Source organism: Rhodococcus sp. MALMAid1271 (assembly GCF_049195265.1).
In the GTDB taxonomy this organism is placed as follows: Bacteria; Actinomycetota; Actinomycetes; order Mycobacteriales; family Mycobacteriaceae; genus Rhodococcoides.
The window spans coordinates 1-115,084 of record NZ_JBMIRQ010000067.1 but is presented as its reverse complement, the minus strand read 5'-3'; the positions used below and the strand labels follow the sequence as shown (position 1 = coordinate 115,084).

Below are 115,084 nucleotides of genomic sequence, written 5' to 3'. Positions count from 1 at the left end.
GAGCGACGACGACCGCAGCAACCATCGCGACGACCACGACCAACGGTCCCTGCCAGGGGCGTTCGGGTCGGGCGAAGATCGACACGGCCGCCGCCGCGGCCAGCCACAGTCCCACCGCGACTGCCGACTGGGTTCCTGCCACGAGCGCGCCGAAGCCGTTCGGTGCCGCTGCATCGATTCCTCGTCGGCAACCGAGGACGACCCACACGCGGCCGACCACCGGGATGATCGCGATGGCCCACCACAGGTGCTGCTGGGCAAGCTGGCCCAGTGCGGCAGCCTGGATTCCGAGCGCCAGCGCAACCGCGGCAACGCCGAACGGGCCTGCGCTGCCGGACTTCATGATCTCGCGCGCCCGTTCTTCAGGTCCGTAACAGCCGAGCCCGTCGGCGGTATCGGCCAACCCGTCGAGATGCATGCCTCTGGTCAGCAGCGCCGCGACGGCGACGCAGATCAAGCCCCCGAGCATTGGCGACAGACCGGCCGCAACCGTCACCCACAGAACTGCGGACGCGACACCGCCCAGGAACAGGCCGACGAGCGGAGCGTGTGCGATCGCTCGCCCGGCCGCGCCGCGATCGATCTCCTCCGGCCCTCGTATCGGCAGCACCGTCAGCCAGGAGAACGCGAGCAATAGCCCGTCGGCTCGCCTACGCACTGTCAGCGAATTTCGCTGTCGCCGGTGCTGACTCCGGAATCGGCGAAGGTTGCCATGGAGTTCAAGGTGCCGACGCCCGCCTGAACGAGGGGGAGCGCCGCGAGGGCACCAGAGCCCTCACCGAGTCGCATGTTCAGCTCCACGATCGGTTCCAGACGCAAGTGCCGCAACGCAAGCGAGTGGGCCGGTTCCGCCGAGCGATGCCCGGCAACCCACCATTTCCGCGCCCCGGCCGCGCCGTCCTCGGCCACCAAGGCAGCCGCGGTCACCACGAGGCCGTCCAGGATCACCGGCGTGCGTCGATGAGCGGCTTGCGCGAGAAACCCGGCCAGCGCTGCGATGTCGGCACCGCCGGCCACCCGCAACAGATCTGTCGGGTTCTTGGCGACAGGTCGTGCTCGACGCATCGCGTCGCGGATCGCCGCGGTCTTCCTGATCCATCCCGCATCGTCGATTCCAGTGCCGCGTCCGACCGCGGCAACCGGCTCGGTGTCGGTCAGGGTGGCGATCAATACCGTTGCAGGAGTGGTGTTTCCGATGCCCATATCTCCTGCGATGAGAAGATCTGCGCCGCCGTCCACTTCCTCGTCGGCGATGGCGGCTCCGGCGGCGATCGCGGCTCGAACCTCGTCCTCGGTCAGTGCATCCTCACGGTCGATGGATCCGCTGGACCGTCGAATCTTGAACGCGGACACCGAAGGATCCATATCGGAGTCGACCGCGATGTCGACAACCCGAACCGTGGCACCGGCGATATCGGCGAGTACGTTGACAGCCGCACCGCCGGCGCGGATGTTCTCCACCATCTGGCCCGTCACCTCGGCGGGGTAGGCGGAGACTCCGTGCGCCGCCACGCCATGATCGCCGGCGAACACCACGACCCGCACTCGTTCGAGCGACCGCGGCGGGCAGCGGTCCTGGCAGGACGCGATCCACTCACCGAACTCTTCGAGTCGGCCGAGACTCCCAGCAGGCTTGGTCAACTGACGTTGGCGGTCCGCAGCGGCAGATCGAGCCGAGTCGGACGGTGCGGTGACCGGACGAAACGGTGACGACGCCGAGTTCACGTCCGAAGAAGTTGTCACACTGTGCCTTTCGCGGTGGTGAGGTCCGCCGGGGGTTCTTTGAGGTTCAGCGCGAGTCCTGCGACGACGAGCAGAACTCTGTCACATACCGCCGCAAGTCGAGAATTGAGCAGTCCGAGCTCATCTCGAAAGAGGCGTCCTGAACTCGATTCCGGTACCACCGACAGGCCCACTTCGGGGCTGACGAGCACGAGGGTGGACGGGCAGTTCTCCACCACGGTGACCAGGTCTTCGACGGCCGGTGCGATCGTGCCGCGCGGGAGCTCCCACGCCCCGGCATCGTCCAACATGCCCGTCAGCCAGGTTCCGAGATCGTCGACGACGGTGGTGCCGTTCCACGGTTGCGAGACGACCGTTGCGAGTGAGGTGACCGTCTCCACGGTTGTCCAGTCGGTCGGTCTCGACGCCCGATGGCGGTCGATGCGACGCTGCCAATCCTCATCGGAGGCGTCACGCCTGCCGGTGGCGAGGTAGCGGACCGGCCCGGCGGTGGCAAGGGACTCCGCGTGGGCGGACTTACCTGACCTGGCACCGCCGAGCACGAGGGTTCGAGTCGGCTCACCCACCGACGTCAGACAGCCGCGCCGGCGCTGACTCGCGGTTTGGGCGCGCGCATCTTCCGGATCTGAGATGCCCGAACGAAGGCGTACCACCCGATCTTGAAGCCGCCGTCCGGAGTGTCGGGGAAGCGTGCGCGAACCTTGTTGTTGATCATCTTGCCGAGGTAGATTCCCTCGCCGACCATGAAGAGCATCATCACGAACATGCCGAGGGTGACGTAGGCCTGCACCGCGGGCTCGAGGAAAAGCGCAAAGATCAGGATCAGTGCGAGCGGCATGAACAGGCCGACGAGGTTGCGCCTGGCGTCGACGATGTCGCGAACGTATGCACGCACCGGGCCCTTGTCTCGGGGCAGTAGATACTTGTCTTCGCCGGCAAGCATGCGAGCGCGACGTTCTGCGGCAGCTGCGCGGCGCTCGTTCGAGGCGGCTTTGCGATCTTCCTTGCTGCCCTTGTTCGCCTTGCGGCGCTCGCGCGCCTCTTTGCTCGTCAGCGGTGCCGGAGCAACCGGTCCGCGTCGTCGGGACTCGGCATCGCGGCGCTTGGGCGTGGGCCGTCCCTTGCCGAGAGACACCGGAGATGCGGGCTCGGCCCCGGACACAGTCGACCCGGATCCGTTCGAGTTCTCTTCGTCCGAATTATCGGAGTTTCCACGGCGTAGCAGCTTCACACAACCAGAGTATGGGATGAGGTATCGATTTCGAACACCGGCCAGGTCAGCTTGCCGATCACCGGATGCCGTCCGTGTGCTGCGGCCCTAGACTTTCCACGATGCGAGTGATGATTGCGCCGGATTCCTTCGGAGACACCCTGACTGCAGCGCACGCCGCCGAGGCCATTGCCAGGGGGTGGGCATCGGTTCGGCCCGAGGACGAACTCGAACTGGCCCCGCAATCGGATGGCGGTCCTGGCTTCGTCGAGGTCCTGGCCTCGCGGATCGGCACCGTGCAGTTCGCCGACGTCGACGGACCGATGGGGACTTCGGTGCGAGCTCGGTGGCTGCTCGACGACACGACCGCCTACATCGAATCGGCGCAGGCATGCGGTCTGCACCTGCTCGACGGTCCGCCGAGCCCACTGTCGGCGCTCAAAGCCAGCAGCTACGGCGTGGGGCAACTCCTCGTCGCAGCGCTCGGCAGCGGGGCGCGGACGATCTTCGTCGGACTCGGCGGCAGCAGTACCACCGACGGCGGCCGCGGACTGATTCGCGCACTGGGTGGCCTGGGATCTGCCGTCGCCCGGATGTCCGGAATCGACCTCGTCGCCGCGTCGGACGTGGAGAATCCGCTGTTGGGCACCGCGGGGGCGGCGCGGGTGTTCGGCCCACAGAAGGGTGCCGACGGCGAGACGGCCGATCGACTCGAAGAGCTGAACGCAGACTGGGCGGCCGTGCTCTCCGCCGCGGGTCACGACGTCGCGGACCGGCCCGGATCGGGGGCCGCCGGCGGTATCGGCGCCGCCCTGTTCGCGCTCGGCGGCAGGCAGCAACCCGGGGCCGTCGTCGTCGCAGAGCGAACCGGGCAGCAGGAACTGCTCGACAGCGTCGACCTGGTGTTGACGGGTGAGGGAAAGTTCGACTCGCAGTCGCTGCGAGGCAAGCTGGTGACCAGGATCGCGGCCGCAGGTGGTGCCACCGGCGTCGACACCATCGTGCTCGCAGGCCAGGTCACATTGACCGAGGACGAACTGGTCGCGGCGGGTATCGCGGCCGCACATTCGATCAGCGAGTTCGCCGGCTCGGTGGAGGTGGCGATGTCCGATGCGGCGAACCAGCTCGAGCAGCTGGCCGCGCGCGTCGCAACCGAGGTAGCCGATTCTCACGTCGATCCGAGGCGGCGGGCGTGAGGAATACAGCCACCGGGAGTACGGTTGTGTAGTTCACGGGTTTTGTACGACTGATAGGGAGAGCCCATGACCGTTTCGAATGAGACCACAACGACCGAGACCACGGCGCACAAGGTCACCATGACCGAGACCGCATCGGCGAAGGCCAAGGCGTTGCTGGATCAAGAAGGCCGCGACGACCTCGCACTGCGTATCGCTGTGCAGCCAGGTGGATGCGCGGGACTGCGCTACCAGCTCTTCTTCGACGACCGAAGCCTCGACGGCGACCTCGCGGTCGACTTCAACGGCGTCACCCTCGCAGTCGACCGGATGAGCGCCCCGTATGTCGAGGGTGCATCCATCGACTTCGTGGACACGATCGAGAAGCAGGGGTTCACGATCGACAACCCGAACGCCACCGGATCGTGCGCGTGCGGCGACTCGTTCAACTGAGCTGACTCGTAAACGACTGTGACCGATACACGCATGCGTGTATCGGTCACAGTCGTGTCTGCTCGTCTGACTGTTCGATAATTCAGCAACCCGAATCGAAAGGCCCTCCTTCGTGACTCTCGCGGTATCCGGCTCGATAGCGACCGACCATCTGATGCGATTCCCCGGACGGTTCGCCGAGCAGATCGTCGCCGACCAGCTCTCGAACATCTCGTTGAGCTTTCTGGTGGACGATCTGGTGATCCGCAGAGGGGGAGTCGGCGGAAACATTGCGTACGCACTCGGAGTCCTCGGTGGAGAGCCACTGCTCGTCGGAGCTGTGGGACCTGACTTCTCCGAATACCGCGCCTGGCTCGAAGAACACGGAGTCGACTGCAGCGGTGTGAGCGTGTCCGCAACCGCTCACACCGCGCGCTTCGTCTGCACCACCGACCAGGACATGGCGCAGATTGCGTCCTTCTACCCCGGGGCAATGAGCGAGGCTCGCGATATCTCGATCCAGTCGTTGGCGAACCAGCACGAGTTGGATTTGGTTCTCATCGGTGCAAACGACCCCGATGCGATGACGGCTCACACCGCGCAGTGCCGCGCAGCAGGCATCCCATTCGCGGCCGACCCGTCCCAACAGCTCGCCCGACTCGACGCCGCGCAGGCAGCCGAGTTGATCGACGGCGCGGAGTATCTGTTCACCAACGAATACGAATGGGCGCTGCTCAAGCAGAAGACCGGCATGTCCGACGCCGACATCGCCGAGAAGGTGGAACTTCGGATCACCACACTGGGCAAGCGCGGCGTCGACATCGTGGCCAAGGGCGGGCAGCACACCCACATCGGCGTCGTCCCGGAGACGAGCAAGGTCGACCCGACGGGTGTCGGCGACGGTTTCCGGGCCGGTTTCCTCACTGCACACCGTGCCGGAGCGAGCATCGAACGTGCGGCGCAACTCGGTTCACTGGTCGCAGTTCTGATTCTCGAAACCACCGGGACCCAGGAATGGAGCCTGAACCGCGACGACGCAGTCAAGCGGCTCAGTGCGGCGTACGGCACCGAGGCGGGCGAGGACATCGGAGCCCTGCTACCTGCCTGAACGATTCGGTCGTCCCGCCCGATGGGCGGGACGACCGAGCTCAGATCGTGACCGGGTACTCCGGTTCGGCAATCTGCGGCACGATGCGCTTCTCGACGAAGATCCCGTGCCAGACCATGAAGATGATCAGGGTCCACAGTCGTCGGCTGTGGTCGGACTTTCCGGCGCGGTGATCGTCGAGCATGGCGATGATCGCCTGCTTGTTCAGCAGGTGATCGGTCTGTGAATCGGCGATCTGCTGATGAGCCCAGTCGAACAGCTCCGGACCCCGCAGCCAGTGACGTAGCGGCACCGGGAATCCCAACTTCGCGCGGTGCAGCACGTGGCCGGGAACGATTCCTTCCAATGCCTGCCGAAGCGCATATTTGGTGGTGTCCTTGGTGATCTTCTGATCGAGCGGCAACTTCTCGGCAACCTTGTAGACCTCCGAGTCCAGGAACGGAACTCGGAGCTCGAGCGAATTCGCCATGGTGATCTTGTCGGCCTTGACCAGAATGTCTCCACGCAGCCAGGTGAACAGATCCAGGTGCTGCATGCGTGCCACCGGGTCCCATCCTTGCGACTGTGCGTAGATCGGTGCGGTGACGTCCTGGTGAGTCCACTCGGATCGGAACTCGCGCAGCACCGATCGCAACTGGGCGTCGTTGAAACTGCGCGCGTTGCCGTAGTACCGCTCTTCGAGTGTCATCGAGCCGCGATGCAACAGGCTCTTACCCCGCGTGCCCTCCGGAATTCTCTCGCTCAGCGCGCCGGCCGCGCGCCGCAGGAATGCCGGAAGCGACTCGAACGGCTTCAACGACAACGGTTCGCGGTAGATGGTGTAGCCACCGAACAACTCGTCCGCGCCCTCGCCGGACAGCACGACTTTGACGTGCTTGCGGGCTTCCTTGGCGACGAAGTACAGCGGTACGAGCGCGGGATCGGCCACGGGATCGTCCAGATACCAGACGATCTCGGGGATCGATGCCGCGAACTCCTCCGGCCCGACGACCTTCACGATGTGGCGAGCCCCGATGGCGGCCGCCGACTCCGCTGCGACATCGACCTCGGAGTAGCCCTCACGCTCGAACCCGGTGGTGAAGGTGATCAGATCGGGATTGTGCCGAATGGCAAGAGCCGCGATGGCCGTCGAATCGATGCCGCCCGAGAGGAACGAGCCGACCGTGACGTCGGCGCGCATGTGTTTGGCCACCGAATCTTCCAGCGCCTCTGCGATTTCCTGGTAGCGAGCCTTGGCGCTGCCTGGTGCGAACGGCTGCACCGGAAATTTCGGAGTGAAGTAGCGGGTGAACTTCGGCGGGGTGCCGGGGGACAGGGTGGCATAGCAACCGGATTCGAGGCGCCGGATGCCTGCGTGCAGAGTTTCGGGCTCGGGAACGTACTGCAGCACCGTGTAGTGCTCGGTGGCGCGGGCATCGAGATCGGCATCGACTCCGATCCGCTCCATCAGCTCGAGCACGCTCTTCTTCTCGCTACCGAACGCGGTGCCGCCAGGACCGGTGGCCAGGAACAGCGGTTTGATGCCGAACGGATCGCGCGCGAGAAACATCTCTCGGGTCTCCGTATCCCAGACGGCGAAGGCGAACATGCCGCGCAACCGCTCGACAGCACCGGCACCCCAGTAGTGGAACGCAGCGATGATCGACTCGCTGTCTCCCTCGGTGGCGAATTGTGCACCGTGATCGCGTGTGAGTTCAGCGCGCAACTCGAGGTAGTTGTAGATCTCACCGTTGAAGACCAGCGCATATCGGTCCGGTGACTCGGGTGGGCCCCATCGCATCGGCTGATGCGAGTGCTCGATGTCGATGAAGGCCAGGCGATTGAACCCGAAGACGACGTCGTCGTCGTGCCACGTGCCACCGGGCTCGTCCGGACCCCGATGGCGCATGCAATGGGTGGCCGAACTCACGAGTTCGACCTCGGTGGCGGTCGTTCCGTGAGACGTGAGTACTCCGAGCAGTCCACACACAGCGTCTGCTACCTCTTCTCGCAGTTGGGGACAATCCAGTCTGGGGTGGCACCGGTCCGGTCTCCGCGAAGGTCGTCAGCGGGACAGAAGGTCAGGAACCGAGTATGCCGCAGACACGCCCCAACGTAGGTAACGACCCAAGGGTGGTCTCCGGCCGGCTTTGGTCTACGCTGCGTAGTACTAGGGCGTCTCCATGTGGAAACCCTTATTCTTCAGTGGTGGGCAATCAGGAAGGCGTGAACGTGGCGCAGAGTCGGATCCTTCGGCGAGCGGGGCTGACAGCATTTCTCGGTGTAGCCGCGTTGATGCTGTCGGGCTGTTCCATCAGCAGCGACAACGTACTCAATTTCGGTTTCGCTTCGGGCGTCACCCCGCAGGGGCGACGCATCGGCGACCTATGGACGTGGTCGGTCATTGCGGCCCTGGTCATGGGTATTGTCGTGTGGGTCCTGATCTTCTGGGTGGTGCTCTTCCACCGTAAGAAGAAGAACTCACCGGAGTTCCCACGGCAGACCGCGTACAACGTTCCGCTCGAGCTGTTCTACACGGCGGTTCCGTTCGTGATCATCGCCGTCTTGTTCTACTTCACCGTCGTGGTGCAGAACTACGTCGACGAGAAGCAGCCCAACCCCGATGTGCAGGTGGACGTCACCGCGTTCCAGTGGAACTGGAAGTTCGGCTACCGGACCATCGACCTCAAGGACGGTACGGCCAAGTACGAGGGCACCGACGAGGAAGAGCAGGCGGCAGCAGAGGCCGCGGCTACCCCTGGTGAAGGTGCCGAGGGAAGCGCGGACGGCGAGTTCGTTCCTGGAGCAATCCACGGAGCAAGCCCGCAGGACCTGTCCTACCTGCACTACAACAAGATCGAAACCGTCGGCACCAGTGAAGAGGTCCCGGTTCTGGTTCTTCCGACCGGTAAGCGGATCGAGTTCGTGCTTGCGTCCTCGGATGTCATCCACGGCTTCTGGGTGCCGGAGTTCCTTTTCAAGCGCGACGTTCTCCCGAACCCCGAGGAGAACCACTCCGACAACATTTTCCAGATCAGCGAGATCGAGCGCGAAGGATCCTTCGTCGGTAGGTGCACCGAAATGTGTGGCACATTCCACTCGATGATGAACTTCGAGGTGCGTGCGGTCTCTCCTGACAAGTTCGAGCAGTACATCGAGCTTCGCAAGCCGCTGTCCGATGGGGGAGAAGCTCTGACCAACGCGCAGGCCCTCGAAGCCATCGGCGAGAACCCGCTCGCAACGAGCACGTCGCCATTCGCGACCGACCGAACCGCCCGCGCCGCCACTGTCGCCGAAGGCAACTGACCAAGGAAGCATGCTGATATGAAAATCGAAGCCAAGATCTTCGAGATCCTCACTGTCTTCTTTCTCCTGGTCGGCATCGTGTACGCGTTGTTCACGGGGCTGAGCCGTACCGGAGTGGAATGGGCCGGAGTCACCGCCATCTTCTTGTCGGTGGGTCTGACTCTGATCGTCGGCACCTACTTCAGGTTCGTCGCACGTCGCCTCGATACTCGTCCGGAGGACTTCGACGACGCCGAAGTCAGTGACGGCGCAGGCGACTTGGGCTTCTTCAGCCCGGGCAGCTTCTGGCCGATCGTGCTGGCAGGTGCCGCATCCATCACGGCCATCGGATTCGCGTTCTTCCAGCCGTGGCTGATCGCCGTCGGTGTCTTCTGCGTGATCGCAGCGGCCGCGGGATTGGTGTTCGAGTACCACGTCGGTGCCGAGCGTCACTGACCCGGATTCACCCTGAAAGGGGCCTCGATCGTTCTCACGAACGATCGAGGCCCCTTTTGGTATGTCCGGATGACCCCACCGTCAACGACCGGCACAGCAGGGACGTGGGTACGTATGGAACCTGGACTGTGGACGGCGGGACGCGAGTAACCCGGGCGCGACGGTGCGCGAGGTCGGTGTCAGGCCCTGCCCTCAGGAGGCGTCGGCCTCGGGTTGTCTCGGTGTCGAGTCGGAGGAGGAGTCGGCTACGGAGTCCAACGAGATGTTCAGCGCCTCACACAACGCCGCGACAGTGAAGAAGGCAGGAGTGGGGATGCGTCCGGTCTCGATTTTCCTCAGCGTTTCCACCGAGATACCCGCAGCCTCGGCCACGTCGGTCATGGTGCGACTGCCTCGGGATCGACGTATCGCCGCACCGAGTCGTGCACCGCGGGCAAGCTCGCCTGGCGTCAGGGGTATGCGGACCATATGCCGATAGTAATACCGGTCGTGCAACTGCCAGAGCCCCGTCCAACTGCCAGAGCCCCGTCCAGCTACCTGAGCCCTGTCGTCCCTCACCCGAACAGCCCCTCGCCCGAACAGTCCCGAGTCCGAGAGCCCCCCGTCGCTCTTGTCGGGTCGAACGTGCTGCGCCGGGGGAGGGGAGGGCCATCGGGGCCTCGGTGTGTACGGGTGAGCGGATCGCGATGGCTGCGGGTGGAGGAGTCGACAATGCACGAAGGGCGGCACCGTTGCCGGTGCCGCCCTTCGTGTTGTTACTTGTCAGATGTCAGCGATCGCTGTCGCTGTCCTGTCGACCGGAGCCGATCGAGGCATCCTGGTGGCCGTTGCCCTCGGATGCGTGGCCGTTCGAGTGGCCGTTCGAGTGCCCGTTGCCCTCGGCGTGACCGTTCGAGTGGCCGTTGCCTGCAATGCCCGCTTGGTACTTGCGGAGCATTGCGAGCTGCTCGTGCTCACCCTTGTGGTGGGCTTCCTCGAGAGCTGCACTCTGTGCCACCGGGTCCGGAGTGAACAGCGATCCCGAGCCGGGCTTGCCGGCCGAGCCGAGCTTGTTCATCTTCTTGGGTACCGGTGCACCCTGGTAGTCGAGGGGGATCGGGTGACCGTGATCGTCCACCGGGCCGAGCGGCTGGTGGATTTCCACGTACTGGCCGTGCGGCAGCCGCTTGATGATTCCGGTTTCGATTCCGTGCTCGAGCACTGCTCGGTCACTGCGCTGCAGACCTATGCAGAACCGGTACGCAACGAAGTAGGCGAGCGGCGGCATGATCAGGAGGCCGACACGGCCGATCCAGGTCATGGCGTTGAGCGAGATGTCGAACTTGTACGCGATCAGGTCGTTCACGCAGGAGAGCGTGAGAACGACGTAGAACGCGATCGACATCGCGCCGATTCCCGTGCGGACAGGAACGTCGCGGGGGCGCTGCAGCAGGTTGTGGTGCGCAGTGTCTCCGGTGAGGCGCTTCTCGATCCACGGGTAGGCGATCATCACCGTGAACACCAGGCCCATGATGACTGCGACCCAGAACACTGCCGGGATGGTGTATCGCCCGGCGATGTAGATGTCCCAATCCGGCCACAGTCGAGCCAAGCCGTCCGTCCACATCATGTAGAAGTCGGGCTGGGACCCGGCCGACACCTGCGCAGGGTTGTAGGGGCCCAGGTTCCAGATCGGGTTGATCTGGAGCAGACCACCCATCGCGGCAAGCACACCGAACGTCACTGCGAAGAAAGCACCGGACTTGACCGCGAACACCGGGAGGATACGAACGCCGACGACGTTCTTCTCGGTGCGGCCCGGTCCGGGGAACTGGGTGTGCTTCTGGTACCAGACCAGCGCCAGGTGAGCGGCGATCAGAGCCAAGATGATGGCGGGCAGCAGCAGCACGTGCGCCACATACAGGCGCGGAATGATGATGGTGCCTGGGAAGTCGCCGTCGAAGATCAGCCAGTGCAGCCAAGTACCGACGATCGGGATACTCATCGTGATGCCCGAGAAAGCGGCACGAAGACCGGTGCCCGAGAGCAGGTCGTCGGGGAGGGAGTATCCGAAGAAGCCCTCGAACATGGCCAGGATCAGCAGCAGGCAGCCGATGACCCAGTTGGCTTCACGGGGACGACGGAACGCACCGGTGAAGAAGATGCGAGCCATGTGCACGATGATCGACGCGGCGAACATCAGTGCGGCCCAGTGGTGAATCTGTCGCATGAACAGACCACCGCGAACCTCGAACGATATGTCGAGAGCAGTGGCGTAGGCCCGCGACATCGTCACACCGTTGAGCGGCAGGTAGCTGCCGTCGTAGACGACCTCGCTGAGCGACGGATCGAAGAACAGGGTGAGGAATACACCGGAGATCAGCAGGATCACGAAGCTGTACAGCGCGATCTCGCCGAGCAGGAACGACCAGTGGGTGGGGAATACCTTGTTGATCTGACGGCGAAGTCCCGGTGCCAAGTGGTAACGACTGTCTACGTCGTCCGCCTGCTTGGCTGCGAGGGTTTGCAGTGAAGGACTCATGAATCACGCTCCGGTCGACGTTCCCAGAAGGCGGGACCGAGTGCTTCGTGGAAGTCTGCGCGAGCCACCAGGTATCCCTCCTCGTTGACGGTGATGGGAAGCTGGGGCAGCGCGCGCGCTGCCGGTCCGAAGATCGGCCTGGCGTACTCGAGCGCGTCGAACTGCGACTGATGGCAAGGGCAGAGAATGCGGTTCGTCTGCTGCTCGTACAACGATGTGGGGCAGCCGAGGTGCGTGCAGATCTTGGAGTACGCGTAGTAGTCGCCGTAGTTGTAGCTCTCCTGACCCTTGCGCTTGACGACCGTGCTGGCGTCGTCGGGACGCAGGCGGATGAGCATGACGGCGTTGCGAATCCCTCGGAGTGACACGAGCAGATCGTGCTCGCTCTCACGGTCCGCTTCGCGGAAGGGGAACACGGTTTCCATGGCACCAGCGTCCAGGTCCTCGGGCCGAACGAGAACGACATCTTCCGGTCGCCCGGTGTCTCGTCGGAGGTAAATGGTCTCCCCATCGTAGCGAGGAGTCCAGCCGGATACCCACAATGGAGAATCTTCGCCCTTGGCCCATGGGTTCTTGATCAACCCGCCGAGGGGGAGCACAGCCATGACGCCCAGTGCGCCACCGCCCAACATCAGTGAGCGCTTGATCACCTTGCGTCGACCGATGGTCGACGTCTCGAGCGAATCACCCAGTTCGGCGACCAGCGTCTTGCGATCCGTCTCCGAGGAACTCCCGTCGTGGCGGTCCTGGATGGAGACCTCTTCGGGGATGAACTTCTTGGTGAACTGCACCGCACCGACGCCGACTGCGAGAATCGCCAGGCCCATCGTGCCGCCGATCAACGGCGTGTACAGCGAGTAGAGGTGGTAGTTCTCGTCACCGATTCCGGCGTACTGCCAGGGCCAGAACAGGTAGACGCCGATGAACGCGACGGCCGAGAGCCCGGCAATGGCGAACCAGATCGCCACGCTGCGTTCGGCACGCTTCTCGGCCCGAGTGCCCTCGACGGCCCAGCGGTTTCGGCGGAACGCAACATCGACACCATCGAGATTCGTGCCGAGCTGGACCAGCTCGTCGCGGCTCAGGGCCGCAAGTTCCTCGTCGGAGTACTTCTTCTCGGGATTCACACCGTCGGCTTTCTTGCCGTCGACGTTGTCGTCGTCTTTACGACCGGAATCACCGTCGCTCATGATCTAGCTCCGATCCACAATGTTGCGCCGACAACAGCGGCGATTCCGACAATCCACACGGCGACCATTTCGGTACCGGGACCGAAGCCTGCCAGACCCCAACCACCGGCGGCCTTGGTGTCCTGTGCCGACTTGACGTACGCGATGATGTCGGACTTCTCCTCGATCGTCAGCTGACGATCGGAGAACTTCGGCATGTTCTGCGGCCCGGTGACCATGGCCGTGTAGATCTCCTGCTCGTTCGCAGGCCCGAGATCGGGGGCGAACTTGCCCGAGGACAAGGCACCACCCTGACCGGTGAAGTTGTGGCAGGAGGCGCAGTTCAACCGGAACAGCTCACTACCGCGTGCGATGTCGTCGCCGCGCAGAGATTCCTGAGCGATGTCGCCGTTCTCGTCGAGGATGACCGTTGGCCCACCGCCGTTTGCCTGAACATAGGCACCGAGAGCGTCGATCTGCTTGTCGTCGAACTTCGGCGGCTTGCGCAACACCTGTGCCTCGTTGCGCATCGCCGGCATGCGGCCGCTCGACACCTGGAAGTAGACAGCCGCCTCGCCGACTCCGATGAGGCTCGGTCCGCGATCCTGAACGCCCTGCAAGTTGACACCGTGGCACGTCACGCAGGAGGTGTCGTAGAGCTGCTTGCCCTCGCGAATCAGGGCCGCCGAGTCGGTATCGGCAGTGGCGACCTGCGGAGCCGGAGTCAGGGCCGACGCGAGGAATCCCGCGCTCAGTAGGCCCATCATCAGGACGAGAGCACCGGTGACGCGCCTGCGCGTCTTGCGTTGCCTTCTCGTCTTGGCGGGGTCTCGGTCGCCGGATGCTGCTGGGGGAGATGTACTCATCTTCTATCCCTTGTCGTGTCGGGACGGACCGAACGTCGGGGGCTGAATCCGTTCGTTCGTTATCGTTGGCGTACTGACTGTCACTAGCGGATGAAGTAGATCGTCGCGAAGAGGGCAATCCAGACGATGTCGACGAAGTGCCAGTAATAGGAAACGACTATGGCGGCGGTGGCCTGCGCCGGCGTGAATTTACTGACCAGAGTTCTCGTGATCAGGAATACGAAGGCGATGAGTCCGCCGATCACGTGCAGTCCGTGGAAGCCGGTCGTGATGTAGAAGACCGAGCCGTACACGCTGCTCGACATCGTCGTGCCCTCGTGCACCAGGTGGTAGTACTCGTACGCCTGGCCGGTCACGAAGAACGCGCCCATCGCCAGCGTGACTATGTACCAACGTCGAAGTCCGAACACATCTCCGCGCTCGGCTGCGAACACGCCCAGCTGGCAGGTGAACGAAGATGCGATCAGCACGGCAGTCACCGGAACGGCCAGAGCGAGGTTCAGCTCGGTCGGCTCCGGAGGCCAGTTTCCGTTCGCCTGGGCTCGCGCGACGAAGTACATCGCAAACAGCCCGGCGAAGAACATGAGTTCACTCGACAGCCACACGATCGTGCCGACGCTGACCATATTGGGACGGTTCAGCGAGTGCACGCGTTGGGTGATTGCCGATCCTTGAGTCCCTACAGCGCTCGTCACAGAAAGAAGTATGACCCGTCGTAGTACGGAAGGCATATCCGGGTCCGCTCTTGGCGCGTCGCATCACAACGAATCCGGGCGCTTGCTTGTTCCCGCGCAGGTAGATGGCCCTGGCCGGACCGGTGGGGTCCAGTCGTGCAAGGCTGGCCTCATGGCAAAGAGCACCGAGGGTGGGTGGTTTCGAAGACTGTTCTCGCGGTCGACAGTGGAACCGTTGGACCCCACGCGCGAGGACTTGGTCACAGTGGCGCGTTGCTTCGACGACGCCCAGGCATGTTCGGCCGTGCTCGACGAGGCGGCAATCACGGCGCCCGTGTGGAGCGCCGCTGCAGAGGTGGTACTCCGACACCATCTGGTGTTGCCGGCACACGAAGTGAACGACGCGGCAGCGATCGCCGCCCAGGACGGCTACTCGGTCGGGCCCGCCGTCGACGTACCGGAGTTCGGCGTCGGGTACCGCCCCCGGGTCGACAACGGCGTGCCGCTGGTGTTGCAACGGGTGCAGCTGCTCGACGCGTTGCACTGCTCGCAGGAGCGGTCACGGATGGCAGGCCTCGCCCAGCGCCGAGGAGGAGCAGTGCTGGGGTGGGACGCCCTGCAGCCTGCGCCACCCGACACAGCGCCTGACTAAGCTTCCACCGCACCGAGTGCATCGACGGCAGAAGGGCCCGGTAGAACCACCATGACCGCAGCAACCAACGACGATCAGCCGCGCACCTGGCGTCGAATTCTCGGCGCGTTGACCACGAACACAGACCTGTCCAGCGCGGACACCGGCTGGGTGATGGACGAGATCATGTCCGACAACGCGACATCGGCCCAGATCGCTGCCTTCGGGGTGGCTCTGAAGATGAAGGGCCCGACGCCGGCGGAGCTCGAAGGGCTCGCCGACTCGATGCTTGCGCACGCGGAGCTGGTGGAGACCGATCGTGACGCAGTCGACGTCGTCGGTACCGGCGGAGACGGTGCCGACACCGTCAACATCTCGACCATGGCGGCGATCGTCGTCGCCGCCAGTGGAATACGAGTGGTCAAACACGGCAACCGCGCAGCGTCGTCCAAAAGCGGCACCACCGACGTACTCGAAGCACTGGGCGTGCGTGTCACCCTGGGGCCCGCCGAGGTGGCGTCGAGCGTCGACCAGGTAGGAATCGGGTTCTGCTTCGCCCCGATCCATCACCCTGCACTGCGCTTTTCCGGACCGGCGCGCAAAGAGATCGGAATCCCGACGGTCTTCAACGTGCTGGGCCCACTGACAAACCCCGGACGCCCGCGCGCAGGCCTGATCGGCTGCGCTTTCGAGAATCTGGTCCCAGTGGTAGCGGGTGTGTTCGCCCGACGCGGCAGCTCGGTTCTCGTCGTGCGCGGAGACGACGGCCTCGACGAGATCACCCTGTCCACGACCACCACCGTGCATGTGGTGTCCGACGGGTCCGTGACCATCGAGACGATCGATCCGGTCGACTACGGAATCGCCCGATCACCCATCGAGTCCCTCAGAGGCGGCGACGCGCAGTTCAACGCCGCAGTGGCCCATCGCGTGTTCGCCGGAGAACACGGACCGGTCCGTGACGCCGTGCTGCTCAACGCCGCCGCGGCCATTGCAGCGCACCAAGGTGTCTCGGGCAATCTCCACGATCGGATTCAAGCGGGATTGGCAACTGCTGCAACAACTGTCGACTCGGGGGCCGCCGCAAAGCTACTTGCCGACTGGGCGCGTTGCACCACGGCAATGGCCGACTGATCGACCGGCCCTACTCGCCGATCGAGAACCCGGCATCGACATCTGCGCTCGAATAGGACTGAAACGCAATGTGAGTCGTGGTGTTCCGCACGCCCCGAACCCGATTGATGTGCTTGGTGATCACCTCGGCTATCGACGCGTGATCACGCACCTTGACTATCGCGATCAGGTCGACATCCCCGGCACACGAGTAGACCTCCGACACACCCTCGACATCAGCCACGGCCTGCGCTGTCTCCGGAATCAAATCGGCCTCGGCGTCGATCAAAACGATGGCATTGATCATCTGTGCTCCTCACACATCCCGAACTCGAAATACGACGAGCTCCACCCAACGCGACCAACCCTAGTTCCTCAGGTTGCCCTGCCGGTCGTTCCGCGGGCTCCACTCCTGCTCTAGTGGTCGTTCCGCGGGCTCCACTCCTGCCGCGCGGCGGCGCGTGCCGTTCGGCACCACCCCTCCCACGAACCCGCCGAACGTGCGTGGCTGCAATAGCCACTGCTGGTCCGCACGATTCGAACCCCGTCGGTGCGCAGCCACGACGCAATGAGAGCGACCTCCTCCGGCGGTGCACTTCGAAGCGGCGTCGAATCGGGTATCACCGTCTCGGCGGCCGCGGCGATGGCGTCGACGACGGGCATCGGGTGCACTCCGCGCGGCGCCACCGCCGCCCCCGCCAGACGACCGAAACGCACCACGATCAACTCCCACCCTCCCTCCGGCGTTCGTCGTGCCGCCACGAGTTCGGCAATGGCGGCCACCGCCGCGGATCGATGCATTCTGCGTAGCGTGTCGACGGTCACGGCAATCCGGTCGCGCAATCGTGCTGCAGTCTCGTAGAGCTCTCTGTCCGCGAGCTCGGTGACTCGGACCCGCATGGAATGCAGGATCGCGTCGTCCTGGCCGCACACGAGCGCGAGAAACTGCCTCGGAGCGATGGAGTACTCGTCTGCCGTCAGGGGCCCGGACGACGCCGCTGGGCAGCCGCCGACATCGGCCGCCGGACAGTGGTCACCGTGCCGAACCGAACGGGGCAGACGGCGGGTGCACGTGCGCAGACGGCAGAACTCCGCCACCAGCGCGGCAGCCTCCGCGGCGTCGTGGCGAACCGAGAACGGTCCGAGGCTGTCCGGCGTGGGCGCGCGAACGATCGACAGGCGCGGAAACGCCTCGTCTGTCAGGGTGATCCACCACCCCTTCTTGGGGAACTTCGAGCGTCGGTTGTACGGGGGAATGTGCGCCGAGAGCAGCCGCAGTTCTCGAACACCGGCTTCGAGTGCGTGCGCGCATTCGACATGGTCGACCCGAGTGGCGAGACTCACCATTTCCTTCATCCGGCCCCTGGTCTCGGAGCCGGTGAAGTAGTTGCGCACCCGACGCTTGAGATTGTTCGAGGTGCCGACGTACAACACCTCGTCGGACGGGCCACGGAACAGATAGACGCCTGGGCTGGACGGGAGGTGGGCCGCCAGCCCGCGTTTGGCGCGCTGGCCGGCCGACACCGCAGGGAGGTAGTCGACCAACTCGGCGTAGCTGTGGACGCCCTGATTGCCCACTCTTTCGATCAGACCGTGAAGAACGTCGACGGTGGCGCGAGCGTCGTCGAGTGCGCGGTGCGTCGGCCTGGTCTCGGATCGGAACAAGGTGGACAGTGCCGAGAGCTTCACCGACGGTGCCTCGTCGCGGGTGAGGACCCGTCGAGCCAGTTTGACGGTGCACAGCACCTGGAACCGCGGCCACGCTATATCGAGGCGGCTGGCGGCGGCCTTGAGAAATCCGGTGTCGAATCCTGCGTTGTGGGCCACCAGCACCGAGCCCCGAGCGAACTCGAGGAAGCCGGGCAGTACCCGTTCGATTCGGGGCGCACCGATGAGCATGGCCGAGGTGATGCCGGTGAGCTCGACGATGTACGGCGGAATGGATCTGCCCGGGTCCACGAGTGTGGCGAATTCGCCGAGAATTTCGCCCCCACGGACCTTGACCGCACCGATTTCGGTGATGGCTTCGCTGTCCGCGCTGCCGCCGGTGGTCTCGAGATCCACGACGACGAACGTTGTCCGGTGCAGCGGGGTGTCCAGCTCGTCGAACGTCAACTGGATGGGCAGGCTCACCCGGACGACGTTAGGTCCGACCTCCGACAAGAACGCTCGGCGCGGCCCCCGGGGGACTCACTGCGCGCTCGCGCAGTGACGTGTCACGAAACCTTGTCGGTGGCGGACGCTACGTTTCGCTCGATCGGCTGTTTCGGCCGCCTGAAACAGGAAAGAGACGAGGATCACAATGATTGTCGATTGCAGTGACTGCAAGGTCCGCGACATCGCCTGCGCGGACTGCGTCGTGACGGTTCTTCTCGGCCCTCCCGGGATGCCGTCCAGATCGGACGGTAGGTGGGTGGGGCCACGGCCTCCTATCACGCTCGAGCAGGAAGAACTCGGTGCGATGGGGGTCCTTGCCGAGGAGGGTCTCGTGCCCACACTCAAGCTCGTGACGAGCGAAGACGACGCCGCCCGCGCTCCGTTGTTACCGACTCGTAACACGCCGGGTGATCAGCGCGCCGGATAGCGAGAATCGGGCCTGATTCGGTCCGCTCGGCGAGTTGGAGTCGACACGGAGGTATGCCATTTCGTAACCTTCCTGAGACCTTGCGGAGTCTTGCCAATCCAAACCGGAGTGGCGTCGCAAGTCACCGCCTAATCGTTCACTCGCGAGAGTGTTCGTACCGGGAACCCGATATCTACTGGGGTGAATCCCGCTGAGCCACCTCGAGTGGACTGCGGGTAGGGCTGCTCTTCCCAGCCCGAACCCGTCAGCTAACTCGGTCGGCGGACGATAGGAAGAAATGGAGCACCATCTTTCGTGGCGTCACAACTTTCCAACCGATCATTGCGGCGAGTTCTCGTAGCCGGAGCGCTCACGGCAGGCGTGGTCATCCTTCCCGCTGCACCCGCGATGGCGGCCCCCCTCACCATTCCCGGCGTCGGAACCTTCGAGATTCCCGACGTCCCGGGCCTGCCTCCCCTCAACCTTCCGGGCGTGCCCGCACCGGGCGCGCCGCTTGCCCCTCAGGTGACGCCTGCGGCGAAGGCCGTGCAGGCCGCTGAGTCCAAGATCGGTGCACCGTACGTGTACGGCGCTGCTGGTCCGGATTCGTTCGACTGCTCGGGACTCGTCCAGTGGGCGTACAAGCAGGCCGGCATCAGCCTGCCCCGCACGAGCTACGACCAGGCCGCCGCGGGCACTCCTGTCTCGCGTGACAGCCTGGTTCCCGGCGACGTCGTGTCGTTCTACGGTGGCTCGCACTCGGGCATCTACGTCGGCGACGGCAATGTCGTGCATGCATCCACGTCCGGCGTGCCGGTCAAGGTTGCGCCCGTTGCCTCGATGCCGTTCGACGGTGCTCGCCGTTACTGATCCGAGCAGTCGACGTTCGCTGTGACAGACCGACAGGGTCGAGCCGAGTATCGGCTCGACCCTGTCGTCGTTTCCGGCCCCGACACGCCGGTCCGGTGGACAGCAGCGCCCCCAGTTCGTAATCTGATCGAGACCTGGTCGATGTTTGATTTGTGACCAGTCACGTCGAACCCCCGTCGATTTCGGACCGTGTTCACGTCCGAGCCCGCAATTGCATGGGTATGGTTCGTTTCGAGGTACTTTTTCAACCGCTGTCTCGGTCGAGGTAGCATGTGTGAGGACGGAGAGTCGCTTTCCGTGGCGATATCGAGATCTACCCGTGTGTGGCGTCTGACTGGAAGCTCGATGGTGGCTGCCGCATTGACGGCATGCATCGCCCTGGCACCGACGACGCCCGCACTGGCGCAACCGGGATTCGACTCCGCTTCCGATGCTCAGGCCGAGCTGGCCGAGCTCTCTCGCCAGTCCGAGCAGACCAACGAATCGCTGCACAACGCCCAGATCGATCTCGACGCCAAGACTCAGCAGCAGACGGACGCACAGACCGCCGTCGATCGGAGCCGCGCCGCCCTCGATGCAGCGCAGGCACAGTTGGCGCAGCTCAAGCCCGTCATGGACAAGGTCGCCAACGTCAACTACCAGGGTGCGCGGACGAACCGACTGTTCGCGGTCATGGTCAGCGACTCCCCACAGCAGCTTCTCGACCAGATGTCTGCACTCGATGTGATCTCCGCCGATACCGCCGATCAGGTTGCGCGGTTCCAGCAGGCGAGTTCGGACGCTGCTGCCGCCGAACAGGCCGCAGCAACGGCCGCCGATCAGGCCCGAGTGGCGGCCGAGCAAGCCAAGGCGGTCAGCGACGACCTACAGGCCAAACAAAGCGAACTGCAGAGTCAGATCGCGGAGGTGATGGCTGCCTACAGTGCGTTGTCTTCCTCCGAACAGCTCGCTCTCGCCGGATCGACCCTGCCCGACGGATTCGATCCCTCCGCGGTGCTGCAGAACCTGACGCCCGGTTCGGGTGCCAGCGCATTGCAGGCCGGCTTGACGCAGATCGGGAAGCCGTACGTCTGGGGCGCGACCGGGCCGGACGGCTTCGACTGTTCGGGATTGGTCGTGTGGGCGTACAAGCAGGTGGGTAAGACGCTGCCTCGATCGAGTCAGGCCCAGGCCCAGGGTGGAACTCCGGTGAGTCAGAAGGATCTGCAGCCGGGCGATGTGGTGCTGTTCTATCCGGACGCCTCGCACGTGGGAATCTATGCAGGCAACGGCAACGTGTTGCATGCGTCCACCTTCGGGGTCCCGGTCAAGGTGCAATCGATGGCATCGTTCCCGTATTACGGGGCACGTCGATACTGAGGTGTACCTCGACGATCGGCCGGCCCCGATATGAGCGAACCGGCCCAGCCATCCGGTGTGGGCTTGTTCGTCCGATCAGCGGGGATGCGGTGGGCTGCGATACTTCTGGTCGCCGTCGTGTCGCTCTCGCTCGTGTTGTTCCATCGTCACGACGGCACCGACGCGGCGTCCGGCGAGGTGCCGACAGAGGTCTCCGGCGTTCCCAGCTCGCCGACCTACGATCAGCAGCGGCGCGCCGAGGTGGCCGTTCTCCTCGATCAGTGGGCTGCTGCCGTTCGCTCAGGAGACGTCGATGCCCTTCGAGGCTTGATGGATCCGCGGGCCGATCCGAGTTTCGTGGATGCACAGGTGCGCCGCGCAGCAGTGATTCCGACCGTGCCGTTCGCAGATTTCGGGTACGAACTGGGCGACGAGCCCGAAACCCCGGTACCTCCCCGCATCGCCGAACCACTCGATGCCACCGACATCTGGGCACCCTCGGTCTACCTCCGCTACGCCGTCGAGGGACCGGACGCGTCGCCCACGCGTCGACCGGTCTCCCTCGTCGTCGCCGAGCGGAACGGACGATGGGGGTTGGTCGACGATGCGGACCTACCCGAATATCGACGGCACACCTGGCGTGGCCCGTGGGATTTCGGTCCGCTCGCCGTGCGTTCGGTGCCCACCGCATCCGGTACTTCGGTGGTGATGGGGCACCCTGATCGGGAGCAATTCGTTGCGGATGTGGCAGCCGAGCTCCCCTCCGCAACTGCCGCTGTCACCGAGTTCTGGGGCGAGGACTGGGCGCGAGACGCGCTGGTGTTCGTCGCGTCCTCTGCCGAGGAGTTCGGCGAACTGGCCGGATCCGATCCGTCGACCGACGTGGCCGCAGTGACGGTGTCCGACGCACCGACAGGCGACGGTTTGCATCGAACCGGCCAGCGGGTGGTGTTCGGTCCCGATGCCGCATTGCGGTTGACACCGTTCACCGTTCGATCGGTCCTACGGCACGAGATCACTCATGTCGCGGCACGTGCCCGAACCGCAGACGGTACGCCGCTGTGGGTATCGGAGGGATTCGCCGACTACTCCGGTTACCGACATTCCGGAGCCGGATTCGCACAGCTCGCACCCACCCTCGATGCGATCGTGGCGTCGGGTGGTCCGCCGACGGCGCTGCCGAAAGACGAGGACTTCGGTGCCGGCGGTACTCGGTCGAGTGTTGCGTACGAGTCGGCATGGTCGGTGTTCGAGTTCGTGGCCGATCGGTACGGCGAGCCGAGGCTGCGCCGGCTCTACGAGGCGTTGGCTTCCGGACGGGCGTCGGACGGCACCATCGATGTCGCCCTCGAATCGGTGCTCGGACTCGGGCGGGCCGAGTTCGTCGCCTCATGGGGAGAGTGGGTGGCAGCTCGGTCGCGGTGACGCCGGACGCTACGGTTGACGACATGCGTCGTACTTTGTTGGTGACGAACGACTTTCCCCCGCGCCCGGGCGGTATCCAGTCCTATCTGCACAGCTTCGCCTCGCAGCTGCCCGGTGAGGAGCTGGTGGTCTACGCACCGCGCTGGCGCGGCGACTCCCATGAGAAGTTCGATGCCCGGCAACCGTTCGAGGTGATCAGACATCCGACGACGCTGATGTTGCCGACCCCACTCGTGGCGCGTCGTGCTGCTCGAATCCTGAAGTCGCGGGAGTGCGATTCGGTGTGGTTCGGCGCGTCGGCTCCACTGGCGGTGATGTCTTCGTACCTGCGCCGGGCCGGGGCGGATCGCATCGTGGCCAGTACCCACGGCCACGAGGTCGGGTGGTCGATGGTTCCGGGCGGGCGTTCGGTTCTGCGCACGATCGGCGAGAACACCGATGTGGTGACCTATGTCAGCAAGTACACCCGGGGACGGTTCAGCTCGGCGTTCGGGCGGTCCGCCGCCCTCGAGCATCTGCCGCCGGGGGTCGACACCGATCGATTCGTTCCCGACGCCGCCGCGCGGGCCGAGCTCCGTGCTCGCTACGGCCTCGGTGACCGGCCCACCGTCCTGTGTTTGTCTCGCCTGGTCCCTCGAAAGGGACAGGACTTTCTGATTCGTGCGCTGCCCGGGATTCGGCGGGCCGTCGACGGGGCAGTTCTGGTGATCGTGGGCGGCGGGCCATACGAGAAGACTCTGCGCGAGCTGGTCCGCTCGACCGGAATGGACAAACACGTGGTGTTCACCGGCACCGTGCCCTCCGCGGAACTCGCCGCCCACCACACCATCGCGGACGTGTTCGCGATGCCGAGCCGCACCCGCGGCTTCGGTCTTGACGTCGAAGGCCTCGGAATCGTCTATCTCGAAGCCTCCTCGTGTGGTGTGCCTGTCGTTGCCGGCATGTCCGGGGGTGCGCCGGAGGCTGTGCAGCACAACAAGACCGGACTCGTTGTCGATGGAACGTCGGTCTCGGACATCACCGACGCGATCGTGAAAATCCTCTCCGATCGCACGCTCGGCGCGCACATGGGCAACGCCGGCCGCGCATGGGTGGACGGGCAGTGGCGCTGGGATGTATTGGCGGAGAAGCTACGCTCGCTGATCTGAGCGGTGAAGGTCAGCGCTTGTAGATCGACTCGATCTCGTCGCCGTAAGCCTGTGTGATGACCTTGCGCTTGAGCTTGAGCGTGGGGGTCAGCTCACCGCTTTCCTCCGAGAAATCGTGGGGGAGCAGCCGATACTTCTTGATGGACTCCGCGTGCGAGACGGACTTGTTCGCATCGGCGACTGCAGCATCGATCTCTGCGGTCAGGTCGCGGTCCTGCTGCAGGTCTGCCGCAGTGGCGTCGGCCGCTTTGCCATGGTCGGCTTTCCATCGATCGAACGCATCCGGGTCGAGGGTGATCAGAGCCCCGATGAAGGGTTTCTGATCGCCCACGACGACGGCCTGACTGATCAGAGCGTTCGCCCGAAGGCTGTCCTCCAAACCGGCGGGTGAGACGTTCTTTCCGCCGGCCGTGACGATCAACTCCTTCTTGCGGCCCGAGATCGTGATGTAGCCGTCCTTGTCGACAGAACCGAGGTCTCCGGTGCGGAACCAACCGTCGTCCAAGGACTCTGCGGTCGCGTCCTCGTTGCGCCAATAGCCGTCGAACACCACTGGACCGCGAAGTTGGATCTCCCCGTCCTCGGCGATGCGTACTGTGTTGCCGGGCAACGGACGACCCACGCTGCCCACACGTTGGTGTCCGATGGTGTTGACCGCGAACGCCGCCGTGGTTTCGGTGAGGCCGTAGCCTTCGTAGATCGGTACGCCGATGCCCCGGTAGAAGTGGCCGAGCCGACTGCCGAGAGGCGCGCCACCGGAGATGGCCAGCTCGCACCTTCCGCCGAGTGCGGTTCGCAGCTTGGCGTACACCAACTTGTCAAACACTTTGTGCTTGGCGCGCAACACAATTCCGGGACTGCCGGTGTCCTGTGCCTCGCTCCACGCCACCGCGCATTCGGTGGCGAGATCGAAGATCTTGCCCTTGCCGTCGGAGTGCGCCTTCTGCTTGGCCGTATTGAAGACCTTTTCGAACACGCGCGGCACCGAGAGGATGAAGTCCGGCCGGAAGGTTCCGAACGTCGACACGAGGTTCGGGATGTCATTGGTGTGGCCCAGCGTGACTCCGGCGTCGAACGAGGCGATACTCACTGCTCGCGCGAGGACGTGAGCGAGAGGCAGGAACATCAATGTGCTCCTACCTTCCGTCATGAGGGACTTCAGCGATGTCTCACGAATGCCGAGTGACTCGGCGAGCAGGTTGGCGTGTGTCAGTTGCACGCCCTTGGGTCGACCGGTGGTGCCCGACGTGTAGATCAACGTCGCCGGATCGGACGATGCGAGAGTTGAAACCCTTTGGTGGACTTGATCTTCGGAAATGTGGGTGCCGTCTTCGGCCAGGGCCTGTACGGCCCCGCTACCGGCCGAGTTCTCGATCACGAATGTCTGACGCACCAACGGCGCGGCCGCAACGACCTCCGTCGTCTCCTGCACGTGGGCGTCGTTCTCGACGATCAGCAACACCGGCTCGGCGTCGGCGAGGATCCACTCCACTTGTCCGGCCGAGGATGTCTCGTAGATCGGCACCGTCACCCCGCCGGCCGCCCAGATCGCGTAGTCGATGACCGACCACTCGAATCGCGTCGACGACATCAACGCAACGCGGTCGCCCTGTTCGATGCCTGCCGCGATCAGCCCCCGTGCCACACCGACGACCAGACGCTCGAACTCGGCAGCGGTGACGTCGGTCCAGCGCCCATCGAGCAGGCGTCGGAAAACCACGGCATCGGGTGCCGTGCCGGCCCGGGTGAAGACGGTGTCGACCGCCGAGCTGGTGTCCTCGACGGCATATTTTGCGGCGACGGTGAACTCGCGCACGGAATTACCTCCGGTTGGAAGACAGAGAAAAAGTCGATAGCTCGGCTTCACAGATACTCTAGACCCGGGGTCGCGACGTCGAACTTCGCCTCGGTGCACCCGGCAGGGCACCCGATATGTGAAGCTCTGTCGATGAGCAGTATTCAAGTTGCGGATCAGACATTCGTAGCCGCCCCCGGCGAACTGGTGGCACAGGCTTTCGCCTCGCCCGAACGGTGGCGTCGGTGGTGGCCGGATCTGAATCTGACGGTCACCGAAGACCGAGGTGAGAAGGGGATCCGCTGGGCCGTGCGCGGAGGCGTCCTCGGAACGATGGAGCTGTGGCTAGAGCCCGTGCTCGACGGCGTGATCGTGCACTACTTCCTGCATGCGGAGTCCGCCGGTACCGACGAGCTCGCGGCGCAGCAACACCGGCGCCGTGTGGCCGGTCGCGCCATGACGTTCGAGCTCAAACACGAACTGGAGGCCGGGCGTTCTGCAGGGGAGGCGCCGCGCCACGTAGCGTCGAGTTCAGCTGTCGATTGAACCGCGCGGTACGGTCGGCCGGTTCGCATTGTGCACAGGCGGATCGATCATGTGAGATAGGTCTGCTGTCTGTTCGACGGCACAGCGAACGAAACGATCGATGTACCCGAGAGGAAGCGGACGAGAAGTCATGGCGGAGAAAACCCAGAGGTCTATCGTCGTCGAAGCCTCACCGAGCGCGGTCATGGACGTCATCGCCGATTTCGACGCGTACCCCACGTGGGTGTCGGCCGCGAAGTCCGTCGAGGTTCTCGAGCGCGGAGCAGACGGGCGCGGTAAGCGCGTGAAGTTCGTATTGGACGCAGGCATGGTGAAAGACACCTACGAGCTCGAGTACGACTGGGCCGCCGACGGTAACTCGGTGTCGTGGAATCTGGTCTCGGGTGAGATGCAGAAGTCGCAGAACGGCTCGTACTCGCTGCGTGAGACCGGTGACGGCACAGATGTGACGTACGAGCTCACCGTGGACCTCAATATCCCGATGATCGGACTGTTCAAGCGCAAGGCGGAAAAGGTCATCACCGACACTGCCTTGAAAGAATTGAAGAAGCGGGTCGAAGGCTGAGCGAAGCTCGCACCGAAGCCCGCACCATGGTGTTGCTGTTTCTCGGCAAAGGTGGTGCGGGCAAGACCACGTTGGCTGCTGCTTCGGCCCTGCAGCTCGCGCAGTCCGGGAAGCGGGTGTTGATCGCCTCCGTCGACCAGGCACATTCGCTCGTCGACGCGTTCGCGGTCGACGGCGTCGCCGAGTCGGCGGAACCGTCCGAGATACTGCCGGTCGCGCCCGGCGTCGACATCGTCGAGATCGATACCTTCGCGTTGCTCGAGCAGCGATACCGAGGTCTGGGTTCGGTGATGGCGATGGCGTCCGCGGGCCACGAGCACGGAGTGAGTTTCGGGGCGATCGAACCGGAGGAACTGCTCGGTTTCCCAGGAATCGAAGAGTTGCTGGGAATGCACGAGGTCTACCGCCTTGCCGACGAAGATCGTTGGGACACAGTGTTGGTGGACATGCCCGCCTCGGCCGACGCGCTCCGCACGCTGCAGTTGCCGGACACCGTCGCCGGATACGTCGAGCGGATCTGGCCGCACCACGACCGGATGGTTGCCGGCACCGGTTCCGATGTTCGGCTCACCCTGGTCGTGGCAATGATCGAGCGAGTTCTCGCACATATCGAGTCGGTGCGATCGCTCATCGTCGACTCGACACGCACCGGCGCGACCGTGGTCGTCACTGCCGAGGAATTGTCGATCGCCGACGCGGAACGGACGCTGTCGGCGGCTGCTCTGCTCGGAATCAGAATCGATCGGGTTCTCGTCAACAAGATTCTGCCCGCGCTGAACTCGTCGTCGATCGGTTTGGTCGGCGCACATCCGGCAGTGTTCTGGTTCGAGAGGTGGCGGTCCGCGCAGCTCGACGCCGTGGCGGAGCTGCGCCGAAGGATCGCGACGGTGCCGCTGGTGGAGGTGGAGCACTTCCACACCGAACCGGTAGGGTTGGAGCCCTTGCAAGAAGTGGCCGCTCGCCTGGAGCGAGGCTCCCTCGAGCGGCGCGCGCCGGGCTGGGGGGAGCAGCCCCGTGTGGTGCACGAGTCGGGGGTCGGGCTGGAATCTGTATACGCGATGAGAATGCTGCTGCCGGTGGTGGATTCGGCAAGCTTGGCGCTGGGGCGAGTGGAGGACGACTTGATAGTCAGTGCCGACGGGAGGCGACGGCGAATCAGGTTGGCATCGGTGCTACGTCGGTGCGTCGCGGAGTCTGCCGAACTCGACGGACCGTGCCTGGTGGTGCGTTTTCGCCCGAACCCCGCCGCGTGGCCGCTGTGACCGCAACGTCCCCGGACATGCCATCCGAGGTGTTGCGATGACCTCGGACCATTCCGAGCTGGGCGCGGATCTGTTCGCCCTGGCCGAGACGGTACTCACGCGGCTCGAGCCCATTTTGCGGCGCGTCGCCGAAACACAGGCGGATCGCGATCAGCAGGGATGTAGTTGGTGCCCGGTGTGTGCGCTCGCTGCGCTGGTGCGCGGCGAGCGCCACGATCTCGTCGAGCTCGTGGCCTCCGAGGGCGCAGTGGTGATCGCACTGCTGCGTCAGCTGCTCGCCGATCACGCGGGCGCAGGGACGCCGCACTCGGCGGAGCCTGCGTCGGCTCCGTCCGCCGACCGACCCGATCGAGAATCCGGCGGTGTGGCGAAGGACACGGACGCCCCGGCCGACCGCCGGAACGCGTTCGTTCCGATTACGGTCCGTCTCGGAGAGTCGGGCCGTGACGGCCGGGACGGTCAGTGACAGACGGACGGAATCGGACCGCGTGGGGAACGGCCGAGGAAGGTATGGACGAATGAAGCGGCACCATGAGCGACTGACCGTCGGCATCGATGTGGGCGGCACGAGCTTGCGCGCATCCGTCGTGGACTCCGAGGGCCAGGTGCTCGACTCCACCGCCGCTCCCACTCCACACACCGCTCGCGCGCTCGAACGCGGGCTCGACCGGGCCGTGCAGGAGCTGGCCGGTCGGCACGACATTGCCGCTGTCGGACTCGCCGTCGCAGGATTCATCGATTCCGAGCGGACCACGGTTCGATTCGCTCCGCACCTACCGTGGGTGGACACCCCGGTCGCGGCACAGATGAGTGCACGTGTGGGGTTGCCGGTACTCCTCGAACACGACGCCAACTCGGCTGCGTGGGCCGAGTACCGCTTCGGTGCCGCCGCCGGCGGCCGCAACGTGGTGATGGTGGCCATCGGCACCGGAATCGGTGCGGCACTGCTGATCGACGGCACGATCTACCGCGGAAGCCACGGGGTCGCCCCCGAATTGGGTCACCTTCAGGTCGTGCCGGACGGCAGAGCCTGCCCGTGCGGCAAGCGCGGCTGTTGGGAGCGCTATTGCAGCGGCACCGCCCTGGTGGACACCGCGGTGGAACTGCTCGCCGCAGACCCGTCGTCCTCGACGACGCTGGCTCGCGAGGTGTTTCTCGATCCGGGTTCGTTGACCGGTCGCCGGATCGCCGGTGCTGCACACGACGGAGACCCGATCGCTCGCCGCACCATGGAGGATTTCGCCCAGTGGCTCGGTGTCGGGCTGTCGATGGTCAGCGACGTGTACGACCCCGACCTGATCGTGCTGGCAGGGGGAGTGGCAACGTCGTCGAGCCAGTTTCTCGCCCGCGCGACCGACAAGTACGCGCAGCTCGTCACCGGTGCGGGCCATCGACCGCTGGCTCGAATTCGCAGTACTCAACTCGGTGAGGCGGCGGGCATGATCGGGGCCGCGGAGCTCGCCCGGGCGCAGTTCGTCACCGGCGTGCGATGACCGTGTCGGGCCGCTTCGTGTGAGGTCTGTCCCGCTGTGGCCCGTGGTGTGGCTGGTGTCATAAACCCTGGGTACAGTTCACTACGCGGCACAGTTCGAGGACGCCCGGCCGCGGTCGGTTCGCCTTCGAGTGGATCGGCACCAACGACTTTTCCGGACCATGATCAGGGAGCACGGCAATGTGGTACTGGCTGTTCAAATTCGTCATCGTCGGGCCACTGCTCATTGCCCTCGGGCGGCCCACGATCGAGGGTGCGGAGAACATTCCGGCGCACGGCCCGGTGATCCTGGCGAGCAATCACAAAGCCGTGCTCGATTCGTTCTACCTTCCGCTCAAGACGCCTCGCCGCATCACGTTCCTGGCGAAGAGCGAGTACTTCACCGGGACCGGACTCAAAGGTGCGTTCCAGCGGTGGTTCTTCACCGCGGTGGGGCAGGTGCCGATCGATCGCACCGGAGCCGATGCCGCGCAGGACGCCCTCAATGCCGGCGTGCGCGTGATCGAAGCGGGCAAGGTTCTGGGCATCTACCCCGAGGGCACGCGCTCGCCCGACGCCCGGTTGTACAAAGGGAAGACGGGCATGGCCCGTCTGGCGCTGCAGACCGGGGTGCAGGTCGTGCCCGTCGCGATGATCGGTACCGAGAAGATGAACCCGATCGGTTCGCGGGTGTGGCGGCCGGCCAAGGTCACCATTCGCGTGGGAAAGCCGATCGATTTCTCGCGCTTCGAGGGGATGGCCGGCAATCGATTCGTCGAGCGGGCGGTCACCGACGAGGTGATGTACGACCTGATGTTGCTCTCCGGGCAGGAATACGTGGACGTGTATGCCGCCTCGCTGAAGAAGACCGCGCCGAGTCCGGAGGCGACTCCGGTACCGCCGCGCATCCCGGACACCAAAGCCAGCTGAACCCTCCGCGCGCGGCTGCGATCAGGCAGTCGCGGCGGTCCTCGCGGCTCTCCCGCGGTGGGCGATATCGATCGATGCAACAGCGATGATCGAGGCCAGTGCCCACCACACGTATGCAGACGCCTCGATCTGGTCGATCAGGGGCCAGCCGAGCCCGCTCCATCGCCCTTCGCCGAGCTTCCAGTGCGGCGGATAGATCATCAGCGCCAGACCGATGCCAACCAGCGTGAACAGCAGTGCGCTGCGGCGGCGGTATCCGAGGACGGCAAGTACGACGACGAACGGCACCGCCCACACCCAGTGATGGGACCAGGACACCGGCGACACCAACAGGCCGAGCAGCGCATTGACCGTCAGCGCGAGGGCGATCTCCCCGGCCGCGAACGCTTTCCGCATGGCCACGGCGGCGATGATCAACACCACCGCCGACAAGGCGAGCCACAGGATCGACCGGGGTAGATCGTCCAATCCGAGACGTGCGAGCACGCCGGTGATCGACTGGTTCGGCGGATAGGCGGGGCCACCGATCCGGTCGGAGTCGACGATGGTCTCGGTCCAGTACTTCACCGAATCCGACCATGTCAGCGCAAAGCCGATGGCCGTGAACACTGCAAAACCGAGAACCGACATCACAGCCGCGCGAAAATCTCTGCGCAGCAGAAAGAACAGCACGAACACAGCCGGGGTGAGTTTGACGGCGGCGACCAGACCGATCAGCAGCCCGCGAGGCCATGGCGTCTTCTTCGGCAGACAGTCGAGAGCCACGAAGGCCATCAGCACGATGTTGATCTGTCCGTAGTTCAACGTCGAGGTGACCGGCTCCAGGATCAGCACCGACACGGCGAACACGGCACCGGCCGACCACAGGACCATCGATGCAGGGCGCACCCCGAGCGAGACGAGTGTGGTCACGAGTGTCACCAGCAACAGAACCATCGACAGTGCCGTCACCGCGATCGACGCGGTGTACAGCGAGATCGAGGACAGCGGGCTGAACACGGCGGCGGCGATCGGCGGATAGGTGAACGGCAACGTGGTTCCGGTGGCGATCGGCGGCAACTGTCCGTAGAGATCCCCACCCTGGGCGAACACCTGCCCGCCCAGGCGGTACACGTCCAGGTCCAGTCGGTAGTGCTCGCCGAGAGCACGCAGGCCCGGAAAGCCGTTGAGATGGAACAGGACACCCACAGCGGCGGCGGCCAGAACGAGGACTCTGCTCGACGCCACCGCCCAACGAGGCCACCGGCGTGGCCGCGGCCCGGCCTGGTCCGATGCCTCGGCGATCGGACGGTTGGTGTCGGGCGTAGTCACAACGTTGCCTTTCCGGGCTGTTCGGGTCGGGGCTACCGGTACGTGGGGACGTGTCGGAGCACGCGCTAAGGTGAGCCGCGTGCGCTACTTCTACGACACAGAGTTCATCGAGGATGGTCGCACAATCGAGTTGGTCTCGATCGGCGTGGTATCCGAGGACGGCCGCGAGTTCTATGCGGTGTCCTCCGAGTTCGATCCCGAGCGAGCGGGCCGCTGGGTTCGACGAAACGTCTTGCCCAAGCTGCCACCGTACTCGTCACCATTGTGGATGAGTCGGTCCCGAATCCGTGACGAGCTGCTCGAGTTCCTGGTTCCGCAGTACGGCGCGGAGGTCGAACTGTGGGCTTGGGTGGCTGCATACGATCACGTTGCGCTCTGTCAGCTGTGGGGTTCGATGACCGAGCTGCCTCGGTCGTTGCCTCGTTTCACCCGTGAGCTGCGTCAGCACTGGGAGGATCGCGGCAGCCCCGAGCTGCCGTCGGCACCGGACGACGCGCATGATGCGCTCGCCGATGCTCGGCACAATCTGGCGAAGTTCCAGGCGATCGAAGAGTTCTCGTATCGCGGGTGAACACCCGTTGTCCTGCGGCGACTGCGGTACGAATATCCTGTACCGGTGAACTGGACTGTCGACGTACCCATCGATCGCTTGCCCGACCTGCCGCCGTTGTCGCCGACGCTGCGCACTCGATTGGACGATGCGTTGGCCAAGCCAGCTGCGCAGCAACCGCAGTGGGACCCCGACCACGCAGCCGATATGCGCAAGGTGCTCGAGAGTGTGCCGCCCATCACCGTCGCCGGTGAAGTGGAGGCGTTGTCGGACAAGCTCGCCGCCGTCGCCCGCGGTGAGGCCTTCCTTCTCCAGGGTGGAGACTGCGCCGAGACGTTCGTCGACAACACCGAGCCGCACATCAAGGGCAATATCCGCACACTGCTGCAGATGGCCGTCGTGCTCACGTACGGCGCGAGCATGCCGGTGGTCAAGGTCGCTCGCATCGCGGGGCAGTACGCCAAGCCGCGATCCTCCGACATCGATGCGCTCGGGCTGCAGTCCTACCGCGGAGACATGATCAACTCCCTCGTGGCCGACGAGAGCGTCCGTGGCCACGATCCGTCGCGGCTGGTACGCGCCTACGCCAACGCCAGTGCCGCGATGAATCTGGTGCGTGCCCTGACCGGGGCTGGCATGGCCGATCTGCACAAGGTGCACGACTGGAACCGTGAGTTCGTCGCGCAGTCTCCCGCTGGTGCCCGATACGAGGCCCTCGCCGGTGAGATCGACCGAGGGCTCCGGTTCATGGATGCCTGCGGCGTCACGGACCCCAATCTGCACACGGCGCAGATCTTCGCCAGCCACGAGGCGCTCGTACTCGACTACGAGCGCGCGATGCTCCGGCTGGACAACACCGACGACCACCCCAAGCTGTACGACCTGTCCGCGCACTTCCTGTGGATCGGCGACCGCACCCGCCAACTCGACGGTGCACACATCGCGCTGGCCGAGCTGATCTCGAACCCGATCGGGCTCAAGATCGGACCCACGACGACACCCGAGATGGCTGTCGAATACGTCGAGCGCCTCGACCCGACCAACAAGCCAGGACGCTTGACGCTGATCTCGCGGATGGGCAACGGCAAGGTGCGCGACATTCTGCCCGGCATCATCGAGAAGGTGCAGGCCACCGGTCATCAGGTCATCTGGCAGTGCGATCCGATGCACGGCAACACCCACGAGGCATCGACCGGGTACAAGACGCGGCACTTCGACCGCATCGTCGACGAAGTGCAGGGCTTCTTCGAGGTGCACAACGGTCTCGGTACGCACCCGGGCGGCATCCACGTCGAGCTCACCGGTGACGATGTCACCGAGTGCCTCGGGGGTGCCCAGGACATATCGGATCTGGACCTCGGCGGCCGTTACGAGACAGCCTGTGACCCACGGTTGAACACGCAGCAGAGCATCGAGCTGGCCTTCCTCGTCGCCGAGATGCTCCGCGACTGAGCTGTGTTGCCCTGAGGAAGCCGTGTTGCCCTGAGCCAGTCGTGTTGCTCCGCGAGCGATCAGGGCAGTGAGACGACCTTGACCTCGGAGCCCGGTTTCACTCGGGAACCGGCTCCGGGGCTCTGGGTGATCACCACCGACCCGTCCGTATCGACCACCTGACGGACATCGATCGCGAGGCCGAGAGTGTCGAGGGTCGTGCGAGCGGACCCTACCGACCGGCCGAGCAGCGAGGGCACCGTCACGGCGTTCGATACCTCCAGGACGGCTGTGGTTCCCGACTTCACCGTCTTCCCGGCCTCGGGCGTCGTTCCGATGGCCTTGCCGCCGTCGGTACCTTTGTCGAACGTTTCCTGAACCTCGCTGACGGTGATGCCCACCGATTCGAGCGTCGTTCGGGCCTGTTCGACGCTTTGCCCGCGCACATCCGGCATCTCGACCGGCGGCGCTCCCTTGCTGCGCAGCACCGACACCGCGGCCCCGGTGTTCAGCACCGTCCCCGGCGGTGGGTCAAGCGCTGCGACCCCGCCGATCGGAGCGGTGGTGCTGAACGCTTCGCCGCCGTCGACGGGTGTGAACGTCCGATCTCGCAGTTGCTGTTCCATATCCGCAACCGAGGCGCTCGCATCGATGGAGGGGACACTGGGACGCCCAAGTGACACCAGGAGAAACACGGTGTCACCCTTGGCGATTCGTGATCCACCGGTGGGGTCGGTCCCGATCAGACGGTCGGTGTCCACCGAGTCGGAATAGGTTCCGCGCACGGTGGCCTCCAGCCCGGCCGCTTCGACGGCGCTGGTGGCACCGGTGGTGTCGAGCCCGTCGACCATCGGGACCGCGGTGTAGCGACCCGAACCCATCCACCAGCCGCCGACACCGACCAGGACGGCGAGCAGGGCCACGACGAGAAGCCAGACGACGATCGCGCGACGCGAGCGCTGTCGATCTGCTTCGAAGTCCGGAAATCGGTACTGGCCCCGACCGGGCGGTGCAGGCTCGGCATGTTGCTCCTCGGGTTGCTCCGAGCCGTAATCGACACCACGCGAGGTAGGTGAGGTGACCGCGCGGGTGTGCTGTACCCCCGGCTGCCTCGGCGGGTCCTGGACCACCTGGGTGCGAGCGGCAGGCGCGCGATCACCGGCGACCGTCGTCGGTGCGCCCGCCGCAGCCGAACTCATGTGCTCGGCCGAGCGTTTGGGCGCGGGCACCCGGTATTCGGGAAGCGCCAGCTCCGACGCGGCACCACGCAGGGCGCGGGCCATGTCGTCGGCGTTGCGGTAACGATGTTCCGGGTCGCGGACGGTCGCGCGCTCGACCACTTCGTCGAATTGCGGGGGTACTCCGGCGATGAGGGCGGACGGGAGCGGCACGTCGTTGTCGATGCGTTGGTAGGCGATGGACAGCGAGGTATCCCCGGTGAACGGGGTGCGGCCGGTCAGCAGCTCGAACAGCACGACGCCGACGCCGTAGACATCACTGCTCGCGGAGGCAGAGCCGGTGGTGACCTGCTCGGGAGAGAGGTACGCGGCGGTGCCCAGAATCACACTGCTCGAGGTCACCGTGGAGGCCGCGATGGCTCGCACGAGTCCGAAATCGGCGATCTTGACGTCGCCGTCGTCGCTGATCAGGATGTTCTCGGGTTTGATATCGCGGTGCACCAAGCCCGCCCGGTGGGCAACCGCGAGGGCTTCGAGGACCGGCCGCACGACGGCGACCGCAGCGTGCGGTGGCATCGGGCCACGCTCACGCAGGAGCTCCCGTAGGGTGCCGCCCTCGACGAGTTCCATGACGAGAAAAGCATGTTCGCCGTCTCGACCATGGTCGTACACGGCCACGAGGCCGGGATGATTCAGCCTGGCCACGGCCCGCGCCTCGAATTCGAATCGCTGGACGAACTGCGGGTCCTCGGCGAACTTCGGATCCATGATCTTCACCGCGACAGGGCGGTCGAGTCTGGTGTCGAGTCCGCGGTAGACCGTCGACATGCCGCCCCGTGCGATCGGCGCGTCTATTCGATAGCGACGATCGAGCATCGAACCCGGTATCACCGAACCTCCTCTCGCGCGTCCGCCGTTCACCGGACGTCTGACGACGATCGTATCGGTGCCGCAGGCGGTGCCCGGTGATCGTGGTTGTCGTTTCTCGTCCTCCGCGAACCCTGCGACCGGCCGGACGACTTTTGAAGTCTGGCCGCCGGACCCGTTAACGTTACCTGCGTGAGTGCCATTCCCTATGCCGACGACGTGCTCGATCCGTCGGTGTCTCTGCTGCAGTTCGCCGATGTCGCGAAGATCCTCGATGTTCCCAAGACTCGCGTCGAACAGCTCGTTCGCGACCGACAGTTGCTGGCTCTGAAGCGCTCGCGCGTACCCGGTGTGCCCGAGCTGTTCTTCGACACGACCAGAGGCGAGATCGTCAAGGGGCTACCCGGACTGTTGGCCGTGCTGCACGACGGCGGTTATGGGGACGAGGAAATCCTGCGGTGGCTGTTCGCCGAGGACGAGAGCTTGCCTGGCACGCCCGTCGCGGCCTTGCACGGTGACCTGATGCGTGAAGTGATCAGGCGCGCACAGGCGATGGCCTTCTAGCGAAGGTTGCGCGCTCGAAGCCGGTGACGAAGAACTGCGGAAGTGCGATCCGAGCTCGGGTCCACTGCGGCACGGTCGCCCGCTGGGACAGGACGCGGTAGCCCTGGGACTCCACCTCGTCCAGAATGCGGCCGTAGAGTATCGACGCCGTGCGCATGGACGGGCGCACCCGTGGATCGAGCATCTCGATGCCGGCGTCGGACGTACGGTAGATCGAGCGGGTGACAGCGATCTGGTGCGCCAGAGCTCGACCGACCTTGGCATCGACGTTGCCGGTGGTGCGGCACCAGCGCAGCAGCTCCTCGTCGACTCCGAACGCTTCGAGCTCGTCCATGGGGAGGTAGATCCGGTCTCTATCGAGGTCCTCGCCCATGTCGCGGATGAAGTTCGTCAGCTGGAACGCCTCACCGAGGGCCGCGGCGGGTGGTTCGGCCTCGGCCCGGTCGACGACGGTTCCCAGGATCGGCAACATCTGCAGTCCGATGACCGCAGCGGAGCCGTACATGTACTCGCGGAGCTGCTCCATCGTCCGGTAACGGGAGATGAACACCGTGCTGCCTGGAATATCCATCCGCATGGAGCGCATGAACGCGAAGAAGTAGTCGTGTGGGATGTCGTACCGTAAAGCGGTGTCGCACAGGGCGCTCAGGACCTGATCGGACACGCTCTCCGACAGCGGCTCTCCCGCCAAGGCCGCACGTACTCGAGACTCGATCAGGTCGAGTTCGGCGAGGCGTCGAGCATTGAGCTCGTCCGATCCGACGACGATATCGGTCCCTTCGAGGTCGACGATGTCGTCGACCATGCGGGCGAAGCCGTACAGCGCGTGCACGGCCGCGCGCTTGTCGACGGGGAGCAAGCGAGTGGCGAGGAAATAGGTCTTCCCGTGCCGGGCGTTGAGCTCGCGACAGATTCGGTACGCCCCGTGCAGCGCGGGGTCGATGGTGTCCAGTTCCTTCATCGCGCAGCCGTCACGACGTGGACTCGCCCTCGGACGATTCGGCGGCGGAGGTCCTCGGGGCGTTCGGCACCGCACGACGTTCCCTGGACCGGTCCGACCGCAAACGCAACGGATCTACCCTGGTCAACGCGAGCGCGGCCACAACAGCCGCGAAGACGGCCAACGCCACGTGCATGAACGTGTACAGCCCGATCGAGCCGTCTGGCTGGAAGACGAGCATCAGCCACGTCGACAGTCCCGTCAGGACCATCAGCGTCGTTCGCGACAGTGCGAATCCGGCGGCGATCGCCAGCGGCCAGGAGTAGTACCAGGGCAGCGCCGCGGGGGAGAGCACAACGGTGGCCACCAGGGCGATCAGAATGCCCTTGACCGCGTCTCGCTCGGACTTGCGGCCCAGCCACCAGGCTGCGGCGAGGACGACGACCAGCGCGATCGCACACAGCAGACGCGTCACATCGAGAACCGGCCCGAGGCGCAGGTCGAGGAACCACGAGGTACTCACGGTCACCAGGTGCGCGAGAATTGTCGGGAGCGAGAGCCAGTTGATGATCTTGGCCGATCCCGAGAGCGCTGTGAGCCACCCGATACCCACTCCGGCCACCACGGACGCGACGGCGAACACCGCCACGAAGACGGCGGCTCCGATTCCTGCGGTCTTGGTGAACGCCAGTATCGGTGAGCTCGGTGCGCGGCCCTCGGCACGAGCCTTCTCCCGCAGATGCAGCATCCAGATCCAGACCAGGAACGGCAATGCCAGGCCTGCTGTCGCCTTGATCGCCACGGCGATCGCCACCAGTGCGATGCCGGAGACATGACGATGTTCGAGAGCCAACACGATGCCCGCAGTCATCAGCCCGACCATGAGCAGTTCGTTGTGGACGCCGCCGATCAGGTGAATCAGCACCAGGGGGTTGAGGACGGCGAGCCACACTGCGGTGGTCGCGCGGCCGCCCAGGTGTGTGGCCAGTCGCGGAACAGCCCACATCATCAGCGCGAGACCGGGCAGCATGGTCAGGCGCAGCAGCATGGTGCCTGCGATGACGTTGTCGCCCGTCACGCTGGTGATTCCGCGCCCGAGCAGCAGGAACAACGGCCCGTACGGCGCTGTGGTGGTGGTCCAGACATTGCTGACGTTGTCGAGAAGTACCCCCGGATTGGCGACGGGGCCCACCGCGTACGGGTCGAAACCGTCACGGAGCAAAGCGCCCTGAGCCAAGTAGGAATAGGCATCGCGGCTGAACATCGGCACCGACAGCAGCAGCGGAGCCGTCCATGCCGGCACGATCCATCGCAGTTCGCCGACGGTGGTGCGGCCGTGGAGGGTCGCGCGCCCGAGCCGAACCCAGGCGGTGATCATCAGCAGTACGCCAACCCAGACGATGATGGTCGACAGTACGAATCCGTGGCCGAATCGCAGCCACGAGAGGTGCATCGACTCGAGCAGCGGGTCGCGCCTGCGCACACTGCCTGCGCCGAATCCGCCGAACATGATGCAGACGGCACCGACGACACCGAGGATTGCGGCATTGCCCTCGGGGCTGCGTAGAAAGTTGGCGGTGGTGGTCAGCCTCGATGTCCGTCGCGCAGGAGAGGGGTCGGGCCCGTCCGAGGATCGATCCGAGGAAGTGGAGTGCGACGAAATCGAAGACATTGCCGCCTGCTCCTCCTCTGCAACGAAGTGTGGATCGAGATGAACACGTCAGCCGATGTGTTCGCGCCGTTCACCGAACGATCATGCTCGCAGCAATGAGGGCGACCGGCAAACGATCGCGCTCAGCTTAGTTGGTCGGTACGGCGAGTCGAACGAACCTACCGGCTCCGGCGTCCTGTCACTCGTTCGGCAGCGAGCTTTCCCGAGACCAGAACCGTGGGAACGCCCACTCCGGGTGTCGTACCCGAGCCGGCGAGAACCACGTTGTCGAGTCCGGAGACCAGGTTCTTGCGTCGGAACGGTCCGGTCTGACGAAACACATGTGCAGACGAGAACGGCGAACCCTCGATCATGCCTTTTCGCGCCCAGGTCTCGGGTGTGTCGAGGTGGTCCAGGACGAATCCGTCGAGGAGCCCGGTGTAACCGCGATCTTCCAGAGTTGTGAGAATCTCGCGGAGATACGGCTGCGCCAGCTCGCTCCAGGGCAGGGGAGCGCTCTCGAGGTTGGGGCACGGAGCCAGAATCGATACCGGCTCACTGCGGACGCCGCCGCGAATCACTTCGAGATTCGGATCACTCACCGACGGCCGGGTGATGAGCAACGACGGATCAGCCATCAATGATCCCTTGCCCGGCTTGGCGGTGATGCGGCGAAAGGTCTCGGCCCACTCGTTCCCGAAGTCGATGGTGTGATGCGCCCGGGCCGGCCACGCGGCGGTGTGTTCGAGGGCCACGGTGCCGTGTGCGACGACCGCCGACGGAGAGACGGCACCGTAGCCGTTTCCTCGACCCTGCCTCGTCACCGAAGCACGGTCGAGGAGTCGGTCCACGACGGGCAGATCGGGAGTGAGAACGAGAGCGTCGCACGCGATCCGGTCACCAGTCGCGGTCAAAACCGAGTCGGTACGGCCACGGTCGACGGTGATGTCGACGATCTCGGTGCCGAGCTCGAGCGTGCCGCCTGCGGTGACGAAGGCGTCGGCCATGGCCTTGGAGATCGCCGCCATTCCGCCCTCGGGAAAGAAGACCCCCAGCGAGGTGTCCATGTGCGCGATGGCCCCGTACACCGCGAGTGCCTTCTGCGGTGCCATGCCTGCATAGAGCGCCTGGAAGGTGAAGACCCGACGCAATCGCGGATCTTTCAGGAATCGGTCGACGCGTGGTCCGAGTCGGCCGAAACCGCCGAGCCTCGCCAGCGTGGCGGTGTCTCGGATCGCGGCCTTCGAACCCACGAGATCGAGCGGGGAATCGAAGTTCGAGTCGATGTACCGATCGAACTCGGCGTCGAAGATGGCGGCCAGCCAACTCCGTAGATTGCGGTATCCCTGCGCCTCGGCGGGGCCGCAGGTCCGTTCGACCTCGGCCGCCATGGCCTCGGGGTCGGAGTAGACGTCGATCGAGCTGCCGTCGGCGTAACGCGTGTGATACGAGGGCGACAGTGTCGCCAGCCGAATCGGCGGTGTCGTGGATTCGAAATCGGCACCCACGGCCGCGAGCGCCTCGAGCACCAGGTTCGGCATCGTCAAGACGCTGGCACCGTTGTCGACGTCGTACAGGTGGGAACCGTCGATGTCGAACACCGGATACACCCCGACCCGGCCGCCCACGCTCGCCTCTCGTTCGACGAGAACGACTTTCTTGCCTGCCCCGATGAGATGCAGACCGGCAGCCAGTCCGGCCAGCCCGGCTCCCACCACCACGACTGTGTCGGTGGGCCCGGTGACTGCACGGATAGAAGACATGACGCTCTCTTTCAGTACTGCCGTCTGATGGCGGCGGTCGCCATGGCGCGCAGGTGCGCGGCAGCGACCGGTTCGATCGAACTGTTGTCGAGGGTGGCCAGAGCGCGGGTACCGAGTTCGTCGATCTGCCGCTCGACCGCATCCACTGCACCGAGCTCGACCAGAATCGAACGGATCTCGGCGACGCCGGCAGCATCGAGATCGGTACCGAGACCGGCCCGAATCGTGGCTGCGTGATCGGGGCGAGCCAGGTCGGCTTGGTGCAGTGCCGAGGCGATGAGCACCGTGCGTTTGCCCTCGGTGATGTCGTCGCCCGACGGTTTGCCGGTGACCTCGGGGTCGCCGAACACGCCGAGCAGGTCATCGCGCAATTGGAATGCGATCCCGATATCGGCACCGAAGCTGCGGTACGCCGCGATCAGCTCGTCGTCCGCGTCCGCCAGCGCTGCGCCCAGATGCAGGGGTCGTTCGACGGTGTACGCGGCGGTCTTGTATCGGTTGACCCGCATCGCAGCTGCCACGCTCTCGTCGATACCTGCCTCGGCCTCGATATCGAGTAGTTGGCCACCGAGAACCTCGGTGCGCATGGCGGACCACACCGGCTGCACTCGACGCGCGGAGTCGGCGTCGATACCCGATTCGCGGAGTAGGTCGTCGGCCCAGCACAGGGCCAGATCGCCGACGAGAATCGCCGCCGATTCCCCGAAATGCTCCGAGGAGCCGGACCAGCCCGCGTCTCGATGCCGGCCTGCGAAGTCGACGTGCACAGTCGGGAAACCGCGTCGTGTGCTGGATGAATCGATGATGTCGTCGTGGATCAGGGCGCACGCCTGGACCAACTCGAGCGCTGAGCAGGCCCTGAGCACGGCGTCTGCCCGTTCACCGGTCGACTCGCCACCGGCACCGAGCCACGCCGTCCACGCGAACGCGGGACGCATGCGCTTGCCACCCCTGAGCACGAACGCTTCGAGATCGGCCACTGCTGCGGGGTAGCCGCCGCCCACTGTGTCGACCACAGCGCGGCGCGAGGCGAAGAACTCGGTGAGGGTCGCGTCCACGGCCGTGCGCAGCGCCTCCGGTCCGGTAGCGGTGGTTGCGGTGTCGACGACGGGCGAAGACGAGTCTCCGGACAGAACGATCCTCCAGGGTTCGGCGTGAGTGTGTGTCGGATTCCGATCCCACACTAGTAGGCGCCGCCACCAGCGCGCCGACATGCAGCGAACCCCGTCCTGCGGGAGGCCCGACGAGCGTCGACGGAGCGCAACCTATGATCTTCGGGTGAGCGAAGATTCCGTCAGGGGGCGGTCGAGCCGAGGATTCGTGACGAGGACTCCGTCCATCGTCGACCGATTGCGGCACGATCCGGAGGCCAGGATCCCCTTCTCGGTCGAGTTCTCCCCGCCTCGCGATGCCGCCGCAGAGGCCAGGCTGTGGCGGGCAGTCCGTGAGTTCGAGCAACTTCAGCCCGCATTCGTGTCGATGACGTACGGAGCCGGCGGCTCCACCCGCGATCGAACTGTGCGCGTTACAGGACAGATCGCCGAGGAGACGACCCTGCTTCCGGTGGCGCATCTCACAGCGGTCTCGCACAGTGTCGACGAGTTGCGCTCGATGGTCGGCTCTTACGCCGATCGCGGCATCACCAACATTCTCGTGCTGCGCGGCGACCCCCCTGGGGATCCACTCGGTGATTGGGAGAAGCACCCCGACGGAGTCGAATACGCGGAGGAGTTGGTCCGGCTGGTCCGCGATCTCGGCGACTTCCACGTAGGGGTGGCATCGTTTCCCGAAGGACACCACCGTGCCGACGATCTGGAGCAGGACACCAGGTGCCTGGTGGACAAGCTCCGTGCCGGAGCGGAGTACTCGATCACTCAGATGTTCTTCGATGTGGACGACTACCTGCGATTGCGCGATCGTGTGTGTGCCCACGATGCCGAGCAGGGCGCGAAGCCGATCATCCCCGAGATCATGCCGATCACCTCTCTGCGTTCGGTCCGCCGGATGCTCGAACTCTCCGGCACGACGCTCCCGTCCTACCTGGACGAGAAATTCACTCGCGCAGCCGGTTCCGGGCCGGAGGAGGACCGCGCTGCCGTCCGAGAAGTGGGCATCGAACTGGCGACGACCATCGGCGAGCGGTTGATCTCCGAGGGTGCGCCGGGATTGCACTTCATCACGCTCAACTTCGCACGGGCGACGCGCGAGGTACTGAGCAACCTGGGTCTGGCACCGGCGCGGGTCTAGCCTCTCAGCTCTGCGGTACGGGCATCGGGCGTGATTTCCACGACAGCGAGCCGCGCTGCATGCGTAGGTGTGACTCGGCCACCAGGCTGACGAACGCGAGAATCGACAGCGGATGCAACGCGGCGTCGATCACATCGCCGAGGCCGAACCGCGATCCCGATTCGCGCCGCCGCGCGGCCATTCTGGATACCGTGCCGGCCAGATACCCGGCCACGCCGAGTCGACGCGTCGACCCCGTGGAGGTGAGTGCGGCGACGGGCGGTACGAGGTAGATCGCGGACAGCGTCAGAGCTGCTGCGGTGGACCCCGCGGGTCCGCCGAACACGCTCCACAGCCACCTGCTGTATCCGGACCGCAGATCCGCGGCTGAGTCGTACATCCGGCATCGAATCAACCCGGCAGCAGAGGCCACCGACGTCGAAAAGCCTCGTCGGCGCAGTGCACGTGCCAGGTCCAGATCCTCGGTCGCGCTGCCGGCAACGCAGCTGTGTCCGCCGATGGCCCGGTACGCAGCCTTGTCGAAGGCCATGAACTGACCGCACGCAACTGCCATCGACGGCAGCGGCAGCGCGTTGGCCACCGGCACCGGCAGAGTCGACATCCACGACCACGCCAGCAAGGGTTGGACGAGTCGCTCGACGGCGCTACCGGCACGTTGCTCGGGCCAGGGGCACAGCAGACCGTCGCCGCGTCTGCGCAACATCCGCACGGCTGCCGCGACAGCGCCGGGTTCGAGTCGAACGTCTGCGTCGACGAAGACGATCACCGAGGCGTTCACATCGTCCTCGTCGGCGAGCCGGGCCAGCTCGGCGCACGCTGCGGCTTTGCCGGTCCAGCCCGGTGGCGGTGGAGCGTCGGACGTCACGACCCGAATTCTCGGGTCACCCGCAGCTGCCGCGTTCGCTGCCGCGGTCGTTCCGTCGGTCGAGTCGTCGTCGAGAACGACGACCTTCAAGTCGGTGCACAGTTGCTGCTGGGTCAGGTCGTCGATCAAAGCAGGCAGCGTGCCCACCTCGTTGCGGGCCGGGATGCAGATCGAGATGCGTTCGGTGACCGGACGGGTCGGACGGCGCAGACCCGGCATGGACAGCGCGTTCATCGAGGCCACCGCGGCGGAGGTCGAGGCGAGGACAGCGGCGGCCTGCGTTGTTCGTGCGAGGAGCCGGCCCGTCACACCGATGTTCTGTCGGTCGAGTCGTCCGCCCCGGGGCGTCGCGGCCGACGGTTGGCCAGCGGCGGGTTGCGTGAGACCCACGCCATCGCGCCGACGATCGCCGCGACGCCGACGGTCACCCCGCCGACGATTCCGGCCCAACCGGCGAAGCTTCGGGTGTTCGGATCGGGATAGTTGACCTCGGCGCGCACGGATGTGACCTCGCCGGCCGGTAGTTTCCAGGAGATCGAGTTGTCGCTCTCGCGAGTGCCGTTGGTGGTACCGATGCGAGCGGGGAACGCGATGGTGAACTGGACGTCCGATCCCTGAGTCGGGACCGAGGACAGGTCCGCGTTGCCCGACAGGCTGACGGTGTCACCAGAACGTTGCAGCGTGAGTTGGAACGATCCGGCAGCGTTCTGGAAGATCGAACCGAGCGTCTGCACGTCGCCGAAGGAGAGATCCTCGAAAATGGCCTGTGAGCCGACGTACCCGTCCTGGTTGTACGGTTCGACACGCACCTTGTCCTCGAGGGACGAGGGAACCACCAGTTCCGGGCCGGTGTCGGAGTCGGAGGTCGGCACACTGGCTGCCACGATCTGACCCGCCACCCGGTCGTTCGCCGAGACCCCCATCGTGACCTGCACCCGCAGACAACCGGCCAGCATCGGTGCAATCAGCAGGGCTAGTGCGATCACCGAGAGGACTCGGCGTCGGTTGGTTCGGTGAGGTGTTCGCGATGTCGACTGCACGTCCGACATCGTGCCAGGGCATGGAGCCGATGTCAGTCGGCAGGGGTTGTCAGCGAGGTGTGTCGGTCTCGAGGTGATCGAGCTCGCCAGGCCGTCGCGATCAGCGGGACTCCGACCGTTCCCATCACCACGAACCCGTACACCGCCGAGTAGCGAAGTTCTGCACCCTCGAGGAATACCGCATGGGCGAGGGCCGAACCGAGCCAGGTCCACAGAAAGAGCCCGATGGGCACCGCGTCACCGGAGGGCTGCGCCGGGCCAACCGACCGCGGCGGGCCGCCGACGGCTCGATCGAACGAGGACATGATCACGGCCATCGATGTGGCGACCACGAGCCAGCCGAGGTAGTTGGTCAGCGGAATCGACGGCACCCCCGGCAGTCCGACGGCACCGCTGGTCCAGGTCCACTGCCCGTCCGTGACCATCTGCGGATCGAGGTAGAGGTCCCAGCCGACCATGCCCACCGCCACCGCGGTGATGCGGAGCGCGGTAGCGCGCGCCTGCGAGATATCGATTCGCTCGACGACGAAGCTCACCGCGCACCAGATGGGATAGAACCCGGCCGTCCATGCCAGCGGCACCACGAGAGGAACCTCGAACACACTGGGGCCCAAGCGGTTCTGCGCGTAGAAGTACTCGCCGAACGGGAAGCCGGTGGCAGTGCCGACGAGCTCGGAGACGAACCCCGAGCCGGCGGTCACGACGATCAGAACCACGGTCCACCACGCGCCTCGGTAGAGCGCGGCATGCAGGATCGACGCGAGCGCGAGCAACGCGACCACGGCCACCGTCACGGCGTCCCGGGTCGATCCCGACACCAGCGGGTAGACGATCTGGCAACCGACGGCGGCGGCCGCGACGACAACCGGCGCGCTCCTCACGGCTTTCTCCCGAGGAACCTGCGCCGCCGCGCGGCACGGGCATCGGCGATCGCAATGCGCGCCGCCGATCGCCCACTGGCCGCCATCACCCCGCCGCCGGGGTGGGTCGATGCACCGGTGAGATACAGCCCTCGCGCTCCTGGAACTCGGTGACCGGCCAGTTGGGGATGCGGACGCCACATCATCATCTGGTCCAGTGACATATCGAGATGCATGATGTTGCCGCCGATCAGACCGAGCTCTCGCTCGATGTCGGGGGGCGACTGCACATACCGATTCATCACTGTGTCCGCGAAACCGGGTGCATACCGATCCATCTCGGCCACGATCCGATCTGCTTCGAACTCGGCCAACGAACGCTCCCCGGGAGCGACCGAACGCCAGCGCCTGCCGTCCGCGAGAGTATGAGGATGCCACTGAGACCACAGTGAAATCTGGTGTTGTCCTGGTGGGGCAATGGTGGGATCGATGGCGCTGAACGACATTCCCAGAACTGCCGGGGTGGGTGGCAGGTCTCCGGCCAGTGCGTGCCCATGTGCCAGGCGCAACTGGCTGCGGTCACGTACCAGCAGGGCCAGGCCGTGAGTTCCGTCCTCGATTCGGTCGGCGCTGGGATACACCGGTAGGGCATCGGTGGCCAGCCGGACTGCGGTACCGATGCCGGGCCCCACCCTGATGGTGCTGCGCCACCGAGCGATCCGATCTGCGTCGTGCCCGCCGTCGGCGAGCAGATCGAGTGTGGTCAGGATGTGACAACCTGCCACGACGATTCGGCTGTCGATCGCTCGTCCCGACGCGGTTCTGGTGGTCCAGCCGTGTGGGCGTCGAACGAGTGAGGTCACCCCGTCGCCGAGAGTCACCGCGGCACCGTCGCGCCGCAGGCGGGCGATCATCGCCTCCGTCAGCGCGCCACTGCCGCCGACGGCGCGGCCGGGAGGGAGGGTGTGCATGAGGGCGGCAAAGCCCACCATCGGCGCGGTTCCCGGCTCGGACATCGGTGGTCCCGACTGTGCGCCGAACCACGCCAGTGCGGCCTTGAGGCGTTCGCTCGAGAACAGCTCGTCCAACAGGGAATCGCCGGTGGCGAGGAACTCCCGCGAAAGCATGCTGCCGCCGTCCGGAGCCCCGAGTCCCCAGAAGGATCGGAGCAGCTTCGGGCCGGTGGGTGGTCCGCCGAACGCGCGCATGGTGCGCTCGCTTCGAGGACCCCAGGTGTGGACGAAGTTGCGGTACGCGATCGCATCGGCTGTCCCGCACGCGGCGGCAATCGAATCGCAGGTGCGGTCGACGCTGCGATGGAAGACGATGGCTCGTTCGTCGGTGTCGACCGCACCCGGTGCGAAGGCCCATGGATCGCAGTCGATGTAGCGCAGGCCGAACTCGGCGAGGCCGAGTTCTTCGATGATGCCTGTGTGGCGAATCATGATGTGCGCCGAGGAGCCACGGTCGACGCGGTGGCCGGGAAAGCGCTCGACGGTCGACACCGCGCCACCGGCGATGGTGTCGCGTTCGAGCACCTCCACCGACATCCCGGCGTCGCTCAGATAACAGGCAGAGGTCAGGGCGTTGTGGCCTGAGCCCACCACCACAGCGTCGATCACAACCTCAGGCTACTGGCAGCTCGAGCGGCAACCGGCGACTCAATACGGCGAACGGACGTCGATCGCCGGCGAACGAGAAGTCCCGGAGCACGTCCGTGAAGCCCAGCCGCCGGTAGAGCCGCCACGCTCGATTGTCTTCCCCGGCTACTTCGGGAGTGGACAACATCACGTTGTCGGTCGTGACACCGTCCAACAGTCGGCTGCACAATCGGCCGCCGAGACCGTGGCCTTGGGCGCTCGGGAGGACGTGCAACTCGGTCAGCTCGAAGTAGTCACCGAGCACGGCCTCGACCTGTCCAGGGGAGTGGCCCGCCCGCCGCATTCCGTCGCGTACCTGCTGATGCCACCACTGGTGGGCAGCGCCGTGGTAGCCGTAGGCAACGGCGACCAGGGAATCGGGCTGTGCCGGGTCCGGGTTGGGGAGCAATGCCCCCACCGCCCGCCAACCCGGCCGATGCAGATGTTCGCTCCACATCGGGGCGCGGCTCTGCTCGGTTCCACGGGGGTAGCCCATGGCCTCGACGTAGATGGACAGCGCCTCGCCCAGCCGCTGGCGGAATCGAGGGGGCGTCAGATCGATCAGGTACGGCGCTGTCTGCGCATCGGCGACGACTGTTCTCACCCTTTCCTCGGCAACTTGTCGGTGGGCACGGCTATATTCGAGATGTCGAACGGGTGTTCGATGATCGGGGCCTGGGGCACCGGTGGCGTCGGCTCGGTTCCGCGAGTCGGATTCCCCGGGGTTCGACTGTAAGGCTTCATCAGGGATCCGGGCGCGTCAGGTACGCACCGGAGATTCGAACTGGAGGTGTTCGAGTATGACGATCACACAGGCATTCGATGCCGGCGTGCTGTCGCCGGTGCCGCGCCAGGCCCGGGTCCTGCTCGGTCGAGCCGATGCATTGCTGTCCGAGTCCGTCGGCGAGACCGATGCAGGCGATCGTTTTCTCGGGAGCTACGCCGCAGCGCTCAAGGGCGCGGCGGCCGTGCTGGCATCCGTGCCGAACTCGATCGGGGCCCGTCCTCGCTCGCGCAGCGCGTGGGTGTTGATGGCGAAGGCGGCGCCTGATCTCGCCGTGTGGGCGGATTACTTCGCATCGTTCTCGGCTACCCGCGCTGCGGTCGAGGCGGGGGCATCGAGCACGGTTTCCGACCTCGACGCCGAAGATTTCTACCGGCACGCCAGCCGTTTCCTGAACTCGGTCGACGATCGACTGGGTGGCCAGTCACGCTTGGCTGCAGTGGACCCGATGGTGGCACCGATATCGGCGTGACTCGGCGGTGTGGTCGCGGCGGGTGAACTGCCACGTCACGCACTGTTCGGACACCGTTTCCGGCACGTCCGTCTCGAAATCTTCGATGTTTCTCAGGAACACATCGACCGAGTAGGTGGTAAGCAGTGGATTCAGCTCGTATCATCGACAGCAGGTAGCCGCCAAGGTCAGCTTCCCGTCGTTTCGCAACCGAAATGACCTTCAATATCTGTGCAGGGGGAGGTACCGTGCCACTCTCCGAGCACGAGCAGCGCATGCTCGATCAAATAGAGAGCGCTCTCTACGCCGAGGATCCCAAATTCGCGTCTCACGTGAGAGGCGGCCGCGTTCGTGCGGCGTCGAGCAGGAGGCGCTTTCAGGCTGCCGCGCTGTTCGTCGTGGGACTCGTGTTGCTCGTCGCCGGTGTTGCTCTGTCGACGAACAGTTTGGCGTTTCTCGTCGTCAGTCTCATCGGCTTTTTGTTCATGTTCGGTGCCGGGGCACTGTTCCTGTTCGGCGGCTCCAAGAAGGGGTCCGCAGGGTCGCAAGAGGAAGGCAGCACAGCGAGCAATGCTGCTGAATCCTCTGGTCGTGGTTCCGGGCAGAAATCGAAGGGTGGCCGCAAGGGCGGCAGTTTCTCCTCTCGAATGGAAGACCGGTTCCGAAAGAGGTTCGATCAGGAGTGATTCGATTTTGATGTAAGCCGACCTCGTATCGGCTTCCCACACCTCACACAGCAGCACCTCACCTTCCGGTGAGGTGCTGCTGTCGTTGCAGTCATAGAACTGCGAACGCCGAACAGTCGCTGACTCCCGGTCGATCCATGTGGCGATCGCGCGACTCGGCGACACGCTGACCGGATTGCACCCCGGGTCGGGCCCGAGCGCCGATGTGGCAGCGCTGCTGAATGGAACCGTCGTCGCGTGTCGTGTCGTCTCCTACTGCGTCACGCCGGGTCCGTGGGGTGAACTCCCCACTTCGCCCCACGTTCCTCACCATTCCCCACTTTTCCCCACCTGAGCCGAAATAGGGGTCCGTCTGGCGTGCCTGTGCGCCACCACCACGGAAAATGCCAGGCCGAACCGCTCGAAAGGGTGGGTGTCGAGCGTTCGAGTGCCATAGTGCGAGGTGTCACCCCTGGCGCGTCTTGCTGCAAAATAAAGCTGCCCCAGGTTCGTTGAGCTGGTGATTTACGAAAGTTCCCAAGATTTCTCGGCTACGGATGGGTCGAAGTGGGGGAGAGTGGGGTAAAGTGGTCCGCAGCGGAGAGTCGAGGCTGGAGGTGGCGAGTGTTTCTCGGTACCTACACGCCGAAGCTCGACGACAAGGGTCGACTCACGTTGCCGGCCAAATTTCGAGACGCGCTTGCGGGAGGTGTCATGGTGAGCAAGGGGCAGGATTTCAGCCTCGCGGTCTACACCGCGGCAGACTTCGCCGAGCGGTCTCGGAAGCTGACGGCAGCGTCTCGTGCCAACCCGAAAGCCCGTGCCTATGTGCGTCAGTTCTTCTCGGGAACCGACGAGCAGCGGCCGGACGGACAGGGTCGCATCACCATCAGTGCCGAACACCGCCGTTACGCGGGGCTCGAGCGAAACTGCGTGGTGATCGGTTCGATGGACTTCATCGAAATCTGGAACGACGAGGCATGGGCCCGCTACTCCGCTGAGAACGAGCAGGATTTCTCCGACGCTTTCGATGAATCCCTCGGAGGGATCTTGTAACCCGCCCTGGGTCGCCTGCGAGTGCAGCGAGGCCTCTGCCCGATCAGAACCCTGACGTTCTTCCCCAACGCCAGGTTTCGCAGATCAGGACCCTGACGTTCTTCCCCAACGCCAGGTTCCCTATCGGACAGGGACCTCGAAGCATTCGTGACGGTGCCCATGGGCAACCCGCACGGCCCGGACCCGGGCGAGAAGTACGTACGCACGACCGGGAGGAACCATGACGGAGGGCGTCGGGAAGGACGAGAGCAGCTCGTCCGCCGACCGAACCCGCCAACGATCCGAAGCTCCGGTTCACGTTCCGGTTCGACTGGAGCGAGCGGTCGAATTATTGGGTCCTGCACTCGATTCCGCCGACAGCGTGCCCGTCATGATCGATGCAACGCTCGGACTCGGCGGTCATTCCGAACACTTTCTGCGTACCTATCCGCAGCTGCACTTGATCGGGCTCGACCGCGATCCAGATGCGCTCGAACTCGCGGGTGCCCGGTTGTCTCCCTATTCGGATCGAATCACGCTGGTCCACAACACTTACGACGGAATCGCAGAGGCGCTCGGTGAGGCCGGGCTGCCGGCGCTCGGATCGGTGCACGCCATTCTGTTCGATCTCGGGGTGTCGTCGATGCAATTGGACGAGTCCGAGCGTGGATTCGCGTACTCCGTCGATGCCCCACTGGACATGCGGATGAATCCGACGGTGGGCATCACCGCTGCCGACATCCTCAACACGTATTCGCACGGCGATATCGCGCGCGTGCTCAGTACATACGGAGAAGAGCGGTTCGCAGGCAAGATCGCCTCTGCGGTGCTGCGTCGACGCGAGCACACCCCGTTCACGACGAGCGGTCCGTTGGTGGAACTGCTCTACGCCGCAATCCCTGCCGCGACGCGGCGTACGGGCGGACATCCGGCCAAGCGGACTTTTCAGGCCCTGCGGATCGAGGTCAACGGCGAGCTGGACTCGTTGAAGGCCGCAGTGCCCGCCGGGCTCGATGCCTTGGCCGTCGGCGGCCGAGTGGTCTTCATGTCCTACCAATCGCTCGAAGATCGAGTTGTCAAGCAGGAGTTGGCACCTCGGATCAAGTCCCGTAGCCCGGAGGGATTGCCGGTGGAGCTTCCCGGAATGGGTCCGGAGTTTCGGCTACTGACCAGAGGGGCCGAGCGTGCCTCGGATGCAGAGATCGATGTCAACCCACGTTCGGCTCCGGTGAGATTGCGCGCCGCCGAACGGATTGCAAGGAGAGCGGAATGACAGTTCCAGGCGCATCTGTCGGGACACAGCGCAGTCGAGTTCCAGCCTCCAGGCGCAATGTCGTTCCGCAGGGTCCACTTTCGGGCCCAGAACCCACCGGCCGTCGCGGTGGACGATCCGGCGCGGCTCTTCGGGCGTACGAGCGCAGACAGCAGCGCGCATCGATTCACACCTCGGATTCGGCCCGCGGTTCCAGCCAACGTCGGTCGATCGACGGCAGTGCTATCGCAGCGCGAATTCCGTTCGTCGCATTGATCATCGGCCTACTTGCCCTCGGTCTCGGTTTGACGTTGCTGCTGACCACGCGGTCTGCGGGCGACTCCTACGATCTGAGCGCAGCGAAGGCAGTGAACACCGAACTCGCCCAGCAGCGAGCATCTCTGCAGCGCGATATCGAGTTGGCGGAATCACCCACCGAGTTGGCTCGCAAGGCCGCTGGACTCGGCATGGTTCCGGCGAAGAATCCCCCGCGCCTGATCGTCGGAGCAGACGGCGGTGTGCAGGTGGTGGGCACCCCGGTCCCTGCCGACGGCGCACCGGTGCCGCCGCTCGACCCGGTCACCAACACCGCTGGGAGCGAGGCCGCGATGCCTGCTACGGGAACGCAGCAGCAACTGACTCCGCGCAGTGCCTCGCAACCCAACCGAACCTCGGGAACGGTCGATACCCGCGCCGCCACGCCGAGTGCGGGCAATGGGGCTGGAAATGACGCGCTTGCTGAACAATTGGTTCCCATGAGCCTTCCCTCGGGCGAAACACCTTCGGTCGACGCGCCCTCGGCTCCGTCCACCGACGACGCCGCGGGTGACGGGCAGTGACCAGGCCAACGCCTGCTTCGCGCCGTCGGCCACCGAACCGAAAGCGTCTCGACTCGTCCACCTTTCGGTTCCGTCACGGAACCGGGCGGATTCTGATGTACACGGCGCTGATCGTTGCAGCAGCCCAATTGCTGTGGATTCAGGGAGTCGACGGCCCCAGGCTGTCGGCCGAGTCGGCCTCGCAGCGCACCACCACGATCGTCGATCCCGCGTTGCGCGGGTCCATTCTCGATCGCAACGGAAATCCGATCGCGTTCACGATGGAAGCGAAAGCGCTGACATTCCAGCCTGTTCGAGTACGTAGGGAACTCGACGAGGCCAGAGCGGCGGATCCAACCCAACCGGAGACGGAGCAGTATCTCGAGGACATCGCGGCGCGTATCCACAGCGATCTCGGCGATGTGATCAGCGAGAAGGATCTGCTTGCGAAGCTGAACAGCGATGACGAATTCACCTATCTGGCACGTGGTGTCGATGCCACCATCGCGTCGAAGATCAGTGCTGATTTCAGGCAGGTCGGTCTGGAGCGACAGGACATCCGCGAGTATCCGGGCGGGTCTCTGGCCGCGAACATCGTCGGTGCCACCGGGTGGGACGGACACGGTCTGCTCGGTCTGGAGGATTCCCTCGACGCAACCTTGGCCGGAACCGACGGATCGCAGACCTACGACCGCGGTTCCGACGGTGCCGTCATTCCCGGCAGTTGGCGAGACAAGCAGCCCGCCGTCAACGGTTCCAGCGTCGAACTGACCATCGATGCTGATCTTCAGTACTACGTACAACAGCAGGTTCAACTGGCGAAGGACCTGTCCGGAGCCAAGGACGCATCGGCGTACGTGCAGGATTCGCGTACCGGCGAGGTGCTGGCGATGTCGAACGACAACACCTTCAACGCAGGTATCGGTGTCGGCAACAACGACCGCAACAAGCAGATGGGCAATCTGCCTGTCACCACCCCGTTCGAGCCGGGATCGGTGAACAAGATCATCACTGCTGCCGCGGCCATCGAGAACGGGCTCACCACACCCGACGAGGTGCTGCAGGTTCCGGGCAGCATCTTCATGTCCGGGGTGACCGTCAAGGATGCCTGGGACCACGGTGTCGCGCCGTACACCACCACCGGCGTATTCGGTAAATCCTCCAACGTCGGCACCCTGATGCTGGCGCAACGCGTCGGCGAGGATCGCTATGCCGACATGCTGAACAGATTCGGCCTGGGCCAGCGCAGTGACGTCGGTCTGCCCAACGAGAGCGCAGGAAGCGTGCCGAGCCGCGATCAGTGGTCGGGCGGTACGTTCGCCAACCTGCCGATCGGGCAGGGATTGTCGATGACACTGCTGCAGATGACCGGGATGTACCAGGCCATCGCCAACGACGGAATCCGCATCCCACCCCGGATCATCGAGGCGACCGTGGACGCCAACGGTCAGCGGACCGAGACCGAGCGGCCGGACGGCGTGTACGTGGTCAGCCCACAGACCGCGAAGACGGTCCGGAACATGTTTCGATCCGTCACCCAGGACGACACGGGCAATCAGCGCGGCACCGGGGTCGCCGCCGGTGTCGAGGGGTATCAGATCAGTGGAAAGACCGGTACGGCGCAGCAGGTGGACCCGGAGTGCAAGTGCTACTCGAACTCGAAGTACTGGATCACCTTCGCGGGTATCGCGCCGGCCGACGATCCCCGCTACGTGATCGGGATCATGCTCGACGCCCCGACGCGCAGCGCCGACGGCTCCGGCGGGCAATCGGCAGCACCCCTGTTCCACAACATCGCCAGCTGGATGCTCCAGCGGGACAGTGTGCCCATGTCCGCAGACCCCGGCCCCAAGCTGGTGCTGCAGGCGGACTGAGATCCGATTGTCGACGTGCGGTGGGTCGGGGTGGCGACATCGACGTCCCGGTCGCCGGTAATCTGACACATCGGTTCGGACTCGTTCGTTCGGCCGCCGCCGCAGCACTGCGCGATCGAGTCGGCGCAGGTGCGCGGCCGGCAGCATAGAGGAAGGGAGCAGGAGTGACTGTTTCATCGGATTCACGTCCGGCTCCGGGTTCACGTCCGGCGCAGCCACCGCACACCGAGGTTCTTCAGGTGGCGTCTGCATCCGGTGCCGTGATCGGCGCCGGCGACCCCGCGGGCGTATCGGTGACCGGTATCGATTTGCGAGCACAGTCCGTCCTGCCCGGCGATCTCTTCGCGGCACTGCCCGGATCGAGTCGTCACGGTGCCGAGTTCGCCGCCGACGCGGTCGATCGCGGTGCGGTGGCCGTTCTCACCGACCCCGACGGGCTCGACATCGTCCGGCGCGTATGCGCAGCCACGGAACGCCAGGTTCCGGTGCTCGTGCACGATCGCCCACGGGAAATACTGGGAAGAGCCTCAGCGCTGATCTACGGCAACCCCTCGTCGAAGATGACCGTCATCGGGATCACCGGTACATCGGGGAAGACGACGACCTCGTATCTCATCGAGGCCGGCCTGACCGCTGCGGGTCGGCGTTGTGGGTTGATCGGCACGATCGAAACGCGCGTGGCAGGTCGGCACGTGCCGAGCGCTCTCACCACCCCCGAGGCACCACAGTTGCACGCGCTCTTCGCGGTCATGGTGGAACAGGGCGTCGATACCGTGGTGATGGAGGTGTCCTCCCACGCGCTGTCGCTGGGGCGGGTGGACGGCACCTGCTTCGCCGTCGGAGCGTTCACCAATCTGTCTCAGGATCATCTCGATTTCCACGGTTCCCTGGAGGACTACTTTCTGGCCAAGAGTCGATTGTTCGCCGCCGACTCGGCCGTGCGGGCAGAGACCGCTGTCGTCTGCGTGGACGATTCGTGGGGGCTCCGTATGGCAGAGATCGCTCGCGCGGCCGGATCGACCGTGGTCACCGCCTCTACTGGTGACGACTCGAACTGGTCGGTCTCGGACTGGGCCAAACACGACGACGGCACGCAGTCCTTCGTCGTTACCGACCCGCACGGTGAGAAGCTGCCGGTCTCGGTCCGGCTCCCGGGGCGATACAACGTCTCGAACAGCGTGCTGGCGCTGGCGACGTGCGCCGCAGCCGGAGTGGATGCGCCGAAGGCGGCGGCCGGGCTTGCGACGGTCGATGTGCCAGGACGCGTACAGCGCATCGATCGGGGGCAGAATTTCGTGGCCGTTGTCGACTACGCCCACAAGCCTGCGGCCGTCGAGGCCGTACTGGCCACGTTGCGTGAATCCTCCCGTGGCCGGATCGCCGTGGTACTCGGTGCAGGCGGAGACCGCGACACCGCGAAGCGGCCGCTCATGGGTGCGGCCGGGGCACGTGGTGCCGACCTGCTGGTGGTGACCGACGACAACCCACGCAGCGAGGATCCCGCCGTCATTCGGCGGGCAGTGGAGGACGGCGCACTGTCGGTGCCGGCGGACGCACGTGGCGAGGTCCGGAATGTGGCAGGCCGCGCAGCGGCGATCGAGCAGGCCGTGGAGTGGGCACGCGAGGGGGATGTTGTGTTGATCGCAGGAAAAGGGCACGAGACCGGCCAGGAGGTGGCCGGGGTGAAGCACCCGTTCGACGACCGGGTGGAGCTCGCCTCGGCGATCGACGCTCGGCTGTTCACCGCGAGTGCAGGTACGCGGTGATTCCGCTGTCGATCGGCCGCATCGCCGAGATAGTCGGCGGCACCGTGCACGAGGTACCGGATCCGACGGTCCTCGTGCCAGGTCCGGTGGAGTTCGATTCACGCAAGGTCACCCCCGGCAGCGTCTTTCTCGCTCTGCCCGGAGCCAAGGTGGATGGCCACGAGCACGCACCCGATGCGGTTGCCGCCGGTGCGGCGCTGGTGCTTGCCGCACGACCTGTCGGGGTACCTGCCGTCGTGGTGCGTCCGGTTCCGCACGAGAGCCGCGCCATGGCTCTCGAACACGATCCCGACGGCTCAGGATCGGCGGTCTTGACCGCACTCGGTGCGCTGGCGAGGGAGTCGGTGCTCGAACTCACCGCTCAGCACGGGCTGACCGTCGTCGGCGTGACCGGATCCTCGGGGAAGACCTCCACCAAAGACCTCATCTCGGCGGTACTTGCACCGCTCGGCTCGGTGGTGGCACCTCCCGGATCGTTCAACAACGAACTCGGCCATCCGTGGACCGCTCTGCGCGCAGACGCCGAGACCGACTTCCTCTGTCTCGAGCTGTCCGCCAGAGGAATCGGCCACATCGCCGCACTCGCCGCCCTCGCACCGCCGCGTATCGGGGTGGTGCTCAACGTGGGCACCGCGCACCTGGGCGAGTTCGGATCGCGTGCCGCTATCGCGCTGGCGAAGGGGGAACTCGTCGAAGCCCTCCCGAGCGCCGCGGACGGGGGAGTGGCGATCCTCAATGCCGACGATCGACTCGTTGCCGAGATGGCAACGCGCACAACGGCATCGGTCGTCACAGTGGGTCAGAGTGCCGATGCCGACATCAGGGCTGTCGACGTTCGGGTCGACGCCGACGCCCGGGCGGCGTTCACGCTCGAATGCGCGGCAGGATCGGTACCGATCACGCTGGCAGTGCACGGTGAACATCAGGTCGGAAACGCGCTCGCCGCTGCGGCGGTCGCACTCGAATGCGGAGCGACGCTCAGCCAGGTGGCCGACGCATTGGCGGCTGCAGCTCCGACGTCGATCCGGCGGATGGACGTGCGTACCCGCGCCGACGGGGTCACCGTCGTCAACGACTCCTACAACGCCAATCCGGATTCGATGCGGGCTGCACTCAAGGCGTTGGTGTCGATGTCACGCCGGGACGACGGGCACAAGCGTCGCAGCTGGGCAGTGCTCGGTGAGATGGGTGAGCTGGGGGCGGACTCGGTGGTCGAGCACGACGCGATCGGTCGGCTCGCTGTTCGACTCGACGTCGATCGGCTGATCATCGTCGACACTGGACGTCCCACTCGGGCGTTGCATCAGGGTGCGGTCATGGAAGGTTCCTGGGGTGAGGAATCGATGCTGGTACCCGATCGCGAGACCGCGATCGACGTGCTGCGCGAGGAGGTGCGTCCCGGCGACATCGTTCTCGTGAAGGCCTCGCAGTCCGGTGCTCTGTGGACCGTCGCGGACGCTCTGCTGGCCGAGGTGTCGAGTGCCGTCGCAGCCTCCGCGGAGGGTGAGCAGTGAGGCAGATCCTGTTCGCCGGCGGCATCGCACTGGCCGTCGCGATCCTGCTGACGCCTGTGCTGATCAAAGCGTTCTCGAAACAGGGCTTCGGTCAAGAGATTCGCGTGGAGGGTCCCGCCAGTCACCAGTCCAAGCGCGGCACGCCGACGATGGGCGGCGTCGCGATTCTCGTCGGCCTCTGGGCCGGCTACTGGGGCTCGCACCTGATCGGAATCGGATACGACGCCGACGGTCCGTCGGCCTCTGCCCTGCTCGTTCTCGGACTGACCACGGTGCTCGGACTCGTCGGGTTTCTCGACGACTTCATCAAGATTCGCAAGCAGCGCAACCTGGGCCTGAACGCCACCGGCAAGTATGTCGGCCAGATAACCGCTGCGGTGCTCTTCGCCATCCTGGTTCTGCAGTTCCGCAGCGACAGCGGGCTCACCCCTGGCAGCACCCAGCTGTCCTACGTCCGCGACATCGCCACCTGGTCCATGTCGGCTGTCGTGTTCGTGCTCTTCGTCTGCTTGCTGGTGATCGCGTGGTCCAACTCGGTCAACCTCACCGATGGGCTCGACGGCCTCGCCGCCGGGTCGATGACGCTGGTGCTCGGCGCGTACACGGTCATCACGTTCTGGCAATACCGGCAGGCGTGCGCAGGCCCCGCCGGGCCTGCCCCCGGGTGCTACGACGTTCGAGATCCGCTCGACCTGGCGCTGGTCTGTGCCTCCGCTGCGGGCGCATGCATCGGATTCCTGTGGTGGAACGCCGCTCCGGCCAAGATATTCATGGGCGATACCGGTTCGTTGGCTCTCGGCGGCCTCATCGCGGGACTGTCGGTGGTCACCAAGACGGAGCTGATCATGGTGGTCATCGGTGCACTGTTCGTCGCCGAGGCCGCGTCGGTGGTCATTCAGGTCGCGGTGTTCCGATCCAGTCGCCGACGCGTATTCCGCATGGCACCGTTCCATCATCATTTCGAGTTGGCGGGATGGGCCGAGACGACGGTGATCATCCGGTTCTGGTTGCTGGCCGCCATCGCGTCGGCGGTCGGTCTTGCCCTGTTCTACAGCGAGTACCTCGCTGCTGTCGGCGGGTAAGGCATGGCGCAGTCATCGACCGATCTGACCTGGTTGCGCGGTAGCTCGGTGTTGGTCACCGGTGCGCGAGTCTCCGGGCTCGCCGTCGTGCAGCCCTTGCTCGATCTCGGAGCTGTCGTCACCGTCACCGATTCCGACCGCACTGCCCTCGACGAGGCGGCGAATCGCGGAGCGGCGGTGGTGCTGCAGGACGAACTGCTCTCCGACGCCTCGGCGATCGCCGAGTTCTCTCTCGTCGTCACCAGTCCCGGTTTCCGTCCCGACTCACCGGTCTTGGCGGCTGCTGCCGAACAGGGAATTCCGGTGTGGGGAGATGTGGAACTGTCGTGGCAGGTAGACCTGGCCGAGCTGTACGGCCCCCGGACGCGCTGGCTGGTGGTGACCGGAACCAACGGAAAGACGACGACGACCTCGATGGTGGCGTCGATTCTGGAGGCAGCCGGGATCGAGTCGGTGGCCTGCGGCAACATCGGACTCCCCATCGCCGACGCCTTGCGTCGTACCCCGCACCCGAGTGTTCTCGCCGTGGAACTGTCCTCGTTCCAGTTGTTCTGGGCCCCGTCGGTGCGCCCGGCGGCGGGTGTGGTTCTGAACATCGCCGAGGATCATCTGGACTGGCACGGCGGTATGGACGGGTACGTCTCGGCCAAAGCGCGTGCCTTGACCGGTGATGTTGCCGTCGTGGGTCTCGACGATGCCAGGGCTTCGAGTCTTTCGGCTGAGGCACCTGCTCCGACGGTTGTCGGGTTCCGGCTCGGGGAGCCGGCCTCGGGTGAGCTGGGTGTGCGCGGGGGTGTGCTGGTGGACAACGCTTTCGGTGTCGACGTGGATCTGATCGCGGCCGACGATGTCGAGCCGAGCGGACCGTCGGGGGTTCTGGATGCGCTCGCTGCGAGCGCGCTCGTTCGTTCGATCGGGGTGCAGGCCGACGCGGTGCAGGCCGGTTTGCAGAGCTATCGGGTGGGGCCCCATCGGGCTGCGGTGGTGCGCGAACTCGCCGGCGTGACGTTCGTCGACGATTCGAAGGCGACCAACCCGCACGCGGCGCGGTCGTCGATCCTGGCGCACGAGCGGGTGGTGTGGATCGCCGGTGGTTTGTTGAAGGGCGCGGTGATCGACGACTTGGTGGTCGAGATCGCCGATCGGCTCGTGGCTGCGGTCGTTCTCGGCCGTGATGGGATGCAGATCGCAGAGGCTTTGGCGCGACACGCGCCCGATGTTCCCGTTGTCAGGCTCCCTTCGGGAGACGATGCTGGTGTGACTCATGGTGCTGAAGATGCTGATGCGGTGATGCGGGCGGTCGTCGACCACGCGGCTCGGCGCGCTGCGCCGGGGGATACCGTGCTGTTGGCCCCCGCGGCGGCATCACTGGACATGTTCGTCGATTACGGCCACCGCGGCCGCAGCTTCGCCGAGTCGGTGCTGCGGCTCGAGGCCGCCGACATCGGATCGACGCGCTCGTGACCACTACCGGACAGCCGCCTCGTTCACCACGTCGGACCGCTGCGCCGCGCACTCGAATCGGGTTGTGGCTGGGCCGGCCGTTGGCGTCGTTCCACCTCATCGTCACCATCGCGGTACTGCTGACGGTGTTGGGTCTGGTGATGGTGCTGTCCGCGTCGTCCGCCGAATCCTTTGCGGCCGACGAATCCGGGTACGCCCTGTTCACCCAGCAGTTGATCGGCGTGGCGCTCGGTGCCGTCGCCTTCTACACCGCACTTCGGTTGCCGGTCCGTTATCTCCGGAAGCTCTCGTTCCCGCTGTTCCTGGTCTCGATCACCATGCTGATGCTCGTGTTGATTCCCGGCATCGGTGCCGAACGGCAGGGTGCGAGGCGATGGTTCGACTTCGGTGTCGTCTCGTTCCAGCCCTCCGAACTGGCGAAAGTTGCGCTGGTGTTGTGGGGTGCGCACTTGCTGGCCTCGCGGCGCAGTGAACACGGCAACATCAAGTCGTTGCTGGTGCCGCTGCTGCCTGCGGGTCTGCTGATGTGTCTGCTGGTCGTATTGCAGCCGAACCTGAGTACCGCGATTGCCCTCGGCATCATCTTGGTGGCGTTGCTGTGGTTCGCCGGCCTCAATGCCCGGCTGTTCGGTGCGGTTCTGATGACCGGTCTGGCTCTGGCAACGGTGCTCGCGTTCACTGCCGGTTACCGATCCAATCGCGTCAAGGCCTGGCTGAACCCGGGCGACGACACCCAGGGCCTGTCCTACCAGTCCACACAGGCCAAATACTCGCTCGCCGATGGCGGACTGTTCGGCCGAGGACTCGGCCAGAGCCGCGCGAAGTGGAGCTACCTGCCCAACGCGCACAACGACTTCATCTTCGCCATCATCGGTGAAGAACTCGGGACGATCGGCTGCCTCGCGGTCATCGGACTGTTCGGACTCTTCGTGTACACGGGCCTGCGCATCGCCATGCGCTCGGTTGACCCGTTCCTGCGCTTGTTGACCGCCGGTGCCACGTGCTGGGTGTTCGGTCAGGCCATGATCAATATCGGCTACGTCGTCGGCCTGCTCCCGGTGACCGGTCTGCAGTTGCCGTTGGTGTCCTACGGCGGCACGTCGACCGCGATCACCCTGCTCATGTTCGGCATCATCGCGAGCGCGGCCCGGCACGAACCGGAGGCCATCGCGGCGTTGCATGCAGGGCAAGAGGGCCGCATCGCGCGCGCTCTCCGGTTGCCGTTGCCCGCCGTCTTCTCGCCCAAACGAGCAGCGATGGCGCGCTCGAAGTCCACTCGGCCCACTCTCGCAGCACAGGACCGCAAGCGGCTCGAGTCCCGCAAGGGCAATGGCAAGGGCAAGGGCAACGGCAAGGGCAAGCCCGGTGCAGGTGCGCGTGCCACCGAGACGCCACGCACCCGCGCATCCAGTTCGCGGGCCGGCTCGCCGACCTCGGCCGGATACCGGACCGACTCGGCCCGCCGAGCCGATCCGCAGCGGCGCGAGGCCGGTGCCGAATACCTCGCCGGGGCTCGGTCGCCCCGCAGGCCCCGTCCGGAACCGCAACCCGGTCGCCCGGCCGTCCGCTCCGGTGAGCGAGGATATCGACGGTGAAGCACACTTCTCGACCGATTTCCGTAGTGGTTGCCGGGGGCGGAACGGCCGGGCACATCGAGCCTGCGCTCGCTGTGGCCGATGCCCTGCGCGTCCTCGATCCCACCGTCACCGTCACTGCCCTCGGGAGCAGTCGAGGGTTGGAGACGACGCTCGTTCCCGCCCGTGGGTATGCCCTCGAACTCATTCCGCCTGTTCCGCTGCCGCGTAAACCCACTCTCGATCTGCTGAAACTGCCGATTCGGGTTGCGCGATCGGTGCGCAGAACCAGGGAGATCTTCGCGGCCGTCGAGGCCGATGTGCTCGTCGGGTTCGGTGGCTACATCGCGTTGCCTGCCTACCTTGCGGCGCGCGGTCGAGTGCTCGGCCGTGGTGGCCGAATTCCGGTGGTCATTCACGAGGCCAATGCCAGGGCCGGCATCGCGAACAAAGTCGGTGCCCGCTCTGCCGAGCGGGTACTGGCCGCCGTGGCCGGGTCGGGCATCACCGCGCGCGGCCGCGCGGACGCGGAGGTGATCGGAATCCCGGTGCGTCCCACCATTACCGGTCTCGACCGAGCGAAGCTGCGGGCGCGGGCCCGAGCGCACTTCGGTCTTCCCGAGAAGGGCCCTGTGCTGCTGGTGTTCGGCGGTTCGCAGGGAGCCCGGTCGCTCAACGACGCGGTGTCGGGCGCCTCCCGTGCCCTCGCCGGTGCCGGTATTTCGGTCCTGCATGCGCATGGACCCAAGAACACACTCGCCGTCGAACAGAGCAACCCCGACGCGCCCTACGTCGCCTTGCCGTACATCGACCAGATGGATCTGGCGTACGCAGCCGCAGACATGGCGATCTGTCGGTCCGGGGCGATGACGGTCGCGGAGGTATCGGCAACCGGTCTGCCCGCCGTCTACGTCCCGTTGCCGCACGGCAACGGTGAGCAGGAACTCAACGCCCGCCCGGTCGTCGACGCCGGAGGTGGCATCCTGGTATCCGACGCGACACTGACCGTGCAGTACGTGAGCGATACGGTGGTCGCAATGCTGGCCGACACCGAGACAATTGCCACCATGTCCGCAGCTGCGGCAGCCGCTGGGCACAAGGGTGCAGCGGCCGCCGTCGCGCAGATCGTGCTCGATACTGCGCTCGCGGCGCGGCGCTGATCCGGGCGGCGTCGAGCATGCGAAGAGAACGAGGGAGACGTCCGCGTGACAAGTGATGGTGGGGCGATGTCGGATTTGCCGGCGGAGCTCGAACGAGTGCACATGGTGGGGATCGGGGGTGCCGGTATGTCCGGGATCGCCCGGATTCTGCTGGCTCGCGGCGGTCAGGTCTCGGGATCGGACGCCAAGGAATCACGAGGTGTACTCGCGTTGCGCGCACGAGGTGCCCAGGTTCGAGTCGGTCACGATGCCAGTGCCCTCGACATGATCGACGGTGGCCCCTCGGTCGTGGTGACGACGCACGCTGCGATTCCTCAGACCAATCCCGAACTCGTCGAAGCCCGCGAACGCGGAATCCCGGTGGTGCTGCGGCCCGCGGTGCTGTCCTCGCTGATGCAGGGGTACCGCACGCTGTTGGTCTCGGGTACCCACGGGAAGACGTCCACGACCTCGATGCTGATCGTGGCGCTCCAGCATTGCGGGTTCGATCCGTCGTTCGCCGTCGGGGGAGAGCTCAACGAGGCCGGGACCAATGCCCATCACGGCAGTGGTGACGTGTTCGTCGCCGAGGCGGACGAGAGCGACGGCTCGCTGCTGCAGTACACCGCCAACGTCATCATCGTGACCAATATCGAGGCCGACCATCTGGACTTCTTCGGCACCACCGAGGCGTACGTGCAGGTGTTCGACGACTTCGCCGCCCTCCTCGGTCCGGGCGGTGTGCTGGTGGCCTGCATGGACGATCCCGGCTCGGCAGCGTTGGCTCGCCGAGTGGTGGAGCGAAACATGCCCGGCGTGAGGGTGCTCGGTTACGGGTCGTCCGAGGTCGATGCGGGGCCGGTCGAGATGGCCGTTCGGCTGTTGTCGTGGGTTCCCGAGGATGTCGGTGGTGTCGCTCAGCTGCAGATCGCGGGTGAAGATGCAGCGCGTACCGTACGGCTCGGCGTTCCGGGGCGGCACACCGCGCTCAATGCGTTGGCTGCGTTCGTCGCGGCGCGTCAGGTCGGTGCCGGGATCGAGGAAGTGCTGGCCGGTCTCACCGGGTTCGGCGGTGTCCATCGGCGTTTCCAGTTCACCGGGCGAGAGCACGGCGTCCGCGTCTTCGACGACTACGCGCACCACCCCACCGAGGTTCGCGCGGTGCTCACTGCAGCTCAGGCATTGGTCGCCGGCCAGCAACACGGGCGGGTGGTGGTGGTGTTCCAGCCTCACCTCTACTCGCGAACCGCGACGTTCGCCGAGGAGTTCGGGGCAGCATTGTCGTTGGCCGACGAGATCGTTGTGCTCGACGTGTTCGGTGCGCGGGAGGAGCCGCTCCCGGGCGTGACCGGTGCGCTGGTGGCCGCTGCGGTGACCAAACCGGTGAATTATCAGCCTGATCTGTCCTTGGTGGCCAAACAGGTCGCTCATCTCTGTGTCCCCGGTGACGTGGTGATCACGATGGGTGCCGGTGATGTGACGATGCTGGGTGGACCGATTCTGGATGCGCTTCGCTCGAAGACCGATTTCGGTGCTGCCAGCGGCCGCGGAGCCTCGAAGGATCGGCCGTCGACGTGACCCGCCGCTCCGATCGGGCTCGATCCACGGGTGCGAGAACAGCTGCAGGGCAGGATGATTCGTCGGAGGCCATGAGCGACAAGCAGGCGCGTGCGCTGGCCAGGGAACAAGAACGAGACCGGGTTCGACGTTCTCGGCGCAAGGCAATCCTGATCGCGGTTGCTGTCGTTGTTCTGGTGGTGGGATCGGCTGCGCTCGCGTACTTCACTCCGCTGTTGTCGGTTCGTACCATCGCGGTCGCGGGTGAGTCCTCGGTGTCCGAGCAGGAGATTCTCGATCGGCTCGATATTCCGCTCGGTCTTCCGCTGGTTCGCGTGGATACGGCCGCGGCTGCGCAGCGAGTGGCGACGATTCCGGCGCTGGCGACGGTGCGGGTGCAACGCAAATATCCCTCGACCGTTCAGGTGACGGTGCAGGAGCGAGTTGCGGTGGCGTTCTTCGATTCTCCGGACGGCACCCACCTGCTCGACTCCACCGGGGTCGATTTCGCGATCGGGCCGCCGCCGCCCGGGGCGGTGCGGCTGGTGACCGACAATCCCGTATTCGGTGATCCGGTGACGAAAGATGCTCTGGCTGTGCTCGATACGCTGCCTCCGCTGCTGCGGGATCAGGTCGGCGAGCTCCGGGCGAGCACACTGTCGGACATTTCGATCGTGCTGCTCGACGGCCGTACCGTGGTGTGGGGCAGTCTGGACGAGTCCGAACGCAAGGCCGCCGTTGCGATCGCCCTGCTGTCGCAGCCGGGGCAGATTTTCGACGTGTCGAGTCCGGATCTGCCCACCACGAAATAGTGGCGGTGCCGGTGACTCATATTTCTGTCACGGCGTCGGCGCGCCTAATGGCGATAGCGGTCGGGGATGAATAGCGTTTCGACCAGTTCAGTACTTGACATAACTCTAAGCCTGTGGTTTAGGTTGAGAGTTTTCCATATTTCAGGCAACACTCCACGGAAGGCGAGAGCCCATGACGCCCCCGCACAACTACCTCGCCGTAATCAAGGTCGTCGGCATCGGCGGCGGCGGCGTGAACGCGGTCAACCGCATGATCGAACAGGGACTCAAAGGAGTCGAGTTCATCGCGGTCAACACCGACGCGCAGGCGCTGCTCATGTCCGACGCGGACGTCAAACTCGACGTCGGTCGTGAACTGACGCGCGGACTCGGGGCCGGAGCCGATCCTGAGGTCGGCCGCAAGGCGGCAGACGACCACAAGGACGAGATCGAAGAGGTGCTCAAGGGTGCCGACATGGTCTTCGTCACCGCAGGCGAGGGCGGCGGAACCGGTACCGGTGGCGCTCCCGTTGTTGCCAACATCGCCCGCAAGCTCGGTGCGTTGACCGTCGGTGTCGTCACCCGCCCGTTCTCGTTCGAGGGCAAGCGCCGCGGGGGACAGGCCGACACCGGAATTCAGCAGCTCCGGGAGTCCTGCGACACCCTCATCGTCATCCCCAACGATCGACTGCTCCAACTCGGCGACGCTGCCGTGAGCCTGATGGATGCATTCCGCAGTGCCGACGAAGTGCTGCTCAACGGCGTCCAGGGCATCACGGACCTGATCACCACACCTGGTCTGATCAACGTCGACTTCGCGGACGTGAAGGGCGTCATGTCCGGCGCGGGCAGCGCGTTGATGGGTATCGGTTCCTCTCGCGGGGAGGGTCGGGCGATCAAGGCTGCCGAGTCGGCGATCAACTCGCCCCTGCTCGAAGCCTCGATGGAAGGTGCCCGCGGGGTGTTGCTGTCCATCGCAGGGGGATCCGATCTCGGCCTGTTCGAGATCAACGAGGCCGCGTCGCTGGTGCAGGAAGCGGCGCACATCGACGCGAACATCATCTTCGGCACGGTCATCGACGACTCGCTCGGCGACGAGGTTCGCGTGACCGTCATCGCTGCAGGCTTCGACGGTGGGACACCGACGCGTCGGCCGATCGAGGCTGCCACGGGCGGACGCGGTCCGATCGGATCCGCACGCTCGGGAGAGGTGTCGTCGCGGTCGGGCGAGAGCTCCGAAGGCGCGGTGTTCCGCGATCCCGTCGGCGCCTCCAGCGGCAGCAGTCTGCCGCCGTTGAACTCGTCGAGTTCTTCTTCCCGGGACTCCGCCGGCCGCGACTCCGCCACCGGAAGCGACCGCGATTCCGTCGGTTCCGGCCGTCGGGTGCCGATCGCCGAGGACGACGGCGAAGACGATGTCGACGTGCCGTCCTTCATGCGGCGGTGAACGAGGCAGCCGCCACCGCTGCGTTCCGGGTCCGGCGAGTGTCCACCACCCGCGAGGGTGGCGTGTCGGCACCGCCGTTCGACACCTTCAATCTCGGTGACCATGTCGGCGACGATCCCGTTGCCGTCGAGACCAATCGCCGACGCCTCGGCGATCGGTTGGGCATGGGGCTGGAACGGTTGGTCTTCATGGAGCAGGTGCACGGTCGAACCGTCACCGTCGTCGATGGCCCGACGTCCGAACCGGTGCCGATGACCGATGCCCTGGTGACGACGCAGCGGGATCTGGGGTTGGTGGTGTTGACCGCCGATTGCGTTCCCGTGCTGCTGTCCGACGAGGAAGCGGGTGTCGTCGCTGCGGTCCACGCAGGTCGGGTTGGTGCCCGCATCGGGATTCTGCCTCGGGTGTTGGCCGCGATGGTCGAGCTCGGGGCGGTGCCCGCGAGGATCGGGGCGCTGCTCGGCCCGGCAGCCAGTGGCAGGCACTACGAGGTACCGGCGTCCATGCGCTCGGATGTGGACAAACACCTTCCCGGAAGTGCGACGACGACTGTTCGGCACACCCCAGGACTCGACATACCCGCCGGACTCCGGGCCCAGCTGATCGCAGCAGGCGTGTCCGGTGTGGCTCAGGATCCGCGGTGCACGATCGAGGACAGGGCTCTGTTCAGTCATCGCCGGGAAGGTTCTACCGGCCGCATCGCCAGTGTCGTGTGGATGGACAGTGGATTCTCCGACGACCGCGCGGCCACGGCCGAGCGGTGACGCGGCAGGAGGGATGCTCATGAGCGAACCGACCGATCACGCCGAGGACGCGGGCCGCGCCCGTGAGATCGACGGTGCGTTGACCTCGGTGCGCGAGCGGCTCTCTCGCGCCTGCGTCGAAGCGGGTAGATCGCCCCAGGAGGTCTCGCTGCTACCGGTGACCAAGTTCTTTCCGGCCTCCGATGTGCGCATTCTGTACCGGCTCGGGTGCCGGGACTTCGGGGAATCGAGAGAACAGGACGCGAGCCCGAAGGTGGCCGAGACGGTCGAGGAGTTCCGCGCCGATCCGCCTCGGTGGCACATGATCGGCCATCTGCAGCGCAACAAGGCGAAGTCCGTTGCGGCCTGGGCGCAGTCGGTCCACTCCGTGGACAGTCTCCGGTTGGTCACCGCACTGTCCAAGGCAGCGACGGGGGCCTTGGACGACGGCGTTCGTCGGAACGATCTCGACGTGCTCATCCAAGTCAGTCTCGACGGCGACGTCCATCGCGGCGGCGTCGAGCGTGACGAGGTCGACGCATTGGCCGAGGCGGTGTCGGGCGCATCCGGTCTGCGGCTGGCGGGGCTGATGGCGGTGCCGCCACTGGGTGCCGACGCCGACGCATCGTTCGCCGATCTCGAGCGGATCCACCATCGTGTGCTGCGCGATCATCCGGGTGCCCTCGAGCTGTCCGCCGGCATGACCGAGGACCTGGAAGCTGCTGTGCGCCACGGATCGACGTGCGTGCGTGTCGGTACCGCAATACTCGGTGCGCGGCCGATAGCCTCGCACTAACAGTCCACAGATCACATCAGTCACAACAGACACTTGCGAACCTGGGGATCGACAGCAGATACACCGCCACGGAAGGCAGAACGATGAGCACCCTGCACAAGTTCAAGGCGTACTTCGGCATGGTTCCGCTCGCCGACTACGAGGACGACTACCTCGACGAGCCCGACGCGCGCCGCAGTTCCCGTGGTGGTCGTGACAGCTACGACGACATCGACGACCGAGAGTTCGTGAAGCCGTCGTTCGGCGGATCCCGGCACGCGCACATCGAGGACGACTACGACGACGACTACGAGGCACCTCGGTCGGCTGCCACGCTCGCACCGATCGGTGGTCGGGGACGCGGGTCGGCACCGGCGACGCGCGGCCCGGCAACTCGAGGAGCCTTGGCCATGGACACCCGCATGGACGTGCGCGCCGACACTCGCCGCAGCCCCGTCGTCGACGATGGCGGCCCGATGTCGAAGATCACCACATTGCGTCCACGGGACTACAGCGAGGCCCGCACGATCGGTGAGCGTTTCCGCGACGGAACTCCGGTCATCATGGATCTGGTGGAGATGAGCAACGCCGATGCCAAGCGTCTGGTGGATTTCGCTGCCGGTTTGGCGTTTGCGCTGCGTGGTTCCTTCGACAAGGTAGCGACGAAGGTCTTCCTGCTCTCGCCTGCCGATGTGGATGTATCCCCGCAGGAGCGCAGGCGGATCGCCGAGACCGGCTTCTACAGTCAGCAGTGAAGGATTCGCGACTCGGGGCGGTAGTTCGAGGCTGTGACCAGCGCGCTTTGCTCAGCCAGGCGAAGTCAGGCAGAGTATAGCCGTGATCGTGTTCACGGTGATCAACATCGTATTGTTTCTTTTTTGGCTCCTTCTCATCGGTCGAATCATCGTCGAGTTCATCAGAACTTTCGCGAGGGATTGGCATCCGACCGGGGTGGTCGTCGTATTGCTCGAGGCGATCTTCACCGTCACCGACCCGCCGGTGAAGTTCCTCCGTAGAGTGATTCCACCGCTCAACCTCGGTGGAGTACGACTGGATCTGTCCATCATGGTCCTGCTTTTCGTCGTCTTCATCCTGTGGAATGTGACCAGCAGCCTCGCGGCCTGAGGCAGAAGATGGAATGTTAGAACTCGGGACGTGCGCAGGCTGCGTGTCCCGTGTGACAGAATGGACGCCAGTTACAGTTTGATTGTTCTGCACTCGCGCGGAATGGCATATAACTGAATGCTTGCTCTACCGCCCCAAGACGCGTGAAGGGATCCTTCCATGCCGCTGACTCCAGCTGATGTGCACAATGTAGCTTTCAGTAAGCCGCCCATCGGTAAGCGCGGTTACAACGAAGACGAGGTCGACGCTTTTCTCGACCTCGTCGAGCAAGAGCTGTCGCGACTGATCGAAGAGAACGCCGACCTACGTCAGCGGGTCGGTGAGCTCGATCAGGAACTTGCCGACTCCAAGAGTTCGGCCCGGCAGAGCCCGCAGCCCGTTCAGGCTCCCGCGCCGAAGGCAGAGCAGCAGCGCCCGGTGGATCCCCCCAAGCCCCAGCCCGTGGCGCAGCCCGCGCCTGTGGCACCGGTTGCTGCGGCAGCCGCGCAGGGTGGCGACTCCAACATGCAGGCCGCGAAGATTCTCGGCCTCGCTCAGGAGATGGCCGATCGTCTCACCGGTGACGCGAAGTCCGAGTCCGAGCAGTTGCTCGGAAATGCTCGCACCAACGCCGAACGGCTGGTGTCCGATGCACGTACGCGCTCCGAGGCGATGATGACCGAGGCTCGGCAGAAGTCCGAGTCGCTGCTCTCCGACGCCCAGACTCGCTCCGAGACGCAGTTGCGCCAGGCCAAGGAGAAGGCCGACGCGCTGCAGGCGGATGCCGAGCGCAAGCACACCGAGATCATGGCAACGATCAACCAGCAGCGCTCGGTGCTCGAGGGTCGTATCGAACAGCTCAAGACGTTCGAGCGCGAGTACCGCGTCCGGCTCAAGTCCTACCTCGAATCGCAGCTCGAAGAGCTCGAGAACCGTTCCTCGGCGTTGCCGGTGGACAACGGCCAGGAGAACTTCAATCAGGACAATCAGACGTCCGGATACTCCCAGTCGTACGCCAAGGGCAACTGACGCACGATCGCCGTCCGACGCTGCCGGCTTCGGTAGCGTCGGATCCGGTTGTCGCGTCGAGTATTGAGCGAGGAATGCCGTGTTGGTCCTGACTCTCGGCGCAGCGGCAATCGGCTTCGGTTTCCTGGTACTGGCCCTGATGACCGGGTCCGTGGTCTGGGCATGGGCCTGCATCGTGGTGTGTATCGTAGGAGCAGCACTGCTACTGATCGGCGCTCTCACGGGCAGACGACCACCGCCCGAGCCCGACCGGTAACAGGGGCGGGATCTGTCCGTCCGGCGGCCAGTGTTGCAATCAGTGTTCGAGTAAGTGTTCAGGCATCGATCCGGCTATCACCGGGGAGTCTTCGGAAGAACGACGCCGTCGGCGTTCAGTAGAACCGAACGGGCGAGCCCGTCACAGCTCACGTGGAGTGGCTCGATCCTCCCGACGTGACGTCGAGAGCGAGCAAGCGGGGTGGTACCGCGGTGTAGGGCGCACAGAATGCCCGAACGTCGTCCCCGTGCCAAACAGTGTCGCGTGATGGACGCGACCGGCACGGAGGAGACCGTTATGACAGATGCAAGCGCACGTCCGAGCTCGGCGTCGTATCCGCTCGTCGACCTGGCGCATGGCAGATCGGGCAGTGTCCCGTTTCCCGATCTCGAGCGCATCGTCCTGCACGAGTGGGCCGAGGACGGAACGTTCCGAGCCAGCGTCGACAACCGATCGGATGCCGAGGAATTCGTCTTCTACGACGGACCACCCTTCGCCAACGGGTTGCCGCACTACGGTCACCTGCTCACCGGTTACGTCAAGGACCTCGTCCCGCGGTTCCAGACGATGCGCGGCAAGAAGGTGGAGCGCCGATTCGGCTGGGACTGCCATGGACTGCCCGCTGAGCTGGAAGCGGAGAAGCAACTCGGTATCAAGGACAAGTCCGAGATCGACGAGATGGGCCTGGCGAAGTTCAACGCCTACTGCAAGCAGTCGGTGCTGCAGTACACCGACGAGTGGCGGGACTATGTCACCCGGCAGGCGCGGTGGGTGGACTTCGACAACGACTACAAGACGCTCGACGTCGACTTCATGGAATCGGTCATGTGGGCGTTCAAGACGCTGCACGACAAGGGCCTGATCTACCAGGGTTACCGGGTGCTGCCGTACAGCTGGTACGAGCAGACGCCGCTGTCCAACCAGGAGACCCGACTCGACGACGCATACAAGATGCGTCAGGACCCTGCGGTCACCGTTCTCATGCCGCTGACCGCTCCCGGCTCACCCCTGGACGGTGCCAATGCGCTGATCTGGACCACCACGCCGTGGACGCTTCCGTCCAACCTGGCGATCGCGGTGCATCCGGAGGTGCACTACGTGCAGGTGCGCGGTCTCGACGGCGAGCGGTACGTGCTCGCTGCTGAACGTCTGGCGCACTATGCGAAGGAACTGGGCGAGCAGCCGGAGGTGCTGTCGGAGCACACCGGGACGGAGTTGGTCGGGCTCGACTACGCGCCGCCGTACGACTTCTTTCTCGGCCATGAGAACTCGCACCGCGTGCTGCGTGCCGACTACGTCACCACCGATTCGGGCACCGGGATCGTCCACCTCGCACCGGCCTTCGGTGAAGAGGACATGGACGTCGCCACCGCGAACGGCATCGAGGTGGTGCAACCGCTCGATGCCGGGGGCAAGTTCACCTCACTGGTGCCACCGTACGAGGGCCTGATGGTGTTCGACGCCAATCCGGTGATCATCAAGGATCTCAAGAGCGCGGGCCGGTTGCTCCGGCACGAGACCATCGAGCACTCGTATCCGCACAGTTGGCGCAGCGGTCAGCCGTTGATCTACATGGCGGTGCCGTCGTGGTTCGTCGCGGTCACCGAGTTCCGTGACCGGATGGTCGAGCTCAACCAGGAGATCACCTGGGTGCCCGAACACATCAAGGACGGCCAGTTCGGGAAATGGCTCGAAGGCGCGCGGGATTGGAACATCAGCCGAAACCGATACTGGGGCAGCCCGATTCCGGCATGGACCTCCGACGACCCGGCCTATCCGCGGCTGGACGTGTACGGAAGCCTGGACGAGCTCGAACGTGACTTCGGCGTGCGGCCGACCGATCTGCATCGTCCCTACATCGATGATCTGACGCGTCCCAATCCGGATGATCCGACCGGTAAGTCGACGATGCGGCGCGTGCCCGAGGTGCTCGACTGCTGGTTCGAGTCGGGTTCGATGCCGTATGCGCAGGTGCATTTCCCGTTCGAGAACGAGGAATGGTTCCACTCGCACAACCCGGGCGATTTCATCGTCGAGTACAACGGACAGACTCGCGGTTGGTTCTATACCCTGCATGTGCTGGCCACGGCCCTCTTCGACAGGCCCGCCTTCAAGACCGTTGCGGCGCACGGCATCGTGCTCGGCGAGGACGGTCTGAAGATGAGCAAGTCCAAGGGCAACTACCCGGACGTCAAGGAAGTGTTCGACCGCGACGGCTCCGACGCCATGCGGTGGTTCCTGATGTCGTCACCGATCCTGCGCGGCGGCAACCTGATCGTGACCGAGCAGGGTATTCGCGAGGGCGTGCGGCAGGCTTTGCTGCCGATCTGGAACGCGTGGAGCTTTCTGCAGCTCTATGCGCCGACCCCGGGCCGGTGGCGCACCGATTCGCCACACGTACTCGACCGCTATGTGCTGGCCAAGCTCTCGGCCACTCGCGATGTCATCACCGATGCGCTCGAGGGCAACGACATCGCCGGTGCCTGCGACGAGCTGCGCACCTTCTGCGATGCACTGACCAACTGGTATGTGCGACGGTCTCGTTCACGTTTCTGGAGCGAGGATGTCGACGCAATCGACACCCTGCACACCGTGCTCGAGGTGCTCACCCGCATCGCGGCACCGCTGTTGCCATTGATCAGCGAGGTGGTGTGGCGAGGATTGACCGGTGGGCGCTCGGTGCACTTGACGGATTGGCCCGCCGACGGCGAACTGCCCTCGGATTCTGAGCTCGTCGAGAGCATGGACGAGGTCCGTACCGTCTGCTCGACGGTTCTCGGTCTCCGCAAGGCCCAGAATCTGCGAGTTCGGTTGCCACTGCCCGAGGTGACCGTCGCTGCTGCCGACGCCGAGCGGCTGCGTCCGTTCCTCGACATCATCGCCGACGAGGTCAACGTCAAGAAGGTCGATCTCACCGAAGACGTTGCCGTACACGGCAAGTTCGAACTCGTCGTCAACGCGCGCGCTGCAGGCCCACGGATCGGCAAGGATGTCCAGAAGGTCATCAAGGCGGTCAAGGCCGGTGACTGGTCCGAGGATGCCGAGGGCGTCGTCACCGCGGCAGGAATTGCACTGCTGCCCGAGGAATTCACCCGGAGGCTTGTCGCTGCTGAGCCCGAGTCGACGGCCCCACTGCCCGCCAATGCCGGGCTCGTGGTGCTCGATTCGGTCGTCACCGAGGAACTCGAGGCCGAGGGTTGGGCGAAGGACCGCATCCGTGAGCTGCAGGACGCGCGTCGCAGTCACGGATTGGACGTCTCGGACCGGATCGACGTCGTCATCGAGGTTCCCGCGGATCGTCGGTCGTGGCTCGACACCCATCGCGATCTGATCGCGGGCGAGGTGCTTGCGCTCTCGCTCGTCGATGGCACCGTCGGCGAGGAGGGCAGCGATCTCGGTGAAGGGGTTCGGGCTGTGATCACCAAGTCCTCGTGACCGACGATCGTGCAGTGACCCACGATCGAGCAGTGACCGACGATCGAGCAGTAACCGACGGTCGTCCAGTGACCGAACCGGACGCCGAGGTATCGGGCGACTCCGTCCGCGAGCTTCTCGCCGAGGCTCGCGGCGGCGTCGTACCCATCGTCTCGGCCGGTGCCCCGGTGTTGCGGTCGAGGGCTGCGACCTATGCCGGGCAGCTGGACGGCAAGACGTTCGCCGAGCTGATCGAGGTGATGCGTGCCACCATGCACGCCGCACCCGGCGTCGGTCTGGCTGCGCCGCAGATCGGAATTCCGTTGCAGATCGCGGTGATCGAGGACGGGTTCGAAGTCGGTGCCGACATCGCCCGCGTGCGAGATCGCACCCCGGTGCCGTTCCGAGTACTGGTCAACCCGAGGTACACGCCGGTCGGATCGCCGACGGCCAGTTTCTACGAGGGGTGCCTCAGCGTTCCCGGCTACCAGGCCGTCGTGACCCGAGCGGTCCAGGTTCGGCTCGAGTGCACCGACGAAGCCGGTCGCGAGATCGACGAGGTGGTCCGCGGTTGGCCGGCCAGGATAGTGGCCCACGAGACCGACCACCTGGCCGGAACGCTGTACATCGACCGGGCCCACACGCGATCGTTGACCACGGACGAGCAGTACGGCGCGCGGTGGTCCGATCCGGCACCCGAACGCGCAGCGCAGGCGCTCGGCTTCACCTCCGACCCACGCTGACCGTGCCCGACATCGCCGACGACACCCTACGGAGTCGCCGATGGGTGCTGCACCTGGACATGGATGCGTTCTTCGCCTCCGCCGAACAACTGACCAGGCCGACACTGCGAGGACGCCCCGTCCTGGTCGGCGGTGCAGGCGGGCGGGGAGTGGTGGCCGGATGCAGCTACCAGGCCCGCGCTTTCGGGGCCAGGTCCGCGATGCCGATGCATCAGGCCCGCAGGCTCGTCGGTGCCTCCGCGGTGGTGCTGCCGCCACGATTCGTGCTGTATTCGGAGCTGAGCAGGCGGGGTTTCGAGGCACTGCGGGTGCGGATGCCCGTGCTCGAACAACTCTCGATCGACGAGGCGTTCGGCGAGCCGCTGGAACTGGCCGGTGCGACGGTAGGGGAGGTCGAGGAGTTCTGCGCGAGCCTGCGCGCCCTGGTTCTCGAGGAGACCGGTCTGGTGGCCTCGATCGGTGCCGGATCGGGAAAGCAGATCGCCAAGATCGCCTCGGGCCTGGCCAAGCCCGACGGGATCACCGTTGTCCCTCCCGGAGTTCAAGCCGAGCTCCTGGCAGATCTGCCGGTGCGAAAGTTGTGGGGGATAGGCCCTGTTGCCGGCGAACGCTTGCACCGCTTGGGCATCGACACCATCGGCAAATTCGTGGCCACACCGGAGTCGGAGGTGGCGTCGATCCTGGGCGCGACGATGGGACCGAGCCTGCACCAGCTGGCCCGGGGAATCGACAACCGGGTGGTGGCCGAGCGCGCAGAGGCCAAACAGGTCAGCGCCGAGACGACCTTTGCGCAGGACGTCATCTCACTCGCTCAGCTGCGACCCGCCATCGAGTCGATCGTCGACTCGACCTATCGACGACTTCTGAAGGACGGCAGGGGTGCCAGAACAGTGGTGCTCAAACTACGCAAGTCCGACATGAGCATCATCACCCGATCGGCCACGTTGCCGTATGCCACGGTGGACAAGCAGACGATCGTGGCGACGGCGCAGCGGCTGGCGGTCGATCCGGTCGATGTGGGGCCTATCCGCCTGGTCGGAGTCGGGTTGGCGGGCCTGTCGGCAGTGCGACAAGGATCGTTGTTTCCCGAGTTGGACTACGAGCCCGTTGCCGATACGACGCAGGAGTCACCTGCTTCGGGCAGAAGCGCAGCGAACGAGACCACAGGGAATGAAGCCACAGCGAGTGAGACCACAGCACGTGAGGTCACATCGAGCTCCGTCGTCCCGGACAGCCCGCGCTGGCAACCGGGCCAGGACGTCCGGCATTCCGAGTTCGGCCACGGCTGGGTACAGGGTGCCGGTCATTCGGTGGTGACCGTCCGATTCGAGACCCGTACGTCCGGGCCGGGGACAGCGCGGACCTTCGCCGAGGCGGACGAGAACCTGGTGATTGCCGATGCTCTCGACAGCCTGAAGTGAATGTGCCGGAGCTGAGGAAACTCTGTGAGGTTTCACAGGTATGGGATTCGGGTTGTGACTCGACCGATCCGAGCTGACATAGTGGACTCCAGTCCGAGACGACCCACCCCCAGACGACCGACGAGTCACAGAACGATCGATTTGTGACTCAGAGTGAAAAGGACAAGCACTTGAAGCTTCGCAACACCCGACGGGCAATGGTTGCCGGCGTTGCCATCGCCGCAGCACTCACCATGACCGCCTGCAGCTCCGGCGACGATGGCGGGACCACCACGACCACCACGGCTGCCACCACCACGGCTACGACTGCCGCTCCCGACACCTCGTACCCGCCGGTCCCGACCGTCGCACAGCTCAACGAAGAGCTCAACCGTGGCCTCGATCCCAACGTGCCCGTCGAGGAGAAGGCAGCCCTGATTCAGGGTGCCTCCGAGGATCCGGAGTTGATCAACCAGGTCGCCGCCGCGGCCGTCGCCAACAACGCGCAGATCGAGATCACCAGCGTCGACGATCTCGGCACCGGCGTGCTCAACGCAGGCATCACCATCACGCTCAACGGACAGGCCAACCCGGGCACGTTCCAGTTCGTCCCCGAGGACGGCGTGTGGAAGCTGTCGAAGGAGAACGCCTGCGGCATCGTCGCGCTCGCGCAGCTGACCAGCCCGGCGTGCCCCGCACCCTGAGTCCTGCCGATCGTCTCTGACCGTCCGGGAACTGCCGGTGACGGATCCTCCAGGGGATCTGTCACCGGCAGTTCTTCGTTCTCGACCGGTCGTGGGCTGGTCCAGGACGGTCACATGTTCGGCGTCGCCGATCGAATGCGGTCGGCGGCCGCCTCGGCGACTGCGGTGACCGTCTCCGGTTCGAGCCCGCTCTGATCCGAGACGACGATCTGCATCACAGTCGAATCGACCACGGCGACCACCACGTCGGAGACCAACGTGAACCCGTCGCTGGTGGTGGTCAGGCGGACCGACGCGGACGCGTCACCGATCTGCGACTGTTCACGCCCGGCCACCGTGTAGTCGACGCCCACACCGTCTGCATCCGTGCCGCTGAACTCGGTGCACCCGACCCAGGCCTGTTGAACCGAGGTGAATGCATCCGCTGCGCCGGTACCCGAATAGCTCGCAGCGTCCTCGTCGATGGACGAGAAGTTCGGTCCCGAGAAGCGTGCCACCGCTGACGACGCCGCCCCGCCGAGTTGGTCCGATACCGGTGCGAGCACCGCAGCGCACTGCGCCGGATCGGTACTGGACTTGTCCGGCGAGTCGTAGTCGGGAGCGGGGTCCAGCCCCAGATCCCGGACCGGGTCGGGGATCGAGGAGAACCCGTCGTGAAGCTCTCCCAGGTTCAACATCGCAGCACTGAGCACGCCTGCATCGGTGATGGGCGCGCCGAGGAGGGGGTCGGGAGCAGCGACGGTGGCGGGAGCACTCGTCGGTGTCTGTGAGGGTTCGTTCGAGCTACACCCGGTGGCCGCAGCGATGCCGAGGAGTGAGAAGGCAGCCAGCCTCCGGGCCGAGGTCCCCGTCATCGGGCATCCCAGGTGATCGAGTCCCCGACCGTCTGCTTCAGCACGGTCGTGCTGTCCGGATCGGTGTACACCTGCTCCCCACTCGCGGTGATGGATCCGCCGACGGGAAGGGGCCGGGCCAGGTCGATGTCGACCGATCCCGATCCGGTGTACGTGTACGACGCGATGTTCAGCGTGCCGGAATTATCGGGAAGGTTCCAGACGTTCGATTCGGGCGTCTGGGTAATCGCGACGTCGAGTGTTGCACTGTCTCCGTCGAGTGCCCGCAGCGTGACGGTTGTGCGCTGGTTCAGTGTGATGCCGCTCTGCACCTGCTGATCGATCGTCCATACGGCACCGACTCCGATGTCGGAGTCGGGAAAGCTCACCGAGCGGTAGACCACCGCGTTGAACGAGCGTTCGAGTGCGGCCCGGGCAGTGTCGAGGGCAGCCTCGGCCGGAGTGATGTGCAACGCGGTGACGGCTCCGGAGTCGGTGGTCGACAGCCTCGCGGTCGAGTCCTCGGATGCCGCCAGGGCATCGGTCAAGCCTTCGTCGGGGGACGTCGCGGCCCCGATCGTCAGTTCTATCGAGCGCGTCGTTCCGGCCGGGGCATCCTCGTCCGACGTGGCGACCTCGGCCGCCGAGGCGCTCAGCGGCACCGTCAGTTCGGGGCTGGAGAAGTCCTGCGCAGCGCCGTTGTTGATCTGCTGCTGCACGGTGGAGGTGGTGGTGAGGTCGACGTTCTGCTCGTCCGCACCGTTCTGGTCGTTCTCACCCGGGGTCTCGAAGCTCAACACGCGCCGGGGCTCGCTGCCGGGGTCGACGACGGTGGTGGTCACCGGGGTCACCGCGATCGTCACTTCCTCGGGGGAGGTGGTCGGCTCGGCGGCGGGATCGGCGTCGGTACTCGAGCAGCCGGCCAACAGAGCCAGTGCACAGGACGCAGCGAGAAGACTGGAGCGGAGGGCGCGAGAGCGATCGGTCGACTTCACGGCCACCAGGCTACTGACTCCGTGACCGGAGACCGGTGGCGCGGCGCACAGATGACGAGCTGCAACAGCCGATGCGCCATGATGGACAGGTGAGTGAAGACCGCGCCGACGACCCACCGCCCGATACCAGTAGTGTTCCGACACCGAACGAGACCGCGGACTCGCAGGTGAACGCAACCGACAGTGCCCCCGCGGGCTCGGTCAGGCCGCTCAGGACTCGGCTGCTGATCGCCATCGCGGCCGTGATTCTGTTGTTCGATCTCGTGACCAAGATTCTCGTCGTGCACTTCGTGAAGCCCGGAAACCCGATCGAGATCATCGGCGACGTCGTGACGCTGCGGCTGGTTCGCAATCCGGGCGCGGCGTTCTCCATGGCCACCGGAATGACGTGGTTGCTCACGATCGTGGCCGTCGCGGTCGTCATCGGCGTGATCAAGATCGGTAGGACGCTGCGGTCGCCGTGGTGGGCGTTGGGATTGGGTCTGGTTCTCGGTGGCGCACTGGGCAACCTGATCGACCGATTCTTTCGTGCACCAGGGCCGTTCCAGGGCCATGTGGTCGACTTCGTGTCGGTCGGGTGGTGGCCGGTGTTCAACGTCGCCGACTCGTCCATCGTCTGCGGAGCGATTCTGCTGGTAGCGCTCAGCCTGTTCGGGTTCGAGCCGAACGGCGAACGGGTGACGAAATCGGATTCCGAGGCCGTTCGTGAGGCCGACAAGTGAGGGAATCGCGCTCGATGCCGGTGCCCGACGGTCTCGACGGAATGCGGGTCGATGCCGGGCTCGCCCGGTTGCTCGGGCTCTCGCGTACCGTCGCCGCGACGTTGGCCGAGGAGGGTTCGGTTCTGGTCGATCACGGTGCCGTCGGCAAGTCCGAGCGGCTGGCCGCAGGATCGTGGCTCGAAGTGACGCTGCCCGAGCCGGCTCGCGAGTTGACGATCGAGGCCGAGCCGGTGGAGGGCATGGAGATTCTCTATGCCGACGACGATGTCGTGGCCGTCGACAAGCCCGTGGGCGTTGCCGCGCACGCCAGTGTCGGTTGGACGGGTCCGACCGTCATCGGCGGCCTCGCGGCGGCGGGTTTCCGGATCTCCACCTCCGGCGCGCACGAGCGGCAGGGCATCGTGCATCGGTTGGACGTGGGCACCTCCGGAGTGATGGTGGTGGCAACATCCGAGCGGGCGTACACCGTGCTCAAGCGAGCGTTCAAGGCGCGGACCATCGACAAGCGGTATCACGCACTGGTGCAGGGGCATCCGGATCCGAGCAGCGGAACGATCGATGCCCCGATCGGGAGACACGGCAGCAACGACTGGAAGTTCGCTGTGCGCGCCGACGGCAAGCCCAGCGTCACCCACTACGACACGGTCGAGGCGTTCCAGGCGGCGAGCCTGCTGGATGTGCACTTGGAAACCGGACGCACCCACCAGATTCGGGTGCACTTCTCGGCGCTGCGCCACCCGTGCTGCGGGGATCTGACCTACGGTGCGGATCCGCGCTTGGCCGAACGGCTGGGGCTGGAGCGCCAATGGCTCCATGCGCGCTCACTCGGCTTCGCGCATCCGTCCGACGGCCGATGGGTCGAGATCGAGAGCAAGTATCCGGCCGACCTCGAGCATGCCCTCGAGGTGCTCCGGAAGGCGTGATGGGACGCAGGGGAGCGGCGGGCGCGCTCGGCGGTGTCGTCGCTGTTGCGCTCGTGCTCGGCACGCTCGCTGTGATCGGGCACCTCAATCCGCAGCGGCAGCTCGGTGTGAGTACCGATCGACTCGGTCCGGACAGCGGCGAGCGGGTGGCGGACTACCTGGCCCGAGCGCGGACGAGTCTGGACAGCGGCACCGACTCTGCACCGGACGAACCCCGATGGGGCTCGGTGTCCTTCGACCGGGAGCTCACCACCCAACAGGCCTATGCCATTGCCGATGGGGTGCGCATTTCCCAGGTGATCTTCCGCGTCCCGCTCGAGCGAGTGCAGACTCCGATTCTCACTGTCGGAGTACCGGGCAGTGAGCGGTCGGTGTCGAACTCGGCGGCCCGAGCGGCGAGCGAGGTGCAGGATTCGTTCACCACGTCGAGTCGGCAAGCACAGATCGCCGCCGTGTCCCGGAACCGCCTGCTGGGCGGGTGCGCATGTGTGGTGACAGTGGTGGTGCGGGGCACGCAGCCCGAGCTGTCCGAGGTGGCGGGCCGCCCGGGGGTGCGCTCGGTCGAAGCACTGCCACCCGACGCGGTATCCGGGAAATTCGCGGTCGAGCCGTTGCTGCCGGAGTACGTGGACATCGTCGCACCGCTCCCGGACGACGGTCCCGTGCCCGGCCGATGACTACAGTTTTCGTCGCATCCGTCACACCCGTCACGTCTGCCCAGGACACACCGACGGCTACGAAATTTCTGTCGGTTCGACGGCTTAGAGTGGGTGCATTCGCGGCTCGCATACTCGAAAACGCACGACTTTCAGGAGAGAACCTTCGTGGCCGATTCGTTCGTTCATCTGCACAACCACACCGAATACTCGATGCTCGACGGTGCCGCCAAGATCGGCGCGATGTTCGCCGAGGCGGCCCGGTTGGAGATGACGGCAGTCGGCATGACCGACCACGGCAACATGTACGGGGCCAGCGAGTTCTACAACGAGGCCACGAAGGCCGGGATCAAGCCGATCATCGGCATCGAGGCATACATCGCTCCGGAGTCCCGGTTCAACAAGAAGCGCGTGCTGTGGGGCGAACGCAGCCAGAAGTCCGACGACGTCTCCGGTAGCGGTGCGTACACGCACATGACGATGGTTGCCGAGAACTCCACCGGAGTCAGGAACCTGTTCAAGCTGTCCTCGCTGGCTTCGATCGAAGGCCAGCTCGGTAAGTGGGCTCGCATGGACGAGGAGATCATCGCCTCGCACGCAGAGGGCATCATCGCAACGACCGGCTGCCCGTCGGGTGAGGTACAGACTCGGCTGCGACTCGGCCAGGATCGTGAGGCACTCGAAGCCGCCGCCAAGTGGCGCGAGATCTGGGGCCCGGACAACTTCTTCCTCGAACTGATGGATCACGGCCTGTCCATCGAGCGCCGGGTCCGAGAAGGTCTGCTCGACATCGGTAAGAAGCTCTCGATCCCACCGTTGGCGACCAACGACTGCCATTACGTCACCAAGGACGCCGCCGAGAACCACGAAGCACTGCTGTGCATCCAGACCGGGAAGACTCTCAGCGATCCCACCCGGTTCAAGTTCGACGGCGACGGCTACTACCTCAAGTCCGCCGCCGAGATGCGCGAACTCTGGGACAACGAGGTGCCCGGAGCCTGCGACAACACATTGCTGATCGCCGAGCGGGTGCAGTCCTACGACGAGGTATGGGCGCACCGAGATCGGATGCCGATCTTCCCGGTCCCCGAGGGCCACACCCAGGGCACCTGGCTGCGCCACGAGGTCATGTCCGGGTTGGATCGGAGATTCCCGGACGGCCCGTCCGAGGACTACCTCGCGCGGGCCGAGTACGAGATCAAGGTCATCCTCGAAATGGGCTTCCCGGCGTACTTCCTCGTGGTCGGCGACCTGATCAACCACGCCAAGGAGGTCGGCATCCGGGTCGGACCTGGCCGAGGATCTGCCGCCGGATCGTTGGTTGCGTACGCGATGGGTATCACCAACATCGACCCGCTGCCGCACGGTCTGCTGTTCGAGCGCTTCCTCAACCCGGAGCGTGTGTCGATGCCCGATATCGATATCGACTTCGACGACCGTCGCCGCGGTGAGATGGTGCGTTACGCCACCGAGAAATGGGGCAATGATCGCGTCGCGCAGGTGATCACCTTCGGCACCATCAAGACCAAGGCTGCCATCAAGGACTCCGCGCGTGTGCAGTTCGGCCAGCCCGGTTTCGGGATCGCCGATCAGATCACCAAGGCCTTGCCGCCGCCCGTCATGGCCAAGGACATTTCGGTTGCCGGCATCACCGATCCAGAGCACGAGCGCTACAAGGAAGCGGTCGAGGTCAGAGCGCTCATCGACTCGAACCCCGATGTGGCAACGATCTACAAGACGGCCAAGGGGCTCGAGGGCCTGATCCGCAACGCAGGCGTGCATGCCTGCGCGGTGATCATGTCCTCGGAGCCGCTCACCGATGCCATTCCGGTGTGGAAGCGCGCTCAGGACGGTGCGATCATCACCGGCTGGGACTACCCCTCGTGCGAGGCCATCGGTCTGCTCAAGATGGACTTCCTCGGTCTGCGCAACCTCACCGTCATCGGTGACGCGATCGACAACATCAAGGCCAACCGCGGGATCGACATCGACCTCGACGAGCTGCCGCTCGACGATCCGGCGACCTTCGAATTGCTCTCGCGCGGAGACACTCTCGGGGTGTTCCAGCTCGACGGTAGCGCCATGCGAGATCTGCTGCGCCGCATGCAACCCACCGGCTTCGAGGACATCGTGGCCGTGCTCGCGTTGTACCGGCCGGGTCCGATGGGCATGAACTCGCACAACGACTATGCCGATCGCAAGAACGGCAGGCAAGAGGTCAAGCCGATTCACCCCGAGCTCGAAGAGCCGCTCGAGGTGATCCTCGGTCAGACCTACGGCCTGGTGGTCTACCAGGAGCAGATCATGCAGCTCGCGCAGAAGGTCGCCGGGTACACCCTCGGCCAGGCCGACCTATTGCGCCGCGCCATGGGTAAGAAGAAGCTCTCCGAGTTGGAGAAGGCATACGCCGGGTTCCGTCAAGGCATGCTGGACAACAACTTTTCGGAGGCGGCCATCAAGGCGCTGTGGGACACCGTGCTCCCGTTCGCCGGCTACGCATTCAACAAGTCTCACTCGGCCGGATACGGCCTGGTGTCGTACTGGACGGCGTATCTCAAGGCCAACTACCCGGCCGAGTACATGGCAGGCTTGCTCACCAGCGTCGGTGACGACAAGGACAAGGCCGCGATCTACCTGGCCGACTGCCGCAAGCTCGGCATCACCGTGCTGCCGCCGGACGTCAACGAGTCCGAGCTCAACTTCGCGTCGGTGGGCAAGGACATCCGTTTCGGTCTGGGCGCGGTGCGCAATGTCGGCACCAACGTGGTCGCCTCGATCATCAGGGCACGAACGGAGAAGTCGAAATACACCGACTTCTCGGATTACCTCGGCAAGATCGACGCGGTCGCCTGCAGCAAGAAGGTCACCGAATCCCTGATCAAGGCCGGTGCGTTCGATTCCCTCGACCATCCGCGCAAGGGTCTGATGCTCATCCACGCCGACGCGATCGACTCGGTGATGGGTACCAAGAAGGCCGAGGCCATCGGTCAGTTCGATCTCTTCGGCGGCGAGGATGCCGACGAGTCCATCTCGGCGGTGTTCAACGTTCGCGTCCCGGACGAGGAATGGGAATCCAAGCACCGGCTCGCCCTCGAGCGCGAAATGCTCGGTCTGTACGTGTCCGGCCACCCACTCCTCGGTGTCGAGCACATGCTGGCAGCGAAGTCGGACTGCAACATCCCGACGATTCTCGAAGGTGACATCAAGGACGGCACCCAGGTCACCGTCGGTGGCATCCTGGCCTCGGTCAACCGGCGGATCAACAAGAACGGCCTGACCTGGGCATCGGCCCAGCTGGAAGATCTGGCCGGCGGCATCGAGGTGCTGTTCTTCCCGCAGGCGTATTCGGTGTTCGGCGTCGACGTCACCGAGGACTCGGTGGTGCTGGTCAAAGGTCGGGTCTCGATTCGTGACGACAGGGTGTCTCTGATCGCCAACGATCTCGCGGTGCCGGATCTCTCGGCGATCGGTATCGACAAACCGCTGGCGGTGAGTCTGCCGACTCGGCTGTGTACCGCAGACAAGGTCGGCGCGCTCAAGCGCGTGTTGATCAGTCATCCGGGTACGTCGGACGTGCATCTGCGATTGGTCAGTGGCGACAAGATCACCACGATGAAGCTGGACGACAGTCTCCGCGTCACGCCGACATCGGCGTTGATGGGGGACCTGAAGGCGCTACTGGGACCCGGCTGCCTGACGGGCTGATGCTCGGCCGATCGAACCCAGTTCGGTCAGTCGCAGGGTCCACCACGCGACGACGGCGACCGCTGCGCCGGACAGCACCGCGGCCTGCAGGGAACCGGCAACGACGAGGGTCGCGGCGAACACGACGAATCCGAGTGCGAGGGCCTCGAGTTTGTAGACGGGCCACGCGACGCCGGCCACATCCGCGGTGCGGAGGCCAGGAGCGGTCCGAGGGCTCACCTCGTTGCTCGTGTACGTCATCGCGTCCTCCTCGGCTGGGCAGGTTCGGGTGTCCGCTGCGGGAAGTTCAGACTATACCCAGCCAAAGATTCGGTCCACCGAACTCCGCGGCCGGGCCTGGGAATGTTCTCGATGTCGTGGCGTCCCGACTCCCGAAGGTGTTGACTGAAAACCATGCCATTGACAGGAGAATACGAACCGAGTTCATCCGACTGGGCCCGCGAGCAGGCAGAGCTGTACGAGAGGTCCGGCGGTACCGAGGGAACCATGCTCAACGGTATGCCGGTCGTGTTGTTGACGACGAAAGGCAACAAGAGCGGCAAGCTGCGCAAGTCGCCGTTGATGAGGGTCGAACACGACGGCGAGTACGCCATCGTCGCCTCCCTCGGCGGCGCGCCGAAGCATCCCGTCTGGTATCTCAACGTCAAGGCCGAGCCGCTCGTCGAACTTCAGGACGGTCCGGACAAGCACGATTACATCGCACGCGAGGTGACCGGCGACGAGAAGGCCGTGTGGTGGGAACGCTCGGTTGCCGCGTATCCCGATTACGCGGAGTACCAGAAGAAGACCGACCGCGAGATACCTGTCCTCGTGCTCTCGCGCGCTTGAAACGCCGTCTGCCCGGTCGTGGAACGGTCCCGGGTGGCCGCTCGCTCCACACTGGTGGCAGCATGTCCTGGTGTCTTCCTCCCCTGAACTCGTCTCACAGCACTCATCGTCGGTAGCCGTCACCGCTGCCGATATCGATGCCGCTGCGGTGCGAATTTCTTCGGTGGTTGCGGCGACGCCCCTGCAGCTGTGTGAGCGGCTGTCTGCGGAGACGGGCGCGACGGTCTACCTCAAGCGCGAGGACCTGCAGGTCGTGCGGTCGTACAAGATTCGCGGCGCATACAACCTGATGGATCAGCTCACGGACGCAGAGCGCGCTGTGGGCGTGGTGACGGCGAGCGCTGGTAATCATGCGCAGGGCGTCGCATTCGCGTGCCGCTCGATGCAGGTGCGCGGCCGCATCTACGTGCCTGCCAACACTCCGAAGCAGAAACGTGACCGCATCCGGGTGCACGGCGGCGAATTCGTCGAGCTCATCGTCATCGGCGACACGTTCGACGCCGCGGCGGCCGCGGCCGCGGCCGATGTTGCTCGTACCGGTGCCACCATGGTGCCGCCCTTCGACGATCCGCGAACCGTGGCCGGGCAGGGCACCATCGCTGCGGAAATCGTCGATCAACTCGGCGGTGCACCCGATGTTGTGGTGATGCCCGTCGGCGGCGGCGGATGCATCGCCGGTATTTCCAGCTATCTGCGTGAGCGCGCACCGCAGACATCGTTGGTGGGCGTCGAACCGTCGGGAGCGGCGTCGATGACTGCGGCTTTGATCGCAGGGGAACCGGTGACGCTGTCCGATATCGACCCGTTCGTGGACGGGGCCGCGGTCCGCCGTATCGGCGACGTGCCGTACGCGGCCTTGCAGTCCTTGGGTGCCTCCGTGGTCTCGCACGCCTCGTTGCCGTTGATCACTGCGCCGGTGTTCGATCACTCGGGCCCAGGGGCATTCCTGATCACCCAGATCGACGAGGGCGCGATTTGCACGGCGATGCTGGCGCTCTACCAGAACGAGGGAGTCATCGCCGAGCCCGCAGGGGCCTTGGCGGTCGCCGCCCTCGAGCACCTCGACATCGAACCGGGCAGCACCGTGGTGTGTCTGGTGTCGGGCGGCAACAACGATGTGTCCCGGTACGGCGAGATTCTCGAGCGTTCGCTCGTCCACCTGGGGCTCAAGCACTATTTTCTGGTCGATTTCCCGCAGGAGCCAGGCGCACTGCGTCGTTTTCTCGACGAGGTGCTCGGGCCCGACGACGACATCACGCTGTTCGAATACGTCAAGCGCAACAACCGGGAGACCGGTGCCGCGCTGGTCGGCATCGAACTGGGCGCTGCGGAGGGTCTCTCGGCACTGCTGGAACGGATGAACTCCTCGCACCTGACAGTGGAACAGTTGGAGCCCGGCTCGCCGGTCTACCGGTATCTGACCTGAGCTACCGTCCGAGCAGGCGGTCGACGACGCGTTTGTGCAATTCTGGGTCCACCGGCGGCAGGTCGAGCACGGCACCGAGATAGATTCCGTCGCCGACGAGTCGGATGATCTCGGCCTGGACCGGGTCGTCGATCTCTGCTCGGAGGCCGTCGTCCCACTGCTGCATCATGTCGACGACGGCGTCCTGTACCTCGCCGGAGTTCCCGTCCACGCTGCGCAGTGCAGCGAGCGTGGAGCGATACAACTCGATTTCCTTGTCGGAGATGCAGTCGGGTGGCTGCAGGTACCACTCCGCCACCGATGTGCCGCCTGCGGCGGCGTCGCTGCGCTGCTGATCGGCCTGTACGGCGAGTCTTCGGACCATGGCGGCAACCAGCGCGTCCTTGGACTTGAAGTGATAGAGCAAACCGCCTTTGGAAACTCCGGCGGCGGCGGCGACGCTGTCCAAGGTCACTTTCGTCATGCCGTGTTCGAGCAGCATCGTTTCCAGGGCGTCGAGTATTCGGTCGCGGGTGTCCGATGACATGAAACCTACTTTACCGGCTGGACGGTTCAGAGTACTCTCGACGACTGTACCGGCTGGACGGTTGGTGCGTGTGTCGCTGGGACGGCCGATCGCGAGACGCCCAGCGCGGAACCTAGGAGAAGTTGTGAGCGACGTGCGCACCGGTTCGGTGCAGGAGGTGTCCGGAGAGTTCGAGCATCGAGCCACCGGGCGAGATTGGCTCGGGCTGGTGGTGCTCGCGTTCGCGATCCTGTTGATCGCGGTCGACGGTACTGTGCTCGATCTCGCGCTACCCTTCATCAGTGCTGATCTGGCTCCGACCAGCAATCAGCTGCTCTGGATCATCGACGTGTACTCGTTCGTGCTGGCCGGTCTGCTGATCACCATGGGCACACTCGGTGACCGAATCGGCCGCCGCCGATTGCTGTTGATCGGTGCTGCGGGCTTCGGTATCGCCTCGCTCGTCGCCGCCGTCTCGTCCAGCGCCGAGATGCTCATCGCCGCTCGAGTTCTGCAAGGCATCTCCGGCGCGACGCTGATGCCCGCGACACTCGGCCTGATTCGCACGATCTTCCTGAACCCGCGTCAGCGGGTCGCGGCGATCGGAGTGTGGGGCGCGATGGCCGGTGGCGGTGCTGCTGCCGGTCCACTCGTGGGCGGCTGGTTGCTCGAGCACTTCTGGTGGGGATCGGTGTTTCTCATCAACATCCCCGTCATGCTCGCCCTGATCCTGCTTGGTCCGCTGGTGATTCCGGAGTCACGCGATCCGAACCCTGGCCGCTTCGACCTGACGAGTTCGGCGCTGTCGATGCTCGCCATCGTGCCGCTGGTGTTCGCAGTGAAGGAGACCGCGGCACACGGCGTCGACCCGGTGTACGTGATGTCGGCTGTGGTCGGTCTGATCGCCGGTTATGTGTTCGTTCGCAGACAGCGAATCCTCGACGCGCCCATGATCGACCTGCGGTTGTTCGCCAGCCGGGCATTCTCGACGGGCGTCGCCACGAACTTCCTGTCCGTGTTCGCCCTCGCCGGTGTGCTGTTCTTCGGTGCGCAGTATCTGCAGGTCGTGCTCGGCAACAGCCCGCTGGAAGCGGGGCTGTTGCTGTTACCAGGCACGGCCGCCAGTATCGTCACATCGCTTCTGGTGGCGGTCTTGGTCCGATACTTCAGTGCAGGAACGGTTCTCGGTGTCGCGATGCTCGTCGGAGCGGCAGGTGCAGGGGTCCTCGTCGGCCTCGCCGCAGACAGTGGCCCGGCGTTGTTCATCGCCGGATTCGTCCTCGTCGGGGCAGGCGTCGGTGTTTCGCTCACCTTGACCTCCGAGTTGGTGGTCAGCGCGGTCGAACCCGAACGAGCGGGAGCCGCCTCGGCAGTGTCGGAAACCGCATACGAACTCGGTATCGCACTGGGTGTCGCCATACTCGGCACCGTCGTCATGGCCTTCTTCCGGCGCGGGATCGACGTCTCACTGCTCACGCCTGAACTCGGTGCCGACGCCAGCGAGACCCTCGGCGGTGCCCGAGAGGTTGCCCGCGGGCTGCCGGAGTCGGCGGCGACCGCACTGATGGACTCCGCGAACGCAGCGTTCGTGTCGGGTATGCACGTCGCCGCGGTCGCCACCGCGGTGGTCTTGGCCGTGACCTCGGTGTTCGTCCTGATCAATCTCCGCCAGCGTCAGGACTCGAGTACAGCGAAGGAGTGACCGGGGACCGTTGTGGCGGAACCGGTCTCGTTGGAGGTCGTCGGCTCCCATTCGAGCAGTGGGGAGCCGCCGGCCGGCACCGTCGCAGGCGATTCGGACAGATTGCACACGACGCTGACTCGGCCGCGACGCACGACGATCCACTGCGCGTCCTCGTCGTAGTCCACCTTCACATGGTCGAGCCAGGGGTCGGTGAGTTCGCTGCGGTCGCGGCGCAACCTCAACAGGTCGCGATAGACGGCCAGCAGTCGTGCGTGGTCTCCGTCGCCCAGTTCCGACCAGTTCAGCTTGGACCGGGTGAACGTCGCTCGGTCCTGCGGGTCGGGGATCTCACTCTCGTCCCAGCCGTGTTCGGCGAATTCCGCTTTGCGCCCTTCGGCTGTGGCCCGGCCCAGTTCGGGCTCGGGATGCGAGGTGAAGAACTGGAACGGCGTCGACGCCCCCCACTCCTCGCCCATGAACAACATCGGTGTGTACGGCGAGGTCAACACCAGAGCGGCCTTGATCGCGAGCTGGCCGGGAGACAGGTAGAAGCCAGGCCGGTCGCCGATCGCCCGATTGCCGATCTGATCGTGCGTGGTCGTGTAGGTCACCAGTGAACTGGCCGGGATTCGGCGGGTGTCCAGCGGGCGGCCGTGGATGCGACCGCGAAAGCTCGAATATGTTCCGGCATGAAAGAAGCCCTGCCGCAGCGTGTTCGCGAGACCTCGAAGTGAGCCGAAATCGCCGTAGTAACCCTGCCGCTCGCCCGAGACCGCAGCGTGGATCGCATGGTGGATGTCGTCGTCCCACTGCGCGTCGAGTCCGTAGCCGCCACCCGACCGCGCGGTGATCAGTGTCGGATCGTTGAGGTCGCTCTCGGCGATCAGGGTCAGTGGACGACCCAGATGTGCTGAGAGCGTGCGGGTTTCGATGGAGAGTTGCTCGAGCAGGTGTACGGCCGTGTGGTCGACGATCGCGTGCACTGCGTCGAGTCGCAGTGCGTCGATGTGGAACTCGGAGAACCAACGCAGCGCATTGTCGAGGGCGTAGCGCCTGACCTCGCCGGATTCTGCCTCGGCGTAGTTGATCGCCTGGCCCCAACTGTTGGCTCCTTCGGCCATGTACGGACCGAAGCGATCGAGATAGTTGCCCGAGGGGCCGAGATGGTTGTATACCACGTCGAGCACGACTGCGATGCCGCGGCGATGGCAGGCATCGACCAAGCGCTGCAACCCTTCCGGGCCGCCGTACGCCTCGTGCACGGTGTACCAGAGCACGCCGTCGTATCCCCAGTTGTGCTCACCGTTGAATCCGTTGACCGGCATGATCTCGACGAACGTCACGCCGAGATCGACGAGATGATCGAGCTTGTCGATGGCCGCGTCGAAGGTGCCCTCGTCGGTGAACGTGCCGATGTGCAGTTCGTAGATCGACGAACCGGGCAGCTGCCGTCCGGTCCAGTCCGAGTCGGTCCACAGCCTCGAGTCGACATCGAAGACCTGGGACAGCTCGTGTACGCCCTCGGGTTGCCGCGGCGATCGCGGATCGGGGAGCGCCTTGTCGGCGTCGTCGAGCAGATAGCCGTATCGACTGTTCGGCGACGCCTCGACGTCGGCGTGCCACCAACCGTCCGACGAGCGTTGCATCGGATGAACAGCGTCGTCGAGTTGTAGGCGCACGGTCTGTGGGGTCGGTGCCCACACGCGGAACCGCCGAGTCGTCGCAGCTGTTGATGACTCTGCTGTTGATCTCACTGTGTCGCCGTTCCTTCGTTGTCGCGCACCAGGAGTGCCACCGGAAGCGAGGCGAACACCTCGGCCACCGAAACGGTGCCCGTGTGTTCGGCATCGGTGATGCGATCGCGCCAGCGACCGTCGGGCAGAGTCACCGTCGTGTCGTCCCATCCCTCGTCGGACAGGCCGAGCGAGAGCCGGGTCGCCAGGGCGATGACGTCGTGGTGGCCGGCGACCGGGCCCCGGGCGAATCCCACGAGATGCTCGGCCGCAGCACCGTCCGCCACGATCGGTGCATAGGTTCCGCCCACGAAGCTCTCGGGACGTTCACGGCGGACATGCAGAGCGGAGCGGACGACCGCCAGCTTCGCGGCACCGGTCTCGATGACGGGTGTGCCGGTGTTCGACGCTGCGAGAATCGCGCGACGGACCGAGTAGTCGACGGGCCTGCGGTTGTCGGGGTCGACCAGCGAGTCCTCCCACAGTTCGGTGCCCTGGTACACATCGGGAATTCCGGGTCCGGCCAGGTTCAACAACTTCTGCCCCAGTGCGTCGCTATGGCCGTGGGGAGCGAGTGTCTCGACGAGTGTCGTCATCGAGTGCGCAACCGGGCCGTCGAAGACCGAATCGAGCCACGCGTGCACCGCAGACTCGAACTCGTCGTTCGGGGCGGTCCAGGTCGTGCGCAGAGCGGCCTCGCGGATCGCCTTCTCGGCGTAGGCGTGAAACCGCTCACGCAGGGTGGACGTGATCACTCCGTCGACCGGCCACACGCCGAAAAGGTTCTGCCACAGAAACATTCCAGTCGTACCGTCAGGGCTGGGGCTGAGTTCTTCCCAGTCTGCGATGCTGCGTGCCCACAGTTCAGGAGCCTGCGACAGCACGCCGATCCGCGCCCGCACATCCTCACCGCGCTTGGTGTCATGGGTGGACAGCGTGGTCATCGCGGCCGGCCAACGTCGAGCTCGGTCGGCATTGGTGAGGTGGAAATACGCAGTGCTGCAACCGAATCTACTCGGGTCACCGCCGACTTCCTGCAACGAGACGAGTCGGTTGGCGCGGTAGAACAGGCAGTCCTCGACGCCCTTGGCGGTCACCGCACCGCAGACCTGGTCGAATCGAACAGGCGATTCGGTTCCGGTGACGAGCGCAGTGGCGAGCGCACCCACGCCCCCGCCGAGCTCCGGCTGTTCCTCGACGATCGCGGCGATCACCGTCGGGAGTACACCGGCGAGTGGAGCGTAATCGGTCCGGTACACCGGAACGGCCGCGACGACGGCAACGATCGCGTCGATGATCGACTCGAGCTCGACGGTGGTGGCGGACTCGCGGACGATGGCACGGGCGAGGCGCCGCACCTCGGGGGACAAATCGCCGCGTGCGACACCGGTCTTGAGGTCGAGTTCGGTCTCGTGCAGAGATTCGCTGTCGAATGCGATTCCCGAGCGAACCTGCGACAGCGCGGTGAGCGCGTGCACGCCTTCGGGGTCGACGAACACTCCGCCGACCGCGGCCAATGCGTCGTATCCGGTGGTGCCGTCGACGGGCAAGGACTCGTCCAGCGGTTCACCGTCGGCCAAGATCTTCTCGATGACCAGCCATCGGTCGGGGCCGAGCAGCCCCCGCAGTTCGGTGAGGTAGCCGGCGGGGTCGGCCAGACCATCGGGATGGTCGACGCGTAGACCGTCGATCAGATCGTCCTCGACCCAACTGGCCACCTGGCGATGCGAGTCGGTGAAGACATCGAGGTCTTCCTGTCGGATTCCTGCGAGTCCGTTGACCGAGAAGAACCTGCGATAGCCGATCAGCCCGTCGGACCAGCCGACCAGCCGATAGGCCTGGCGGTCGTGCACGACCTGCGCGTCGTCGCCGTCGGTGCCTTCGGCAATGGGGAAGCGGTGTTCGTAGAACGCGAGCAGTGGTGCGTCCTCGGAGCGGTCGATGGTCAGTTCACCGACATCGCTGGCGCTACCGAGTACGGGGATGGCGATCTTGCCGTCGACGCCGTTGTCGGCTCCGAAGTCGATGTCGAAATACGTCGCGTACTCGGATTCGCGTCCGTGTAGCAGAACGTCCCACCACCATGCGTTCTGCCGCGGGTCGTCGACTCCGACATGGTTGGGCACGATGTCGACGATGAGTCCCATGCCGCGCTCGGAGGCCCGCGAACGCAACTGCTTCAGTGCTTCGCGGCCGCCGAGCGCCGCCGACACGGTCGCGGTGTCGGTGACGTCGTACCCGTGGGTCGACCCATCGGTGGCCGTCAGGATCGGGGACAGGTAGAGGTGGCTCACTCCGAGGTCGTGAAGATAGTCGACCACGTTCGCGGCATCGGTCAGGGTGAAGGCATCGCCCCGCAGTTGTAACCGGTATGTACTGGTGGGCAGCGGCATATGTCAGGCAGTCTTTCGTAGAACGAGTAAGGAACGAGCGGTGACCTCCACCGGTGTACCCGCTTCGATCGATTTCTCACCCGCTCCCGTGCGCGCTGCCGTATCGAGCGCGACGGTCCATTCCTTGGCGTAGTTCCCGTCCGGTGTCACGAACTCGAGAGTTTCGTGATGTGCGTTGAAACACAACAGGAACGAGTCGTCCACCACCCGCTCGCCGCGCTGATTCGGTTCCGGGATTCCCTCGCCGTTGAGGAAGACGGTGAGCGACTTGCCGAAGCCGCTGTCCCAGTCCTCGGGCGTCATCTCCTCGCCTGCCGGGGTGAGCCAGGCGATGTCTCGAGCCTGTTCGCCGGTACGGATGGGCCTGCCCTCGAAGAACCGTCGACGACGGAATACCGGATGCTCGGCGCGCAGGGCGATGGCATTGCGGGTGAACTCGACCAGCTCGGCATTGGTCTCGGCCAACGACCAGTCCATCCATGCCAGTTCTGAATCCTGGCAGTAGACGTTGTTGTTGCCCTGCTGAGTTCTCGCCATCTCGTCACCGTGGGCGATCATCGGCGTGCCCTGGCTCAGCAGCAACGTCGCCATGATGTTGCGGATCTGGCGCGCTCGGAGGTCCAGAATCTCCGGATCGTCGGTAGGCCCTTCTACGCCGCAGTTCCAGGACCGGTTGTGGCTCTCGCCGTCGTTGTTGCCCTCGCCGTTGGCCTCGTTGTGTTTCTCGTTGTACGAGACGAGATCGTTGAGGGTGAATCCGTCGTGAGCGATGACGAAGTTGATGCTGGCACCGGGTCGGCGACCGTTCGACTCGTACAGATCAGAGGATCCGGTCAGCCTGGAGGCGAATTCGCCGAGCGTGGCCGGCTCGCCGCGCCAGTAGTCACGCACGGTGTCGCGGTACTTGCCGTTCCATTCCGTCCACAGTCCGGGGAAATTGCCGACCTGGTAGCCGCCTTCGCCGATGTCCCACGGCTCGGCGATCAACTTCACCTGGCTCACCACCGGATCCTGCTGAACCAGATCGAAGAATGCACTGAGGCGATCGACGTCGTGCAGCTCGCGTGCCAACGTGGACGCGAGGTCGAAGCGGAATCCGTCGACGTGCATCTCGGTGACCCAGTAGCGCAGCGAGTCCATGATGAGCTGCAAGGTGTGCGGATGCCGGGCGTTGAGACTGTTGCCGGTGCCGGTGTAGTCCATGTAGTGCTCGAGGTCGCCGTCGACCAGTCGGTAGTACGCCGCGTTGTCGATGCCACGGAAGCTGATGGTCGGGCCCATGTGGTTGCCCTCGGCGGTGTGGTTGTAGACCACGTCGAGTATCACCTCGATGCCTGCGGCGTGGAACGCGCGAACCATGGCCTTGAACTCGGTGACCGCGGCACCCGGCGACTGTAGCGACGAGTACTCCGCATGGGGGGCCAGGAAGCCGAATGTGTTGTAGCCCCAGTAGTTTCGCAGTCCCTTGTCCAGTAGAACCTGATCCTGCATGAACTGGTGAACCGGCATCAGTTCGATCGCCGTGACGCCGAGATGGTTGAGGTGATCGATGATCACCGGATGGGCGAGCCCGGCGTAGGTGCCGCGCTCGGCCTCGGGGATGTCGGGGTGGTTGATGGTCATGCCCTTGACATGGGCTTCGTAGATGACCGTCTCGTGGTACGGGCGGTTGGGAGCCCGGTCGGCCTGCCAGTCGAAGAACGGGTTGATCACGACGGTGGTCATCGTGTGACCGAGCGAATCATGCTGAGGGAAGTCGTTGTTCGGCTCGTCGTCGTGAGCGATGGGGGCCACGTCGACGATCTCGCCTGCCGCGTCGTCGAGGTCGGCCGCGTCCTCGAATGGGGCCTCGACGGTGGACGCGATGTCGGTGTCCTCGTCTTCGTCTCCCTCTCCGGCTTCGGTTGCGGCCTCGGCAGCGTCGAGCTTCGGCTCCGGGGCCGGCTCCGGAGCCGGGGTGTCGATGTTGTACGAGAACAGTGATCGGTCACCGTCGAACGATCCCTCGAAGGCCTTTCCGTACGGATCGACGAGCAACTTGCTCGGGTCACAGCGGTGTCCGGCCGCCGGATCCCACGGGCCGTGAACGCGATAGCCGTAGCGCTGACCGGGAACTACCGTCGGAAGGTACGCGTGCCACACGTAACCGTCGGATTCTTCGAAACGGATTCGGGTCTCGGTACCGTCCTCGGCGATCAGGCACAGGTCCACTGCCTCTGCGACCTCGGAAAACAACGCGAAATTGGTTCCGGCTCCGTCGTAGGTCGCTCCCAATGGATAAGCGGATCCCGGCCATACGGCGATGGCGGGAGTGTCGTCGGAGGCTTCGTGCTGCATGGATCAACCCTACTGTGACCGGGGGGGCCGGGCTTACCGAGTGCGGGTCGCTCCGGTCACGGTCCGCTCCACCATCCGGTGGCCGATCCGATCTGCCGTCCCAGCTCGGTGGTCAGCGTGCGCACGTACGTCGCGGTGAGGTGGTGCTCGTCACGGTAGATCAGTACGTTGCCTTGCTCGGCTCGGCACACCGTGACATCGCAGACCGCGTTGGACAGGTCGAGAGCGGAGAATCCCTGCAGCTGGAACGACGAGGCCAATGCTGGATTGACCGAGTCCAACGCGTCGTCTCTCGGTATACCGCACGAGGTGGCCGTACCGCCGTCGGCAAGGCAGTCGATGGCGCGGTATGCGAGCCACGGAGTGTCGCGGACACCGAGTATTCCGACACCGTCGGCGGCCAGTTGTCGCCACACCGAGGTGTACCAGGTGGGTGTGTAGTCGCCCGGAGCATCCTCCCGCGGGCGGGTGGCGGTGGTGAACACGTACTCCGGTGCCATCGCGGCGACGTCGCTGAGCACGGTCTGCGTCCAGTCCAGGCAGTCCGGATACTCGTTTGGACCGAGCATCGGCATCGTGTCCACGCTCAGCGGGCATCCCATCTTCAAGAATGTGACGACCTTGAACCCGTGCTGCAGTCCTAGTGCATCGAGGGCTGTCACCCAGTGCTCGGCGTGTGAGCTGCCGGCGAGCACAATCGTTCTGGCGGCGTTGACGTCGCCGTACGTGCACGACAGTGCGTCGCGGGTTTCGAAGTCTGCGATGCACCCCTCGAGGGTGGTGACGGGGAGATCCTCCGGAGCCGAGTAGAGCGGAGGGCTCACGTCGGCCGGGTCCGCGCGGATTCCGTCGGTCAGCTCGAGCGCGCCCGGGTGGGTGAGGTCCACGACCGTGCCACTGGATTGCACGGCGCTGATCGCACGAGCGATGTAGATGTTCCAGCCGATCGAACCCACGGTGACCGCGATCGCGGCGATCGCCGCGCAGGTTGTGACCGCGATCCGTCCCGGAGTCAGTGTGGTCGATTGTGTCGGTCGCTCGACCAGTCTGACGGTGAGCCACGCGAGAGCGACCGAGGCGGCGATGATGCCGAGACCGCCGAGCACATCGGCATGGGGTTTACCGGTGACCGCGAGGTAGAAGATCAGCAACGGCCAGTGCCACAGGTACAGCGGAAACGCGATCGACCCGACCCACGCGAAGAACCGGTTGGACAGGGTGGCGGCGACGGCGGTCTCCGAGCCGGCGATGATCAGCGCGAGCGTGGCCAGCACCGGAATCAGCGCGAGAGGTCCGGGAAAGTCGGTCACCCCGTCGACGACGAAGCCGCAGACGACGATGACGGTCATCCCGACAACGGCGAGCACACCGCGCGCGGTCGAGGACACCCTGGGGTAGCGCTCCGAGTCCTCTCGCCGGGGCCCGGTGCTTCGGGCCGCGAACACAGCGGCGACGGTGGCACCGAGCATGATCTCCCAGAGCCGTGCGCCGGTGTCGTAGTAGTTCCAGGCCTGATGCCGTTGCACACCGTCCGCCGCGTACACGAAGGACACCACGGCGATCGCGAAGAAGATCACTGCGAAGGTGCGCGGCCGAAGACTGCGAGGTCCGTCCGGGCGGACTCTGCGCCGGACCCACGCGAGGCCGAATACGACGGCGATGGCGAACAGATAGAACTGGAACTGCACGGCCACCGACCACAAATGCTGGACAGGACTCACCGACGGGTCGGCGGCCAGGTAGTCGTTTGCTGTTGTCGCGAGTTGCCAGTTGACGTAATAGAACACACCGGAGACAAGTTGATCGCCCAGATCCGCCCAGCGGGTGCGTGGTAACAGGAACACCGACGCGACAGCCACGGCGAGAAGGGTGATCAGCAGGGGTGGACCGAGCCTGCGCAGTACTCGGACGACGCGAGTGACCGGATTGAGGCTGGCTCCGGCCTGAGCCGATCGCAACAAGGACGCGGTGAAGAAGAACCCGGACAATGTCAGGAAGACATCGACGCCCCCCGATACCCGACCCAGCCAGATGTGGAATACGACGACGAGGGCGATGGCCACACCGCGCAGACCGTTGAGATCTCGCCGCTGCGGTGGTCGATTCTGGGCACCAGGGGACTCCGTGCCTGGCGCTGGTCGCTCGGAAACGTAAACCGGCGCGTCGTGGACCGCCGCCGAGAAGTCGGAGGCCGAGCCGCGGTCGGTACTCGGATGTACATGCATGAAGAAGAAGTGGCTCCGGCTGTCGATCGACTACTCGGTCGGGTGTGCGATACCGGGCAAACAATACGTGTACGCGACGTGAAGCACTGCGCAGAGTCCGGTTCGGGCCGATAGCCCCAGCTCGCGTCGCGGTACTGACGCCGCCGGCGTTATCGGCTTGCACTGGTAACGCGCGCGTGCAACTATTTATAGCGCGCGTGCAATTACATGCGCGAGAAGGATAACTGCGTACGCCTCTTTCAACTCAGGAGCCTCGTCATGCCTCTAGGCTTGCTCGCCCTCGCAATCGGAGGATTCGGCATCGGATTGACCGAATTCGTCATCATGGGACTACTGCCTGACGTCGCGGCCGATTTCGCGGTCACCGAGGCCACCGCAGGCTGGCTCATCACCGGTTATGCGCTCTCCGTCGTCGTCGGGGCCGTGGTCCTCACTGCCGCCGTGACGCGTTTTCCTCGCAAGACAGTGCTGCAATCCTTGATGTGCCTGTTCGTCGCGGGAAACCTGATCTCGGCACTGTCGGGCAGTTACGAGATGTTGCTGATCGGCCGTGTCGTCGCTGCGCTGTGTCACGGAGCGTTCTTCGGCATCGGTGCTGTGGTCGCGGCCGGCCTCGTCGAGCCGGCGAAGAAGGCCGCAGCGATCGCGATGATGTTCGCGGGCCTCACCGCGGCCAACGTTCTGGGTGTTCCGTTCGGCACATTCCTCGGCCAGAACTACGGATGGCGCTCGACGTTCTGGGCCATCACGGTGATCGGGATCATCGCACTGATCGGAATCGCGGCCCTGGTGCCCCGCGAGCGAGCGCGCGGCGAGGGTAGCGATCTGCGCCGCGAATTGGGTGCGTTCCGATCACTACAGGTCTGGCTCTCCATTGCCACCACGGTGTTGGGCTTCGGCGGCATGTTCGGGGCGTTCACCTATATCGCGTTCACCCTCACCGAAGTCAGTGGTTTCGCCCCCAGTTCGGTGCCCTGGTTGCTCGTGCTGTTCGGCGGAGGTCTGTTCGTCGGAAACTACCTCGGAGGCAAAGCTGCCGACCGGAACCTCACCGTCACACTGTTGGCGTTGCTCGGCGCGCTCGCTGTGGTCCTCGTCTTCTTCGCACTCACTGCACAGAGCCGCCCGGCGACGATCGCATCCCTCGCCCTGATGGGGGCGTTCGGATTCGCGACGGTACCGGCCCTGCAGATGCGGGTGATGTCGTTCGCACCCGGCGCTCCGACGATGGCCTCCGGTGCCAACATCGCAGCGTTCAATCTCGGAAATGCGCTGGGCGCGTGGGTCGGTGGCGTCACGATCTCGGCCGGTCTCGGCTACACCTCGCCCATCTGGGCCGGATTCGGTGCCACCGTGCTGGCGGTGGTGGTCTTGTCGACTGCAACAGTCCTGCTGCGTCGTGCAGCACCGGGTGAGGACCGCGTCAGCGCGACGACAAGTGCGGTCGCATCGTCCACCTGAAGACCGAACGAGCGAGCGGTTCCTGATACCTGTCGCCGCTTCAGGAGTGTGGGAACCACAACTGCTGTTGCAGTCGACAGCTCGATGTCCACCGTGGTTCCGTCCTGGTTCGGCAGGACGAGCCTGCTGCCCTCGAGGGTGGGCGACACGACACCGCGGCGCCGGTGAATTCGCGCGGACACGATCGTGGCCCGGTCCAGGGTCGCGACCACCGTTCCGGAAACGAGCAGAGTGAGTGCGTCGGCTGACAGAACGTGCGGGTGCACCCGATCCAGGGCGAGCGATGATGCAACGGCCACCAGCGAGGCCATGGACAAGACTGCAACCGCAATGCTGAGCCACAGCCACGGAATCAGCAGATGGAGAACGACCATCTCGATGACGGTGGCCGCACCGAACATCAGGGGCATCGCGAGAGTTCCGCGCGTGGCCGTGAACACCAGCGAGTCCGCCGGAATCGGTGCACGACGGCCCCGCATCCACAGCAGCATCGAGCGCCACCTGCCCACCCGGACTGCCGTTTCGGCCGTCATTGTGCGCCTTCGGACCGGGTGGCTTCGCGGCGCAACAGACGTGCGGACGCTCGAACGATCACTGCGCGTTGCGCCGGATCGGGCACGATGTCGTCGATGCTCAGTGCGCTCGTGCCAGGCGTATCCCCGGCGGCGGGCGGTGTGGACGGCAGTGAATCGAGATCGAGCATCGACACCACATCCACTGCAAGAGAATCGATATCGGCCTCGACCTCATCTGGATCCCGACCGTCGAGAGCGCTGAATCTGTGGAGAAGCCCGAGATATCGTCGACGTCGGTCGTCATCGAGGAGCGTCGCGGTCACCGTCTCGAAGAACGAGGCAGGAACGGTGCCCGATATCGCCATCACCTCCAGGAGGTCGCGTTCGCGGGTCAGCGCTTCTCGGTCCGCGTCGGCAGCTGCATCGATCGCCGCGGTCAGCACGTCGGCCACAGTGTGTGGAAGTGCGCTCAGCCTTCGTTGTTCGACGGCGTCGTCGAGCAATGCCGACAGGCGAGTGTGCTTGCGCGCCAGCACCTTCTGCTGCGATTCGATTCCGGTCAGCAGAGCGCGCAAATCAGCGACCACGTCGTCCTCGTCTGCTGGGGCCCCGCCCAGTACCGTCGCAATCTCGCTCAATGGCATCCCGCAGTCCGCCAGCCACCGAATTCTCATCAGCCGCACCACGTCGTCGATCGAATACTCGCGATACCCGTTGGACAAGCGGCGCGGTTCGGCGAGCAGGCCGAGGCGGTGGTAGTGGCGTACCGTCCGAGGGGTCGTTCCAGCGGCATCCGCCAGCGATCCGATTCTCATACGTTCACTGTGAACCATGACGTAGCGTCCAGGTCAAACGGCGGTGCACGCTGCTACGGCGACGGCAGCCGTCCCGGCAGCCGACCGTCAGCTGTTCAGACGGCCGAATCCGACGACGCCCGGGTCGGATCCGTAGTGCAGGGAGTGGACTCGAATCTTCCCGGCCTCGTTGCCTCCGACGGTGATGGCCTCGTCGCCCTCGACGGCCACGATCACGTTGGTGTGTTGGCCGGCCCAGCTCGCATTGTCGTACAACACCACATCTCCCACGACGGGCGTGTAACTGCCGACTTCCTCGAACCGACCCTGCTGCTGGTAGTACTCCTGCAGTGTGTAGACACCGGGTATGCGCCACGAACCTGAATTGGGGTTCGACAGGGGCATATCCGCTTCCTTCATGATCCAGCTGACGAAATCGGCACACCAGGCCTCGTCGACGCCCTCGGCGTAGAACGTTCCCGGCCGCTGTTGCTCGTGCTCGGCCCGCAACAGCTCCACGACCCGGGCCTGATCAGCGGTCAACTCACCGCTGTTCACCTCGGGGAAGGCTTCGGTGTCCCATGGGAGGTACCGGCTCGGCGCCAGCCACAGAACCCCGACCGCCACGACCACGACGAGGGCTGCGCACGCGGCAACCCACAAGGGCCACCGTCGTCGGGTGCGCGGCGCGGTCTCGATGCTCATGGTGCCCACGGTAGCGCGATCGGGGGCACGGCTTGGCACAATGACACCGTGGCACACCCTCAGGATCGGTCGTTCGTCGCTGTCCCGGAGCTTGTCGTGGACGCTGCACGCACTGCTTCGCGCATCACTGTTCTCACCGGGGCCGGAATGTCCGCCGAATCGGGTATCTCTACGTTTCGCGATGCGCAGACCGGCCTGTGGAAGGACTTCGACCCCAAGGCTCTCGCGAGTCCCGAGGGGTGGGCGGCCGACAGCGACCTGGTGTGGGGTTGGTATCGATGGCGAGCAGCGTTGGTGCGCCGCTCCGAACCCAATGCCGGTCACGTTGCACTGGCGAGCTGGCAAGGTCGGGCACACGTGGACATCGCCACTCAGAACGTCGACGACCTGCACGAACGGGCCGGGGCGACAGTGTTGTCTCATGTGCACGGGTCATTGTTCGATCCGTACTGCAGCGACTGCGGGACGCGCGGTGCCGTCGAGGACGCCGACGACGAACCCGCCGAGGCGGATCAGCGGGTTCCGCCGCCCGAGTGTCCGCTGTGCGGCGGGCTGATCCGTCCCGGCGCAGTCTGGTTCGGCGAATCTCTTCCCGAGGATGCGTGGCGTGCGGCCGAGAAGGCTGTTCGCGACGCAGACCTCGTACTCGTCGTCGGAACCTCCGGAGTCGTGTACCCGTTCGCCGGACTGCCTGCGATCGCTCGCAGCGCAGGAGCCACGGTAGTCGAGGTCAACCCGGTCGAGACCGAGGTCTCGGACATGGCCGATCATCGATGGCGTACCACTGCGGCGGTGGGGCTACCGGCCTTGGTTGCACGGGTGTGACGTCCGATCAGGTGTCCGTGGACTGGTTGGGATCTCCATTTCCATGCCCTCGGATTCCGGTCAGCGCGCGAGTGAGGGCATCCATTGCCGATGCGGCACTGTCGGTTTCGGTGGGGCCGAGTGCGGCCAGGCTCGCAATGAGCGCGGAGATCTCGGGGACGGTCAACTGCACCGGTTCGGGATTGCGGTGAGATGCCAGGCGGGAACCACCGTTCGTACCCGGCACCGACACGATGGGGACTCCACTCTCACGTAAGCGGGCGAGATCGCGTTCGACGGTGCGGACGCTCACGCCGAGCCGTTGCGCCAGTGCAATTGCGGTGAGCGGCAGTGTCGCCGAACTCAGCCACTCGACGATTCGCTGCTGGCGCACCACCCGTCGCAGGGTGAGAACGTTGTCCAGGGAACTGGGAGAAGTCGTCTCTGTCGGCACTGCCCGATTTTCGCTGATCACCGACACCGCCCTGACGGGAATGGGTCGTACCGTTTCGATCATGAAACCTGACACGGAATCGATCGAAGACTTCTTCAATCGCTACACGGGGTATTTGACCGCCGGTGACCTCGATGGGCTCGCGGAGATCTACAACTATCCGGCTTTGGCCGTTACTGCACGCGGCTGTGCGGCCATCGCCGATCCCGAACAGACGCGAGAGTTCTTCGCGCAGGGGCAGGACTTCTACCGCTCGCGCGGGATACAGGGTGTGCGCGCACGCGACATCGTCACCGAGATCCAGGTGCCGGGAGTGTGGGTCGGACACCTGCTGTTGGAAAATCTCGATTCCGACGGTTCGCCGGTGGGTACCGAGCGCAACGCCTATCAGGTGGTGACGCTGGCGGATGGGGCCCGAAAGATTGCGGTGACGACGCCGCTCGATGCCTAGAGTTGTGGTCTCGATCCGCGCCTATCCATGCAAGAGCCCGGCGACCAGAGCGTCGACGACCTCGTCGGTGGATGTGTCGGGATCGATCGGATACGTCAGCCGGTCCAGTAACAAGCCGTCGATCGCGTAGTGGAAGAGGGCAACTTCCTTCGCGCCCCCGGGTAGTCCTGCGGCGAGGTTGAATTCGACGTCCGCTGCGAAACTCGAGCTCTGCCACGCGCCGAGTGCGTTCCTGATGTCCGGGTGTCTCGACGCCTCGAGCCGCAGCTCGAACAAGGCCAGTGTCACCTCGCGATTGGCGATGAGTCGAGCGACGATGTCTCGGATGTAGGCACCGAAGAGTTCGGGGCTCGGCGGCATCGCACCGAGTGATTCGTGGACATGTGGGTCGGGGGCGAGTCGTTCTCCGATGCGTTCGATGAGCCCGGCTATGACGTCCGCGCGGGTCTTGAAGTAGTTCGAGGCAGTTCCTCTCGGCACTCGGGCCTCGTCGTCGATCGCGCGATGGGTGAGTCCACGGGCTCCCTCTCCGGCCAAGATGCGGAGACCGGCGTCGGCCAGTTCGGAGCGTCGGAGTGGGTTACGGGCCATGCCCATAGGCTAGCGGAACCACTACGGATGTCGTAGTCTGCTTTCAACCACTACAGCCGTCGTGATCGGAGATCCTCATGCGTGAACTCGTGTACTACGTTGCCGTCAGCCTCGACGGTTACATCGCAGCCCCCGACGACACATTTTCGGACTTTCCGATGCAGGGCGATCACATCGACATGATTCTGCGCGACTACACCGACACCATCCCCACGCTGGGGCTTCGAGCGACCGGACTCACGCCCGATCTGAGTCGTTTCGATACCGTTCTCATGGGGTGGAACACGTATCGGGCCGGGGGAGTCCATCCTCCGGAGGGCCCGTACGGGCATCTGAAGCAGTACGTGTTCTCACGCAAGCATTCGGCCGTCGAACCGGCAGTGACCTCGACCGGTGACGATCCCGTGGAAATCGTACGAATGTTGAAGAGCGAAAAGGGTAGTGGGATCTGGCTGGCAGGTGGAGGCATGCTGGCGTCGGCGCTGGTAGGCGAAATCGACCGGCTGATTCTCAAAGTGAATCCGGTGCTCCTCGGGTCGGGCAAACGACTCTTCGCCGAACGCGAGTATTCGCCACTACGGTCGCGTCTCGTTGCCAGCGCATCCTATGAATCAGGGGTGGTGGTCAACGAGTACGCGGTGGACAGATGACGCAGTATCGGCGAAATCGACCCCGACACCGATTCCGCTGCCTATACACATTCCGTTGTCGGCGACGGTGGAAGTCGTACTCGGTACTGTGGGTGAGAACGGGTTTTCTTTCTCAGGTAGGGATTACAGATGGCTTTGGGCTCCGACCGATTCTGGCGCGTACTCGGCCGCTCCGCGCAGAAGGCGCAGAGCACCTCGCGTCGACGCGTCGACCGAGCCCAGGAGCATGCCCAGTGGGCAGCTGATCTGCCCGAGAGCGAGTTGGCGACAGAGGCGACCGCGCTTCGTGTGGACGATGTCGAGCGTCTCGACGTTCCGCGGTATCTGGCGTTGACGCGCGAGGCGAGCGATCGTGCCCTGAAGCTACGGCCCTTCGATGTGCAACTGCACGGTGCCGTGCGGTTGCTCGCCGGCGATGTGGTGGAAATGGCAACCGGCGAGGGCAAGACGTTGGCCGGTGCCGTTGCTGCCGTGGGATATGTGTTGTCCGGGCGTACGGTGCACGTGATTTCGGTCAACGACTTTCTCGCGCAACGCGACGCACAGTGGATGAAGCCGTTGTTCGATGCGCTCGGAATGAGTGTCGGATTCATCAGCGAGGCGTCGAGCGCGGTCGAGCGCCGCGCAGCCTATGCGTGCGACATCACGTATGTCTCGGTCAACGAGGTCGGATTCGATGTTCTGCGTGATCATTTGGTGAACGACCGAAAAGACCTGGTCTCACCAGCACCTGATGTGGCGCTGATCGACGAGGCCGACTCCGTTCTGGTCGACGAGGCGCTCGTACCACTGGTGTTGGCGGGTTCGGTGTCGGGTGACGTCTCGACGTCGACGGTGATGGATGCGGTTCGATTGTTGGACAAGGGCGTTCACTACGACACCGATGCCGAGGGGCGCAATGTCTTCCTCACCGACGAGGGAGCGCTGCAGATCGAGAAGGATCTCGGCGGCATCGACCTGTACTCCGAGCATCACGTCGGAACGACATTGGTCGCCGTCAACGTTGCTCTGCATGCCCAGGTTCTGGTGCAGCGCGATGTCGACTACATCGTCCGCGATGGGCGGGTTCAGCTGATCAATGCCTCCCGTGGGCGGGTGGCAGAGCTGCAACGCTGGCCCGACGGGTTGCAGGCGGCGGTAGAGATCAAGGAGGGAATCGAGCCCACCGAGACCGGCGAGATTCTCGACACGATCACCGTGCAGGCGTTGATCAATCGGTACGCCACGGTGTGCGGAATGACCGGCACGGCGATGGCGGCGGGGGAGCAACTGCGTACCTTCTACAGCCTCGGTGTCTCGGTGATCGAGCCCAACGTGCCCACGGTTCGTGTCGACGAGAGCGACCGGGTGTACGACACGACCGAGCACAAGAACGCGGCAATTGCGCAGCAGGTGAAACAAATTCACGAGACCGGTCAGCCGATTCTCATCGGAACCCACGATGTTGCGGAGTCCGAGGCGCTGGCCGAGACGCTCGATGCGAGCGGTGTGAGCGTAGTGGTGCTCAACGCCAAGAACGACGCAGAGGAAGCTGCAGTCATCGCCGCAGCCGGTGCATACGGTGCAGTGACGGTGTCGACGCAGATCGCAGGCCGGGGAACCGATATCAAGCTCGGCGGTCCCGACGGAGCTGATCGCGAGCGGGTTGCCGAGCTCGGTGGGCTGTACGTTCTCGGCACCGGTCGCCACACCACCGAGCGCCTGGACAATCAGCTACGTGGACGCGCAGGCAGGCAGGGCGACCCTGGCCGCTCGGTGTTCTTCGGTAGTTGGGAGGACGATGTCGTCAAGAACAACATCGGCGACAAGGACGCTCCCAAAGGTATCGACGACAATGGCCGGTTCACCTCCTCGGTGGCTGCCGAACGCGTCGACCACGCACAACGCATCGCCGAGGGGCAGATGCTCGAGATCCATTCTCGTACTTGGCGTTACAACCAGCTCACCGCCCAGCATCGCGAGATTCTCGATCGCAGCCGGGCCACGTTGCTCAACACGGACGAGGCCCTGACTTTGCTCGAGGCGCATTCGCCGAGTCGCGCGGAAGAGCTCCGGGAGACGGTGCCCGAGGAGACGCTGGCCGATGTCGCACGCCGGATTGTGCTCTATCACCTCGATCGATCGTGGTCGGACTACCTCGCCCACCTCGCCGATGTTCGGGAGAGCATTCACCTCCGGGCGCTGGGTCGAGAGAACCCGCTCGACGAGTATCACCGCATCGCGGTCGAGGCGTTCAAGACGGTGTCGTCCAAGGCGATGGACCTCTCGCACGCGACATTCGAAACTGCCGACATCACCTCCGACGGTATCGATCTCGATCGAGAAGGCTTGCGTCGGCCGACGTCGACCTGGACGTACATGGTGCACGACAACCCGTTCGCGTCTCGCGGAAATGCCGGTGCCGCCGGCCTGGGGCCGATTTTCGGTGGCTGACGCGGGCCGTGCACTGATTGCTCTCGCGTTCGGCGCGAGTGTGATCGCCGGTGGGTGTACCCAGTCGTACGGTGAATTCCCCGCCGACAAGACCTACACGTCCATCGATGCGCCCGATTCGTATACGCCGGTCGAGGGAACGACCGTCAGGCTCGAATTCGCCGACAACCGAATCTCGGCAGAGGCCGGGTGCAACAGGCTGTTCGGCACCGTGGACACCTCGCAGGGCCGGATCACCGTCGAGTCGCTGGGTTCGACGCGCGTTGCGTGTCCCCAGGCGTTGTTGGACCAGGACGGGTGGCTGTCTGCGTTTCTGACTTCGAAGCCGAAGTGGTCCCGCAAGGACGGCACCATGACATTGGACAACGGAAGCGAACGGATCGTCTTCGCCGAGTCCTGATCTGCCGAAGACCTACCGGCGGACGCGGTCGGCAGTCGAGTGGCGAATTCCGTCGAGGAAGAGTTTCAGTCCGAAGTCGAATCGGCTGGTGGGATCGGGACTGTCGAACATCGGCGACGCGTCCTCGGTCAGGGCTCCTGCGGAGTCCATCTGAAGTCGGGCCTGCTCGTCCACCGTCTGGCCCAGGATGTAATACAGCAAGGTATCGGCGGTCAACTCCGATTCGCGCCGCGGTAGTCCTGCGCGAATGCAGACCGCGGCCAGACGCTCGCGAATGTGGTTGGTGGTCAGTCGCGAGGCGTAGGTTGCAGCGACGAGTTCGGCGCCGTCTCGGCGTGAGAGCAGCGCGTCGCGCACTCGGTGTGCGATCTGGCCGATCTGCGCATCCCAGGACTCCTCCGTGGACGGTGCATCGGCGCCGGAGAGCAGGTGATCGGCCATCGCGCCCAGCAAGGTCTGCTTGTTGGGGAAGTGCCAGTACAGCGCCCCTGGTTGCACGTGCAGCAAGGTAGCCAGGCGGCGCATCGTCAGGTCGGCGAGGCCGTACTCGTCGAGGATGGCGATGGCACCGTCGAGGACGTCCTGCCTGCGTAGCTGCACTGCTTCCTCCTGGTTCTTCGACGTGTTCACTTTGACAGTAGTCGAGCGCGTTGCCTAACGTGAACACCGTTCAACTTGAACAGCGTTCAATAATGGGTTCGACGACGAGGGGACCGGTATGGATATTTTGTGCGCGGCGCGTGAACAGGTGCTCGGCGAGGGCATCGCACTCGATCGGTCTCAGGTTCTCGAGGTGCTCGAGCTCGATGACGACCGTCTGGAAGAAACGATGCAGCTGGCACACGAAGTTCGTATGCGGTGGTGCGGGCCGGAAGTCGAGGTGGAGGGGATCGTCAGCCTCAAGACCGGCGGATGCCCCGAGGACTGCCACTTCTGTTCGCAATCAGGGCTTTTCGCATCTCCGGTTCGATCCGCCTGGCTCGATATCGCAGCGCTGGTCGAAGCAGCCAAGCAGACTGCCAAGACCGGAGCGACGGAATTCTGCATCGTCGCCGCAGTGCGCGGACCCGACGACCGGCTGCTCGCGCAGGTCGCCGCGGGAATCGAAGCCATCAGGCAAGAGGTGGACATCGACATCGCGTGCTCGCTGGGCATGCTCACTCAGGAACAGGTGGACCAGCTCGCGGCCATGGGCGTGCACCGCTACAACCACAACCTCGAGACCTCCCGATCGTATTTTCCGAATGTGGTGACCACCCATACCTGGGAGGAGCGGTGGGAGACTCTGCGCATGGTTCGGCAGGCAGGCATGGAGGTCTGTTGTGGCGGGATTCTCGGCATGGGGGAGACCCTCGAGCAACGGGCCGAGTTCGCGGCCGACCTCACTGCGCTCGAACCCGACGAAGTGCCCCTGAACTTTCTGAACCCGAGGCCGGGCACCCCGTTCGGAGACCTGGACGTACTTCCGGCCTCCGATGCGCTGCGTGCCGTGGCCGCCTTTCGGCTGGCGCTGCCGCGGACGATTCTGCGCTTCGCTGGAGGTCGCGAGATCACCCTCGGTGATCTGGGGGCGCAGCAGGGGATGCTCGGCGGTATCAATGCAGTGATCGTCGGCAACTACCTCACGACACTCGGCCGTCCGGCAGAGCAGGATCTCGATCTGCTCGGCGAACTGCAGATGCCGATCAAAGCGCTCAACTCCACGATCTGATGGGCGTATTAGGGTGGGTGGAATGACGAGCGAGATCCACTACGACCCACACACCGGTGTGCGGATCGAGTCATCGACCCAGGTGGCCGAGAATTCGCTGACGGTCGCCGTTCGCCTCGGGCTCGAGCCCCCGAGGTTCTGCGCTCGATGCGGCCGCAGGATGGTGGTGCAGATCGTTCCCGATGGTTGGACGTCGGTGTGCTCGCGGCACGGCCTGATCGATTCGACCGCGACAGGCAGGCGCTAGGTGGTCATGTCCGAACTGCACGAGAGCCCGTCGCGTGCGAGCACCGCTCGGGTTCTGGCCGTGGTCGTCGGGATATCGGTGGTCCTGTCCGCGCTGTGCGGCATTCTGTGGGGCTTCCTTGCTCCGGCGCAGCAACTGCTCGTGGTGGCACAGGATCGTGGTGCGGCGCTGACCGGAGAGAGTCTGCACCGTTTCGATGCCCTCGCATTGTTCGCGTTCGCGTCGTTCGGGCTCGGTGTGATCGTTCCGATTGCGTGTTGGCTGTGGAAGTCCGAGCGCGGACCGAGGCTGTTCGTCGCTGTGCTCGTCGGCGCGCTCGCCGGTTCCCTCGCGGCATTCCTGGTAGGCAACGGCATTGCCGCCCTGCGCTTTCCGAAGGCGGATGATCCGGCGATCGGATCGATCGTGTCGGTGGCACCTGCCATCGGCACCCCGTTGGTGCTGATAGTGCAGGCGCTGACGGCCTCGCTGGTCGTCCTGCTGCTGGCCGCCATGAATCCCAACGACAATCTGCAGTACCCCGACCCCGATCCGGAGGACGTCGACGCTGCCCCGCCGCCACCGTCGTTCGACTCACGTGTGGGTGAGTGATCACATCGCCGCTCATGCTTGCGGCGGCCGTAGGGCAGCGAACTCGTCGGTGACGCGAATGCTGTTGTCGGCAAAGCGAAACAGTGCCGGTGGACGGCCACCGGCTTTGCCCGACGGTGCTCGTCGTCCGGTGGGCTCGATGACGCCGCGACGGCCGAGGACTCGTTGCAAGTTGGTCGCGTCGACCTGATAGCCGAGGGCTGCGCCGTAGATCTCCCGCAGCGTCGAGATCGCGAATTCGACCGGTGCCAGGGCGAATCCGATGTTGGTATAGGACAGTTTCGCGGCAAGTCGATGTCGCGCATGAGCGACGACGGTTCCGTGATCGAACGACATCGCGGGCAGTGCCGAGACCGGATGCCACATCGTGTCGGCAGGCAGCGTGGGCTCTGCCGATATCGGCACCAGGCCGAGGAACGTCGACGCAATCCGTCGATCTCCAGGAACCCGATCCGGATCGCTGAACACCGACAGTTGTTCGAGGTGCGCAACCGTCCGTACGTCGACCTTCTCGGCCAGTTGGCGACGTGCCGAGGTGGCGAGGTTCTCGTCGTCGCGTAGCGCACCGCCGGGAAGTGACCAGGTTCCCGCCTCCGGGTCGAGCGCGCGTTGCCAGAGCAGCACGCCCAGTTCGGGGGCGTCCGGGTCGGAAAATGCCCGAACTTGGAACACCGCAATGAGGACTTCGTGGACGGTGCTACGATGAATCATGTTTTCGATCATAAGTCGAAAACTTCCTCGGAGGAAATTCGGTCACGGACGACCGGATGATCGGTGAAGGAGAACCGTCATGACCAGCAGCGCTACCCGGGTGAACAATCTCGAGTCGAACTTCGCCGGTGTTCGCGACATCGTCGACGGAGCCGGTGGCTACGGGGGAGTCGAGGCGACGCCGGAATGGGCCGCGGAGGTTCGACGGCTCGCCGATCTGCGCGGTGCGACGCTGCTCGCGCACAACTATCAGCTGCCGGCGATTCAGGACGTCGCCGATCACGTCGGTGACTCCCTCGCGCTCTCTCGTATCGCCGCCGAGGTATCGGAAGAGACGATCGTGTTCTGCGGTGTCCACTTCATGGCCGAGACGGCCAAGATTCTGAGCCCGAGCAAAACGGTCCTCATCCCGGACCAGCGGGCCGGATGCTCGCTCGCCGATTCCATCACCGCGGGCCAGCTCCGCGAATGGAAGGCCGATTTCCCCGAGGCCGTCGTCGTCTCGTACGTCAACACCACCGCCGAGATCAAAGCCCTGACCGATATCTGCTGCACCTCGTCCAATGCGGTCGAGGTGGTGCAGTCCATCGACCCGAACCGCGACATCCTGTTCCTGCCGGATCAGTTCCTCGGTGCGCACGTCAAGCGCATCACTGGGCGCGAGAACCTGCACATCTGGGCAGGCGAATGCCATGTACACGCCGGTATCAACGGCGACGAGCTGGCCGAGAAATCGCGTACTCACCCTGACGCGGAGCTGTATGTGCACCCCGAATGTGGTTGCGCCACATCGGCTCTGTACCTCGCAGGGGAGGGTTTCGTCCCCGCCGACAAGGTCAAGATCCTCTCCACCGGAGGCATGCTCGACGCCGCCCGCGGCACTGCATCCAAGCAGGTCCTGGTCGCCACCGAGATCGGCATGCTCCACCAGCTGCGCAGGGCAGCACCCGAGGTCGACTTCCTCGCCGTCAACGATCGTGCGTCGTGTGGATACATGAAAATGATCACCCCGGCGGCACTGCTTCGTTGCCTCGTCGAAGGACGCGACGAGGTGCATGTCGATCTCGAGACCGCGAACATCGCCAGCAAGTCGGTGCAACGGATGATCGAGATCGGTACCCCCGGCGGCGGCGAGTGAATCCGTCGGTCGACTGGGAGACCGAAACCGATCTCGTCGTCGTCGGTGGCGGAATCGCCGGGCTCACCGCCGCTCGTACTGCCGCAGCGCGCGGGATGCGTGTACTGACCATCAGCAAGGGCAGCTCCATCGACACTGCGACGCACTACGCACAGGGTGGAATCGCGGTAGTCGGACCAGATCTGGAAGATTCGATCGAATCGCACGTGGCCGACACGTGTGCCGCAGGCGCAGAACTGTGCGACGAGGCCGCGGTGCGGTCCATCGTGTCGGGTGGGCGCGCCGCGATGGCCTCGCTCGAGGCCGCAGGCGCTGCGTTCGATCTCGGACCGGACGGATCACCCGCGCGGACCAGGGAGGGCGGGCACAGTGTGCGTCGAATCGTCCACGCGGGCGGCGATGCCACCGGTGCCGAGGTTCAACGGACTCTCGACGCTGTGGTGCCTGCGGTGCACTTCGACACGACGGCGCTGCGCGTGTTGACGACGGACGGTGAGGTGGCGGGGCTGCTGGTCCGCGGTCCCGAGGGCGTAGGGGTCGTTCGTTGCTCGACGGTATTGCTCGCGACCGGTGGGCTGGGGCAGCTGTTCTCGTGCAGTACCAACCCCGCGGGTGCGACGGCCGACGGGATCGCGCTCGCCCTCGATGCCGGTGCCCGTGTTGCCGATCTCGAATTCGTTCAGTTCCATCCGACCGTCTTGTTCGCAGCCGGTTCGACAGGCCGTCGCCCGTTGATCAGCGAGGCGGTGCGCGGTGAGGGTGGCCGACTCCTCGATGTGACCGGTCGCGCATTCATGGCTGACGTACACCCGCTCGGCGACCTGGCCCCACGTGATGTCGTGTCACGGGCCATCGCCGAACTGTTGCACGTCAGCGGGGCCGAGCACGTACTGCTCGATGCTCGTGGAGTCGAGGGAGTGCACGAGCGGTTCCCCACCGTGACCGCCTCCTGCCTCGAGGCCGGTATAGATCCGGCGAAGGACCTGATTCCGGTGGCACCGGCAGCGCACTACTCCTGCGGTGGGATCGTGACCGACACATTCGGTCGCACAACGGTTCCGGGATTGCTCGCCGCCGGCGAAGCGGCTCGTACGGGTCTGCACGGCGGGAACAGGCTGGCATCGAACAGCCTGCTCGAGGGACTGGTGGTCGGCGAACGTGCGGCCCTCGTTGCCGCCGAACGGAAGGGACACGCCGTGGAGGTCTCCGATATCGCCCTGCCCACTTATCGCCGCATCGACCGAGCCGTATTGCAACGCACCATGACTGCCGAAGTCGGTGTGGTTCGGGACGCCGCAGGACTGGACGAGGCGCGTCGCGTGCTGGCTCAGGGCGTTGTGTCCGAACCGCCGGTCGATCCGCGTGCCGTGGAGGACGCGGCGTTGACCGCTGCAGCGGAGGTCGTCGTGCTCGCCGCCGCTCACCGTCGTGAAAGCAGAGGGTGCCACACCCGACGTGATTTCCCGGACAGTGATCCCGCGCAACGCCGTAGCCTGCATATCGAACGAGGTTCGGACGGCCGTCTCGAGATAGTGAACGACGACGTGATGACGGGAGCACGATGACATGACCGATACGTCGAACGAGGTGAGCCCGGGCGTCGATCGCGCCGAGGTGCTTGCCCTGATCCGGACAGCGCTCGACGAGGATCTGCGCTACGGACCCGACATCACCACTGTGGCAACGGTTCCGCAAGATGCCGTGGCAACGGCCTCGGTGGTATCGCGTCAGTTCGGCACGGTCGCCGGCCTCGATGTGGGCCTGCTGGTGCTCGACGAAGTGATCGGTGCGACGGGATATTCCATCGCGCATCGCATCGAGGACGGATCCACCGTCGAACCTGGGCACACCGTTCTGACGGTCGAGGCCCCGACTCGGGGGCTGCTCACGGCCGAGCGCACCATGCTCAACATCGTGTGCCACCTGTCGGGGATCGCGACTGCAACTGCCGCGTGGGTTGCCGAGGTGGCCGATACCGAGTGCAAGATCAGGGACAGTCGAAAGACGTTGCCGGGACTACGTTCGCTGCAGAAGTACGCGGTGCGTGCCGGCGGAGGTGTGAATCATCGAATGGGCTTGGGCGACGCAGCACTGATCAAGGACAATCACGTGGCGGCAGCCGGATCGGTTGTCGCAGCGCTCGATGCGGTGCGAGCCGCGGCTCCGAGTATTGCCTGCGAAGTGGAGGTGGACAGCCTCGAGCAACTCGATCAGGTGCTCGCCGAAGACGTCGAACTGGTTCTGCTGGACAACTTCGCGCTGTGGCAGACGCAGATGGCGGTGCAGCGCCGAGACAAGCTCGCTCCGAAGACCAAGCTGGAATCCTCCGGTGGGCTGACCGTCGACGTGGCGCGAGACTACGCACGAACGGGCGTGGACTTCCTCGCGGTGGGCGGTCTGACACACTCGGTGACAGTGCTCGACCTCGGACTGGACATGTAGTCGAGCCTCGCAATGTGAGGGAATCGGTCGAAATGGAATTGCAGAGTGCCCGCCTGGACAGCTGGATCTGGGCGGTGCGGTTGTTCAAGACACGTTCGGCGGCAGCCGCTGCCTGCCGCGGCGGCCACGTGCGCGTCAACGGGACGCCCGCCAAACCCGGCCAGCGCATCGGGCCGGACGACGAGATCAGGCTCCGAGTCGACGGGCTCGAGAAGATCGTCGTCGTCGTGCGGGCGATCACCAAACGTGTCGGCGCAGCGGTCGTTCCCGAGTGCATGATCGACAAGAGTCCGCCGCCGCCGCCCAAAGAGGTGGTGGCCTCGGTGCCGAGACGCGATCGAGGAGCAGGAAGACCGACCAAGCGTGATCGACGGGAGATCGACCGACTACGGGGCCTGGCCTGACAGCTTTCGAGCGGCGACAGTAACTCGGCCGACTGAACGCATGAACACGAATTCCGTTGAGGTTCAGTCGACTTCTCCGATGTCAGCAACATAAAAGCCGAAATTCGCCACTGTTGCCGCGACCGTAGGGCTGGTTCTGTTCCTGACGGTAGTCGTCGGCTGTGCATAGTCGGCAGGCTCCTCAGTCGGCATTGTCATTACCGGGCTGGCCCGGTAGCGCCGTTTCCCTGTTGGGTGTGCAGACTCGTGCCTGGGTCGCCAGGTTCACCGGGGGTGCGTCGTCACCTCCCGCCGACTTCATCGCGGATCGCGCAGGCGCTTGGGCCGTACAGGAGGCAGGTGTGTGCAGCAGGCAGGGCTGTGCCCTGGTGCTGGTATGGGTCGTTACGCGGGTTGTCGTGGTTCTTCGTCGCCGGTGCGGCCGGTGTCCTCGGTGTCCCCGGTGTTGTTGTTGTGGTGGTTGTGGTGGTCGGGTGGGTGCAGTACTTCTTCTGGGTGGTGTGCGTGGTTGATCAGCCCGCAGCGTTGGGGGTCGATGTCGGTGGGTGGGTGCCAGAGGGTGCGGCCCGGGTAGCGGTGGCGTGCGGTGGTTTTGGTGGTGGCCCATGTGCCGGGGCCGGTGCCGACGAGTGCGTGGTGTATGTCGCAGCCGAAGGTGAGGGAGTCGATGTCGGTGGGTCCGCCGTCGATCCAGTCGGTGACGTGGTGTGCCTGGCACCAGGTGGCGGGGCGGGTGCAGGAGGGGAAGCTGCAGCCTCGGTCTCGGGCGATGAGCACGATGCGTTGGTCGGGTGAGGCGATGCGTTTGGAGCGGCCGAGGTAGAGGGCTCGGCCGTCGTCGTCGAAGATGGTGAGGTAGTGGTGGGCGTGGGAGGCCATTCTGATGGCGTCGCGGATGGAGACGCGGGAGCCGGTGGCGGTCATGGCGTAGCCGCAGCCGGCGTCGAGGTCTTTCAAGGTCATGGTGATGATGGCGGTGACGGGTAGGCCGCGGTGGGTGCCGAGGGTCCCTGAGGCGAGCGTGTGCCGGAGCGCCAGTTTCAGGGCGTCGTGA

At 65.1% G+C, this 115,084-nt stretch carries 106 protein-coding genes and 1 riboswitch (1 of these 107 cut by a window edge); of the genes, 67 read left to right on the top strand and 39 right to left on the bottom strand.

Going from position 1 to position 115,084, the window contains the following annotated elements:
* The 4 genes in view from ACOQFP_RS09245 to ACOQFP_RS09230 are tightly spaced (at most 5 nt apart) and all read right to left on the bottom strand, a layout consistent with a single transcriptional unit that may run on beyond the window.
* A protein-coding gene (locus tag ACOQFP_RS09245; protein WP_421584092.1) for an adenosylcobinamide-GDP ribazoletransferase crosses the window boundary here: on the bottom strand, window positions 1-658 show its 5' portion. 104 nt of this gene lie to the left of the window's left edge; the window shows 658 of its 762 coding nt (coding positions 1-658); it begins with the start codon at window positions 656-658; its stop codon lies off the left edge, out of view.
* A gap of 2 nt (window positions 659-660) precedes the next feature.
* Entirely contained in the window at window positions 661-1,743 is a 1,083-nt protein-coding gene (cobT, locus tag ACOQFP_RS09240) for a nicotinate-nucleotide--dimethylbenzimidazole phosphoribosyltransferase (RefSeq protein WP_421584091.1), read from the bottom strand.
* Window positions 1,740-2,309, bottom strand: coding sequence for a bifunctional adenosylcobinamide kinase/adenosylcobinamide-phosphate guanylyltransferase (cobU, locus tag ACOQFP_RS09235; RefSeq protein WP_421584090.1), 570 nt, complete (start codon window positions 2,307-2,309; stop codon window positions 1,740-1,742). Before cobU ends, cobT begins: the two co-directional genes overlap by 4 nt.
* Before the next feature lie 5 nt (window positions 2,310-2,314).
* Window positions 2,315-2,974 (bottom strand): DUF3043 domain-containing protein, encoded by a 660-nt coding sequence (locus ACOQFP_RS09230; RefSeq protein ID WP_421584089.1) that lies wholly within the window; start codon window positions 2,972-2,974, stop codon window positions 2,315-2,317.
* A gap of 101 nt (window positions 2,975-3,075) precedes the next feature.
* Between ACOQFP_RS09230 and ACOQFP_RS09225 the strand changes: the two genes are divergently transcribed.
* From ACOQFP_RS09225 to ACOQFP_RS09215, 3 genes are all read left to right on the top strand, one after another.
* The gene (locus tag ACOQFP_RS09225) at window positions 3,076-4,149 is read left to right on the top strand and encodes a glycerate kinase (RefSeq protein ID WP_421584088.1); all 1,074 of its coding nucleotides are present in this window, start codon (window positions 3,076-3,078) and stop codon (window positions 4,147-4,149) included.
* Window positions 4,150-4,215: 66 nt separating this feature from the next.
* The gene (locus ACOQFP_RS09220) at window positions 4,216-4,581 is read left to right on the top strand and encodes a HesB/IscA family protein (RefSeq protein WP_094679093.1); all 366 of its coding nucleotides are present in this window, start codon (window positions 4,216-4,218) and stop codon (window positions 4,579-4,581) included.
* A gap of 112 nt (window positions 4,582-4,693) precedes the next feature.
* Complete coding sequence (locus ACOQFP_RS09215; protein ID WP_341243388.1) at window positions 4,694-5,668, top strand: carbohydrate kinase family protein; 975 nt, start codon at window positions 4,694-4,696, stop codon at window positions 5,666-5,668.
* A gap of 40 nt (window positions 5,669-5,708) precedes the next feature.
* Here the strand turns inward: ACOQFP_RS09215 and asnB are convergent, their stop codons facing one another.
* Window positions 5,709-7,637 (bottom strand): asparagine synthase (glutamine-hydrolyzing), encoded by a 1,929-nt coding sequence (asnB, locus tag ACOQFP_RS09210; protein WP_421584087.1) that lies wholly within the window; start codon window positions 7,635-7,637, stop codon window positions 5,709-5,711.
* 236 nt (window positions 7,638-7,873) lie between these two features.
* Between asnB and ACOQFP_RS09205 the strand changes: the two genes are divergently transcribed.
* A complete protein-coding gene (locus ACOQFP_RS09205; protein ID WP_421584241.1) occupies window positions 7,874-8,953 on the top strand; it encodes a cytochrome c oxidase subunit II in 1,080 nt (359 codons plus the stop codon).
* An 18-nt stretch (window positions 8,954-8,971) separates the two neighbouring features.
* Window positions 8,972-9,388 (top strand): cytochrome c oxidase subunit 4, encoded by a 417-nt coding sequence (locus ACOQFP_RS09200; RefSeq protein ID WP_206489193.1) that lies wholly within the window; start codon window positions 8,972-8,974, stop codon window positions 9,386-9,388.
* Window positions 9,389-9,580: 192 nt separating this feature from the next.
* Here ACOQFP_RS09200 and ACOQFP_RS09195 read toward each other — a convergent pair whose 3' ends face one another.
* The 5 genes from ACOQFP_RS09195 to ACOQFP_RS09175 form a co-directional block, all read right to left on the bottom strand.
* A complete protein-coding gene (locus tag ACOQFP_RS09195) occupies window positions 9,581-9,856 on the bottom strand; it encodes a helix-turn-helix domain-containing protein (RefSeq protein WP_206489192.1) in 276 nt (91 codons plus the stop codon).
* Between the two features lie 301 nt (window positions 9,857-10,157).
* The gene (locus tag ACOQFP_RS09190) at window positions 10,158-11,909 is read right to left on the bottom strand and encodes a cytochrome b (RefSeq protein ID WP_206489191.1); all 1,752 of its coding nucleotides are present in this window, start codon (window positions 11,907-11,909) and stop codon (window positions 10,158-10,160) included.
* Entirely contained in the window at window positions 11,906-13,099 is a 1,194-nt protein-coding gene (locus tag ACOQFP_RS09185) for a ubiquinol-cytochrome c reductase iron-sulfur subunit (protein WP_341243387.1), read from the bottom strand. The genes ACOQFP_RS09190 and ACOQFP_RS09185 overlap by 4 nt, the downstream gene beginning before the upstream one ends.
* Window positions 13,096-13,944, bottom strand: a complete 849-nt coding sequence (locus ACOQFP_RS09180) for a c-type cytochrome (protein WP_206489190.1) — start codon at window positions 13,942-13,944, stop codon at window positions 13,096-13,098. The genes ACOQFP_RS09185 and ACOQFP_RS09180 overlap by 4 nt, the downstream gene beginning before the upstream one ends.
* 83 nt (window positions 13,945-14,027) lie before the next feature.
* Entirely contained in the window at window positions 14,028-14,639 is a 612-nt protein-coding gene (locus ACOQFP_RS09175; RefSeq protein WP_341243386.1) for a heme-copper oxidase subunit III, read from the bottom strand.
* A gap of 151 nt (window positions 14,640-14,790) precedes the next feature.
* Here ACOQFP_RS09175 and ACOQFP_RS09170 point away from each other — a divergent pair, with 151 nt between their 5' ends.
* On the top strand, window positions 14,791-15,270 hold the full coding sequence (locus ACOQFP_RS09170; RefSeq protein ID WP_421584086.1) for a hypothetical protein: 480 nt from the start codon (window positions 14,791-14,793) through the stop codon (window positions 15,268-15,270).
* Between the two features lie 51 nt (window positions 15,271-15,321).
* Window positions 15,322-16,383 carry an anthranilate phosphoribosyltransferase gene (trpD, locus tag ACOQFP_RS09165; RefSeq protein WP_421584085.1) on the top strand — a complete coding sequence of 354 codons (1,062 nt, stop codon included), beginning with the start codon at window positions 15,322-15,324 and terminating at the stop codon, window positions 16,381-16,383.
* A gap of 10 nt (window positions 16,384-16,393) precedes the next feature.
* On the opposite strand, the gene ACOQFP_RS09160 is transcribed toward trpD, so the two are convergent.
* A complete protein-coding gene (locus ACOQFP_RS09160; RefSeq protein ID WP_206489186.1) occupies window positions 16,394-16,669 on the bottom strand; it encodes an Lrp/AsnC family transcriptional regulator in 276 nt (91 codons plus the stop codon).
* Window positions 16,670-16,779: 110 nt separating this feature from the next.
* On the bottom strand, window positions 16,780-18,495 hold the full coding sequence (locus ACOQFP_RS09155; RefSeq protein WP_421584084.1) for a DEDD exonuclease domain-containing protein: 1,716 nt from the start codon (window positions 18,493-18,495) through the stop codon (window positions 16,780-16,782).
* Between the two features lie 169 nt (window positions 18,496-18,664).
* Between ACOQFP_RS09155 and ACOQFP_RS09150 the strand changes: the two genes are divergently transcribed.
* The 5 genes from ACOQFP_RS09150 (at window position 18,665) to ACOQFP_RS09130 (ending at window position 23,706) form a co-directional block, all read left to right on the top strand.
* Window positions 18,665-18,946 (top strand): hypothetical protein, encoded by a 282-nt coding sequence (locus ACOQFP_RS09150; RefSeq protein WP_206489184.1) that lies wholly within the window; start codon window positions 18,665-18,667, stop codon window positions 18,944-18,946.
* 115 nt (window positions 18,947-19,061) lie between these two features.
* Window positions 19,062-19,225, top strand: a riboswitch (cyclic di-AMP (ydaO/yuaA leader).
* Window positions 19,226-19,240: 15 nt separating this feature from the next.
* Window positions 19,241-19,795 (top strand): C40 family peptidase, encoded by a 555-nt coding sequence (locus tag ACOQFP_RS09145; RefSeq protein WP_206489183.1) that lies wholly within the window; start codon window positions 19,241-19,243, stop codon window positions 19,793-19,795.
* 345 nt (window positions 19,796-20,140) lie between these two features.
* Window positions 20,141-21,154, top strand: coding sequence for a C40 family peptidase (locus tag ACOQFP_RS09140; RefSeq protein WP_206489182.1), 1,014 nt, complete (start codon window positions 20,141-20,143; stop codon window positions 21,152-21,154).
* Window positions 21,155-21,184: 30 nt separating this feature from the next.
* Window positions 21,185-22,558 (top strand): hypothetical protein, encoded by a 1,374-nt coding sequence (locus ACOQFP_RS09135; protein WP_421584083.1) that lies wholly within the window; start codon window positions 21,185-21,187, stop codon window positions 22,556-22,558.
* A 23-nt stretch (window positions 22,559-22,581) separates the two neighbouring features.
* A complete protein-coding gene (locus tag ACOQFP_RS09130; RefSeq protein WP_206489181.1) occupies window positions 22,582-23,706 on the top strand; it encodes a glycosyltransferase family 4 protein in 1,125 nt (374 codons plus the stop codon).
* A gap of 10 nt (window positions 23,707-23,716) precedes the next feature.
* Here ACOQFP_RS09130 and ACOQFP_RS09125 read toward each other — a convergent pair whose 3' ends face one another.
* Window positions 23,717-25,522, bottom strand: coding sequence for an AMP-dependent synthetase/ligase (locus ACOQFP_RS09125; protein WP_421584082.1), 1,806 nt, complete (start codon window positions 25,520-25,522; stop codon window positions 23,717-23,719).
* A 132-nt stretch (window positions 25,523-25,654) separates the two neighbouring features.
* On the opposite strand from ACOQFP_RS09125, the gene ACOQFP_RS09120 reads away from it, so the two are divergent.
* The 6 genes from ACOQFP_RS09120 to ACOQFP_RS09095 all read left to right on the top strand — a co-directional run bounded on the left by ACOQFP_RS09120 (window position 25,655) and on the right by ACOQFP_RS09095 (window position 30,275).
* A complete protein-coding gene (locus ACOQFP_RS09120) occupies window positions 25,655-26,047 on the top strand; it encodes a polyketide cyclase / dehydrase and lipid transport (protein WP_421584081.1) in 393 nt (130 codons plus the stop codon).
* Window positions 26,048-26,177: 130 nt separating this feature from the next.
* Window positions 26,178-26,612 carry an SRPBCC family protein gene (locus tag ACOQFP_RS09115; RefSeq protein WP_206489178.1) on the top strand — a complete coding sequence of 145 codons (435 nt, stop codon included), beginning with the start codon at window positions 26,178-26,180 and terminating at the stop codon, window positions 26,610-26,612.
* 26 nt (window positions 26,613-26,638) lie between these two features.
* Entirely contained in the window at window positions 26,639-27,874 is a 1,236-nt protein-coding gene (locus tag ACOQFP_RS09110; RefSeq protein WP_421584080.1) for an ArsA family ATPase, read from the top strand.
* A gap of 37 nt (window positions 27,875-27,911) precedes the next feature.
* Window positions 27,912-28,340 carry a hypothetical protein gene (locus tag ACOQFP_RS09105; protein WP_421584079.1) on the top strand — a complete coding sequence of 143 codons (429 nt, stop codon included), beginning with the start codon at window positions 27,912-27,914 and terminating at the stop codon, window positions 28,338-28,340.
* Between the two features lie 52 nt (window positions 28,341-28,392).
* Window positions 28,393-29,367 carry an ROK family protein gene (locus ACOQFP_RS09100; protein ID WP_206489176.1) on the top strand — a complete coding sequence of 325 codons (975 nt, stop codon included), beginning with the start codon at window positions 28,393-28,395 and terminating at the stop codon, window positions 29,365-29,367.
* A 179-nt stretch (window positions 29,368-29,546) separates the two neighbouring features.
* Window positions 29,547-30,275: a lysophospholipid acyltransferase family protein gene (locus ACOQFP_RS09095; protein ID WP_206489175.1), complete on the top strand. Its 729-nt coding sequence runs from the start codon at window positions 29,547-29,549 to the stop codon at window positions 30,273-30,275.
* A 21-nt stretch (window positions 30,276-30,296) separates the two neighbouring features.
* Here the strand turns inward: ACOQFP_RS09095 and ACOQFP_RS09090 are convergent, their stop codons facing one another.
* Entirely contained in the window at window positions 30,297-31,586 is a 1,290-nt protein-coding gene (locus ACOQFP_RS09090; RefSeq protein ID WP_374222373.1) for a glycosyltransferase 87 family protein, read from the bottom strand.
* 79 nt (window positions 31,587-31,665) lie between these two features.
* Between ACOQFP_RS09090 and ACOQFP_RS09085 the strand changes: the two genes are divergently transcribed.
* Complete coding sequence (locus ACOQFP_RS09085; RefSeq protein ID WP_206489616.1) at window positions 31,666-32,157, top strand: polyadenylate-specific 3'-exoribonuclease AS; 492 nt, start codon at window positions 31,666-31,668, stop codon at window positions 32,155-32,157.
* Window positions 32,158-32,202: 45 nt separating this feature from the next.
* Window positions 32,203-33,588: a class II 3-deoxy-7-phosphoheptulonate synthase gene (locus ACOQFP_RS09080; protein ID WP_206489174.1), complete on the top strand. Its 1,386-nt coding sequence runs from the start codon at window positions 32,203-32,205 to the stop codon at window positions 33,586-33,588.
* A 59-nt stretch (window positions 33,589-33,647) separates the two neighbouring features.
* On the opposite strand, the gene pknB is transcribed toward ACOQFP_RS09080, so the two are convergent.
* Complete coding sequence (gene pknB / locus ACOQFP_RS09075) at window positions 33,648-35,621, bottom strand: Stk1 family PASTA domain-containing Ser/Thr kinase (RefSeq protein WP_421584240.1); 1,974 nt, start codon at window positions 35,619-35,621, stop codon at window positions 33,648-33,650.
* A 183-nt stretch (window positions 35,622-35,804) separates the two neighbouring features.
* Here pknB and ACOQFP_RS09070 point away from each other — a divergent pair, with 183 nt between their 5' ends.
* Entirely contained in the window at window positions 35,805-36,176 is a 372-nt protein-coding gene (locus tag ACOQFP_RS09070) for an Rv2175c family DNA-binding protein (RefSeq protein ID WP_341245351.1), read from the top strand.
* Here ACOQFP_RS09070 and ACOQFP_RS09065 read toward each other — a convergent pair.
* The 4 genes from ACOQFP_RS09065 to ACOQFP_RS09050 all read right to left on the bottom strand — a co-directional run bounded on the left by ACOQFP_RS09065 (window position 36,148) and on the right by ACOQFP_RS09050 (window position 41,744).
* Window positions 36,148-37,137, bottom strand: a complete 990-nt coding sequence (locus ACOQFP_RS09065; RefSeq protein ID WP_421584078.1) for a phytoene/squalene synthase family protein — start codon at window positions 37,135-37,137, stop codon at window positions 36,148-36,150. The two genes, ACOQFP_RS09070 and ACOQFP_RS09065, sit on opposite strands and share 29 nt — an antisense overlap.
* 10 nt (window positions 37,138-37,147) lie before the next feature.
* Window positions 37,148-38,788 (bottom strand): alpha-(1->6)-mannopyranosyltransferase A, encoded by a 1,641-nt coding sequence (locus tag ACOQFP_RS09060; protein WP_421584077.1) that lies wholly within the window; start codon window positions 38,786-38,788, stop codon window positions 37,148-37,150.
* 158 nt (window positions 38,789-38,946) lie between these two features.
* The gene (gene crtI / locus ACOQFP_RS09055) at window positions 38,947-40,530 is read right to left on the bottom strand and encodes a phytoene desaturase family protein (protein ID WP_421584076.1); all 1,584 of its coding nucleotides are present in this window, start codon (window positions 40,528-40,530) and stop codon (window positions 38,947-38,949) included.
* Window positions 40,531-40,541: 11 nt separating this feature from the next.
* Window positions 40,542-41,744, bottom strand: a complete 1,203-nt coding sequence (locus tag ACOQFP_RS09050) for a polyprenyl synthetase family protein (protein WP_341244726.1) — start codon at window positions 41,742-41,744, stop codon at window positions 40,542-40,544.
* Window positions 41,745-41,808: 64 nt separating this feature from the next.
* Between ACOQFP_RS09050 and metF the strand changes: the two genes are divergently transcribed.
* Window positions 41,809-42,777, top strand: a complete 969-nt coding sequence (metF, locus tag ACOQFP_RS09045; protein WP_374222372.1) for a methylenetetrahydrofolate reductase [NAD(P)H] — start codon at window positions 41,809-41,811, stop codon at window positions 42,775-42,777.
* 4 nt (window positions 42,778-42,781) lie between these two features.
* On the opposite strand, the gene ACOQFP_RS09040 is transcribed toward metF, so the two are convergent.
* Genes ACOQFP_RS09040 through ACOQFP_RS09020 form a run of 5 tightly spaced genes read right to left on the bottom strand, consistent with a single transcriptional unit; the run spans window position 42,782 to window position 47,786 of the window.
* A complete protein-coding gene (locus tag ACOQFP_RS09040) occupies window positions 42,782-43,951 on the bottom strand; it encodes a glycosyltransferase (protein WP_421584075.1) in 1,170 nt (389 codons plus the stop codon).
* The gene (locus ACOQFP_RS09035; protein WP_206489168.1) at window positions 43,948-44,691 is read right to left on the bottom strand and encodes an LppM family (lipo)protein; all 744 of its coding nucleotides are present in this window, start codon (window positions 44,689-44,691) and stop codon (window positions 43,948-43,950) included. Before ACOQFP_RS09035 ends, ACOQFP_RS09040 begins: the two co-directional genes overlap by 4 nt.
* A gap of 23 nt (window positions 44,692-44,714) precedes the next feature.
* A complete protein-coding gene (locus ACOQFP_RS09030; RefSeq protein WP_421584074.1) occupies window positions 44,715-45,563 on the bottom strand; it encodes a carotenoid biosynthesis protein in 849 nt (282 codons plus the stop codon).
* Window positions 45,560-47,164 carry a phytoene desaturase family protein gene (locus ACOQFP_RS09025; RefSeq protein WP_421584073.1) on the bottom strand — a complete coding sequence of 535 codons (1,605 nt, stop codon included), beginning with the start codon at window positions 47,162-47,164 and terminating at the stop codon, window positions 45,560-45,562. The genes ACOQFP_RS09030 and ACOQFP_RS09025 overlap by 4 nt, the downstream gene beginning before the upstream one ends.
* Window positions 47,165-47,168: 4 nt before the next feature.
* A complete protein-coding gene (locus ACOQFP_RS09020) occupies window positions 47,169-47,786 on the bottom strand; it encodes an N-acetyltransferase (RefSeq protein ID WP_341244722.1) in 618 nt (205 codons plus the stop codon).
* A 196-nt stretch (window positions 47,787-47,982) separates the two neighbouring features.
* On the opposite strand from ACOQFP_RS09020, the gene ACOQFP_RS09015 reads away from it, so the two are divergent.
* The 25 genes from ACOQFP_RS09015 (at window position 47,983) to ACOQFP_RS08895 (ending at window position 76,563) form a co-directional block, all read left to right on the top strand.
* Window positions 47,983-48,438, top strand: a complete 456-nt coding sequence (locus ACOQFP_RS09015; protein WP_206489164.1) for an SAV_6107 family HEPN domain-containing protein — start codon at window positions 47,983-47,985, stop codon at window positions 48,436-48,438.
* A gap of 227 nt (window positions 48,439-48,665) precedes the next feature.
* A complete protein-coding gene (locus tag ACOQFP_RS09010) occupies window positions 48,666-49,103 on the top strand; it encodes a DUF3040 domain-containing protein (protein WP_421584072.1) in 438 nt (145 codons plus the stop codon).
* A gap of 603 nt (window positions 49,104-49,706) precedes the next feature.
* Complete coding sequence (mraZ, locus tag ACOQFP_RS09005) at window positions 49,707-50,138, top strand: division/cell wall cluster transcriptional repressor MraZ (protein WP_094679124.1); 432 nt, start codon at window positions 49,707-49,709, stop codon at window positions 50,136-50,138.
* Window positions 50,139-50,358: 220 nt separating this feature from the next.
* Complete coding sequence (gene rsmH, locus ACOQFP_RS09000) at window positions 50,359-51,390, top strand: 16S rRNA (cytosine(1402)-N(4))-methyltransferase RsmH (RefSeq protein WP_206489162.1); 1,032 nt, start codon at window positions 50,359-50,361, stop codon at window positions 51,388-51,390.
* The gene (locus ACOQFP_RS08995) at window positions 51,387-52,208 is read left to right on the top strand and encodes a hypothetical protein (RefSeq protein ID WP_421584071.1); all 822 of its coding nucleotides are present in this window, start codon (window positions 51,387-51,389) and stop codon (window positions 52,206-52,208) included. The genes rsmH and ACOQFP_RS08995 overlap by 4 nt, the downstream gene beginning before the upstream one ends.
* Window positions 52,205-54,061, top strand: coding sequence for a peptidoglycan D,D-transpeptidase FtsI family protein (locus ACOQFP_RS08990; protein ID WP_206489161.1), 1,857 nt, complete (start codon window positions 52,205-52,207; stop codon window positions 54,059-54,061). Before ACOQFP_RS08995 ends, ACOQFP_RS08990 begins: the two co-directional genes overlap by 4 nt.
* Before the next feature lie 164 nt (window positions 54,062-54,225).
* Window positions 54,226-55,827: a UDP-N-acetylmuramoyl-L-alanyl-D-glutamate--2,6-diaminopimelate ligase gene (locus tag ACOQFP_RS08985; RefSeq protein ID WP_421584070.1), complete on the top strand. Its 1,602-nt coding sequence runs from the start codon at window positions 54,226-54,228 to the stop codon at window positions 55,825-55,827.
* On the top strand, window positions 55,824-57,341 hold the full coding sequence (locus ACOQFP_RS08980) for a UDP-N-acetylmuramoyl-tripeptide--D-alanyl-D-alanine ligase (protein WP_421584069.1): 1,518 nt from the start codon (window positions 55,824-55,826) through the stop codon (window positions 57,339-57,341). Before ACOQFP_RS08985 ends, ACOQFP_RS08980 begins: the two co-directional genes overlap by 4 nt.
* On the top strand, window positions 57,338-58,423 hold the full coding sequence (mraY, locus tag ACOQFP_RS08975; protein ID WP_206489158.1) for a phospho-N-acetylmuramoyl-pentapeptide-transferase: 1,086 nt from the start codon (window positions 57,338-57,340) through the stop codon (window positions 58,421-58,423). The genes ACOQFP_RS08980 and mraY overlap by 4 nt, the downstream gene beginning before the upstream one ends.
* A 3-nt stretch (window positions 58,424-58,426) precedes the next feature.
* A complete protein-coding gene (gene murD / locus ACOQFP_RS08970) occupies window positions 58,427-59,887 on the top strand; it encodes a UDP-N-acetylmuramoyl-L-alanine--D-glutamate ligase (protein WP_341243786.1) in 1,461 nt (486 codons plus the stop codon).
* Entirely contained in the window at window positions 59,884-61,482 is a 1,599-nt protein-coding gene (gene ftsW / locus ACOQFP_RS08965) for a putative lipid II flippase FtsW (protein ID WP_421584068.1), read from the top strand. The genes murD and ftsW overlap by 4 nt, the downstream gene beginning before the upstream one ends.
* Complete coding sequence (gene murG, locus ACOQFP_RS08960; protein ID WP_206489155.1) at window positions 61,479-62,621, top strand: undecaprenyldiphospho-muramoylpentapeptide beta-N-acetylglucosaminyltransferase; 1,143 nt, start codon at window positions 61,479-61,481, stop codon at window positions 62,619-62,621. The genes ftsW and murG overlap by 4 nt, the downstream gene beginning before the upstream one ends.
* A 66-nt stretch (window positions 62,622-62,687) precedes the next feature.
* On the top strand, window positions 62,688-64,178 hold the full coding sequence (gene murC, locus ACOQFP_RS08955) for a UDP-N-acetylmuramate--L-alanine ligase (protein ID WP_206489154.1): 1,491 nt from the start codon (window positions 62,688-62,690) through the stop codon (window positions 64,176-64,178).
* Window positions 64,179-64,249: 71 nt separating this feature from the next.
* Window positions 64,250-64,969, top strand: coding sequence for a cell division protein FtsQ/DivIB (locus ACOQFP_RS08950; RefSeq protein ID WP_421584067.1), 720 nt, complete (start codon window positions 64,250-64,252; stop codon window positions 64,967-64,969).
* 172 nt (window positions 64,970-65,141) lie between these two features.
* Window positions 65,142-66,395, top strand: coding sequence for a cell division protein FtsZ (ftsZ, locus tag ACOQFP_RS08945; protein ID WP_421584066.1), 1,254 nt, complete (start codon window positions 65,142-65,144; stop codon window positions 66,393-66,395).
* Window positions 66,392-67,159 (top strand): peptidoglycan editing factor PgeF, encoded by a 768-nt coding sequence (gene pgeF / locus ACOQFP_RS08940; RefSeq protein WP_421584065.1) that lies wholly within the window; start codon window positions 66,392-66,394, stop codon window positions 67,157-67,159. The genes ftsZ and pgeF overlap by 4 nt, the downstream gene beginning before the upstream one ends.
* Before the next feature lie 19 nt (window positions 67,160-67,178).
* A complete protein-coding gene (locus ACOQFP_RS08935) occupies window positions 67,179-67,934 on the top strand; it encodes a YggS family pyridoxal phosphate-dependent enzyme (protein ID WP_206489150.1) in 756 nt (251 codons plus the stop codon).
* Between the two features lie 83 nt (window positions 67,935-68,017).
* Window positions 68,018-68,668, top strand: coding sequence for a cell division protein SepF (locus ACOQFP_RS08930; RefSeq protein ID WP_206489149.1), 651 nt, complete (start codon window positions 68,018-68,020; stop codon window positions 68,666-68,668).
* Window positions 68,669-68,750: 82 nt separating this feature from the next.
* Complete coding sequence (locus ACOQFP_RS08925; RefSeq protein ID WP_206489148.1) at window positions 68,751-69,038, top strand: YggT family protein; 288 nt, start codon at window positions 68,751-68,753, stop codon at window positions 69,036-69,038.
* 159 nt (window positions 69,039-69,197) lie between these two features.
* Window positions 69,198-70,046, top strand: a complete 849-nt coding sequence (locus tag ACOQFP_RS08920) for a DivIVA domain-containing protein (RefSeq protein WP_206489147.1) — start codon at window positions 69,198-69,200, stop codon at window positions 70,044-70,046.
* Between the two features lie 79 nt (window positions 70,047-70,125).
* Window positions 70,126-70,302 carry a hypothetical protein gene (locus tag ACOQFP_RS08915; protein WP_206489146.1) on the top strand — a complete coding sequence of 59 codons (177 nt, stop codon included), beginning with the start codon at window positions 70,126-70,128 and terminating at the stop codon, window positions 70,300-70,302.
* Between the two features lie 297 nt (window positions 70,303-70,599).
* On the top strand, window positions 70,600-73,737 hold the full coding sequence (gene ileS, locus ACOQFP_RS08910; protein WP_421584064.1) for an isoleucine--tRNA ligase: 3,138 nt from the start codon (window positions 70,600-70,602) through the stop codon (window positions 73,735-73,737).
* A complete protein-coding gene (locus tag ACOQFP_RS08905) occupies window positions 73,734-74,459 on the top strand; it encodes a peptide deformylase (protein ID WP_421584063.1) in 726 nt (241 codons plus the stop codon). Before ileS ends, ACOQFP_RS08905 begins: the two co-directional genes overlap by 4 nt.
* Window positions 74,460-74,518: 59 nt before the next feature.
* On the top strand, window positions 74,519-75,880 hold the full coding sequence (locus ACOQFP_RS08900) for a DNA polymerase IV (RefSeq protein ID WP_421584239.1): 1,362 nt from the start codon (window positions 74,519-74,521) through the stop codon (window positions 75,878-75,880).
* A 170-nt stretch (window positions 75,881-76,050) separates the two neighbouring features.
* The gene (locus tag ACOQFP_RS08895) at window positions 76,051-76,563 is read left to right on the top strand and encodes a hypothetical protein (RefSeq protein WP_206489144.1); all 513 of its coding nucleotides are present in this window, start codon (window positions 76,051-76,053) and stop codon (window positions 76,561-76,563) included.
* 110 nt (window positions 76,564-76,673) lie between these two features.
* On the opposite strand, the gene ACOQFP_RS08890 is transcribed toward ACOQFP_RS08895, so the two are convergent.
* Window positions 76,674-77,417 carry a hypothetical protein gene (locus ACOQFP_RS08890; protein ID WP_421584062.1) on the bottom strand — a complete coding sequence of 248 codons (744 nt, stop codon included), beginning with the start codon at window positions 77,415-77,417 and terminating at the stop codon, window positions 76,674-76,676.
* On the bottom strand, window positions 77,414-78,391 hold the full coding sequence (locus ACOQFP_RS08885) for a hypothetical protein (RefSeq protein WP_421584061.1): 978 nt from the start codon (window positions 78,389-78,391) through the stop codon (window positions 77,414-77,416). The genes ACOQFP_RS08890 and ACOQFP_RS08885 overlap by 4 nt, the downstream gene beginning before the upstream one ends.
* A gap of 71 nt (window positions 78,392-78,462) precedes the next feature.
* Between ACOQFP_RS08885 and lspA the strand changes: the two genes are divergently transcribed.
* From lspA to dnaE, 4 genes are all read left to right on the top strand, one after another.
* The gene (gene lspA / locus ACOQFP_RS08880) at window positions 78,463-79,113 is read left to right on the top strand and encodes a signal peptidase II (protein WP_421584238.1); all 651 of its coding nucleotides are present in this window, start codon (window positions 78,463-78,465) and stop codon (window positions 79,111-79,113) included.
* Window positions 79,110-80,036 carry an RluA family pseudouridine synthase gene (locus tag ACOQFP_RS08875; protein WP_421584060.1) on the top strand — a complete coding sequence of 309 codons (927 nt, stop codon included), beginning with the start codon at window positions 79,110-79,112 and terminating at the stop codon, window positions 80,034-80,036. Before lspA ends, ACOQFP_RS08875 begins: the two co-directional genes overlap by 4 nt.
* Window positions 80,036-80,713, top strand: a complete 678-nt coding sequence (locus ACOQFP_RS08870; protein WP_421584059.1) for a hypothetical protein — start codon at window positions 80,036-80,038, stop codon at window positions 80,711-80,713. Before ACOQFP_RS08875 ends, ACOQFP_RS08870 begins: the two co-directional genes overlap by 1 nt.
* Window positions 80,714-80,860: 147 nt before the next feature.
* Entirely contained in the window at window positions 80,861-84,397 is a 3,537-nt protein-coding gene (dnaE, locus tag ACOQFP_RS08865; protein WP_421584058.1) for a DNA polymerase III subunit alpha, read from the top strand.
* Here the strand turns inward: dnaE and ACOQFP_RS08860 are convergent.
* Window positions 84,368-84,637, bottom strand: a complete 270-nt coding sequence (locus ACOQFP_RS08860) for a hypothetical protein (protein WP_421584057.1) — start codon at window positions 84,635-84,637, stop codon at window positions 84,368-84,370. The genes dnaE and ACOQFP_RS08860 overlap by 30 nt on opposite strands.
* Window positions 84,638-84,790: 153 nt before the next feature.
* Here ACOQFP_RS08860 and ACOQFP_RS08855 point away from each other — a divergent pair, with 153 nt between their 5' ends.
* A complete protein-coding gene (locus ACOQFP_RS08855; RefSeq protein ID WP_421584056.1) occupies window positions 84,791-85,225 on the top strand; it encodes a nitroreductase family deazaflavin-dependent oxidoreductase in 435 nt (144 codons plus the stop codon).
* 70 nt (window positions 85,226-85,295) lie between these two features.
* Window positions 85,296-86,651 carry a threonine ammonia-lyase IlvA gene (ilvA, locus tag ACOQFP_RS08850; protein WP_421584055.1) on the top strand — a complete coding sequence of 452 codons (1,356 nt, stop codon included), beginning with the start codon at window positions 85,296-85,298 and terminating at the stop codon, window positions 86,649-86,651.
* 1 nt (window position 86,652) lies between these two features.
* On the opposite strand, the gene ACOQFP_RS08845 is transcribed toward ilvA, so the two are convergent.
* Window positions 86,653-87,177, bottom strand: coding sequence for a TetR/AcrR family transcriptional regulator (locus ACOQFP_RS08845; protein ID WP_206489135.1), 525 nt, complete (start codon window positions 87,175-87,177; stop codon window positions 86,653-86,655).
* Window positions 87,178-87,301: 124 nt separating this feature from the next.
* On the opposite strand from ACOQFP_RS08845, the gene ACOQFP_RS08840 reads away from it, so the two are divergent.
* Window positions 87,302-88,858, top strand: coding sequence for an MFS transporter (locus ACOQFP_RS08840; RefSeq protein ID WP_421584054.1), 1,557 nt, complete (start codon window positions 87,302-87,304; stop codon window positions 88,856-88,858).
* Here ACOQFP_RS08840 and treZ read toward each other — a convergent pair.
* The 4 genes from treZ to ACOQFP_RS08820 are packed head-to-tail and all read right to left on the bottom strand — an operon-like array spanning window position 88,831 to window position 97,528.
* Complete coding sequence (treZ, locus tag ACOQFP_RS08835) at window positions 88,831-90,594, bottom strand: malto-oligosyltrehalose trehalohydrolase (protein WP_421584053.1); 1,764 nt, start codon at window positions 90,592-90,594, stop codon at window positions 88,831-88,833. The genes ACOQFP_RS08840 and treZ overlap by 28 nt on opposite strands.
* The gene (gene treY / locus ACOQFP_RS08830; protein WP_421584052.1) at window positions 90,591-92,966 is read right to left on the bottom strand and encodes a malto-oligosyltrehalose synthase; all 2,376 of its coding nucleotides are present in this window, start codon (window positions 92,964-92,966) and stop codon (window positions 90,591-90,593) included. Before treY ends, treZ begins: the two co-directional genes overlap by 4 nt.
* Before the next feature lie 3 nt (window positions 92,967-92,969).
* Window positions 92,970-95,303 carry a glycogen debranching protein GlgX gene (gene glgX / locus ACOQFP_RS08825; protein WP_421584051.1) on the bottom strand — a complete coding sequence of 778 codons (2,334 nt, stop codon included), beginning with the start codon at window positions 95,301-95,303 and terminating at the stop codon, window positions 92,970-92,972.
* A gap of 56 nt (window positions 95,304-95,359) precedes the next feature.
* Window positions 95,360-97,528, bottom strand: a complete 2,169-nt coding sequence (locus ACOQFP_RS08820) for an acyltransferase family protein (protein ID WP_421584050.1) — start codon at window positions 97,526-97,528, stop codon at window positions 95,360-95,362.
* Between the two features lie 258 nt (window positions 97,529-97,786).
* On the opposite strand from ACOQFP_RS08820, the gene ACOQFP_RS08815 reads away from it, so the two are divergent.
* Entirely contained in the window at window positions 97,787-98,989 is a 1,203-nt protein-coding gene (locus tag ACOQFP_RS08815; protein WP_421584049.1) for an MFS transporter, read from the top strand.
* A 529-nt stretch (window positions 98,990-99,518) separates the two neighbouring features.
* Here the strand turns inward: ACOQFP_RS08815 and ACOQFP_RS08810 are convergent.
* On the bottom strand, window positions 99,519-100,319 hold the full coding sequence (locus ACOQFP_RS08810) for a MerR family transcriptional regulator (protein WP_421584048.1): 801 nt from the start codon (window positions 100,317-100,319) through the stop codon (window positions 99,519-99,521).
* Between the two features lie 87 nt (window positions 100,320-100,406).
* Window positions 100,407-101,003, bottom strand: coding sequence for a CHAP domain-containing protein (locus ACOQFP_RS08805; RefSeq protein WP_421584047.1), 597 nt, complete (start codon window positions 101,001-101,003; stop codon window positions 100,407-100,409).
* 96 nt (window positions 101,004-101,099) lie between these two features.
* Between ACOQFP_RS08805 and ACOQFP_RS08800 the strand changes: the two genes are divergently transcribed.
* Window positions 101,100-101,828, top strand: coding sequence for an SIR2 family NAD-dependent protein deacylase (locus ACOQFP_RS08800; protein ID WP_421584237.1), 729 nt, complete (start codon window positions 101,100-101,102; stop codon window positions 101,826-101,828).
* A 7-nt stretch (window positions 101,829-101,835) separates the two neighbouring features.
* Here the strand turns inward: ACOQFP_RS08800 and ACOQFP_RS08795 are convergent, their stop codons facing one another.
* A complete protein-coding gene (locus ACOQFP_RS08795; protein ID WP_421584046.1) occupies window positions 101,836-102,261 on the bottom strand; it encodes a helix-turn-helix transcriptional regulator in 426 nt (141 codons plus the stop codon).
* Between the two features lie 61 nt (window positions 102,262-102,322).
* Between ACOQFP_RS08795 and ACOQFP_RS08790 the strand changes: the two genes are divergently transcribed.
* Window positions 102,323-102,712 carry a hypothetical protein gene (locus ACOQFP_RS08790; RefSeq protein ID WP_421584045.1) on the top strand — a complete coding sequence of 130 codons (390 nt, stop codon included), beginning with the start codon at window positions 102,323-102,325 and terminating at the stop codon, window positions 102,710-102,712.
* A 21-nt stretch (window positions 102,713-102,733) separates the two neighbouring features.
* Here ACOQFP_RS08790 and ACOQFP_RS08785 read toward each other — a convergent pair whose 3' ends face one another.
* Window positions 102,734-103,303: a TetR/AcrR family transcriptional regulator gene (locus ACOQFP_RS08785; RefSeq protein ID WP_206489125.1), complete on the bottom strand. Its 570-nt coding sequence runs from the start codon at window positions 103,301-103,303 to the stop codon at window positions 102,734-102,736.
* Window positions 103,304-103,380: 77 nt separating this feature from the next.
* Here ACOQFP_RS08785 and ACOQFP_RS08780 point away from each other — a divergent pair, with 77 nt between their 5' ends.
* The 3 genes from ACOQFP_RS08780 (at window position 103,381) to ACOQFP_RS08770 (ending at window position 106,786) form a co-directional block, all read left to right on the top strand.
* Window positions 103,381-103,953 (top strand): dihydrofolate reductase family protein, encoded by a 573-nt coding sequence (locus ACOQFP_RS08780; RefSeq protein ID WP_421584044.1) that lies wholly within the window; start codon window positions 103,381-103,383, stop codon window positions 103,951-103,953.
* 129 nt (window positions 103,954-104,082) lie between these two features.
* Window positions 104,083-106,386, top strand: coding sequence for an accessory Sec system translocase SecA2 (gene secA2, locus ACOQFP_RS08775; protein ID WP_421584043.1), 2,304 nt, complete (start codon window positions 104,083-104,085; stop codon window positions 106,384-106,386).
* Window positions 106,379-106,786: an META domain-containing protein gene (locus ACOQFP_RS08770; RefSeq protein WP_421584042.1), complete on the top strand. Its 408-nt coding sequence runs from the start codon at window positions 106,379-106,381 to the stop codon at window positions 106,784-106,786. Before secA2 ends, ACOQFP_RS08770 begins: the two co-directional genes overlap by 8 nt.
* Before the next feature lie 12 nt (window positions 106,787-106,798).
* Here the strand turns inward: ACOQFP_RS08770 and ACOQFP_RS08765 are convergent, their stop codons facing one another.
* Window positions 106,799-107,386, bottom strand: coding sequence for a TetR/AcrR family transcriptional regulator C-terminal domain-containing protein (locus ACOQFP_RS08765; protein ID WP_421584236.1), 588 nt, complete (start codon window positions 107,384-107,386; stop codon window positions 106,799-106,801).
* Between the two features lie 118 nt (window positions 107,387-107,504).
* On the opposite strand from ACOQFP_RS08765, the gene bioB reads away from it, so the two are divergent.
* From bioB to ACOQFP_RS08750, 3 genes are read left to right on the top strand one after another with little or no spacing between them, the layout of a single operon-like run.
* Window positions 107,505-108,497, top strand: coding sequence for a biotin synthase BioB (bioB, locus tag ACOQFP_RS08760; RefSeq protein ID WP_206489121.1), 993 nt, complete (start codon window positions 107,505-107,507; stop codon window positions 108,495-108,497).
* Between the two features lie 22 nt (window positions 108,498-108,519).
* Entirely contained in the window at window positions 108,520-108,744 is a 225-nt protein-coding gene (locus ACOQFP_RS08755) for a hypothetical protein (RefSeq protein WP_206489120.1), read from the top strand.
* Between the two features lie 6 nt (window positions 108,745-108,750).
* Window positions 108,751-109,335 carry a DUF2567 domain-containing protein gene (locus ACOQFP_RS08750; protein WP_421584041.1) on the top strand — a complete coding sequence of 195 codons (585 nt, stop codon included), beginning with the start codon at window positions 108,751-108,753 and terminating at the stop codon, window positions 109,333-109,335.
* A gap of 12 nt (window positions 109,336-109,347) precedes the next feature.
* Here the strand turns inward: ACOQFP_RS08750 and ACOQFP_RS08745 are convergent, their stop codons facing one another.
* Window positions 109,348-110,046, bottom strand: a complete 699-nt coding sequence (locus tag ACOQFP_RS08745) for an NUDIX hydrolase (protein WP_206489118.1) — start codon at window positions 110,044-110,046, stop codon at window positions 109,348-109,350.
* A gap of 79 nt (window positions 110,047-110,125) precedes the next feature.
* Here ACOQFP_RS08745 and nadA point away from each other — a divergent pair, with 79 nt between their 5' ends.
* From nadA to ACOQFP_RS08725, 4 genes are read left to right on the top strand one after another with little or no spacing between them, the layout of a single operon-like run.
* Entirely contained in the window at window positions 110,126-111,184 is a 1,059-nt protein-coding gene (gene nadA / locus ACOQFP_RS08740; RefSeq protein ID WP_421584040.1) for a quinolinate synthase NadA, read from the top strand.
* Window positions 111,181-112,749 (top strand): L-aspartate oxidase, encoded by a 1,569-nt coding sequence (locus ACOQFP_RS08735; protein ID WP_421584039.1) that lies wholly within the window; start codon window positions 111,181-111,183, stop codon window positions 112,747-112,749. The genes nadA and ACOQFP_RS08735 overlap by 4 nt, the downstream gene beginning before the upstream one ends.
* A gap of 1 nt (window position 112,750) precedes the next feature.
* The gene (nadC, locus tag ACOQFP_RS08730) at window positions 112,751-113,626 is read left to right on the top strand and encodes a carboxylating nicotinate-nucleotide diphosphorylase (protein ID WP_341244707.1); all 876 of its coding nucleotides are present in this window, start codon (window positions 112,751-112,753) and stop codon (window positions 113,624-113,626) included.
* A gap of 32 nt (window positions 113,627-113,658) precedes the next feature.
* Complete coding sequence (locus tag ACOQFP_RS08725; protein WP_206489114.1) at window positions 113,659-114,030, top strand: RNA-binding S4 domain-containing protein; 372 nt, start codon at window positions 113,659-113,661, stop codon at window positions 114,028-114,030.
* 384 nt (window positions 114,031-114,414) lie between these two features.
* Here the strand turns inward: ACOQFP_RS08725 and ACOQFP_RS08720 are convergent.
* Window positions 114,415-115,084, bottom strand: a 670-nt coding sequence (locus ACOQFP_RS08720) for a DUF222 domain-containing protein (RefSeq protein ID WP_421584038.1), incomplete at its 5' end; no start/stop codon positions are given.

Coding starts and splice junctions, on each gene's coding strand:
- ACOQFP_RS09225 (WP_421584088.1), top strand. CDS start 3,076: ATGCGAGTGATGATTGCGCCGGATTCCTTCGGAGACACCCTGACTGCA.
- ACOQFP_RS09220 (WP_094679093.1), top strand. CDS start 4,216: ATGACCGTTTCGAATGAGACCACAACGACCGAGACCACGGCGCACAAG.
- ACOQFP_RS09200 (WP_206489193.1), top strand. CDS start 8,972: ATGAAAATCGAAGCCAAGATCTTCGAGATCCTCACTGTCTTCTTTCTC.
- ACOQFP_RS09195 (WP_206489192.1), bottom strand. CDS start 9,856: ATGGTCCGCATACCCCTGACGCCAGGCGAGCTTGCCCGCGGTGCACGA.
- ACOQFP_RS09190 (WP_206489191.1), bottom strand. CDS start 11,909: ATGAGTCCTTCACTGCAAACCCTCGCAGCCAAGCAGGCGGACGACGTA.
- ACOQFP_RS09185 (WP_341243387.1), bottom strand. CDS start 13,099: ATGAGCGACGGTGATTCCGGTCGTAAAGACGACGACAACGTCGACGGC.
- ACOQFP_RS09180 (WP_206489190.1), bottom strand. CDS start 13,944: ATGAGTACATCTCCCCCAGCAGCATCCGGCGACCGAGACCCCGCCAAG.
- ACOQFP_RS09170 (WP_421584086.1), top strand. CDS start 14,791: ATGGCAAAGAGCACCGAGGGTGGGTGGTTTCGAAGACTGTTCTCGCGG.
- trpD (WP_421584085.1), top strand. CDS start 15,322: ATGACCGCAGCAACCAACGACGATCAGCCGCGCACCTGGCGTCGAATT.
- ACOQFP_RS09160 (WP_206489186.1), bottom strand. CDS start 16,669: ATGATCAATGCCATCGTTTTGATCGACGCCGAGGCCGATTTGATTCCG.
- ACOQFP_RS09150 (WP_206489184.1), top strand. CDS start 18,665: ATGATTGTCGATTGCAGTGACTGCAAGGTCCGCGACATCGCCTGCGCG.
- ACOQFP_RS09140 (WP_206489182.1), top strand. CDS start 20,141: ATGGTGGCTGCCGCATTGACGGCATGCATCGCCCTGGCACCGACGACG.
- ACOQFP_RS09135 (WP_421584083.1), top strand. CDS start 21,185: ATGAGCGAACCGGCCCAGCCATCCGGTGTGGGCTTGTTCGTCCGATCA.
- ACOQFP_RS09130 (WP_206489181.1), top strand. CDS start 22,582: ATGCGTCGTACTTTGTTGGTGACGAACGACTTTCCCCCGCGCCCGGGC.
- ACOQFP_RS09120 (WP_421584081.1), top strand. CDS start 25,655: ATGAGCAGTATTCAAGTTGCGGATCAGACATTCGTAGCCGCCCCCGGC.
- ACOQFP_RS09115 (WP_206489178.1), top strand. CDS start 26,178: ATGGCGGAGAAAACCCAGAGGTCTATCGTCGTCGAAGCCTCACCGAGC.
- ACOQFP_RS09110 (WP_421584080.1), top strand. CDS start 26,639: ATGGTGTTGCTGTTTCTCGGCAAAGGTGGTGCGGGCAAGACCACGTTG.
- ACOQFP_RS09105 (WP_421584079.1), top strand. CDS start 27,912: ATGACCTCGGACCATTCCGAGCTGGGCGCGGATCTGTTCGCCCTGGCC.
- ACOQFP_RS09100 (WP_206489176.1), top strand. CDS start 28,393: ATGAAGCGGCACCATGAGCGACTGACCGTCGGCATCGATGTGGGCGGC.
- ACOQFP_RS09095 (WP_206489175.1), top strand. CDS start 29,547: ATGTGGTACTGGCTGTTCAAATTCGTCATCGTCGGGCCACTGCTCATT.
- pknB (WP_421584240.1), bottom strand. CDS start 35,621: ATGCTCGATCGTCGCTATCGAATAGACGCGCCGATCGCACGGGGCGGC.
- ACOQFP_RS09065 (WP_421584078.1), bottom strand. CDS start 37,137: ATGAAGGAACTGGACACCATCGACCCCGCGCTGCACGGGGCGTACCGA.
- ACOQFP_RS09060 (WP_421584077.1), bottom strand. CDS start 38,788: ATGTCTTCGATTTCGTCGCACTCCACTTCCTCGGATCGATCCTCGGAC.
- crtI (WP_421584076.1), bottom strand. CDS start 40,530: ATGTCTTCTATCCGTGCAGTCACCGGGCCCACCGACACAGTCGTGGTG.
- ACOQFP_RS09050 (WP_341244726.1), bottom strand. CDS start 41,744: ATGTCGGCGCGCTGGTGGCGGCGCCTACTAGTGTGGGATCGGAATCCG.
- ACOQFP_RS09035 (WP_206489168.1), bottom strand. CDS start 44,691: ATGTCGGACGTGCAGTCGACATCGCGAACACCTCACCGAACCAACCGA.
- ACOQFP_RS09015 (WP_206489164.1), top strand. CDS start 47,983: ATGACGATCACACAGGCATTCGATGCCGGCGTGCTGTCGCCGGTGCCG.
- rsmH (WP_206489162.1), top strand. CDS start 50,359: ATGACGGAGGGCGTCGGGAAGGACGAGAGCAGCTCGTCCGCCGACCGA.
- ACOQFP_RS08995 (WP_421584071.1), top strand. CDS start 51,387: ATGACAGTTCCAGGCGCATCTGTCGGGACACAGCGCAGTCGAGTTCCA.
- murD (WP_341243786.1), top strand. CDS start 58,427: ATGGCGCAGTCATCGACCGATCTGACCTGGTTGCGCGGTAGCTCGGTG.
- murC (WP_206489154.1), top strand. CDS start 62,688: ATGTCGGATTTGCCGGCGGAGCTCGAACGAGTGCACATGGTGGGGATC.
- ACOQFP_RS08950 (WP_421584067.1), top strand. CDS start 64,250: ATGAGCGACAAGCAGGCGCGTGCGCTGGCCAGGGAACAAGAACGAGAC.
- ftsZ (WP_421584066.1), top strand. CDS start 65,142: ATGACGCCCCCGCACAACTACCTCGCCGTAATCAAGGTCGTCGGCATC.
- ACOQFP_RS08935 (WP_206489150.1), top strand. CDS start 67,179: ATGAGCGAACCGACCGATCACGCCGAGGACGCGGGCCGCGCCCGTGAG.
- ACOQFP_RS08930 (WP_206489149.1), top strand. CDS start 68,018: ATGAGCACCCTGCACAAGTTCAAGGCGTACTTCGGCATGGTTCCGCTC.
- ACOQFP_RS08920 (WP_206489147.1), top strand. CDS start 69,198: ATGCCGCTGACTCCAGCTGATGTGCACAATGTAGCTTTCAGTAAGCCG.
- ileS (WP_421584064.1), top strand. CDS start 70,600: ATGACAGATGCAAGCGCACGTCCGAGCTCGGCGTCGTATCCGCTCGTC.
- ACOQFP_RS08900 (WP_421584239.1), top strand. CDS start 74,519: ATGGATGCGTTCTTCGCCTCCGCCGAACAACTGACCAGGCCGACACTG.
- ACOQFP_RS08890 (WP_421584062.1), bottom strand. CDS start 77,417: ATGACGGGGACCTCGGCCCGGAGGCTGGCTGCCTTCTCACTCCTCGGC.
- lspA (WP_421584238.1), top strand. CDS start 78,463: ATGCGCCATGATGGACAGGTGAGTGAAGACCGCGCCGACGACCCACCG.
- ACOQFP_RS08870 (WP_421584059.1), top strand. CDS start 80,036: ATGGGACGCAGGGGAGCGGCGGGCGCGCTCGGCGGTGTCGTCGCTGTT.
- ACOQFP_RS08860 (WP_421584057.1), bottom strand. CDS start 84,637: ATGACGTACACGAGCAACGAGGTGAGCCCTCGGACCGCTCCTGGCCTC.
- ACOQFP_RS08855 (WP_421584056.1), top strand. CDS start 84,791: ATGCCATTGACAGGAGAATACGAACCGAGTTCATCCGACTGGGCCCGC.
- ACOQFP_RS08845 (WP_206489135.1), bottom strand. CDS start 87,177: ATGTCATCGGACACCCGCGACCGAATACTCGACGCCCTGGAAACGATG.
- treY (WP_421584052.1), bottom strand. CDS start 92,966: ATGCCGCTGCCCACCAGTACATACCGGTTACAACTGCGGGGCGATGCC.
- glgX (WP_421584051.1), bottom strand. CDS start 95,303: ATGCAGCACGAAGCCTCCGACGACACTCCCGCCATCGCCGTATGGCCG.
- ACOQFP_RS08820 (WP_421584050.1), bottom strand. CDS start 97,528: ATGCATGTACATCCGAGTACCGACCGCGGCTCGGCCTCCGACTTCTCG.
- ACOQFP_RS08815 (WP_421584049.1), top strand. CDS start 97,787: ATGCCTCTAGGCTTGCTCGCCCTCGCAATCGGAGGATTCGGCATCGGA.
- ACOQFP_RS08810 (WP_421584048.1), bottom strand. CDS start 100,319: ATGAGAATCGGATCGCTGGCGGATGCCGCTGGAACGACCCCTCGGACG.
- ACOQFP_RS08805 (WP_421584047.1), bottom strand. CDS start 101,003: ATGAGCATCGAGACCGCGCCGCGCACCCGACGACGGTGGCCCTTGTGG.
- ACOQFP_RS08790 (WP_421584045.1), top strand. CDS start 102,323: ATGAAACCTGACACGGAATCGATCGAAGACTTCTTCAATCGCTACACG.
- ACOQFP_RS08785 (WP_206489125.1), bottom strand. CDS start 103,303: ATGGCCCGTAACCCACTCCGACGCTCCGAACTGGCCGACGCCGGTCTC.
- ACOQFP_RS08780 (WP_421584044.1), top strand. CDS start 103,381: ATGCGTGAACTCGTGTACTACGTTGCCGTCAGCCTCGACGGTTACATC.
- secA2 (WP_421584043.1), top strand. CDS start 104,083: ATGGCTTTGGGCTCCGACCGATTCTGGCGCGTACTCGGCCGCTCCGCG.
- bioB (WP_206489121.1), top strand. CDS start 107,505: ATGGATATTTTGTGCGCGGCGCGTGAACAGGTGCTCGGCGAGGGCATC.
- ACOQFP_RS08755 (WP_206489120.1), top strand. CDS start 108,520: ATGACGAGCGAGATCCACTACGACCCACACACCGGTGTGCGGATCGAG.
- ACOQFP_RS08750 (WP_421584041.1), top strand. CDS start 108,751: ATGTCCGAACTGCACGAGAGCCCGTCGCGTGCGAGCACCGCTCGGGTT.
- ACOQFP_RS08745 (WP_206489118.1), bottom strand. CDS start 110,046: ATGATTCATCGTAGCACCGTCCACGAAGTCCTCATTGCGGTGTTCCAA.
- nadA (WP_421584040.1), top strand. CDS start 110,126: ATGACCAGCAGCGCTACCCGGGTGAACAATCTCGAGTCGAACTTCGCC.
- nadC (WP_341244707.1), top strand. CDS start 112,751: ATGACCGATACGTCGAACGAGGTGAGCCCGGGCGTCGATCGCGCCGAG.
- ACOQFP_RS08725 (WP_206489114.1), top strand. CDS start 113,659: ATGGAATTGCAGAGTGCCCGCCTGGACAGCTGGATCTGGGCGGTGCGG.